General features: G+C 71.3%; 84 protein-coding genes, 6 tRNA genes and 1 pseudogene. 23 read left to right on the forward strand and 68 right to left on the reverse strand.

Annotated elements, in window-relative coordinates; translation table 11 throughout:
• Positions 1–1,427 (reverse strand): gamma-aminobutyraldehyde dehydrogenase (locus tag FGW31_RS09075; protein ID WP_142192873.1); only part of this gene is annotated, 1,427 nt, incomplete at its 3' end.
• 204 nt (positions 1,428–1,631) lie between these two features.
• Here FGW31_RS09075 and FGW31_RS09080 point away from each other — a divergent pair.
• The 7 genes from FGW31_RS09080 to FGW31_RS09110 all read left to right on the forward strand — a co-directional run bounded on the left by FGW31_RS09080 (position 1,632) and on the right by FGW31_RS09110 (position 8,386).
• Positions 1,632–2,150 (forward strand): Lrp/AsnC family transcriptional regulator, encoded by a 519-nt coding sequence (locus FGW31_RS09080; protein WP_142192874.1) that lies wholly within the window; start codon positions 1,632–1,634, stop codon positions 2,148–2,150.
• Positions 2,151–2,152: 2 nt separating this feature from the next.
• Positions 2,153–3,526, forward strand: coding sequence for an aspartate aminotransferase family protein (locus tag FGW31_RS09085; protein WP_142192875.1), 1,374 nt, complete (start codon positions 2,153–2,155; stop codon positions 3,524–3,526).
• Between the two features lie 217 nt (positions 3,527–3,743).
• Positions 3,744–4,493 (forward strand): ABC transporter ATP-binding protein, encoded by a 750-nt coding sequence (locus tag FGW31_RS09090; RefSeq protein ID WP_142192876.1) that lies wholly within the window; start codon positions 3,744–3,746, stop codon positions 4,491–4,493.
• Complete coding sequence (locus tag FGW31_RS09095; protein ID WP_142192877.1) at positions 4,475–5,797, forward strand: hypothetical protein; 1,323 nt, start codon at positions 4,475–4,477, stop codon at positions 5,795–5,797. Before FGW31_RS09090 ends, FGW31_RS09095 begins: the two co-directional genes overlap by 19 nt.
• 130 nt (positions 5,798–5,927) lie before the next feature.
• Positions 5,928–6,335 (forward strand): VOC family protein, encoded by a 408-nt coding sequence (locus FGW31_RS09100; RefSeq protein ID WP_142192878.1) that lies wholly within the window; start codon positions 5,928–5,930, stop codon positions 6,333–6,335.
• 82 nt (positions 6,336–6,417) lie between these two features.
• On the forward strand, positions 6,418–7,539 hold the full coding sequence (locus tag FGW31_RS09105) for an LOG family protein (RefSeq protein ID WP_142192879.1): 1,122 nt from the start codon (positions 6,418–6,420) through the stop codon (positions 7,537–7,539).
• A gap of 148 nt (positions 7,540–7,687) precedes the next feature.
• Complete coding sequence (locus tag FGW31_RS09110; RefSeq protein ID WP_142192880.1) at positions 7,688–8,386, forward strand: LAETG motif-containing sortase-dependent surface protein; 699 nt, start codon at positions 7,688–7,690, stop codon at positions 8,384–8,386.
• Positions 8,387–8,456: 70 nt separating this feature from the next.
• On the opposite strand, the pseudogene FGW31_RS09115 reads toward FGW31_RS09110, so the two are convergent.
• The 6 genes and pseudogenes from FGW31_RS09115 to FGW31_RS09140 form a co-directional block, all read right to left on the reverse strand.
• A pseudogene (locus FGW31_RS09115) lies at positions 8,457–9,256 on the reverse strand (maleylpyruvate isomerase N-terminal domain-containing protein).
• Between the two features lie 10 nt (positions 9,257–9,266).
• Positions 9,267–10,301 (reverse strand): ABC transporter ATP-binding protein, encoded by a 1,035-nt coding sequence (locus tag FGW31_RS09120; protein ID WP_142192881.1) that lies wholly within the window; start codon positions 10,299–10,301, stop codon positions 9,267–9,269.
• Positions 10,302–11,975 carry an ABC transporter permease gene (locus FGW31_RS09125; protein WP_182674857.1) on the reverse strand — a complete coding sequence of 558 codons (1,674 nt, stop codon included), beginning with the start codon at positions 11,973–11,975 and terminating at the stop codon, positions 10,302–10,304.
• Positions 11,951–13,036: a thiamine ABC transporter substrate-binding protein gene (locus FGW31_RS09130; protein WP_142192882.1), complete on the reverse strand. Its 1,086-nt coding sequence runs from the start codon at positions 13,034–13,036 to the stop codon at positions 11,951–11,953. The genes FGW31_RS09125 and FGW31_RS09130 overlap by 25 nt, the downstream gene beginning before the upstream one ends.
• Before the next feature lie 210 nt (positions 13,037–13,246).
• Positions 13,247–14,353: a dual-specificity RNA methyltransferase RlmN gene (rlmN, locus tag FGW31_RS09135; RefSeq protein WP_142192883.1), complete on the reverse strand. Its 1,107-nt coding sequence runs from the start codon at positions 14,351–14,353 to the stop codon at positions 13,247–13,249.
• Positions 14,354–14,607: 254 nt separating this feature from the next.
• On the reverse strand, positions 14,608–17,772 hold the full coding sequence (locus FGW31_RS09140; RefSeq protein WP_233452453.1) for an FG-GAP repeat domain-containing protein: 3,165 nt from the start codon (positions 17,770–17,772) through the stop codon (positions 14,608–14,610).
• A 429-nt stretch (positions 17,773–18,201) separates the two neighbouring features.
• On the opposite strand from FGW31_RS09140, the gene FGW31_RS09145 reads away from it, so the two are divergent.
• The 4 genes from FGW31_RS09145 to FGW31_RS09155 all read left to right on the forward strand — a co-directional run bounded on the left by FGW31_RS09145 (position 18,202) and on the right by FGW31_RS09155 (position 26,032).
• A complete protein-coding gene (locus FGW31_RS09145) occupies positions 18,202–24,939 on the forward strand; it encodes a polymorphic toxin-type HINT domain-containing protein (RefSeq protein WP_233452454.1) in 6,738 nt (2,245 codons plus the stop codon).
• On the forward strand, positions 24,939–25,217 hold the full coding sequence (locus FGW31_RS09150; RefSeq protein WP_142192885.1) for a hypothetical protein: 279 nt from the start codon (positions 24,939–24,941) through the stop codon (positions 25,215–25,217). The genes FGW31_RS09145 and FGW31_RS09150 overlap by 1 nt, the downstream gene beginning before the upstream one ends.
• A 113-nt stretch (positions 25,218–25,330) precedes the next feature.
• Positions 25,331–25,507: a hypothetical protein gene (locus tag FGW31_RS34965; protein WP_182674855.1), complete on the forward strand. Its 177-nt coding sequence runs from the start codon at positions 25,331–25,333 to the stop codon at positions 25,505–25,507.
• A gap of 126 nt (positions 25,508–25,633) precedes the next feature.
• Complete coding sequence (locus FGW31_RS09155) at positions 25,634–26,032, forward strand: hypothetical protein (protein ID WP_142192886.1); 399 nt, start codon at positions 25,634–25,636, stop codon at positions 26,030–26,032.
• A gap of 461 nt (positions 26,033–26,493) precedes the next feature.
• On the opposite strand, the gene FGW31_RS09160 is transcribed toward FGW31_RS09155, so the two are convergent.
• From FGW31_RS09160 to rpsB, 5 genes are all read right to left on the reverse strand, one after another.
• Entirely contained in the window at positions 26,494–27,618 is a 1,125-nt protein-coding gene (locus FGW31_RS09160; RefSeq protein WP_142192887.1) for a phosphatidate cytidylyltransferase, read from the reverse strand.
• Entirely contained in the window at positions 27,618–28,175 is a 558-nt protein-coding gene (gene frr, locus FGW31_RS09165) for a ribosome recycling factor (protein ID WP_142192888.1), read from the reverse strand. The genes FGW31_RS09160 and frr overlap by 1 nt, the downstream gene beginning before the upstream one ends.
• Positions 28,176–28,293: 118 nt before the next feature.
• Positions 28,294–29,052, reverse strand: a complete 759-nt coding sequence (gene pyrH / locus FGW31_RS09170; RefSeq protein ID WP_142192889.1) for a UMP kinase — start codon at positions 29,050–29,052, stop codon at positions 28,294–28,296.
• 191 nt (positions 29,053–29,243) lie between these two features.
• The gene (tsf, locus tag FGW31_RS09175; protein WP_142192890.1) at positions 29,244–30,080 is read right to left on the reverse strand and encodes a translation elongation factor Ts; all 837 of its coding nucleotides are present in this window, start codon (positions 30,078–30,080) and stop codon (positions 29,244–29,246) included.
• Positions 30,081–30,231: 151 nt separating this feature from the next.
• Positions 30,232–31,104 carry a 30S ribosomal protein S2 gene (gene rpsB, locus FGW31_RS09180; RefSeq protein WP_142192891.1) on the reverse strand — a complete coding sequence of 291 codons (873 nt, stop codon included), beginning with the start codon at positions 31,102–31,104 and terminating at the stop codon, positions 30,232–30,234.
• Positions 31,105–31,386: 282 nt separating this feature from the next.
• Between rpsB and FGW31_RS09185 the strand changes: the two genes are divergently transcribed.
• Complete coding sequence (locus FGW31_RS09185) at positions 31,387–32,049, forward strand: M23 family metallopeptidase (RefSeq protein WP_142192892.1); 663 nt, start codon at positions 31,387–31,389, stop codon at positions 32,047–32,049.
• 225 nt (positions 32,050–32,274) lie between these two features.
• Here FGW31_RS09185 and FGW31_RS09190 read toward each other — a convergent pair whose 3' ends face one another.
• From FGW31_RS09190 to FGW31_RS09270, 17 genes are all read right to left on the reverse strand, one after another.
• Positions 32,275–32,832 carry a TetR/AcrR family transcriptional regulator gene (locus FGW31_RS09190; protein ID WP_142192947.1) on the reverse strand — a complete coding sequence of 186 codons (558 nt, stop codon included), beginning with the start codon at positions 32,830–32,832 and terminating at the stop codon, positions 32,275–32,277.
• Between the two features lie 90 nt (positions 32,833–32,922).
• Positions 32,923–33,765, reverse strand: a complete 843-nt coding sequence (whiG, locus tag FGW31_RS09195; protein WP_142192893.1) for an RNA polymerase sigma factor WhiG — start codon at positions 33,763–33,765, stop codon at positions 32,923–32,925.
• Positions 33,766–34,037: 272 nt separating this feature from the next.
• Complete coding sequence (gene dprA, locus FGW31_RS09200) at positions 34,038–35,234, reverse strand: DNA-processing protein DprA (protein WP_142192948.1); 1,197 nt, start codon at positions 35,232–35,234, stop codon at positions 34,038–34,040.
• 179 nt (positions 35,235–35,413) lie between these two features.
• Positions 35,414–37,039 carry a YifB family Mg chelatase-like AAA ATPase gene (locus tag FGW31_RS09205; RefSeq protein WP_142192894.1) on the reverse strand — a complete coding sequence of 542 codons (1,626 nt, stop codon included), beginning with the start codon at positions 37,037–37,039 and terminating at the stop codon, positions 35,414–35,416.
• 1 nt (position 37,040) lies between these two features.
• Positions 37,041–37,442, reverse strand: coding sequence for a YraN family protein (locus FGW31_RS09210; protein ID WP_142192895.1), 402 nt, complete (start codon positions 37,440–37,442; stop codon positions 37,041–37,043).
• A gap of 109 nt (positions 37,443–37,551) precedes the next feature.
• Positions 37,552–37,860, reverse strand: coding sequence for a DUF2469 domain-containing protein (locus FGW31_RS09215; RefSeq protein WP_003965949.1), 309 nt, complete (start codon positions 37,858–37,860; stop codon positions 37,552–37,554).
• Positions 37,861–37,916: 56 nt separating this feature from the next.
• Positions 37,917–38,441, reverse strand: coding sequence for an NUDIX hydrolase (locus FGW31_RS09220; protein WP_142192896.1), 525 nt, complete (start codon positions 38,439–38,441; stop codon positions 37,917–37,919).
• Positions 38,431–39,216, reverse strand: coding sequence for a signal peptidase I (lepB, locus tag FGW31_RS09225; protein WP_142192897.1), 786 nt, complete (start codon positions 39,214–39,216; stop codon positions 38,431–38,433). The genes FGW31_RS09220 and lepB (FGW31_RS09225) overlap by 11 nt, the downstream gene beginning before the upstream one ends.
• A gap of 202 nt (positions 39,217–39,418) precedes the next feature.
• The gene (gene lepB / locus FGW31_RS09230) at positions 39,419–40,420 is read right to left on the reverse strand and encodes a signal peptidase I (protein WP_142192898.1); all 1,002 of its coding nucleotides are present in this window, start codon (positions 40,418–40,420) and stop codon (positions 39,419–39,421) included.
• Positions 40,308–41,399, reverse strand: a complete 1,092-nt coding sequence (gene lepB / locus FGW31_RS09235; RefSeq protein WP_142192899.1) for a signal peptidase I — start codon at positions 41,397–41,399, stop codon at positions 40,308–40,310. Before lepB (FGW31_RS09235) ends, lepB (FGW31_RS09230) begins: the two co-directional genes overlap by 113 nt.
• Positions 41,392–42,132, reverse strand: coding sequence for a signal peptidase I (gene lepB / locus FGW31_RS09240; RefSeq protein ID WP_142192900.1), 741 nt, complete (start codon positions 42,130–42,132; stop codon positions 41,392–41,394). Before lepB (FGW31_RS09240) ends, lepB (FGW31_RS09235) begins: the two co-directional genes overlap by 8 nt.
• Before the next feature lie 45 nt (positions 42,133–42,177).
• Positions 42,178–42,528, reverse strand: a complete 351-nt coding sequence (rplS, locus tag FGW31_RS09245) for a 50S ribosomal protein L19 (RefSeq protein WP_142192901.1) — start codon at positions 42,526–42,528, stop codon at positions 42,178–42,180.
• Between the two features lie 132 nt (positions 42,529–42,660).
• A complete protein-coding gene (trmD, locus tag FGW31_RS09250; protein ID WP_142192902.1) occupies positions 42,661–43,494 on the reverse strand; it encodes a tRNA (guanosine(37)-N1)-methyltransferase TrmD in 834 nt (277 codons plus the stop codon).
• Entirely contained in the window at positions 43,494–44,045 is a 552-nt protein-coding gene (gene rimM / locus FGW31_RS09255; protein ID WP_142192903.1) for a ribosome maturation factor RimM, read from the reverse strand. Before rimM ends, trmD begins: the two co-directional genes overlap by 1 nt.
• Before the next feature lie 121 nt (positions 44,046–44,166).
• The gene (locus tag FGW31_RS09260) at positions 44,167–44,406 is read right to left on the reverse strand and encodes an RNA-binding protein (protein WP_003973401.1); all 240 of its coding nucleotides are present in this window, start codon (positions 44,404–44,406) and stop codon (positions 44,167–44,169) included.
• A 2-nt stretch (positions 44,407–44,408) separates the two neighbouring features.
• Positions 44,409–44,828: a 30S ribosomal protein S16 gene (gene rpsP / locus FGW31_RS09265; RefSeq protein ID WP_142192904.1), complete on the reverse strand. Its 420-nt coding sequence runs from the start codon at positions 44,826–44,828 to the stop codon at positions 44,409–44,411.
• A 305-nt stretch (positions 44,829–45,133) separates the two neighbouring features.
• Positions 45,134–45,733 (reverse strand): hypothetical protein, encoded by a 600-nt coding sequence (locus FGW31_RS09270; RefSeq protein WP_142192905.1) that lies wholly within the window; start codon positions 45,731–45,733, stop codon positions 45,134–45,136.
• 583 nt (positions 45,734–46,316) lie between these two features.
• Here FGW31_RS09270 and FGW31_RS09275 point away from each other — a divergent pair.
• Positions 46,317–47,171 carry a methyltransferase domain-containing protein gene (locus FGW31_RS09275; RefSeq protein WP_142192906.1) on the forward strand — a complete coding sequence of 285 codons (855 nt, stop codon included), beginning with the start codon at positions 46,317–46,319 and terminating at the stop codon, positions 47,169–47,171.
• Between the two features lie 265 nt (positions 47,172–47,436).
• Here FGW31_RS09275 and ffh read toward each other — a convergent pair whose 3' ends face one another.
• The 5 genes from ffh to nsdA all read right to left on the reverse strand — a co-directional run bounded on the left by ffh (position 47,437) and on the right by nsdA (position 55,068).
• Positions 47,437–48,987: a signal recognition particle protein gene (gene ffh / locus FGW31_RS09280; protein ID WP_142192907.1), complete on the reverse strand. Its 1,551-nt coding sequence runs from the start codon at positions 48,985–48,987 to the stop codon at positions 47,437–47,439.
• A gap of 83 nt (positions 48,988–49,070) precedes the next feature.
• Positions 49,071–51,524: a [protein-PII] uridylyltransferase gene (locus FGW31_RS09285; RefSeq protein ID WP_142192908.1), complete on the reverse strand. Its 2,454-nt coding sequence runs from the start codon at positions 51,522–51,524 to the stop codon at positions 49,071–49,073.
• 23 nt (positions 51,525–51,547) lie between these two features.
• Positions 51,548–51,886: a P-II family nitrogen regulator gene (locus tag FGW31_RS09290; protein WP_142192909.1), complete on the reverse strand. Its 339-nt coding sequence runs from the start codon at positions 51,884–51,886 to the stop codon at positions 51,548–51,550.
• Complete coding sequence (locus FGW31_RS09295) at positions 51,883–53,223, reverse strand: ammonium transporter (protein WP_142192910.1); 1,341 nt, start codon at positions 53,221–53,223, stop codon at positions 51,883–51,885. The genes FGW31_RS09290 and FGW31_RS09295 overlap by 4 nt, the downstream gene beginning before the upstream one ends.
• Positions 53,224–53,571: 348 nt before the next feature.
• Positions 53,572–55,068, reverse strand: coding sequence for a transcriptional repressor NsdA (nsdA, locus tag FGW31_RS09300; protein WP_142192911.1), 1,497 nt, complete (start codon positions 55,066–55,068; stop codon positions 53,572–53,574).
• A gap of 445 nt (positions 55,069–55,513) precedes the next feature.
• Here nsdA and FGW31_RS09305 point away from each other — a divergent pair, with 445 nt between their 5' ends.
• The gene (locus FGW31_RS09305) at positions 55,514–56,179 is read left to right on the forward strand and encodes a bifunctional DNA primase/polymerase (RefSeq protein ID WP_142192912.1); all 666 of its coding nucleotides are present in this window, start codon (positions 55,514–55,516) and stop codon (positions 56,177–56,179) included.
• Positions 56,180–56,268: 89 nt separating this feature from the next.
• On the opposite strand, the gene ftsY is transcribed toward FGW31_RS09305, so the two are convergent.
• The 5 genes from ftsY to FGW31_RS09330 form a co-directional block, all read right to left on the reverse strand.
• Positions 56,269–57,471 (reverse strand): signal recognition particle-docking protein FtsY, encoded by a 1,203-nt coding sequence (ftsY, locus tag FGW31_RS09310; protein WP_142192913.1) that lies wholly within the window; start codon positions 57,469–57,471, stop codon positions 56,269–56,271.
• 420 nt (positions 57,472–57,891) lie between these two features.
• The gene (locus FGW31_RS09315) at positions 57,892–59,310 is read right to left on the reverse strand and encodes a sugar porter family MFS transporter (protein ID WP_142192914.1); all 1,419 of its coding nucleotides are present in this window, start codon (positions 59,308–59,310) and stop codon (positions 57,892–57,894) included.
• Positions 59,311–59,503: 193 nt separating this feature from the next.
• Positions 59,504–63,079 carry a chromosome segregation protein SMC gene (smc, locus tag FGW31_RS09320; RefSeq protein ID WP_142192915.1) on the reverse strand — a complete coding sequence of 1,192 codons (3,576 nt, stop codon included), beginning with the start codon at positions 63,077–63,079 and terminating at the stop codon, positions 59,504–59,506.
• Positions 63,080–63,342: 263 nt separating this feature from the next.
• Complete coding sequence (locus FGW31_RS09325) at positions 63,343–63,546, reverse strand: hypothetical protein (protein ID WP_142192916.1); 204 nt, start codon at positions 63,544–63,546, stop codon at positions 63,343–63,345.
• Positions 63,547–63,924: 378 nt separating this feature from the next.
• Positions 63,925–64,206 carry an acylphosphatase gene (locus tag FGW31_RS09330; RefSeq protein WP_142192917.1) on the reverse strand — a complete coding sequence of 94 codons (282 nt, stop codon included), beginning with the start codon at positions 64,204–64,206 and terminating at the stop codon, positions 63,925–63,927.
• Positions 64,207–64,381: 175 nt separating this feature from the next.
• Between FGW31_RS09330 and FGW31_RS09335 the strand changes: the two genes are divergently transcribed.
• The gene (locus FGW31_RS09335) at positions 64,382–65,563 is read left to right on the forward strand and encodes a CAP domain-containing protein (protein ID WP_142192918.1); all 1,182 of its coding nucleotides are present in this window, start codon (positions 64,382–64,384) and stop codon (positions 65,561–65,563) included.
• A gap of 263 nt (positions 65,564–65,826) precedes the next feature.
• Here the strand turns inward: FGW31_RS09335 and FGW31_RS09345 are convergent, their stop codons facing one another.
• Complete coding sequence (locus FGW31_RS09345) at positions 65,827–66,417, reverse strand: flavodoxin family protein (RefSeq protein WP_142192919.1); 591 nt, start codon at positions 66,415–66,417, stop codon at positions 65,827–65,829.
• 137 nt (positions 66,418–66,554) lie between these two features.
• Here FGW31_RS09345 and FGW31_RS09350 point away from each other — a divergent pair, with 137 nt between their 5' ends.
• A complete protein-coding gene (locus FGW31_RS09350; RefSeq protein WP_142192920.1) occupies positions 66,555–66,956 on the forward strand; it encodes a winged helix-turn-helix transcriptional regulator in 402 nt (133 codons plus the stop codon).
• On the opposite strand, the gene mutM is transcribed toward FGW31_RS09350, so the two are convergent.
• The 9 genes from mutM to FGW31_RS09395 all read right to left on the reverse strand — a co-directional run bounded on the left by mutM (position 66,929) and on the right by FGW31_RS09395 (position 76,038).
• Positions 66,929–67,789, reverse strand: a complete 861-nt coding sequence (gene mutM, locus FGW31_RS09355; protein WP_142192921.1) for a bifunctional DNA-formamidopyrimidine glycosylase/DNA-(apurinic or apyrimidinic site) lyase — start codon at positions 67,787–67,789, stop codon at positions 66,929–66,931. The two genes, FGW31_RS09350 and mutM, sit on opposite strands and share 28 nt — an antisense overlap.
• Positions 67,790–67,866: 77 nt before the next feature.
• Positions 67,867–68,685, reverse strand: a complete 819-nt coding sequence (gene rnc, locus FGW31_RS09360; RefSeq protein WP_142192949.1) for a ribonuclease III — start codon at positions 68,683–68,685, stop codon at positions 67,867–67,869.
• Positions 68,686–68,704: 19 nt separating this feature from the next.
• Entirely contained in the window at positions 68,705–68,878 is a 174-nt protein-coding gene (gene rpmF / locus FGW31_RS09365; RefSeq protein WP_003951102.1) for a 50S ribosomal protein L32, read from the reverse strand.
• A 2-nt stretch (positions 68,879–68,880) separates the two neighbouring features.
• Positions 68,881–69,525 carry a YceD family protein gene (locus FGW31_RS09370; protein ID WP_142192922.1) on the reverse strand — a complete coding sequence of 215 codons (645 nt, stop codon included), beginning with the start codon at positions 69,523–69,525 and terminating at the stop codon, positions 68,881–68,883.
• 130 nt (positions 69,526–69,655) lie between these two features.
• On the reverse strand, positions 69,656–70,756 hold the full coding sequence (locus tag FGW31_RS09375; protein WP_142192924.1) for an ATP synthase F0 subunit B: 1,101 nt from the start codon (positions 70,754–70,756) through the stop codon (positions 69,656–69,658).
• Positions 70,757–70,888: 132 nt separating this feature from the next.
• On the reverse strand, positions 70,889–71,368 hold the full coding sequence (gene coaD / locus FGW31_RS09380; protein WP_142192925.1) for a pantetheine-phosphate adenylyltransferase: 480 nt from the start codon (positions 71,366–71,368) through the stop codon (positions 70,889–70,891).
• Positions 71,369–71,394: 26 nt separating this feature from the next.
• On the reverse strand, positions 71,395–71,982 hold the full coding sequence (gene rsmD, locus FGW31_RS09385) for a 16S rRNA (guanine(966)-N(2))-methyltransferase RsmD (RefSeq protein ID WP_142192926.1): 588 nt from the start codon (positions 71,980–71,982) through the stop codon (positions 71,395–71,397).
• Positions 71,983–72,029: 47 nt separating this feature from the next.
• Positions 72,030–74,243, reverse strand: a complete 2,214-nt coding sequence (gene recG / locus FGW31_RS09390) for an ATP-dependent DNA helicase RecG (RefSeq protein WP_142192927.1) — start codon at positions 74,241–74,243, stop codon at positions 72,030–72,032.
• Between the two features lie 67 nt (positions 74,244–74,310).
• Positions 74,311–76,038, reverse strand: coding sequence for a DAK2 domain-containing protein (locus tag FGW31_RS09395; protein ID WP_142192928.1), 1,728 nt, complete (start codon positions 76,036–76,038; stop codon positions 74,311–74,313).
• Positions 76,039–76,307: 269 nt separating this feature from the next.
• On the opposite strand from FGW31_RS09395, the gene rpmB reads away from it, so the two are divergent.
• The gene (rpmB, locus tag FGW31_RS09400; protein ID WP_003993230.1) at positions 76,308–76,493 is read left to right on the forward strand and encodes a 50S ribosomal protein L28; all 186 of its coding nucleotides are present in this window, start codon (positions 76,308–76,310) and stop codon (positions 76,491–76,493) included.
• A 177-nt stretch (positions 76,494–76,670) separates the two neighbouring features.
• Here rpmB and thiD read toward each other — a convergent pair whose 3' ends face one another.
• Together thiD and FGW31_RS09410 are read right to left on the reverse strand one after the other, a co-directional pair.
• Positions 76,671–77,489, reverse strand: coding sequence for a bifunctional hydroxymethylpyrimidine kinase/phosphomethylpyrimidine kinase (gene thiD / locus FGW31_RS09405; RefSeq protein WP_142192929.1), 819 nt, complete (start codon positions 77,487–77,489; stop codon positions 76,671–76,673).
• A complete protein-coding gene (locus tag FGW31_RS09410) occupies positions 77,486–78,451 on the reverse strand; it encodes a thiamine-phosphate kinase (RefSeq protein WP_142192930.1) in 966 nt (321 codons plus the stop codon). Before FGW31_RS09410 ends, thiD begins: the two co-directional genes overlap by 4 nt.
• 206 nt (positions 78,452–78,657) lie before the next feature.
• Here FGW31_RS09410 and FGW31_RS09415 point away from each other — a divergent pair, with 206 nt between their 5' ends.
• Positions 78,658–78,891: an Lrp/AsnC family transcriptional regulator gene (locus FGW31_RS09415; protein ID WP_037933238.1), complete on the forward strand. Its 234-nt coding sequence runs from the start codon at positions 78,658–78,660 to the stop codon at positions 78,889–78,891.
• A 20-nt stretch (positions 78,892–78,911) separates the two neighbouring features.
• Positions 78,912–79,412, forward strand: coding sequence for a DUF3515 domain-containing protein (locus tag FGW31_RS09420; RefSeq protein ID WP_142192931.1), 501 nt, complete (start codon positions 78,912–78,914; stop codon positions 79,410–79,412).
• A 16-nt stretch (positions 79,413–79,428) separates the two neighbouring features.
• Here the strand turns inward: FGW31_RS09420 and FGW31_RS09425 are convergent, their stop codons facing one another.
• The 3 genes from FGW31_RS09425 to FGW31_RS09435 all read right to left on the reverse strand — a co-directional run bounded on the left by FGW31_RS09425 (position 79,429) and on the right by FGW31_RS09435 (position 82,488).
• Positions 79,429–80,586, reverse strand: coding sequence for a D-alanine--D-alanine ligase family protein (locus FGW31_RS09425; RefSeq protein ID WP_142192932.1), 1,158 nt, complete (start codon positions 80,584–80,586; stop codon positions 79,429–79,431).
• A gap of 82 nt (positions 80,587–80,668) precedes the next feature.
• On the reverse strand, positions 80,669–81,679 hold the full coding sequence (locus tag FGW31_RS09430) for an NAD(P)H-dependent glycerol-3-phosphate dehydrogenase (RefSeq protein WP_142192933.1): 1,011 nt from the start codon (positions 81,677–81,679) through the stop codon (positions 80,669–80,671).
• The gene (locus tag FGW31_RS09435) at positions 81,676–82,488 is read right to left on the reverse strand and encodes a lysophospholipid acyltransferase family protein (RefSeq protein WP_142192934.1); all 813 of its coding nucleotides are present in this window, start codon (positions 82,486–82,488) and stop codon (positions 81,676–81,678) included. Before FGW31_RS09435 ends, FGW31_RS09430 begins: the two co-directional genes overlap by 4 nt.
• Positions 82,489–82,662: 174 nt before the next feature.
• On the opposite strand from FGW31_RS09435, the gene cofC reads away from it, so the two are divergent.
• On the forward strand, positions 82,663–83,304 hold the full coding sequence (gene cofC, locus FGW31_RS09440) for a 2-phospho-L-lactate guanylyltransferase (RefSeq protein WP_142192935.1): 642 nt from the start codon (positions 82,663–82,665) through the stop codon (positions 83,302–83,304).
• A gap of 9 nt (positions 83,305–83,313) precedes the next feature.
• Positions 83,314–83,517, forward strand: a complete 204-nt coding sequence (locus FGW31_RS09445; protein ID WP_073936452.1) for a hypothetical protein — start codon at positions 83,314–83,316, stop codon at positions 83,515–83,517.
• Positions 83,518–83,608: 91 nt separating this feature from the next.
• Here the strand turns inward: FGW31_RS09445 and FGW31_RS09450 are convergent, their stop codons facing one another.
• The 4 genes from FGW31_RS09450 to leuC form a co-directional block, all read right to left on the reverse strand.
• Positions 83,609–84,250 (reverse strand): HU family DNA-binding protein, encoded by a 642-nt coding sequence (locus tag FGW31_RS09450; protein ID WP_142192936.1) that lies wholly within the window; start codon positions 84,248–84,250, stop codon positions 83,609–83,611.
• Positions 84,251–84,385: 135 nt separating this feature from the next.
• On the reverse strand, positions 84,386–84,616 hold the full coding sequence (locus tag FGW31_RS09455) for an SCO5555 family protein (RefSeq protein ID WP_142192937.1): 231 nt from the start codon (positions 84,614–84,616) through the stop codon (positions 84,386–84,388).
• A gap of 275 nt (positions 84,617–84,891) precedes the next feature.
• A complete protein-coding gene (gene leuD / locus FGW31_RS09460; protein WP_142192938.1) occupies positions 84,892–85,485 on the reverse strand; it encodes a 3-isopropylmalate dehydratase small subunit in 594 nt (197 codons plus the stop codon).
• 6 nt (positions 85,486–85,491) lie between these two features.
• On the reverse strand, positions 85,492–86,922 hold the full coding sequence (gene leuC, locus FGW31_RS09465) for a 3-isopropylmalate dehydratase large subunit (protein ID WP_142192939.1): 1,431 nt from the start codon (positions 86,920–86,922) through the stop codon (positions 85,492–85,494).
• 198 nt (positions 86,923–87,120) lie between these two features.
• Between leuC and ndgR the strand changes: the two genes are divergently transcribed.
• Positions 87,121–87,834, forward strand: coding sequence for an IclR family transcriptional regulator NdgR (gene ndgR / locus FGW31_RS09470; protein ID WP_006130487.1), 714 nt, complete (start codon positions 87,121–87,123; stop codon positions 87,832–87,834).
• 152 nt (positions 87,835–87,986) lie between these two features.
• Here the strand turns inward: ndgR and FGW31_RS09475 are convergent.
• The 10 genes from FGW31_RS09475 to FGW31_RS09520 all read right to left on the reverse strand — a co-directional run bounded on the left by FGW31_RS09475 (position 87,987) and on the right by FGW31_RS09520 (position 92,194).
• Positions 87,987–88,059, reverse strand: a tRNA-Glu gene (locus FGW31_RS09475).
• Between the two features lie 27 nt (positions 88,060–88,086).
• Positions 88,087–88,158 (reverse strand) — tRNA-Gln (locus FGW31_RS09480).
• A gap of 21 nt (positions 88,159–88,179) precedes the next feature.
• Positions 88,180–88,252 (reverse strand) — tRNA-Gly (locus tag FGW31_RS09485).
• Between the two features lie 61 nt (positions 88,253–88,313).
• Positions 88,314–88,386: transfer RNA gene (locus FGW31_RS09490), tRNA-Glu, on the reverse strand.
• A gap of 61 nt (positions 88,387–88,447) precedes the next feature.
• Positions 88,448–88,520, reverse strand: a tRNA-Glu gene (locus FGW31_RS09495).
• Between the two features lie 40 nt (positions 88,521–88,560).
• Positions 88,561–88,632: transfer RNA gene (locus FGW31_RS09500), tRNA-Gln, on the reverse strand.
• A 91-nt stretch (positions 88,633–88,723) separates the two neighbouring features.
• Positions 88,724–89,455: an HAD family hydrolase gene (locus FGW31_RS09505; RefSeq protein WP_142192940.1), complete on the reverse strand. Its 732-nt coding sequence runs from the start codon at positions 89,453–89,455 to the stop codon at positions 88,724–88,726.
• A gap of 80 nt (positions 89,456–89,535) precedes the next feature.
• Positions 89,536–91,020, reverse strand: coding sequence for a glutamate--tRNA ligase (gene gltX, locus FGW31_RS09510; RefSeq protein WP_142192941.1), 1,485 nt, complete (start codon positions 91,018–91,020; stop codon positions 89,536–89,538).
• The gene (locus FGW31_RS09515; protein WP_142192942.1) at positions 91,013–91,798 is read right to left on the reverse strand and encodes a fumarylacetoacetate hydrolase family protein; all 786 of its coding nucleotides are present in this window, start codon (positions 91,796–91,798) and stop codon (positions 91,013–91,015) included. Before FGW31_RS09515 ends, gltX begins: the two co-directional genes overlap by 8 nt.
• A 207-nt stretch (positions 91,799–92,005) precedes the next feature.
• On the reverse strand, positions 92,006–92,194 hold the full coding sequence (locus FGW31_RS09520; protein ID WP_142192943.1) for a hypothetical protein: 189 nt from the start codon (positions 92,192–92,194) through the stop codon (positions 92,006–92,008).
• Positions 92,195–92,799: 605 nt separating this feature from the next.
• On the opposite strand from FGW31_RS09520, the gene FGW31_RS09525 reads away from it, so the two are divergent.
• The coding region (locus tag FGW31_RS09525; RefSeq protein ID WP_142192944.1) for a sensor histidine kinase at positions 92,800–94,996 on the forward strand (2,197 nt) is incomplete at its 3' end.

Here is a 94,996-nt window from a genome sequence, read left to right on the forward strand (position 1 = left end):
GACGTCATCACGTGCTTGATGCGGGTGTAGTCGTCGAAGCCGTAGGCGGAGAGGTCCTTGCCGTAGCCGGACTTCTTGAAGCCGCCGTGCGGCATCTCCGCGACCAGCGGGATGTGGGTGTTGATCCACACGCAGCCGAAGTCGAGCTTCTTGGACATGCGCATCGCGCGGGAGTGGTCCTTGGTCCACACCGAGGAGGCCAGCGCGTACTCGACGCCGTTGGCGTACTCGACGGCCTGGTCCTCGTCGGTGAAGGACTGCACGGTGATGACCGGGCCGAAGACCTCCTTCTGGATGATCTCGTCGTCCTGCGTGAGGCCCGAGACGACGGTCGGCGCGTAGAAGAAGCCCTTGTCGCCGACCCGCTGCCCGCCGGCCTCCACGCGCGCGTGCGCGGGCAGCCGCTCGATGAAGCCCTCGACCTGCTGGAGCTGGTTGGGGTTGTTGAGCGGGCCGAACAGGACGTCCTCGTCGTCCGGCATGCCGGTCTTGGTCTCGGCGGCGGCCTTGGCGAGCGCGGAGACGAACTCGTCATGGATCGACTCGTGGACCAGGACGCGCGTGGCGGCCGTGCAGTCCTGGCCGGCGTTGAAGAAGCCCGCCACCGAGATGTCCTCGACGGCCTTGGGGATGTCGGTGTCCTCGAAGACCACGACCGGGGCCTTGCCGCCCAGCTCCAGGTGGACCCGCTTGAGGTCCTTGGAGGCGGACTCGGCGACCGACATACCGGCGCGCACCGACCCCGTGATGGAGGCCATCGCCGGGGTGGGGTGCTCGACCATCGTGCGGCCGGTGTCGCGGTCGCCGCAGATGACGTTGAAGACGCCCTTGGGCAGGATCGAGCCGAGGATCTCGGCGAGCAGGACGGTGGAGGCCGGGGTGGTGTCCGAGGGCTTCAGGACGACCGTGTTGCCCGCGGCGATCGCCGGGGCGAACTTCCACACGGCCATCATCATCGGGTAGTTCCACGGCGCGACCTGGGCGCAGACGCCGACCGGCTCGCGGCGCACGATGGAGGTCAGGCCCTCCATGTACTCGCCGGCCGAGCGGCCCTCCAGCATCCGCGCCGCGCCCGCGAAGAAGCGGATCTGGTCCACCATCGGCGGGATCTCCTCGGTGCGGGTGAGCCCGACGGGCTTGCCCGTGTTCTCCACCTCGGCCGCGATGAGTTCCTCGGCGCGCTCCTCGACGGCGTCCGCGATCTTCAGCAGGGCCTTCTGCCGCTCGGCGGGGGTGGTGTCGCGCCAGCCGGGGAACGCCTCGGCGGCGGCGGCCATCGCGGCGTCGACGTCCGCCTGCCCGGACAGCGGAGCGGTCGCGTACGCCTCGCCCGTCGCGGGGTTGACCACCTCGGTGGTCCGTCCGTCGGCGGCGTCCCGGAACTCCCCGCCGATGTAGTTGCGCAGACGACGCAGCTCGGTGCTCACTGCATGCCCTCCTGGTGTTCCTTGTGGGTGTCCGAGGTGTCGGGTCGGAACGCGGTGGGGTGTCCAACCTCTGAGACACCCACCCTAGACCGACAGCTGACGTTTTCAACACCCCCACCCGCCCCGCTTCTGCGAAATCCGCAAGCCGAGACGCCACAGACAACGAATTTCATCGATCGAGCCTTGCGAAACTGTCGATACGTCGTGCACAGTGGCCCCGTGGCCAGTCGAAGCGCAGACCCGAGGGACTCCCGCGAGTCCAAGAACGGCGGCGGTCCCCAGTTGGACGCCGTCTCCCTCGCCATCATCGAGCAGCTCCAGGAGGACGGCCGCCGGCCGTACGCCGCCATCGGCAAGGCCGTCGGCCTGTCCGAGGCGGCGGTGCGCCAGCGCGTCCAGAAGCTGCTCGACCAGGGCGTGATGCAGATCGTCGCCGTCACGGACCCGCTCACCGTGGGCTTCCGCCGCCAGGCGATGGTCGGCGTGAACGTCGAGGGCGACGTGGAGTCCGTGGCCGACGCGCTGACCGCCATGGCCGAATGCGAGTACGTGGTGATGACCGCGGGCTCCTTCGACCTGATGGTCGAGATCGTCTGCGAGGACGACGACCACCTTCTGGAGGTCATCAACAAACGCATCCGGGCCGTTCCCGGCGTGCGCTCCACCGAGAGCTTCGTCTACCTCAAGCTCAAGAAGCAGACCTACATGTGGGGAACCCGATAACCGTGAGCACCGACCGCACCGAGGACCTCAGCAAGTCCGCGTACGACCACCTGTGGATGCACTTCACCCGCATGTCCTCGTACGAGAACTCTCCCGTCCCCACGATCGTCCGGGGCGAGGGCACCCACATCTACGACGACAAGGGCAAGCGCTACCTCGACGGCCTCGCGGGCCTGTTCGTGGTCCAAGCGGGCCACGGCCGCACGGAACTCGCGGAGACCGCCTCCAAGCAGGCGCAGGAGCTGGCCTTCTTCCCGGTGTGGTCCTACGCCCACCCCAAGGCCGTGGAACTGGCCGAGCGGCTCGCCCACGAGGCCCCGGGCGACCTGAACAAGGTGTTCTTCACCACCGGCGGCGGCGAGGCGGTCGAGACCGCCTGGAAGCTCGCCAAGCAGTACTTCAAGCTCACCGGCAAGCCCACCAAGTACAAGGTCATCTCCCGCGCGGTGGCCTACCACGGCACCCCGCAGGGCGCCCTGTCCATCACCGGACTGCCGGCCCTGAAGGCCCCGTTCGAGCCGCTGGTGCCGGGCGCGCACAAGGTGCCGAACACCAACATCTACCGGGCGCCGATCCACGGCGACGACCCGGAGGCGTTCGGCCGCTGGGCCGCCGACCAGATCGAGCAGCAGATCCTCTTCGAGGGCCCGGACACCGTCGCGGCCGTCTTCCTGGAGCCGGTGCAGAACGCCGGCGGCTGCTTCCCGCCGCCGCCCGGCTACTTCCAGCGGGTGCGCGAGATCTGCGACCGGTACGACGTGCTGCTCGTCTCCGACGAGGTCATCTGCGCCTTCGGCCGGCTCGGCACCACCTTCGCCTGCGACAAGTTCGGCTACGTCCCGGACATGATCACCTGCGCCAAGGGCATGACCTCGGGCTACTCCCCCATCGGCGCCTGCATCGTCTCCGACCGCCTCGCCGAGCCGTTCTACAAGGGCGAGAACACCTTCCTGCACGGCTACACCTTCGGCGGCCACCCGGTCTCCGCCGCGGTCGGCATCGCCAACCTCGACCTGTTCGAGCGCGAGGGCCTCAACCAGCACGTGCTGGACAACGAGGGCGCCTTCCGCGCCACCCTGGAGAAGCTGCACGACCTGCCGATCGTCGGCGACGTCCGCGGCAACGGCTTCTTCTACGGCATCGAACTGGTCAAGGACAAGAACACCAAGGAGTCCTTCGACGCGGACGAGACCGAGCGCGTCCTGTACGGCTTCCTGTCGAAGAAGCTCTTCGAGAACGGCCTGTACTGCCGGGCCGACGACCGCGGCGACCCGGTGATCCAGCTCGCCCCGCCGCTGATCTCCCACCAGGAGACCTTCGACGAGATCGAGCAGATCCTGCGCGCGACCCTCTCGGAGGCCTGGACCAAGCTGTAGGCCGTCCGAGTGCCCGATCGTCGTTCTTGATGATCAACACCGGCCCCGGTGCCGCCCGTTCGAGTGAGAAACGGCGGCCCGGGGCCGCGTGCTGTCCGGCACGGCGCCGCCGCCTGCCTAGCGTGCCAGTGACCGATCGGCCCCGCCTTCGTTCCCCCGGATGGGGGAATTCACGAACCGCGCAACGGCATTTCCGATCCGAACCGAGGTGTACGCCATGGTGGCTCCACCGGACAACGACGTGCTCTGGGCCCGCGCCCTGCACTTCCGGTACGACGACGGCTCACCCGGGCTGAGCGGGGTCTCGCTCGGCGTCCGGGAGGCCGAGATCCTCGCCGTCTCAGGCCCGCGCGGCAGTGGCAAAACGACACTGCTGCGCTGTCTGGCCGGCCTGCTGCCCCCGCACAGCGGCGAGGTCTGGTTCAACAGCGTGCCCGTGCACACCATGAGCCCCGTGACCCGTGAGCGGCTGCGCCGGGACCGGTTCGGCTGGATCGCCCCCGCCCCGGTCCTCGTCCCCGAACTGAACGTCTGGGAGAACGCCGCACTGCCGCTGATGCTGCGCGGCACCGGCCGGAGCCGCGCCAGGACGGCGGCCGTGGAGTGGCTGGAGCGGCTCGACATCGGCGACCGGGCGCGCAGGCACCCCGGCGAGCTGACGCACGCGGAGCGGCAGCGGGTGTGCATCGCCCGTGCCCTCGCCCCGGCACCGACGGTGCTGTTCGCGGACGAGCCGACCGCGCCGCTGCACCGCGTGGACCGCGCCCACGTCCTGCGCACCCTCACCACCGCGGCCCGCTCGCACGGCATCACCGTGGTCCTGGCGACGCACGACGCGCAGACCGCGGCCCTCGCCGACCGCACCGTGTCGCTCCTCGACGGGCGACGCGTGCGCACCGTTCACCTGCCCCCGGCACCGGGGAGCGGCGAGTCGGAAGGCCGGGCGGCGTGCTCGCTCTCCGTCTGACCCGGTCCGCCCACCCCGCCGTCCAGCTGCGCCGTCTGCTGGTCGCGGCCGCGTCGGCGGGCACGGGCTTCCTGCTGCTGTCCGCGCTCGGTCACGCGCTGGGCAACCCGGACGCCGCGTCCACCTCCACGCTCCGGCTGGCCTGGTGCGCGGCCCCGCTGGCGGCCACGGTGTACTTCGCGGTCGCGGTGGCCCGCACCGACCCGGGCACCCGGCCGCGGCCCGGCCTGTCGGCGGTCGGACTCGGCCCCGCCCGCCTGATGGCCGTCTCGGCGACCACCACGGCCCTGTCCTGCACGCTGGGCTCGATGCTGGCCCTGCTGGTCTTCCTGCATCTGCGCGGCGACCTGACCGGCATGCCCTTCGACGGTGCCGCGACGGACTTCCTCGCCGCGGGCCGCCCGCTGCCGCTCCCGGCCGCCCTGACCCTGCTGTCCCTGGTGCCGCTGACCGCGTCGGCGGCGGTGGCGGTGACGCTGCGGCCGCGCGAGCCGGAGGCCGGCACGGCCCCGGCGGCACGGTCCTACGGCCGGTTCGGCGCCTACCGGCGCACGGCGGTACGGGAGTCGTTCGGCGCGTACGGACGGTTCGGCAAGCAGTTCGGCGCGGCGGCGCGCGGCCGGCGCACGGCCGTGCCGGCGCCCGGGCCGGACGGTGCCGCGGAGGGCGCCACCGGGTCCCCGGCAGCCGAGTCCGCGGCCGGCGCCGCGCCTGAGGCCGCGGCCACGGTGCCGGCCGGGCTCCCCTGGGGCGTGGCGGTGCTGGCGGTGGGGCTGGCCGTGGAGGCGCTGGCGAGCCGTACCGGGGGCGCCGCGGGCGACCGGCCGGCCGCGCTGCTCGGGCTGGCCCTGACCTCCGTCGGGCTCGCGCTGGCCGGCCCCGGCCTCACCCACGTGTGCGGACGGCTGCTCCAGGCGGTCCGCCCCGGCGCGCTGCGGCTGCTGGCCGGGCGGGTCCTGATGGCGGAGGCCGCCCGGATCGGCCGGCCGCTGGGCGTGGTCTGCGCGGTGCTGGCGGCGGCGTACGCGATGGCCTCGTTGCAGCACCGCCAGGACGCGACCTCCCAACCGCTGGTCACGCTCGGCGTGCTGCTGGTGGCGGGCTGCACGCTGGCGACGCTGCTGACGGCGGCCGTCGAGGCCCGGCAGGCGCGGGCCGGCACCACCGAGGAGCTGAGGCGCCTCGGCGCGCCCGCGGCGACGCTGCGCAAGGCGGCCGTGCTGCGCGCGCTGGCGCTCCTGGCACTGTTCGGGCCGCTGACCCTGGTCGTGGCCGAACTGTCGGCGTGGCCGCTGTCCCGCTGAGCCCGGCACGCACGCCGGCCGGGCCCGCGGACAACCGGCCGGAAGGAAGTTCCGCGCACGCCGATGAGTTCCGCGCGGGGCTCCGGTCTACCTCACGACCACCACGGAAACCGACGGGAGAGGCCCCGCCATGTACCAGCAGATGATCTTCGTGAACCTGGCCGTCGACGACCTCGAGGCCGCGAAGAAGTTCTACACCGGGCTCGGCTACTCGATCAACGAGCAGTTCAGCGACGAGACCGCCGCCTCGGTCGTGATCAGCGACACGATCTTCGCCATGCTGCTCACCCGGCAGAAGTACGCGCAGTTCACGAAGAAGGAGATCGTGGACTCCACGAAGAGCAGCGAGGTGCTGCTGGCGCTGAGCGCCGCGAGCCGCGAGGAGGTCGACGCGATGGTGGACAGGGCGGTGGCGGCGGGCGGCTCGGTCACCGGTGAGACCCAGGACCACGGCTTCATGTACGGCCGTTCCTTCGACGACATCGACGGCCACACCTGGGAGGTCGTGTGGATGGACCCGGCCGCGGTGGAGGGCTGAGGACCGTCACGGCCCCGGGGCCCCAGGACCCCGCGCCCCGGGAGCCCGGGGTGATCCGAACGGCAGGCCCTAGCATGGGCGGGTGCAGACGAGTCCCGCCCATGCCGTCCATCACGGGGACCGCGAGATAGAGACGCTCGAGGAGTTCGACGCGATCGTCTCGGCCCGCGGCACGCTCTCCGGATTCCGCGTCCAGGCCGTCGATCTGACGGACCGGACCCGGGAGTTGCTCACCACCGACACCAGCGGAGCCGTCTTCCTCGGCTGCCGGATGCGCCCGGACGCGGCGGACAAGCTCCGCGCCGACGGCGCCCTGGTCCTCCCGCCCGTCCCGGGCCTGCCCTTCGACCCGTACCGGGGGCATCTCTACGCGCCGGACGACCTGTTCGCCTCGCTCGACAAGGGCTACGAGGCGACGCCGGACGCGCTGGCCTACGACTGGTTCCGGCGCACCAGGACGGACGGCGACATCTTCGCCTCCATGCTGCGCGCGGTGCACGACGACTCGATGTCCGACGCCCTCGACGAACTGCTGCGCGGCGCACGGGTGGTGGGCGTCATGGGCGGTCACGCGATGGCGCGCGGCACGGAGGAGTTCCGTGGTGCGGCCCGGCTCGGGCGGGCGCTGACCCTCGCCGGTTTCACGGTCGCCACGGGCGGCGGCCCGGGCGCGATGGAGGCGGCGAACCTCGGCGCCTACGCCGCCCCGTACGACGCCCGCATGCTGGAGGAGGCCTGCGAACTCCTGGCCGTCGCGCCCTCGTTCACGCCGTCGGTCACCGACTGGGCGCGCGCCGCCTTCGAGGTGCGCGACCGCTGGCCGAAGGGCAACCACTCGATCGGCATCCCGACCTGGTTCTACGGCCACGAGCCGCCGAACGCCTTCGCCTCCCACATCGCGAAGTACTTCGCCAACGCCACCCGCGAGGACGGGCTGCTGGCCCGCTGCAACGCGGGCGTGGTCTTCCTGCCGGGTGCCGCCGGCACCGTGCAGGAGGTCTTCGACAACGCGACGCCGAACTACTACCGCTCGCGCGGTGAGCCCACGCCCATGGTGCTGGTGGACCGGGAGCACTGGACGGAGCGGCTGCCGGCCTGGCCGCTGCTGCGCTCGCTCGCCCGGGGGCGGTCGATGGAGGCTCGAATCGCACTGGTTGACCGAATCGAGGAGGCTCCCGAGGCGTTGAAACGTCTCGCCGGTTAATAAGAAGGCAAAGCCCCGGCGCGCGGTAGGCATATGCGTTGACACTACTTATGTGGCGCTTATAGATCTGAGAGCCACACGGGAGTGCTGATGTTTCATCAACTCTCCCTCAACCCCCCGCATTTGCGTCTTCACGTAAAGGACAAACGTGGCAGTTCTGTCCGTATCCCGCCGCACCGTCGCGCGTTCCGTGCGCGCCCTCGGTGTCGTCTCCGCGTCGGCCGCCCTCGCCCTCGGCGTGGCCGGCAACGCCGCGGCCTGCAACATCAACGAGTTCTCGGCCGCGGCCAAGTGCGACGGTGAGAAGGGTGTCATCACCGTCACCGACGTGGACCCGGCCGGTGTCCCCGCGACCATCACCGTGTTCCTCCAGAACAACGGCGCCGATGAGAAGAAGATCGGCGAGCAGGTCGTCAAGGGCTCCCGTGAGGGCACCACCATCACCTTCGAGGAGGACTGGCAGCCGAACGCCCAGTACCGCATCCACGTCGAGGCGAAGCCCTACGTCGACGAGGACATCAAGCCGAACCTGACCACGCCGGCGACGGCGTGCAAGAAGGCGGAGGAGGAGACCCCGACTCCGACGCCGAGCACCCCGACGGAGTCGGCCCCGGCCGAGGAGCCCGGTGCGCCGGCCCCCGCCCCGTCGGAGTCGGAGAGCGAGAGCACCGCTCCGGCGGACACCTCGAGCAACGCGCCGTCCCCGGCCGGTGACTCGAACCTCGCCGAGACCGGCGCCAACTCCAACACCGGTCTGATCGCCGGTGTCGCGGCCGCCCTGGTCGTGGCCGGTGGCGGCGCGGTGTTCTTCGGCATGCGCCGTCGGGGCGCGAAGTCCGAGGGCTGACACCTCACAGCAGCACGGTGGCCCGTCCCCTCTCCCGGGGGCGGGCCACTTCGCTGTCCGTGCCGGCCGTTCAGCCGCACGACGCCCGCTCCAGCCAGAAATCCAGCAGTTCCGGTCGCCGAGCACCTCCAGTCCGGGCGCGTCCGGCGGGATGCGGCGGTAGAAGGCGAGGAGCACCGAGGTGAGCGGACCGCGCAGGGCGACGGTGGCCCTGTCGTGGCCTCGGCGCCAGGAGATGCCGTCCTCGGTGAGCTGGATCAGCCACTCGGCCTCCAGGCCGGGGTCGGCGTCGGTGGCGTGCAGGTGGAGCGACCGGCCGGGCAGGCGCAGTTCGCCCGTCGGCCGGTCGGGCAGGGTCCGCTGCACGAACTGCACGATCTGCAGCCACTCGTCCACCGCGTCCGCGGCGACGTCGGCCGCGACGGTCCCGAGGGGGTGACCCGCGGCGAGCGCGGCGTCCGCGTGGTGGACGACGAGTTCGTGTGTCATCCGGCGGGCCCAGAAACCGGCGGTGAAGTCCCCGGACCACGACCAGACGGGCGCCGCGGGCCCGGCCTCCCGCAGCGCGGCGACGACCGCCGTACCGGACTGCGCCAGCCACGCCTGCAGAGCGGCGGCGTCCGCCCGGGCCTCCGGCCCCGACGCGCCCGGCACCTGTGCGACGGGGACGTCCTCGCCGGCCCGGGTGCGCACCAGCAGTTCCACCCAGCGCAGGGCCTCGCCGACGTGGCGCACCAGCTGCTCCAGCGTCCAGTCCGGGCAGGTCGGCACGGTGGCGGACAGATCGGCCCCGGAGGCCAGCACCGCCCCGAACTGCTGCACCTGACGGTCGATCTCGTCGCAGTAGCGGTCGTGCGGAAGATGCGTCATGCCGCTCACCCTAGGGAGCGAGCCCTCCTCCCAGCACGGCGATTTCCGCCGCCTCGAAGGCAACGCCGACCCGGTCCCCGGCGTCCGGGGCGGCCCGGAGCGCGCAGGCCGCCTCCAGGCGGGGGCCGTCGTCGGGCTGGAGGTGGACGGCGACATGGGTGCCGCGGAAGGTGCGGGCGGCGACCGTGCAGGGCAGGCCCTCGTCGGCCGGGACGAGGCGGACACCGGCCGGGCGGACGAGCAGCGTCCGCGTGCCCCGCGGAGCGTCGTCGGGCACGGGCACCTTGCCCCACGGCGTCACGGCGACGCCGTCGCCGACCGTGGCCTCGACGACGTTCTCGAAGCCGAGGAAGCGGGCCACGAACGCGTCGGCCGGCCGCTGCCACACCTCCAGCGGGCTGCCGGACTGGGCGATCCGCCCGTCCCGCATCACCACCACCCGGTCGGCCAGCGCGAACGCCTCGCCCTGGTCGTGGGTGACGGCGAGGACGGTGGTGCCGAGCCGGCCGAACAGGTCGCGCAGTTCGACGACGAGGCGTTCCCGCAGGGAGCGGTCGAGCTGGCCGAGGGGCTCGTCCAGCATGAGCAGACGGGGGCTCGGCGCCAGGGCGCGGGCGAGCGCCACCCGCTGCTGTTCACCGCCGGACAGCGCGGCGACGGCCCGCCCGGCCGCTCCCGGCAGTCCCACGAGGTCCAGCAACTCCCTTACGCGGTCGGACTGTTCGCGGCGGGACGCGCCGTGCATGCGCAGCCCGAAGGAGACGTTCCCGCCCACGTCCCGCTGCGGGAACAGCTGGTGGTCCTGGAACATCAGCCCCACCCCGCGCCGGTGCGCGGGCACGCCCGACTGGTCGCGTCCGTCGAGGCGGACCCGTCCGGAGTCGAGCGGCTGGAGCCCGGCGACCGCCCGCAGCAGCGTGGACTTGCCGCTGCCGCTGGGTCCGAGCACGCACACGATCTCGTGTTCGGCGACCGCCAGGTCGACGGCGTCCAGCACCGTCCGCCCGCCGAAGCGGACGGTCGCGCCTTCCAGGCTCAGCAGCATCTAGAACTCCCCGGTCCGGTCGGTCCGCAGCCGCTCCAGCACCAGCAGCGCCACCGCGCACACGATCATCAGAATCGTCGACAGGGCCATCGCCTGGCCGTAGTTGAGGTCCCCGGGCCGTCCCAGCAGCCGCGCCACGGCCACCGGCAGCGTCGGGTTGTCGGGCCGTGCGATGAACACGGTCGCGCCGAACTCGCCCAGCGACACCGCGAAGGCGAACCCGGCGGCGATCAGCAGCGCCCGCCGCACCAGCGGCAGGTCCACCTCCCGCCACGCCCGCCACGGCGACGCCCCGAGCACCGCCGCCGCCTCCCGCAGCCGCACGTCCACGGCCCGCAGCACCGGCAGCATCGTCCGTACGACGAAGGGGACGCCGACCAGCGCCTGGGCGAGCGGCACCAGGATCCACGAGGCCCTCAGATCCAGCGGCGGCTCGTCGAGGGCGATCAGGAAGCCGAAGCCGACGGTGACCGCGGACACGCCGAGCGGCAGCATCAGCAGCGCGTCGAAGCCGCGCACCAGCCGGCCCGCGTCCCGCCGGGTCAGCGCGACGGAGGCGAGGCCGCCGATGAGGACGGCGATGGCGGTGGCGGCGAGGGCGTACCGCAGCGAGTTGCCGACCGCCTCGATCGGCGGCACCAGGAACACTCCCCCGTCCTCCTGGGTCAGCGCCCGGTAGTGGCCGAGGCCGGCGCCGGCGAAGGACCGTTGCACCAGCACCGCGAGCGGCAGCAGGAGCAGGCCGGCGACGGTGGCGACGACCCCGGCGAGCAGCGCCCACTGCCCGGCGCCGCGCGGCCGGCGCGCGGTGACCGCGGCGTCGACCAGCCGCAGCGCGGTTTCGCGCCGTCGGACGGTCCAGGCGTGCAGGGCGAGGATCGCGCCCACGGCGACGAACTGGATCATCGTGAGGACGGCGGCGGTGGACAGGTCGAAGATCTCGGAGGTCTGCCGGTAGATCTCCACTTCGAGGGTGGAGAAGGTGGGCCCGCCGAGGATCTGCACCACGCCGAAGGAGGTGAAGGTGAACAGGAAGACCATCAGCGCGGCGGCGGCCACGGCGGGCGCGAGCGCCGGCAGGGTGACCGTCCGCCAGGCGGTGAACCGGGAGGCGCCGAGCATCCGCGCCGCCTCCTCCTGCCGCGGGTCCAGCTGCGACCAGAGCCCGCCGACGGTGCGGACGACCACGGCGTAGTTGAAGAAGACGTGGGCGAGCAGGATCGCCCACACGGTGGTGTCCAGGCGCACGCCCCACAGCTCGTCGAGGAGTCCGCCGCGCCCGACGAGCGCCATGAACGCGGTGCCGACGACGACGGTCGGCAGCACGAACGGCACGGTGACCACGGCCCGCAGCACCTGCTTGCCGGGGAAGTCGAAGCGGGCGAGGACATAGGCGCCGGGCAGGGCGACCAGCAGGGTCAGGGCGGTGGAGACCAGCGCCTGCCAGGTGGTGAACCACAGGACCTGCCGGACGTCGGGCTGCGCCAGGACGTCCGCGAACCGCCCGAGCTGCCAGGTCCCGTCGGTCTTCAGTCCGCGCGCGACGATCGCGGTGACGGGATAGGCGAAGAAGACGGCGAAGAACGCGACGGGCAGGGCCATCAGGCCGAGCCGCGCCGCGCTCCCGCGCCGTGCCGTCGCGGCCCGCGTCACTTCAGTACGAGTGAGGTCCACGCCTTGACCCACCGGTCACGGTTGTCGGCGATCTTCGCCGGGTCCATGGTCTGCGGGGCCTTCGCCTGCGGCCCGAACTTCGTGAACTCCTCGGGCAGCCGGGCGTCGTCGCGCACCGGGTGGACGAACATGTTGAGCGGCATGTCCTCCTGGAACGTCTTGCCGATCAGGAAGTCCAGCAGCGCCTTGCCGCCCTCGGGGTTCTTCGCGTTGCTCAGCAGCCCCGCGTACTCGACCTGCCGGAAGCAGGTGCCCTCGGCGACGCCGGTCGGCGCGGTGTCCGGCCTGGGGTCGGCGTAGATCACCTCGGCGGGCGGGGAGGAGGCGTAGGACACCACCAGCGGGCGGTCGCCCTTGGCCTGCCTGCCGCCGGCCGAGCCGGAGAACTCCTCGTTGTAGGCCTGCTCCCAGCCGTCGACCACCTTCACGCCGTTGGCCTTGAGCTTCTTCCAGTACTCCTGCCAGGCGTCGTCGCCGTACTTCGCGGCGGTGCCGAGGAGGAAGCCGAGGCCGGGCGAGGAGGTGGAGGCGTTCTCGGTGACGAGGAGGTTCTTGTACGCGGGCTTGATCAGGTCGTCGTAGGTCTTCGGCGGGGTCAGGTCGTGCTCGCTGAACCACTGCTTGTCGTAGTTGACGCAGATGTCGCCGGTGTCGACGGGGGTGACCCGGTGCTTGTCCTCGTCCACCCGGTACTCGGGGCGGATCCGGTCGGAGCCCTTGGCCCGGTACGGCTGGAACAGGCCGTTGTCGAGGGCGCGGGAGAGCAGGGTGTTGTCGACGCCGAAGAAGACGTCGCCCTGCGGGTTGTCCTTGGTGAGGATGGCCTTGTTGACGGCCTGCCCGGCGTCGCCGTCCTCGAGGACCTGGACCTTGTAGCCGGACTGCTTCTCGAAGGCGGCGACGACGTCCTTCGACGCGGCCCACGAGTTGTGGCTGACGAGGGTCACGGTCTTCGGCCCGCCGGACCCGGTGCCCGCGTCGTCGCCGGACGAGCCACACGCGGACAGCGTGACCAGCCCCAGCCCGGCGGCGAGGACGGTGACCTTCTTGGTGATGCCCACTGGATTTCCTCCTGGAGTGACCAGGAAGAGACGCGGCCCTGCCCGGGACCCCTCGCGGGTTCCCGGGCAGGGCGCAACAGCTCGAGTGATGACCGATCTCCCTACCCAGAATGACCTGGGCGAGGTTCGGAGGGTCTGCGGCCGGTGCCGCACTCTCAGCGCTGTGGCGCTCCCCTGTCGGAATATGAAGATGTGCTTACTCGGGTCACCTTACCGTTCGGTCGCGGCGAGCTGACCGCACGCCCCGTCGATCTCCTGTCCCCGGGTGTCCCGGATGGTCACCGGCACACCGTGCGCGGCGATCGCGTCCACGAACGCCTTCTCGTCCTCGGGCCGGGAGGCGGTCCACTTGGAGCCGGGGGTCGGGTTGAGCGGGATGAGGTTGACGTGTACGGGCCGACCCTTGAGCAGTCGCCCGAGCCGGTCACCCCGCCACGCCTGGTCGTTGATGTCCCGGATGAGGGCGTACTCGATGGACAGCCGCCGCCCGGACCTGGCCGCGTACTCGAACCCGGCGTCGAGCACCTCGCGCACCTTCCACCGCGTGTTCACGGGGACCAGGGTGTCGCGCAGCTCGTCGTCCGGGGCGTGCAGCGAGATCGCGAGGCGGCATTTGAAGCCCTCGTCGGAGAAGCGGTGGATCGCCGGCACGAGACCCACCGTCGACACGGTGATCCCGCGCTGGGACAGTCCGAGCCCGTCCGGCTCGGGGTCGGTGAGGCGGCGGATGGCGCCCACGACCCGGTTGTAGTTGGCGAGCGGCTCGCCCATGCCCATGAACACGATGTTGCTGAGCCGCGCCGGACCGCCCGGGACCTCGCCGTCCCTGAGCGCCCGCATACCGTCGACGATCTGGTGGACGATCTCCGCGGTGGACAGGTTCCGGTCCAGGCCGGCCTGCCCGGTCGCGCAGAACGGGCAGTTCATGCCGCAGCCCGCCTGGGAGCTGATGCACATGGTCACCCGGTCCGGGTAGCGCATGAGCACCGACTCGACGAGCGTGCCGTCGAACAGCTTCCACAGCGTCTTGCGGGTGGTGCCCTGGTCGGTCGACAGGTGCCGGACGACCGTCATCAGCTCCGGCAGCAGTGCTTCCTGGAGCCTGCCGCGGGACGCGGCCGGGATGTCGGTCCACTGCTCCGGGTCGTGCGCGTACCGGGCGAAGTAGTGCTGCGAGAGCTGCTTCGCGCGAAACGGCTTCTCACCGGCCGCTGCGACCGCCTCCTTGCGCTCGGCGGGCGTGAGATCGGCAAGGTGCCGCGGCGGCTTCTTGGCTCCGCGCGGCGCGACGAAAGTGAGTTCTCCGGGCTTGGGCATGGTTCTCCCAGTGTCGCAGATCCACTCGGGTGACCTGGGGCCCCGGCCGCCGCCGGCCCTCGGCGGCGATGGTCCTCGGCCGTCGCCCGGTCGGCGGCGATGGTCCTCGGCCGCCGCCCGGTCGCCGCTGACGGCCCCGGCCACCTCCGGAGACCGTCCCGGACCCTCGTGCCCCTTCCCCGCAGGTGCCGGTGCGGACGGAAAAGCGGCCGGCCGCGCGGGGCGGCCGGCCGCTTCGGGACCGGAGGGCGGAATCAGGAGATGAGCTTCATCGCCTGCCAGCCGCCGGTGCCGACCACCGTCGGCGGGCCGACCAGGCCGGTGCGCCGGCCCGGGACGAACTCCAGGCCCGCCGTGGTGTTCGCGGTCGTGGTCCACAGGTCCGGCACTCCGTCGCCGTCGGAGTCGCCCGACGCCGTGAACAGCGGCCGTGCGGTGGTAGTCCAGCCGGTGGCGTACGCCGTGCGGTGGGCGCCCACGCCCAGGGAGGCGGGGTCGGTGCCGCCGTCGGGGACACCGTCGCCGTCCGCGTCACCCGGGCTCTTGCCGTGGTACACCCACAGCTCGCCGTTGGAGGTGTTGCGGGCGATCAGGTCCGTGAAGCCGTCGCCGTCCACGTCGCCCGGCGAGGCGAGCTGCATGACGCTCCAGCCCGAGTTGCCGATCAGGTAGCCGGAGTCGACCGTGCCGTAGGCGTAGCCCGGCAGGAACCACAGCTGGTCGCCGATGACCGCGACGAAGTCGGGGTTGGACGACTCGCTGTCCGGGGTGATGTCGCCGACCGAGACGATCTGCTTGATCGTCGCCGGGTCGATCGCCACCTCGGTCTCGGGGTCCGGGAAGAAGTAGACGTCCTGCTTGGTGTCCTCGGTGAACTCTCCCTGGCCGTTGTTCGGGTACAGCCACAGCTTGCCGTCGGAGCGGCGGGCCACCAGGTCCTCGTAGAAGTCGCTGGTCCAGTCGCCGCGGTGGGTCAGCAGCGCGCCGTTCCAGCCGCCGGAGGAGGAGAGCGGGACCATCGTGGCGACCCTGCCGCTCCCCGTGCCGCCGTACAGGAGCAGGTTGCCGGTGCTGTTGAGGGCGAAGAAGTCCGGCTGTCCGTCGCCGTTGACGTCACCGGGCTTGTCCGTGACGCCGGGGCTCTTGACGTAGAAGCGGTAGGGGTAGATCGGGCCGGGGTTGCCTCCGGCGTCGACCATGCGCACGTACAGGGTGTGCGGTCCCGGGGTGAGCGGGGTGACCGGCGCGGTCGCCGGGCCGCCCTTCGCCGTGGGCAGGGCCTCCTTGCTCGGCGGGGTGCGGTCCAGGTCGTACAGGTACTTGGTGGTGTCCGCCACGCCGTTGGCGTCGAACCGGAACTCGCCCTCGGTGCGGGCCAGGGCGCCCTCGACGGGCTCCGCGCCGGACGCCGTCTCCGGGTACAGGCTGTCCGCCGAGGTCACGGTCGGCATCACGGCCGGGGCCTCGGGGTCGAAGCCGAAGCGGCATCCGGGAGCGCCCTTGGTCGGGGTCCAGTCGGAGGCGAAGGAGTCGTCGGCGACGTCCTCGGCCTGTGCCTTCCAGGAGAACTGGCCGTTGCTGGCGTCCTTGTACTGGGCGAGCAGCGCCTTGGGCACGGTGATGCGGGCCTGTGCGCCCTTGGGGTCGCTGTCCTTGACGGTGACCTGTTTGCGCTGGTTGAAGATGATGCCGGGCGCGACGTCGTGCTTGCCGGTGGGCCACAGGTGGAACTGGACGTTGACGTTGCCGCCGTCCGGGTCCCACACCTGCGCGGTCAGGGTCACGTCGGTGTTGCCGACCGTGACGTAGGTGCCGTCGTTGCCGCAGCTGGTCGTGCTCGACTTGGTGCTCGGGATGGTGTCGAGCGCCCAGGGGGCCTTCGGCGGCCGGTTGTACTCGACGATCAGCTTGGCGTCCGGCTTGAACTTCTTCCAGCTGTAGGCGTCCTTGGCGTCCTCGGCGCTCTGCGGGGCGCGCAGGCCGAAGGTGACGTTCGACCACTTGTTGGCCGCCGCCTTGACGGCGGCGTCCTTGGCGGTGAAGTCGACGGCCTTGTCGGCGCAGCCGTGGTCCTCGTTGCCGTGGGCGTAGTTGCGGCTGTCCTGGCGGGTGGCCCAGGACGGCTGCTTGCTCCACGTGGTGGACGAGCTGATCCCGCCGGTCAGCCACAGCTCGACCGGCTTGGCCGTGCAGGACCAGGAGTGCGTCTCGGTGATCTGGAACTGGGCGTCGATCACCTTCACGCCGGCCAGGAACTTCGAGCCCACGCGGAAGAAGGAGCGGGCGGTGCCGCCGCTCGTCGACTCGTAGCCGACGCGAGCCTCACTGGTGGTGCCGCCGTTCCAGCCGGTGCCGTTCCAGTAGCTGTCGTTCGGGTGCGGCTTGTAGGCGATCGTCCACGCCTCGCGGGTTCCGGTCATCCGCGGGTCGATGTAGACCGGGAACTCGGTGTCCGGCGCGTCGAGGAGCTGCTGGTCGGGGGTGAGCAGGAGCTTGTCGTCGGTGATCCGGACGCCGACCTTGCTGCTCCTGGTGCCCGGGGTCAGCGGGGAGGGCGCGGAGTCGGAGGCCGGCGCCTGCACGGCGGCGGTCGCGGTACGGGCCGGTCCGGAGGCGGTGGCCGCGGTCCTCGCCTTCCCGGAGGCGGCGCGTGGAGCCTCCGGCTCGCCGGAGGAGTCCCACATCCGGGCGGTGGAGGAGGCGAACACCGTCTGGCCGGCCGCGTTGACGGCGCGCAGGGTGCCGTTCTCGGTGTCCTTGCGCACGTCGAGGCCCTTGGCGCGCAGGCCGAAGCCGACCTCCTTCAGTTCCGTCCTGTCCGCGGCCTCGGGCGTCTTGACGATCAGTGCCTGGCTGAAGCCGTCCACACTGGCCTCCACGGCCAGGTCCACGCCCGGGAACACCTCCGGGTAGGTCGCGGTGGCGCCCTGGAGCACCGGCTCGGGCAGCGGCGTCGGCCAGGTCAGGGCGAGTTCGCCGCCCCGGTCGGCGAGGGTGATCAGCCGGGTGTCGCCGCCGGCGGAGAAGGTCACGTCGCCGGGCACGGCCCGGGGCCGGATCCGGCCGGCCGTCTCGGTGAGCGCGGTGTCCACCGGCAGCCAGCGGCCCTCGCGTTTCACCCGGACCGGCAGGGTGTGCTGTGTGGTGCGCAGGTTGCCGTTGGGCAGGGCGTGCGTCTCGCTGGTCTCGGAGCGGGCGGAGACCACCTCCACGGGCTCACCGGTCTCGGCGGCCCGCTCCATCGCGCGGCTCTCCTCGCTGCGGGCCGACGCCGTCGCCGAGCCGGAATCGGCCGCGGCGGCGTCGGTGGCCGGCGAGGTCAGCGGTGTCAGCCCCAGTGTTCCCCCGGCGAGCACCGCGACGAGCGCGGCCCTCCTCCACCGGCCGGCCGGCGGTCGTCTTCGGGATGTTTCTGGCATGGGCGATTCCCCCCGGAGTCGTTGCCGTGCGGACTCTCCCCGGAGCCCGCCGCGGTCCCTTGCAGTGGGCCGCAGCGCCGAAGAGTACACCTGAACTGGGCTTTTCTTTACTGACAGATGACCGGAGTGGGGTTTGTCGCACCGTCAGAAGACTGCTTGCCGGAACGATCTTCACCGTTTACTGTGCGATCGCTCATCGCTCGATCACAAAAAAGTAAATCTGGGGGAGGTTCGGTAGTGGACCAGCTGATAAGACAGCTGCGCTACCTCGGCCACTGGCACAGATCCGTGTCCCTTTTCGTGGGACTCGTTCTCTTCGTCGGGCTGATACCCGCCGATGCCAGCGCCGCGGACGGCAGTTCCCGACGCGGGGACGTACAGCGCGAAAAATCCGTCCCGGGACGGGATTTCGACACAAAGCGCCCGGGGGTGCGTGACGACGCGAAGGGCGTCTTCCGGCCTACGGCCGGCAAGGTTTCGGCCGATTCCTTCACGACTCCGGTCGTCGGCCGCGACAGCAAGCCGTCCCGGCGGGTGCCGTCGGCCGGTGACGTGGCCGGCGGGTCCGCCACGACGCAGAGCCCGCTGCCCGACCGCCTGGTGAGGGTCCGTCAGGCCGCACGGTCGGCCACGGGTTCCGGCAAGGGCGTCCGCACGCGGGGAGTTGCCCCCGAGCGGGCCGGCGCCGCGGTCGGCTCGGCGGTCGAGGTCCGGGTCGAGGACCAGGCCGCGGCCCGCAAGGCGGGTGTGCGGGGCGTGCTGTTCACCGCGGAGCCCGCCGCCGACGGTCTGGCGCGGCCCGCCTCCGGCTCGGTCGAACTGGAGCTGGACTACGCGTCGTTCAAGGACACCTACGGCGGTGACTGGGGCTCCCGGCTCCGGCTCTACCGCCTGCCGGCCTGTGCGCTGACCACGCCGGAGCTGGAGCGGTGCCGCACCCGCACCGAACTGCCGGGCGCCAACGACCCGGCCGCGAAGAAGGTCACCGGCACCACCGACCTGGCAGCGGCGCCGACCGTGTTCGCCGCGACCGCCACGGCCTCCGGCCCGGGCGGCAGCCACGAGGCGACCTCGCTGTCGCCGTCCGGCTCCTGGATGGCCGGCTCGTCCTCGGGCGGCTTCTCCTGGACGTACCCGATCGAGGCGCCCGAGGTCCCCGGCGGCCCGCAGCCCGAGGTCGAGCTGTCCTACTCCTCGCAGGCCGTGGACGGCCGCACCGCCTCCACCAACGCGCAGTCCTCCTGGATCGCCGAGGGCTGGGACTACGAGCCCGGCTTCATCGAGCGGCGCTACCGCTCCTGCTCGGACGACAAGGCGGAGGTCGACGGCAAGAAGCCGAACAACACAGGCGACAGCGGCGACCTGTGCTGGGGCTCCGACCACGTGGTGATGTCGCTGGGCGGCAACACCACCGAACTCGTCAAGAAGGACGGCACCGACGAGTGGCGCCCCGCCGACGACGACGGCTCCCGCCTGCAGCGCAGGACCGGTGCCGCCAACGGCTCGCACAGCGGCGAGTACTGGGTCCTGACCACCACCGACGGCACGCAGTACCACTTCGGCCTGAACAAGCTGCCGGGCGCCCCGGACGGGACGGTCACCAACTCGGCGCTCACCGTGCCGGTGTTCGGCAACCACCCGGACGAGCCGTGCCACGCCACCGCGTTCATGGACTCCGACTGCAAGCAGGTCTACCGCTGGAACCTGGACTACGTCGTCGACCCGCTCGGCGACGCCATGACCCTGTGGTGGACCAAGTGGACGAACTTCTACGGCCAGAACATGAAGGCCGACCAGCAGGCGTCCTACGACCGCAACGCGCAGCTGTCGCGCATCGACTACGGTCTGCGCTCCGACAAGCTGTTCGGTGTCCTGCCGGCCGGCCGGGTGGCGTTCACCCTGGCCGAGCGCTGCGTGCCGAACTCCACGTTCGACTGCGCCGAGTCCAAGCGGACCACGGCCAACGCCAAGTACTGGCCGGACACCCCGCTGGACCAGGAGTGCGCCTCCGGCGCCAAGTGCACCGACAAGTACTCCCCGACGTTCTGGTCGACCAAGCGGCTGACGAAGATCACCACGAGTGTGCTCTCCGGTACCGCGCTGAGCCCGGTCGACTCCTGGACGCTGGAGCAGTCGTACCCCGACACGGGTGACGGCACCTCGCCGGCGCTGTGGCTGGACTCCGTCACGCGCACCGGGCACGGTGCCGGCTCCTCGGCGTCCATGCCGAAGGTCACCTTCTCCGGCCTGCAGATGGACAACCGCGTCGACGGCGTCGAGGGCCTGCCGCCGTTCTCCCGGCTGCGTGTCCACGCCATCGACACCGAGACCGGCGGCCGGATCGGCGTGACGTACTCGCCGCGCGAGTGCCAGGCGCTGGAGCCGAGGAAGATGCCGGCGTCCCCCGAGTCCAACACCATGCGCTGCTTCCCGCAGTACTGGACTCCCAAGGGCGCGCTGAGCCCGGTGAAGGACTGGTTCCACAAGTACCTCGTCACGCAGGTGACCGAGCAGGACCTGGTCACCGACAGCCCGTCGAAGGTGACGAGCTACGAGTTCGTCGGCAACCCGGGCTGGGCCTACGACGACAGCGAGTTCACCGAGAACAAGCACCGCACCTGGTCGCAGTTCCGCGGCTACGAGCGGGTCCTCACCCGGCTCGGCGGCGGCAGCGACGTCAAGCAGCTCACCGAGCACCGCTACTTCCGCGGACTGCACGGCGACAAGCTGCCCTCGGGCACGCGCAGTTCGTCGGTGACCGACAGCTCGGGCAAGACGCATCCGGACCTGCCGCAGTACCAGGGGCAGTTGCTGGAACAGATCACCTACGCGTCCGACGGCGGCCCGATCGACTCCGCGACCGTCACCACTCCGTGGGCGGTGAAGACGGCGAGCCGCACCCGCGCCGGAACCACGCCCCTGGAGGCGTGGATGGCCCGTCCGGAGACGGTCACCACCCGTGAGCGCGTCAAGGGCGACACCTGGCGCACCTCCACCGAGACCACCAAGTACGACGGCTACGGCCTGCCGTACCAGGTCGAGGAGACCAGCCCCGGCGGCAAGGTCCGCTGCTCCACGGTCAGTTACGCCCGCAACACCACGGCCTACCTGATCGAGCTGGAGTCGCGGGAGAAGACCACGCTCGGCGCCTGCGGCTCCACCGGCGGCGAGGTCGTGGAGGACACGCGGACGCTGTACGACAACCTGGCCTTCGGCGCGGCCCCGACCAAGGGCCTGGCCACCGAGGTGCAGGAGCTGAACGGCACGGGCGACGGCTACGTCACCATCGACCGCACCGAGTACGACATCCACGGCCGCGAGACCGCCACCTGGGACGCGGACGACCGCAAGACGCAGGTGCAGTACACCCCGGCGACGGTGGCGCGCCCGACCCGGCAGGTCTCCACCGACCCGCTGGGACACACCGAGACGACCGTCTTCGACGAGATCCGCGGTCTGCCGCTGACCGAGACGGACGCCAACGGCAGGACGGCCACGATGGAGTACGACCCGCTGGGCCGGCTCCTGAAGGTGTGGGAGATCGACCGTGACCCGGACACCCAGTCCCCCACGGCCACCTACGACTACACCGTCCGCCGCGACGGCCCGACGATCATCACCTCGCGGACGCTGAAGGACAACGGCCAGTACGCCGTGTCGTACGAGATCCTCGACGGACTGCTGCGGCAGCGGCAGTCGCAGGACAAGGCGATCGGCGCGGGCCGCATCGTCAACGACACCTTCTACGACAGCGCCGGGCGGCCCTGGAAGGAGAACGACGGCTACTACAACGCCGACGAGCCCGCACCCGCGCTCCTCCAGGTCGGTGACCAGGACGTCCCGTCCCAGAACCGCACCACCTTCGACGGCCTCGGCCAGCCCACCGCCGAGATCACCTACTACCGCGGCACGGAGAAGCTGCGCACCACGACCGAGCGCGACGGCGACGTCTCCACGACGATCCCGCCGAAGGGCGACACGGTCACGGCGGCCTTCGAGGACGCCGAGGGCCGCCTGGAGCGGCTGCGCGAGTACACCGACGAGGCCCGCACCAAGTGGCGGGACACCGTCTACGAGTACGACGACCTCGACAACCTGGTGAAGGTGACCGCGCCCGGCGGTGCCGTCACCAGCTTCGAGTACGACAAGCGGGGCCGCCAGACGGCGGTCGTCGACCCCGACGGCGGCCGTACCGAGATGCGGTACGACAACGCCGACAACGTGGTCGAGACGATCGACCCGCTCAACCGGTCCCTGTTCACCACCTACGACGACGCCGGCCGCCCGACGTCGCTGCGCGAGGGCGGCACCACCGGTCCCAAGCGCCTCGAGTGGACGTACGACACCCTCGCCAAGGGCCTGCCGACCGCGCAGATCCGCTACGAGGACGGCAAGGCGTACCGGGAGGAGGTCACCGAGTACGACGCCGCCTACCGGGTGAAGAGGTCCCAGACGGTCGTTCCGGAGGAGGAGACCGGCCTGGCCGGCACCTACGAGTACGAGTACTCCTACACCCCGACCGGCAACCTCGCCTGGGTCTCCGTGCCGGGCGTGGGCGGACTGGTCACCGAGCGGATCGTCTTCCGGTACAACTCCGACGACCTGCCGATCTTCATCGGCGGCGCGTCCACGTACCTGGCGAACGCGCAGTACTCGGCGTTCGGCGAGATCCTCCGCACGGACGCGGGCCCGGCCGGCAAGCAGGTCTACGGCAGCTACATCTACGACGAGTTCACCCGTCGCGTGCAGTCGGTCACGTTCGACCGCTCGGTCAGCCCGGGCCGCATCAGCGAGACCACCTACGGGTACGACCAGGCCGGCAACGTCACCAAGATCACCGACAGGCCGGGCAGCGCGGCGCCCGACGCCGGCGAGACCGACACGCAGTGCTTCGTCTACGACCAGCTCCGGCAGATGACCTCCGCCTGGACGTCGAAGACGGCGGACGACTGCACGGCGGCCCCGTCGAAGGACACCGTCGGCGGCCCGGAGGCGTTCTGGCAGTCGTTCACGTACGACGCGGCGGGCAACCGCACCAAGCTCGTCGAGCACGACACCACGGGCGACACCACCCAGGACGTCACCCGTGAGTACGTGTACGGCAAGGAGGGCGTCGGCGGCCCGAACGCGCTGGCCGAGGTCAAGTCGACCGGCCCGCAGGGCCAGACCCTGGCCACCTTCGCCTACGACAAGGCGGGCAACACCACCGGACGCCAGCACGGCGGCACCAACCAGACGCTCGAGTACGACATCGAGGGCCAGCTGCGCAAGGTGACCCGGCCCGTCGAGGGCGGCGGCACCGAGACCACGTCGTACCTGTACGGCGCGGACGGCGAACGCCTCATCCGCACCGACGCGGACGGCAGCCGCACGCTCTACCTCGCCGACGCGGAGCTGACGGTCTCCGCCGACAAGGCGACCAAGAAGGCGGAACGCTTCTACCAGCTCCCGGACGGTTCCACGACGGTCCGCGCGACCGGCGGCGTGCGCCAGCTCATGCTCTCCGACCACCACGGCACGTCCCACACGGTCGTGGACATGGTGGACGCGGCCATGGGCGTCACCCGGCGCAAGTCGATGCCGTTCGGCGAGGCACGCGGGCAGCAGCCCACGTCCTGGCCGGGTCAGCGGGGCTTCGTCGGCGGCACGGTCGACGAGGACACGGGCCTGACCCGTCTCGGCGCCCGTGACTACGACCCGGCGACGGGGCGCTTCATCCAGGTCGACCCGATGGTCGACTACGGCCAGCCGGCCACGATGAACCCGTACGCCTACAGCAACAACGCACCGGCCACCTTCTCCGACCCGACGGGCGAGTTCTTCCCCGTCCTGATCGGCATCGCGGCCCGTATCGCCATCCAGGCGGCGATCCGCGCGGCGGCCCGCCGTGCGGCGATCATCGCGGCCCGCAAGGCGGCCCAGGCGGCGGCCCGTCGAGCCGCGGCCCTCGCACGCAAGCGTGCCATCGAGGCCGCCAAGCGCGCCGCGGCCAAGGCCCGCCGGGAGGCGGCCCGCAAGGCTGCTGCGGCCCGTCGTGCCGCGGCCAAGCGGGCGGCGGCCCGCGCGGCGGCGAAGCGGGCGGCGGCCAGGAGGGCGGCGGCCCAGGCGAGGGCCCGCGCGGCCCGCGCGGCGGCGAAGAAGGCGGCGGCGCGCCGTGCCGCGGCCCGCAAGGCGGCGTCCCGGCCGAAGCCGAGGGCCAAGCCCCGCTCCCAGCCGAAGCCGCGCCCGAAGCCGCGGCAGGTCAAGCGGGCGGTGAAGAAGGTCGCCAAGGAGGTCCGCGAGGAGGCCAAGGACACCGCCAAGGAGGAGACGCAGAGCGCAGCGTGCGACTCCGCCGGAGGCACGGGCAACAGCTTCGTCGCCGGCACCAAGGTCCTGATGGCCGACGGCTCCTCCAAGCCGATCGAGAAGGTCAGGCCCGGTGACAAGGTCGTCGCCACCGACCCGGAGACGGGCAGGACCTCCGTGCAGACGGCCGCGGCGACGATCGTGGGCAAGGGCAGCAAGGACCTCGTCCGCATCACGCTGAAGACCCACGACGGTTCCACCGCCAAGGCCGCTACCACCACGGTCACCGCGACGGCCGGCCATCCCTTCTGGGTGCCGACCGTGCGGGAGTGGGTCGAAGCGGGCGACCTGAAGCCGGGTCAGTGGCTCCAGACGTCCGAGGGCGCCTGGTTCCGGATCGACACGGTCACGAGGTGGACGGCGGAGGCGAAGGTCCACAACCTCACCGTCACGGACGTCCACACGTATTATGTGCGGGCGGGCTCGCAGACCCTGCTCAACCACAACTGCGACGGCGACGTTCACTGGGTCAAGGAGAACGCCCACATGAGCCCGCAGGCCCGTGCCTACGACGACGGGGCGACGGGCTCGAGGCCGGGTCTGGCCCCAGCTCTGCAGTACTACATGTCGGGCCGCAACAGCCTGTCTCAGGTGAAGTTCGACGGTTTCGACGCGGCGAACGGGGTCCTGATCGACCGGAAGCTGGCCGTGACGACGCGGAACAAGACCTACCTCCAGGCCATTCGGCAGTCGCTGGCGCTCGAACAGAACGGCTACACCGGCCGTTGGGAAGTACCGACCGCGAGCGAAGCCAGGAGAGCGCGCCGAGTCCTCGGCTCGCTCATGATCACGAATATCAGAGTGAGGGTTGTACCTTGATGAACACTGAGCAGTTCCTGGCGAAAGCCTTCGCCGCTCTGCTGGTTTCCATCGACCTTACGGACGATGACGAACTCGACCCGGACGTCGCCGCGGCACTGGTCGAGCCTGTGGCGGCCATGGCACGGGATCTGACGCCCGAGGACCGGGCGAAGCTCGTTGCGCTGATCGAGACGGCCGCGCAGTCGGAGACCGACCCGGTCAGGCAGCGGTCCATGCTCGCTCTGCCCGAGGACTTGGGCCTCCTGGACGAGGACGAGGACGAGGACGAGGACTGACGGTTGATCAGCAGGCCTCGTCGTTTCGGCCCAACCGGCTGAAACGGCGAGGCCTGTCACGTTCACCAGCCGACTGATGCTCATCCGCACGGGCCAGCTCACCTGTGGTCAGCGTGATGATCGGAGAGGCGACCAGAATCGCAGCGAACAGCCTCGACGAATTGCTGGACATATTCATCGAGTGTTTCGATTCCGGGATCTTCTACAATGACGCCGACGGGTCCTTCCAAGCGGATGACGAACGCTGGATCGAACTGGAAGAAAGCGCCGTGAGTGACGGACGCTCCTGAAGAAGCGAGCCCCCGCCAGAAAGTCAGAGGTAGAGAATGCTTCTTTGGGACCTCGAAATGAGGGCACTGAAGGAGGACCTGCGAGAAATCCGACCACCGCGACGGCTGCCGCTTGCGATGAGGGTCATGGAGTGGACTCTGGAGTCCATCGGCCCCGTTGAAGTGGACGTCGTCAGGGAGTACATCGAGGAAGGCATGCGGGCCGGGCACGAAGCGGTCCGAGCGGGCAGGGAGAAGATCACGCTCCCGGAAGAGGTACTCGACGCGTACACCGAAGTCGACGACGAGGCGTACGAGCCGGGCACCTCCCACCTGCTGTCCGCTCTCCTGGCGTGTGCAGACGCACCCGGAGGGCTGACCCCCGAAGTGCTGTCCGGCGTCCTCTCCTTCTGCTACGAGGGACTCCTCGAACGTGAAGACCTGCCCGGCCCGAGCGTCGACGAGGAGCGGCAGAACGCCAAGTGCCTCGAGGCGATCGCATTCCAGAAGCGATGCATCAGCGACGCCCTGGGACGCACGGTGTGAACGATCGAGTGATCGAGCGGTGAAGGGACACCGGATCCGCTCCCACCGATGAGACGAGGCTCCCGGCCGACAGCCAGTCGACCGGGAGCCTCACCGGTTTCCCGGTGGTGGATCGAAGGTCGTCCGCATCACGCCGAGGAGCCAGTCGGCTCCACCGCCGAGGCCGCGACCACCACGGTCACCGCGACCGCCGGCCACCCCTACCGGTGCCGTCCCTGCCGGAAGTACCGGCCGCCCGCGAAGCCAGAAGACCGCGCCGAGTCCTCGGCCCGCTCATGACCACAAGAGTGAGGGTTGTACCTTGATGCGACCGCCCAGGTCGCCGCTTCTCCCACTCGCGCCCGGCGCCCTCCCGCCCCCACATACGCCCCCGCCCCTCCCGTCCGCGTCGATCACGCCGAGGTGATCGTGCGGCCGGAAGGGGCGGGGCAGGAGGGGGTCAGGGAATCCGAACCGTTCGTTCAGCCGGAGCCCACGAAGAGCACGAGGAGCAGCCACACCACCGGTGCCGTCGGCAGCAGGGAGTCCAGGCGGTCCATGATGCCGCCGTGACCGGGCAGCAGCGTGCCCATGTCCTTGATGCCCAGGTCCCGCTTGATCATGGATTCGCCCAGGTCGCCCAGCGTGGCGCTGGCGGCGACCGCGAGGCCCAGCAGCAGGCCCTGCCACCAGCTGCCGCCGTCGATCAGGAACTGCATGCACAGCGCGCCGGCCGCCATCGCGAACGCCACCGCGCCCAGCAGGCCCTCGCGGGTCTTGCCGGGACTGATCCGCGGGGCGAGCTTGCGCTTGCCGAAGCGCCAGCCGACGGCGTAGGCGCCGGTGTCGCTGACGACCGTCAGCACCAGGAAGGTCAGCACCCGCCAGGCACCGTCGTCGGCCGTCAGCATCATGGCGACGAAGGTGGCGAGGAACGGCACGTAGAACGCCGCGAAGAGCCCCGCCGTGACGTCCTTGAGGTAACCCTCGGGCGGTGCCGCCATGCGCCACACCAGTACCGCCAGCGCGGTGAGCGCCATGGCGACCCACGCGCCCTCGGCGCCGCGCGCGTACCCGGCGACGACCATCGCCGCACCGCCGGCCGCGAGCGGCACGAGGGGCGCCTTGATGCCCTTGCGCTCCTCCAGCCGCTTCGTCAGCTCCCACAGGCCGACCACGACGGCGACGGCGACGACACCGACGAAGACGGCCTTGACGACGAACAGCGACGCGACGATCACCGCGCCGAGCCCGACGCCGACGCCTATCGCGGCGCCGAGGTCGCGCCCCGCGCTCTTCTTCTGCGGTGCGGGTGCCGGCTGCGGCGCGTCGGGCATGGGCTCCGGATTCTGCGGCACCTCCCCCGGCAGGGGGCGGGCCCGCGTCGGCTCGTCTCGGAACAGGGGGCCGCTCAGCGAAACGGCCCCCCGGTCGACATCCTGGTCACCGCCGCGTTCGGGTACGTCGGGCACGATGGGCATGGGGCGAGTCTGCTGCGCGTAGTGCGCATCGTACGCGGGGCCGGCCGGGGCAGCCCCCCGGCCGGGCCCGTGGTCGGACGGCCCCCAGTACCCGGTCTGCGGCGCCCCCCAGGAAGAGTCGTTCATCAGACCTCGAGCAGCTCCGCTTCCTTGTGCTTGAGAAGGTCGTCCACCTGGGCGACGTACTTCGCCGTGGTGTCGTCGAGTTCCTTCTCCGCACGGCGGCCCTCGTCCTCGCCGACCTCGCCGTCCTTGATCAGCTTGTCGATGGCGTCCTTCGCCTTGCGGCGCACGGAACGGATGGACACCTTGGCGTCCTCGCCCTTGCCCTTGGCGACCTTGATGTACTCGCGGCGGCGTTCCTCGGTCAGCTCGGGGAACACCACCCGGATGATGTTGCCGTCGTTGCTGGGGTTGACGCCCAGGTCCGAGTCGCGGATCGCCTGCTCGATGTTGCGCAGCGCGCTCTTGTCGAACGGCGTCACCACGGCCATGCGCGGCTCGGGCACGGAGAACGAGGCCAGCTGGTTGATCGGCGTCGGCGCACCGTAGTAGTCGGCCACGATCTTGTTGAACATCGCCGGGTGCGCACGGCCGGTGCGGATCGCGGCGAAGTCCTCCTTGGCGACCACGACGGCCTTCTCCATCTTCTCCTCGGCCTCGAGGAGGGTCTCTTCGATCACCACTTGCTCCTGCGTGTCTTGAGTAGGCCCGGCTTCGGTTCCCTGTCGGGGGCGGCCGGCTGCGTCGCGTCTTCTTCCTGCACGGTTCCCGACCGGCAGGACATTGTCCATCCCCCGGTCAGTCGCGGCCCGCTTGGTCACCCACCAGCGTGCCGATCTTCTCACCCTTGACGGCGCGGGCGATATTGCCCTCCTTCAGGAGTTCGAAGACGACGATCGGGAGGCTGTTGTCACGGCAGAGCGTGACGGCCGTGGCGTCGGCGACCTTCAGGTCCCGGGTGATGACCTCCCCGTAGCCGAGCGCGTCGAACTTCACGGCGTCCGGGTTGGTCTTCGGGTCCGAGTCGTACACCCCGTCCACGCCGTTCTTGCCCATGAGCAGCGCCTCGGCGTCGATCTCCAGGGCGCGCTGGGCGGCGGTGGTGTCGGTGGAGAAGTACGGCATGCCCATACCGGCGCCGAAGATGACCACGCGGCCCTTCTCCAGGTGACGCACGGCGCGCAGCGGAATGTACGGCTCGGCGACCTGTCCCATGGTGATGGCGGTCTGCACCCGGCAGTCCACGCCCTCCTTCTCCAGGAAGTCCTGGAGGGCGAGGCAGTTCATCACCGTGCCGAGCATGCCCATGTAGTCGGAGCGGGCCCGGTCCATGCCCCGCACCTGGAGTTCGGCGCCGCGGAAGAAGTTGCCGCCGCCGATGACGATCGCGATCTGCGCGCCGTCCCGTACGACGGCTGCGATCTCTCGTGCGATGGCGTGCACCACGTCGGGGTCGACTCCGAGGCCCCCGCCTCCGGAGAACGCCTCTCCGGACAGCTTCAGCAGAAACCGGCCGCGTACTTTGCCGTCGTCGCTCTTCTCAGCCTTGGTGGTCATCGTCGGATCCCGCCTCTTTCACGTGTTGCACATACGAAGAAGGCCACTGCCGGTGGGGCGTGTTTCGCATCCCATGCGGCAATGGCCTCCTCGTCAGATCTGCTGTCGTACGGCACGCGCGCGCATGTGCACGCGTATCCGAACGACTGCTGTCGACCCTATCGGGGTCGCGCGCCCGTCGCGGTACGGACTCAGATGCCGACCTTGATGCGCGTGAAGCGCTTCAGGGTGACACCGGCCTCGTCCAGGATCTTCTGGACGGACTTCTTGTTGTCCAGCGCGTAGGGCTGGCCGAGCAGCGTGGCGTCCTTGAAGAAGCCGTTGAGACGACCCTCGACGATCTTGGCGATCGCGGCCTCGGGCTTGCCCTCGGCGCGGGTGGTCTCCTCGGCGATGCGACGCTCGGACTCGACGACCTCGGCCGGCACGTCCTCCTTGGAGAGGTACTTCGGCGCGAAGGCGGCGATGTGCTGGGCGACGCCCTTGGCGATCTCGGCGTTCGGCTTGTCGAGCTCGACGAGCACACCAATCTGCGGCGGCAGGTCGGGCATCGTGCGGTGCATGTACGCCGTCACGTAGCCGTCGGTGAACTGCGCGAAACGGTCCAGGACGATCTTCTCGCCCAGGTTGGCGTTGGCCTCGTCCACGAACGCCTGGACGGTCTTGCCGGCCTCGATCTCGGAGGCGAGCAGGGCGTCGAGGTCGGCCGGGGAGGTCTTGGCGACGTGCTCGGCGATGGCGGTGGCCACGCCCTGGAACTTCTCGCCCTTGGCGACGAAGTCCGTCTCGCACTTCAGCTCGACGAGGACACCGGAGGAGTTGTCGTCGGCGATGATCGAGACCACGGCGCCGTTCTCGGCGGAGCGGCCCTCGCGCTTGGCGACGCCCTTCTGGCCCTTGATGCGGAGCGCTTCGACAGCCTTGTCGACGTTGCCCTCGGCCTCGTCCAGCGCCTTCTTGCAGTCCATCATGCCGGCGCCGGTGAGCTCCCGGAGCTTCTTGACGTCGGCGGCGGTGTAGTTCGCCATGAGTCTGTGAATCTTTCTCGAAGTCTGGAGGTTCCAAGATCTGCGGATCAGCACCTACCAGAGGGCAGGTGTCCGACTCGCCGCTGACCTACGGGTGAACGGCGGGAACGGATCTCATGTCACCGTTCCCGCCGTCATCGGCTCTGACGGGTCAGGCCTGCTCGGCCTCGGCGGCCGGAGCCTCGGCGGGCTTCTCCGCCTCCGCGGGCTTCTCGGCCTCCGCGGCGGCCGGAGCAGCCTCGTCCGCCTTCTTCTCGCCCTCGAGCAGGTCGCGCTCCCACTCGGCCAGCGGCTCACCCGCGGCCTTGTCGCCCTTGCCGGCCTCGGCGGCACCGGAACGGGCCATCAGACCCTCGGCGACGGCGTCGGCGATCACACGGGTGAGCAGGGTGACGGAACGGATCGCGTCGTCGTTGCCCGGGATCTTGTAGTCGACCTCGTCGGGGTCGCAGTTGGTGTCGAGGATCGCGACGACCGGAATGTTCAGCTTCCGGGCCTCACCAACGGCGATGTGCTCCTTCTTGGTGTCCACGATCCAGACGGCGCTCGGCACCTTCTGCATCTCGCGGATACCGCCGAGGGTCTTCTCCAGCTTGGCCTTCTCGCGGGAGAGGACCAGCAGCTCCTTCTTGGTGAGGCCGGAGGCGGCCACGTCCTCGAAGTCGATCTGCTCGAGCTCCTTGAGGCGCTGCAGACGCTTGTAGACGGTCGAGAAGTTGGTGAGCATGCCGCCCAGCCAGCGCTGGTTCACGTAGGGCATGCCGACGCGGGTGGCCTGCTCGGCGATGGCCTCCTGCGCCTGCTTCTTCGTGCCGACGAACATGACCGTGCCGCCGTGGGCGACGGTCTCCTTGACGAACTCGTAGGCGCGGTCGATGTACGACAGCGACTGGAGCAGGTCGATGATGTAGATGCCGTTGCGCTCCGTGAAGATGAAGCGCTTCATCTTCGGGTTCCAACGACGGGTCTGGTGACCGAAGTGGACGCCGCTCTCCAGCAGCTCCCGCATCGTGACGACGGCCATGGCCGTATCTCCTTGAGTTTCTCGGTTGTGCCGCGGATGCCGGACGGCTCCCGCGCCTGACGCCCACGACGCGCCGTTGCCACGAAGGACCGAGGGGCGCTGACACCAGGAATCCGGCCGTGACCGGTCCCGATGTCGGGGCGTGCGAAGTCGACCCGGTGGCCCGGGTCGCCACCAGAAGTGTACGGGACCCGCAGGGCCCCGGGTGACGCCGTTGTCCACAACCGGCTGGTCGTCCACAGGCCCCGGCGGACATCCGCCCTCCCCGCGACGCTGGTCCCCATGCGAGCGAACCGATGCGCACGGACGTGCACCCGAGTGGTCCTGCTGATGATCCTCACCCCCGCGGCACTGCTGGCGCCACCACCGGCACCCCTGGCAGCCGTGGCAACCATGGCAACCGTGGCACCAGCAGGCCGGAACACCCCCACGGAGGACACCCCGGCGGCGGACACCCCTACGGCCGACATACCGCCCGGGGACGTGCCGGACGTGGGGCGCGCCTGGCCGGTCGGCACACGGCCACCGGTACTGCGCGGCTGGGAACCACCGGCGACGACCTACGGACGCGGACACCGCGGCGTGGACCTGGCAGCAGCACCAGGAACACCGGTACGAGCCGTGGCGGACGGCCGGATCTCCTACGCCGGACGAGTCGCCGGGCGAGGCGTCGTCTCGGTGGAACTCACCGGCACCGGAGACCGACCACTGCGCACGACCTACGAACCCGTGAAGGCAACAGCGAAGGCCGGCGACACCGTCACGGCGGGCGACATCATCGGCACCGTGGAAACCGGCGGCTCCCACTGCACGCTCCCCTGCCTGCACTGGGGCCTACGGAAAGGCGACACCTACCTCGACCCGCTCACCCTCCTACCACCGTGGCTACTCCACCGAGGCCCATCCAGGCTGCTGCCGGTGCTGGGGGTGCCTCTGCCGGGCTGAGAGGGCTGAAGGGCTGGGGGAAGGCGGGAGGGGGAGGGCTGGGGTGCCGCCGGGCGGGTGAGGGGCGCGGCGGGGTGCGGTGGAGTGGGGTGGGGTTGCTGTGGGTGAGGGGTGGAGGGGAGGGGCGGGGGGGGAGGGGGGAGGGGCCCCAGGGGAAGCGGAAAGGCCGAGTGTGCATGGCTGTCAGAGCGCCTGACCCCGGCCCTCACTCCACCGCCACCCCGGTCAGCCCCTGACGCCCCTGAGGGCCATCGACACTGCGGCTTCCGTGACCTCGTCCGGGTGTTCCGCTGCTCCTAGCTCGATGCGACGCACGGCGGCGTCGACCACGCCCTGGAGCAGCATGGCGGCGAGGCGGGGCTGGGTGTGGCCCAGTTCGCCGAGGGCTTCGACGATCATGGCGATGAGTCCGCCGTGTGCGGCGCGGATCTTTTCCCGGGCGCCGGCGTCGAGCTCGCTCGCGGAGATGGCGACCACGGCGCGGTGCCGCCGGTCACCCACGAGCTCCAGTTGCTTGCGCACGTACGCTTGGATCTTGGTTTCGGCGTCGTCGGCGACGGCCATCGCCGCTTCGACCTCGGCGGCCCAGAGGGGGAAGTCGACTTCGCACAGTTCCTCGACGACGGCCGCCCGGGAGCGGAAGTACTCGTACACGGACGAACGCGCGAGCCCGGTGCGTTCGGCGAGGGCCGGGAAGGTCAGCGCTTCCGTACCGCCTTCGGACAGCAGGGAGCGTGCCGCGTCCAGCAGGGCGGCTCGCTGCATCGACCGGTGCTCGGCCACGGAGGCCGCTCGAATCCTTGGCACGCCGTCCACTGTACGGAGGCCCCGCCCGCGGCGGCCAGAGGATCGGCCGTCTGCGCGCCGACCGGCTCAGCGGCCGAAGCCCGCCAGTTTCGCGCGCAGCTGCAGTACGGACTTGGTGTGGATCTGGCTGACGCGGCTTTCGGTCACACCGAGGACGTTGCCGATTTCTGCAAGGGTGAGTCCTTCGTAGTAGTACAGCGTGACCACGGTCTTCTCCCGCTCGGGCAGGGTGTTGATGGCCCGTGCGAGGAATCTGCGCAGTTCTCGGTCCTCGGCCACTTCGACCGGGTTGTCGGCGGCGGTGTCCTCGAGGGTGTCCATGAGGCTCAGGCGGTCGCCGCTCTCGCCTCCGACGTGCAGCAGTTCCTCGAGGGCGACGACGTTCGCGAGGGACAGCTGGCTGAAAACCGCGTGCAGCTCGTCCACGGCGATGCCCATTTCGTCGGCGACCTCGCTCTCCGAGGGCGTGCGCCGCAGGCGTGCCTCGAGCGTGGCGTAGGCGCGCTCCACGTTGCGGGCCTTCTGCCGGACCGAGCGCGGGATCCAGTCGAGGGCCCGCAGTTCGTCGATCATGGCGCCGCGGATGCGGGTGATCGCGTATGTCTCGAACTTGATCTCGCGGTCGAGGTCGAACTTCTCGATCGCGTCGATCAGTCCGAAGACGCCGGAGGAGACGAAGTCCGCCTGGTCGACGTTGGGGGGCAGTCCCACGCTGACGCGGCCGGCGACGTATTTCACCAGCGGCGAGTAGTGCAGGATGAGTTGTTCCCGCAGTCGTTCGTCCCCCGTCGCCTTGTACGACCGCCACAGCTCGTCGAGTGTCGAGGGAGCGGGCGGCCGCACGCTGCCACCGTCGCGGGCGGCTGGGGGGATGGCCGCCCGGTCGGACCCGGAGGTGTGCTGGGGCATTCGTCGCCTTGTGCCGTTCTGCCGTGGACTGGTACTGCCTGGGTGTGCTGTCTGTCCGATGTCGAATTGCCTGTCCGTGTCGGGATCCTCGTGAGCGTAGCGTGACTAAGGCGTCGCGGTGTGCGAACAGCGGAGGTGGGACCCTGCGTGGAGGGATTGCGTGGGCCGTCCCGCCGGTGCACACCCGTCGCTCTGCGTCATCACCCGGTCATCCCAACTGACGTGTTTTCCGGGGCGTGTCGGGGTTCCCCCGGACGGACGAACACGCTCCGTCAGCGCGCTGTGTGGCCGTCGCGGACCGAGATCATCGCCTGGCGCGTCAACTTCCAGCCGTCGCCGTGTCGTTCGACGTAACCAAGTGCTCGTAGTTCGTACAGTCTCGCGATCGCGTCGTCCGGTGTGGTCTGTGCGGCGCGGGCGATCTCCTGTGGTTCCGCGTCCCTGTGTGCGGGCAGGGCGGCGAGGACGTGTCGGGCGGCCGGGTCCAGGAGGTCGCGGGGCAGTACCGGGCCCTTGTGTTCCGGTGCGAGGTCGCCCATGTCGCCGACGAGTTCGACAACCTCGGCGGCGTCGGTGACGAGTACGGCGTCCTGGCGCAGCAGTGCGTGCACTCCGGCGGAGAGGCCGCTGGTGGCCGGTCCCGGGACTCCCATCGTGTGGCGTCCGAGGCGTCGGGCGGCTCTGGCGGTGGCGAGGGAGCCGCTGCGGTGGGCTGCCTCGACGACGACGGTGCCGCGGGTGAGTGCGGCGATCACGCGGTTACGGAGGATGAATCTGTGGGGTGTCGGGTGGTCGCCGGGCGGTAATTCGCCGATGACGAGGCCCTGTTCGGCGATTCTTGCGATGAGCCCGGCGTGTCCGCGTGGGTAGGGCCGGTCGACGCCGCCGGCGAGGACGGCGATGGTGGCGCCGCCGGAGGCGAGGGCGCCGCGGTGGGCGGCGCCGTCCACTCCGTAGGCGCCGCCGGAGACGACGATCCAGCCGCGTTCGGCGAGGCCTGCGGAGAGGGTGGTGGCCATGTGTGCGCCGTATGCGGTGCAGGCGCGGGCGCCGACGACGGCGACGGAGCGCAGGGCCCACATCCGCAGGTCCGGGGTGCCGCGTACCCACAGGCCGAGGGGTCGTGCGTCGCCGAGGTCGTCGAGTTGGCGGGGCCACTCGGTGGTGTCGGGGAGCACGAACCGTACTCCGGCGTCGTGTGCCGTGGCGAGATCGCGGTGTGGTTGGGCGTGGGCGGCCCGGGCGAGCAGTCCGGCCCATCGTTTGGCGCTTGCGCCTGGCAGGGGTTCGCCGCGGTCGCGCAGTCGTCGTACCACCGCGTCCGCGCCGAGTTCCCGTACCCAGCGTCCGCCGGTCTCGTCGCCCGGTTCGAGGACTCGGGTGAGGAAGACCCGGTTGAGCTGTTCGTCGCCGGGTCCTGCTGCGGTGTCGTCCGGTCGGGCCGTGGCGCTCTCCGGTCCGACGGCCATGTTGTCCGGTCCGACCGCCGCGCCCCGAGGCGCGACTACCGTGTTCTCCGGTCCGACGGCCACGTTCTCCGCCCCGGCCGCCCCTGCCGCCGCGTCCCCGGGCCCGTCACCTGTGCTGCCCGCTTCGGCGACCGTGCCCTCCAGCCCGGTCTCCGCATCTCCGGGTCGGGCTGCGGGGATCATGCGGTCGCTCCGAGGGTCATGGGGACGCCGCGTGGGATGCCGGTGCGCAGTTGGAGGGCGAGGGCAACGTCGGTGGCGTCGGGTCGGTCGTGGCCGGTGAGGTCGGCGACGGTCCAGGCGACCCGGAGGACCCGGTCGAGTCCCCGGGCGGTGAGTACGCCTCGTTCGAGGTTGCGTTCGGCTTCGTCCATGGCGCCGGGGGCGGGGTGCCAGCGGTTGCGCAGTTCCCGTCCGGGGATTTCGCTGTTGGTGCGCCAGGGGGTGCCGGTGAGGCGTGCGGCGGCGCGGTCCCGGGCGGTCCGTACGCGGTCGGCGACCGTGGCGGTGGTGTCGCCTCGGGTTCCGCCCGCGGTGAGTTCGGTGCGGGTGACGCGGTCGACCTCGACGCGGAGGTCGACGCGGTCGAGCAGTGGCCCGGACAGTCTGGCCTGGTAGCGGCGGATGGCGGAGGGCGGGCAGTCGCAGAGGTTGTTGGTCTGGGTGTAGCGGCCGCAGGGGCAGGGGTTGGCGGCGAGGACCATCAGGAAGCGTGCCGGGAAGCGCACCACGCCGGCGCTGCGGGCGATGACCACGTGTCCGGCTTCGAGGGGTTGACGGAGGGCGTCCAGGGCTCGGCTGCTGAATTCGGGCGTTTCGTCCAAAAAGAGCACGCCGCGGTGGGACAGGGACACCGCTCCCGGCCGGGCGGTGCCGGGGCCGCCGCCGACGAGTGCCTGCATGGTGGCGGAGTGGTGGGGTGCGCAGTAGGGCGGGGTGTCGATGAGCGGGTTGCCCGGGGGCAGGAGTCCGGCCACCGAGTGGACGGCCGTGACTTCGAGTGAGGCCTGTCGGTCGAGGGGTGGCAGGATCGACGGGAGTCGTTCGGCGAGCATGGTCTTGCCGGCGCCGGGTGGGCCTTCGAGGAAGAGGTGGTGTCCGCCTGCCGCGGCCACCTCGACCGCGGTTCGGGCGGAGTGCTGGCCGACGACGTCGGCGAGGTCGTGTTCCTGGTCGTGCGGTGCCGTGCCGGTGCTGTGCATGCCGGTGGCCGCTCCGGTGCCGGGCAGGCGCAGTCCGGCGAGCAGCGGGTCGGGCCGTGCCTGTTCGTCGGTGTGCTCCTCGGGTACGGGTTCGTCGGTGAGGAGTGCGATGAGTTGCCGCAGGCTGCGGACGCCCAGGACGGACACGCCGGGTACCAGTGAGGCTTCGGCGGCGGCGCATTCCGGTACGACCACTTGTTCGTAGCCGGCGTCGGCTGCGGCGAGTACGGCCGGCAGGATGCCGCGGACCGGCCGTACGCGGCCGTCGAGGCCGAGTTCGCCGATCATGACGATGTCGGCGAGTACGCGTGGGTCGATGCGTTCGGCGGCGCCGAGTACCGAGCAGGCGACGGCGAGGTCGAAGCCGCTGCCGGCTTTGGGTACGGAGGCCGGGCTGAGTCCGACGGTGAGTTTTTTCTGCGGCCATTCCGCGCCGGAGTTGACCACTGCGGCCCTGACGCGGTCCCTGCTCTCGGTCAGGCTCTTGTCGGGCAGGCCCACGAGGGTGAAGGCGGCGACGCCGGGTTCGAGGTCGGCCTGGACTTCCACGACGACGCCTTCGACGCCGACCAGTGCCACGGAGCATGTTCGTGCGAATGCCATGTCAGGCCACCCCTCGGACGTGGGTGACGACGGGCGCGCCGCGGGCGGGCAGCTGTACGCCGACGAGGTCGATGCGGACGCCGCCGGGTGGTGCTGCCCCGTGTTGTTGCAGCCAGCGTTCCGCGAGGGCGCGCAGGCGGTCGGCCTTGGCGGGTGTGACCGCTTCCATGGGGTGCTGGAAGTTGCCCGACCTGCGGGTTTTCACTTCGCAGACGACGAGGGCGTCCCCGTCCCTGGCCACGATGTCGATCTCGCCGGTCCTGCCGCAGCGCCAGTTGCGTGCGAGGACGGTCATTCCGGTCTGGGTCAGTCGTCGGGCGGCGAGTGTCTCGCCGTACCTGCCGAGTGCGCTGCGTGCTCGTTGTGCGTTCATGTCGGCACCACCTCCGGCACCAACCGTCACGCGTCGAGCCCCACGGAGTGGATCGTGGTGGGTAACTCAGTGGCTGTGGACAAGTCCGTCACTCACGCGGGTGACGTTGATCGGGCAGGTATCCACAGCCGGGTCCGGGTCATCCGCCCGGGAGTTCCAGGTCGCTCTTGTTGAGCTCCTCGATGTTCACGTCCTTGAATGTGAGGACGCGGACCTGCTTCACGAAGCGGGCCGGCCGGTACATGTCCCAGACCCAGGCGTCCGCCATGGACACCTCGAAGAACACCTCTCCCTGGACCGAGTGCACCTGCATCTCGTAGTCGTTGGTCAGGTAGAAGCGCCGCTCGGTCTCGATCACGTATTTGAACAGACCGACGACATCGCGGTACTCCCGGTAGAGCTTCAGCTCCATCTCGGTCTCGTACTTCTCGAGGTCCTCGGCGCTCATGGCATGTTCCCCTTCAGCCGTGCGATCCCACCATTGTGCGCCAGTCCCGGGAGTACCTAGACGATTTCGGTGTCCAGGGTCACGGGCCCGGCCGGGGGACCTTCGTCGAGCAGTGTGTGCAGCAGCTCGGCGAGTCTGGTCGGATACACCGTCTCATGTGCCCGGGCGAGTTCCGGGCACGTCCACCAACGCGCTCCCGCGACGCTGCGCCGCTCCAGCTCGGTCAGCGCCGTGGCCGCGGTCACCGTCTGTGCGGTCCGGGCGAGGTAGTACCACTCGTCCTGGTCCCAGCGGCGCCCCGCGAACGGGAAGGAGCATCGGCGCCGCCACAGCACGGGCCCCAGCTCGACCTCGGTGATGCCGGTCTCCTCGGCGAGTTCCCGCAGGGCGGCCTGTTCACGGGTCTCGTCGCCCTCCACACCGCCGCCGGGCGTGAACCACCAGTCGTCGGTGGGATCGTCCGGTTCGTGGCCGTGCAGCAGCAGGATGCGGTCCTGGGGATCGAGCAGGACGACCCGGGCGACACGGCGCAGCCCGCCCTCGTACGTGTCCTGCGCCGCCGGGGCGGGGTCAGCGGCCACCGGTGGCCCCCGCGCTCGTCCGGGCCCGGGAGGCGCCCGCCCGCCTGGCGAGCGGGCCGTACGCGGCCCCGCCGAGCACCAGGACGGCTCCGGCGATCACCAGGGCGACGACGGTCCGCAGCGGGCCCGGCGAGGACAGGGCACCGAGCTGCTCGAAGCCGTCGGGGCCGGTGGGTGCCGCCAGCATGCCGTTCATCGGCCAGATTACGGCGTCGACGCGGGCCTGGACGGCGCCGCGGGAGACCGTGCCGCCGGCGGCGTCGGTCAGATGGGCGGTGGAGTCGACGGAGCCGGAGCGCTCGTCACCGAGCAGGAACAGGCGTCCCTTCGGCACGGTCACCTCGGAGAAGGCGGAGAATTCCGCCGCCGTGCCCTTGGGGAGATACGGTTCGTCGATCTCCTTGCCGTTGACCGTCAGCCGGCCCTCCCGGCAGCAGGAGACCGTGTCGCCGCCGACGGCGACGACCCGCTTGAGGACGGGGACGTTCGCCCAGGTCGTGTCCTGGAAGACGACGACGTCGCCGCGGCGGACGTCGGCGCCGTCGATGCGCTCGGCCAGCACCCGGTCGCCGGCGCCGATGGTGGGCGACATCGACGTGGTGGGCACGGTGTAGGGCCGGTACACCACCGCTCCCCAGGCGAACCCGCCGAGGAACAGCACCATGCCCAGGGCGACCGCCAGTCCGGACAGTCGCTGCCCGGTCCGGCTGCCCGTTCGTGCGGCACCCGGGCCGACGTTGCCGGGAACCGTACGTGTCGTGCTCTGACCGCTCATGGGCCGCACCCTACCCGGCGGTACCGGACGCGGTCAGCCCTCTTCGCGGGCCCCAGCGACCCGGACGCGGTCGGGCCGCCTCGGCTGCACCGGACACGGACCGCCCGCCTCGCCTCGTGCGCCACCGGACACAGTCAGCCCGCCTCGGCTGCACCGGACACGGACCGCCCGCACCGCGGTCCCGGTGCGGCACGGGACGCGGTCAGCCCGCCGTGTGGGCCCGGGCCTCCGCCGCACCGTTGTGCCGGCGCCGCCGCCACAGGACCAGCGGCACCGCGCCCGCGAGCGCGAGCCCCTGGGGCGCCACGGTGAGGGCCGCGGCGGACGACGAGGACGGGTCGAGGCCGGGCTGGTCGAAGGTGTCCGGGACGGGCAGGTTGTTCCAGCGGTTGACCGGCCAGGCGATGACGACGGCACGGCCGACGACCTTGTCCACGGGCACCATGCCGTGGTTCTTGTCGGCCTGGTTGTAGCGGGAGTCCCGGGAGTTCTGCCGGTGGTCGCCCATCACCCAGATGTGCCCCGCGGGCACCTCGACCTTGAACTGGCCGCCCTGGTCGTCCTGGCTGCACGGGGTGTTGCCGGGATACACGTACGGCTCGTTCAGCGCCATGCCGTTGACCGTGAGCGGGCCGGTGCCCTTGCACTCGATGGTGTCGCCACCCACGCCGACGACCCGCTTGATCAGGTCCTTCTCCTCCGCGGACGGCATCAGGCCGATCCAGCTGAGGACCTTCTGCAGGGCGTTGGGGTCGGGCGTCGGCTCGCCGGCCAGCCAGTTGTCGGGGTCGTGGAAGACGACGACCTCGCCGCGCTCGGGCTCGGAGCCGAACCAGGGGGTGAGCTTGTCGACCAGGACGCGGTCACCCTGCTGGAGGGTGTTCTGCATCGAGTCGGAGGGGATCGAGAACGCCTGTACCAGGAACGTTTTGATCAGCAGCGCCAGCACCAGCGCGATGCCGATCAGGATCGGCAGCTCCTTCCAGAAGGAGCGGGGCTGCTTCTTCGGCTGGGCCGGCGGGTCGCCCGGGCCCTGGCCGCCGGGTTTCGTCGGGTCCTCACTCACTGCGCCGTCCTCGACCGCCCGCGTGTCACTCACGAAGGGTTCGGCGCGATCCGCGGCCGGGTCGACCGACTCCGCGGGGCGTCCGCGGTGCTCCTCGCCGCCCTGACCGGACCGTGCGCCAACCGCCACATCCCCCACGCCAACTCCTCACTCTCTGCCGCCGCCCGCGCCAGGCGCGACGCAGGCCCACCACTCCCATAACGAGCGGGAGTTCCGCAGGGGTCGGGAGCTGGACGATTCCGTTCGGATCGCCCGGGGCAACCCTATGCGACAGCGGGGCGGCAGCGTTCGACCCGGGCGCCGCGTCGGACACGGCGGCGTAGGCGGTGGGCTCCTCCAGGGTGCTCCAGTGGCCGAGCGGCCAGGCGATGACCATGGCCCGGCCCACCACCTCGTCTTCGGAGACGGTGCCGCCGTAGTCGGTGTCCTGGTGGGAGCGGGAGTCGGCGGAGTTCTCCCGGTGGTCGCCCATCACCCACAGCCGTCCGGTGGGGACGGTGACGTCGAAGGGGATCGCGGAGGGGGCGTTGCCCGGGTACAGGTAGTCCTCGTTCAGGGAGACGCCGTTGACGGTGAGGCGGCCCTGGGTGTCGCAGCAGCGGACGCGGTCGCCGCCGACGCCGACGACCCGCTTGATGAGGTCCTTCTCGTTGTCGGACGGCAGCAGTCCGATGAAGGTGAGGCCTTCCTTGATCTGCTTGATCCCGACGGGGTCGTCCTTCTTCGGCGCGGTCTGCTCGTCCCGCAGCCAGCCGCCGGGGTCCTTGAACACGACGACGTCCCCGCGCTGCGGCTTGGAGCCGAACCACGGGGTGAGCTTGTCGACGAGGACCCGGTCGCCGATCCGGATCGTCTGCTCCATGGAGCCGGACGGGATGACGAAGGCCTGGACGAGGAACGTCTTCAGCACCAGCGCTATCAGGACGGCGACGCCGATGAGGAGGGGGATCTCCTTGACGGCGCTGCGCCTGCGGCGCCGTTTGACCTTGCGCTGGAGTTTGCGGCGCTCGGCGCGGGTGCGTCCGGGCACCGGTCCGGCCGCGCGGCGGGCGCCGGTGGGCAGCAGGTCCTCCGAGGCGCTGCGCGGGGCGCCGCGGGGCTTGCCGCGGTTACCCATGGGCGTCCACCCCCGCGGGGGCCGTGTCCGCCGCGGCGGCGGGTACGCGCGCGTAGGCGTCGGGACGGTGCAGCCGGCCGGCGTGGCGGAGCGGCCAGACGATGCCGTCGGCGCGGCCGATCACGTCGTCCACGGGGATCATGCCGCCGCCGGGCGAGCCGAGGTGGTCGCGGGAGTCGCTGGAGTCGCTGCGGTGGTCGCCGAGGACGAACAGCCGCCCGTCGGGCACGACGACGTCGAAGGGCACCGTGGAGGGGCTGTCGCCGGGGTACAGGAAGCCCGACTCGTCGACCGACCGCCCGTTCACCCGGATCCTCCCCTCCCCGTCACAGCAGACCACGTGGTCCCCGCCCACCCCGACGACGCGTTTGATGTAGTCGGCCTCACCGAAATACCCGGTGCCGTCGAACACAATCACGTCGCCGCGCCGCGGTCCGGCGCCGAAGCGGTACGCCATCTTGTTGACGAGGACCCGGTCGCCGACGCGCAGTGCCTGTTCCATGGATCCGCTGGGGATCTGGAACGGCCGCGCCACGTAGGTGTTGACCGTCAGCAGGAACAGCAGGCAGAGCAGCAGGGTGAGGGTGATCCGCCCGCCGGGAAGTCCTCGGGTGAGGCGCGACAGCAACGCGGAACGCGACCGTCCCTCCGGCCCCGGTCTGCCCGAGGTGTCCTCGGGGCGGTCCGGGGGGAAGGAGCGGTCGCGCTCCGTCGGCTGTGCTTCGGTGTCCATCGGGGCCAGATGGTATCCGGCCCTCATATGGCTCCGGTAAAGCGCTCAGTTCTCGCGCTTCTCCTTGATCTTCGCCGCCTTGCCGCGCAGCTCGCGCAGGTAGTACAGCTTGGCGCGGCGGACGTCACCCTTGGTGACGAGCTCGATCTTCTCGACGATCGGGGTGTGCACCGGGAAGGTGCGCTCGACGCCGACGGAGAAGGAGACCTTGCGGACCGTGAAGGTCTCGCGCACGCCGGCACCCTGGCGGCGGATCACCACGCCCTTGAACTGCTGCACACGGGAGCGGTTGCCCTCGATGACGCGCACGTGGACGTTGACGGTGTCGCCGGGGCGGAACGCCGGGACGTCGGTGCGCAGCGACGCGGAGTCGACGGAGTCGAGCAGGTGAGACATTTCGTCTGCTTTCTTCGTTGATGCCGCAGGTCATCAACGGCAACTAGGGTTCGGGATCGAGGTGTGCGGTTCGGGGCGGGCGTCGTGTCCCCCTGCGGCAGGGGCGCACGCCTGACGACGCACAACAGCGGCCTATTCTTCCACGCCGTCGGTCCTGCGCCAAAATCGGCCGTACGGCTCCCCCGCCGGGTCCGGTTCCCAGCCCAGGATGGACAGCATCTCGCGGTCCTTCTTGTCGAAGGCGGCGGGATCGCAGCGTTCGATGAGGTCGGGCCGGTGGGCGGTGGTGCGCCTCAGTGCCTCGTCGCGCCGCCAGCGGGCGATCCTGCCGTGGTGGCCGCTGAGCAGCACCTCGGGGATCTCCCGGCCGCGCCAGGCGGGCGGCTTGGTGTAGACGGGGCCCTCCAGGAGGTTGGCCATGGCGCCGGGTGCGAAGGAGTCGTCGCGGTGGGACTCGGCGTTGCCGAGGACGCCGGGGAGCAGCCGGGCCACGGCCTCGGTGATCACCAGGACGGCGGCCTCGCCGCCGGCGAGGACGTAGTCGCCGATAGACACCTCGTACACGGGCATGCGGGTCGCGTACTCGTCGATGACGCGGCGGTCGATGCCTTCGTAGCGGGCCGGGGTGAAGATCAGCCAGGGGTGTTGGGAGAGCCGGACGGCGAGTTCCTGGGTGAAGGGGCGGCCGCTCGGGGTGGGCACGATGAGGGCCGGGGTGCGGGAGCCGGTCTCGTAGCCGTCGGCGAGTACGGAGTCCAGTGCGTCGCCCCACGGTTCGGTCTTCATGACCATGCCGGGGCCGCCGCCGTACGGGGTGTCGTCGACGGTGTTGTGCCGGTCGTGGGTCCAGGCGCGCAGGTCGTGGACGTGCACGTTCAGCTGTCCGCGGGCGCGGGCCTTGCCGACGAGGGAGACGTTCAGCGGTTCCAGGTACTCGGGGAAGATCGTGACGACGTCGAGCCGCATCAGGCCTGGTCCCCCGGGTCCTTGGCGGAGGCGGTCTCCGCGCGGTCGTCGATCAGGCCGGGCGGGGGGTCGATGACGGCGCGCTGTTCCTCGAGGTCGATCTCGGTGACGATCTCCTCGACGAACGGTACGTACACCTCGCTGCCGTCGGGGCGTTCGACGACGAAGAGGTCCTGGGTGGGCAGGTGCGAGATCTCGGTGATGCGGCCGACCTCCTCGCCGTCCTTGGTGACGACATCGAGGTCGATCAGCTGGTGGTCGTAGTACTCGTCCTCGCCCTCGGGCAGTTCCTCCGGGTCGATCTCGGCGATCAGGAGGGTGTTGCGCAGTGCCTCGGCTGCGGTGCGGTCGCGTACGCCTTCGAAGCGCAGCAGGAGGCGGCCGCTGTGGACGCGGCCCGTCTCGATGGTCAGCGGGCCGGCCGAGGCCGGTTCGGTGGCCAGGACGGCGCCGGGGGCGAGCCGCAGTTCGGGCTCGTCGGTGCGGACCTCGACGGTGACCTCGCCCTTGATGCCGTGGGCGCGGCCGATGCGAGCGACTACCAGCTGCACGGTGCTTGGTTCTCCTGATCTTCGACGGGCTTCCACGACGGGTGCGTGCGGCGGCCGGACACGACTGCGGGCCGGGGACGGCCTGAAGGCCCTCCCCGGCCCGAGCCGGTTGCGATAAGCGTCAGCGGACGTGGTCCACGTCGACGAGGTCGACGCGGACACCGCGGCCGCCGATGGCGCCCACGACGGTGCGCAGGGCGCGTGCGGTGCGGCCGTTGCGGCCGATCACCTTGCCGAGGTCGTCCGGGTGGACCCGGACCTCGAGCACACGCCCGCGGCGCAGGTTGCGCGAGGCCACCTGCACATCGTCAGGGTTGTCGACGATGCCCTTCACGAGGTGCTCGAGAGCCTCCTCGAGCATGCTCAGGCCTCGGTCGACGCGGACTCAGCGGCGGCTTCGTCCTTCTTCTCAGCCTTCTTCTTCTGGGTGATCGCCTCACCCTTGCCCTCGTCGTCGCCACCGAGTGCCTCGAACGACGGGCGGGCGGGCTTCTCGGCCTGCTGCAGCAGCGGAGCCGGGGCGGGCTCGCCCTTGAACTTCTGCCAGTCGCCGGTCTTCTTCAGGATGGCGAGCACGGGCTCGGTCGGCTGGGCGCCGACACCGAGCCAGTACGCCACGCGCTCGGCGTCGACCTCGATCACCGACGGGTTGTACGTCGGGTGGTACTTGCCGATCTCCTCGATGGCCCGGCCGTCACGGCGGGTACGGGAGTCGGCGACGACGATGCGGTAGTGAGGCGAACGGATCTTGCCCAGACGCTTCAGCTTGATCTTGACTGCCACGGGAGTGGGTTCTCCTGGAATTGACGTGGTTGGGCACGGCGAGTGAAGCCGCGTGGGGTTGCGGTACCCGAGTGCCCGATGGACGCGTCAGCCGGAGGAGAGAGGGGTCCTGTGCGGCTGTCGAGTACAGCTGACCATTCTGCCACACGCCGCGGGGCGCGCCCGACCGCGGGGTCGGCGCGCGGAGCCGCGGGCAGGGCGCCGCGCGGGGCGGCGCGGGCGGGAGGCGCGGCGGCACTCCCGGCCCGGGCGTCCGCCCCGTGCGCCGTCCGTGTCTCCGGCACCCACGAGATGCCGGAGAGGAGTCAGCTCGCGGCTCCCACGACCTCGGGGATGCGGAACGGCTTGCCGCATCCGCCGCAGACGATGGGTGCCTGGGCCAGGACCGACGGGACCACGCGGACGTTGCGGCCGCAGTCGCAGACGGCCTTGACGCGGACACCGCCGCCGGAGGATCCGTGCCGGGCGGCCGGGCCGCGGAAGCTGCGCGCGGTGTCGCCGGCCGTCGCCGCGGAGTGGGCCTTCAGGGCGCGCTGGAGGCGCTCCGTCGTGGGACGGTAGCGGCGCTTCGCCTCGGGGGTGAGCGTGACCAGTGAGAAGCCGCTGCTGGGATGCGGTTCCTCGGGGTGGTCCAGGCCCAGCTCCTCGGCGATCGCGAGGAATCTGCGGTTGTGGTAGCGGCCGGCACGGGATGTGTCGCGCACGCCGCGCGCGGCGGCGATGCCGTGGACTGCCTCGTGGAGCAGTCGTTCGAAGGAGAGTTCGTGCCCGCACGCGGACGACGACTCCCCGATCAGGGACTCGGGCGCGGCAAGATCGGGCAGCTCGGGGTGGTACCGCTGAATGTCGGCCCACGCCTGCGCCAGTTCTGCGGCGAGAACAGGTGGTGTCTGTGTCGTGCTCACGTAATGACAACGAGGCTGGGTGCCTCTGTGTTCCGATTCCGGGGCATCCCAAATAATTTGCACGTACCCGTCAGTTGCCGCTGATGCGTCCTGACGAGGGCGGGTGCGCTGATCTGCGGAGAAGCCTCGCAGCTCGCCTCAAGTCGGTGCGTAGGCTGACGTACGCCCCCGCGCGTAGCGGTCGTCCCGCGTCGGTGCGCGGGGTGTCGGCGCACACGCAAGAGGCGTTTCGGACGCGTCGGCGGCGGCCGGTGCGTCCGGCCCGTGAGACGCGTAGGACCGCGACGTTACCGGTTCCGCCGCCGCGGTGCCGCACCGCCCCGCCGGGAGCCCGGTCCGGTCCGGTGGACCTTGGCCGGAAACGGCGTCCGGGTGCCTTCGCCGTGGCGGACCGAACGGCCCGGGATTACCGGAATGTGAATTCTTGCCACTGGCACGGTCAGGCACCAAGCCGCCGCCGTCTCCCACTGGACGGCACGTCGAGGTCGGAGTTTCCTGGCATACGGGGGGTGTGCGGGCGCACTGCACGGGGGCCAGGGAATCGGACACCGCGGCAACTCTCGGCTGATTGGGGCGCTTACCTATGACACCTACGCTCGTGCGGCAGCAGCGGTCTCGTACGGGGACCGTCCCGCGCGCGGACCTGCGGGCACGCGCGCGTGACTGGTCGGAGATCCAGGAGCGGATGCTCGTACCGCTCTACGAGGCCGTCTACGGGCGACTGGACGTGGGACCCGCGACACGGCTGCTGGGCCTGGGCTGCGGCTCGGGGCTGGCCCTGCTGATGGCGGCCTCGCGCGGTGCCGCCGTCACCGGTGTGGACACCTGCGCGGACCGGCTGGACCTCGCGCGCGAACGCCTGCTGCCCGAGGAGCGGCAGCAGCAGGCGCCCGCCGGTGCCCGGATCGTGCACGGCAGCCCCGGTGACGCGGCCCGCGCGGACGCGTCCGCGTACACCTTGGTGACCGCCTTCGAGCCGATCGGCTGTCGCGTGGGGGACGCGGAGCGGCTGGCCGGTCTGCTCGCCGGGGCGACGCCGCTGGCCGGGCGCGGGGCGGCCGTGGTGCTGGCCGGCTGGGGGCCGCCGGAGCGGTGCGCCACGGCGTCCGTGCTGCGGGTGGCCGCCGGGCCGGCGGAGCCGCCGCACGGCCGGGACGGCTGGCGTTCCACGGACCGCGACGACCTGGAGCGGGTCGCCGAGCGGGCGGGGCTGCGGCCGGACGGTTCCGGCCGGGTGGCCTGCCCCTTCGGCTACGCCGACGTGGACAGCGCGGTGCGCGGCCTGATGTCGACCGGGCTGTTCGACCCGGCGGTCGCGGCGGCCGACCGGACGCAGGTGGGCAAGGAGCTGACGGAGGCCCTGCATCCGTACGTGCGGCCGGACGGGACGGTGTGGATGCCGAACGTGTTCCGGTACCTGATCGCCCGGACCGTGTGACGCCGGACGCGACGGCCGCGTACGCCACGGCCGAGTACGCGGCAGCCGAGTACGCCACGACCGAGTACGCGGCGGCCGGTTGCACGACGGGGACCGTGACGCCTCACGGACCCGCGACCGGCACGCCCCACGCATACGGGACCGGGACACCCCGCCGGCACCCGACCGGGACGCCGCACGGACCGCGGCGGCAGCGTCCTTCGGATGCGCGACGGGGGCGCCCCTCAGGTGAGGGACGCCCCCGTCGCGCGGGCCCGGACGGGCCTCAGCCCATGAACTTCTTGAACTCGTCGGGCAGTTCGAAGTCGTTCCCGCCCTGCTGCGGCAGCCCGAAGGCGTTGCCGCCCTCGGCGGCGGCGGCGCGGCGCGCGGCGGCCTCCTGCTCCTGCTGCTTGCGCTTCATCGGGTTGCCGGACCGCTGCTTGCCCTTGGCCTGCTTCTGCTTCTTCTTCGTCCGGCCGGGACCGCCGCCCATGCCCGGCATCCCGGGCATTCCCGGCATGCCGCCGCCCTGCGCCATGCGGGACATCATCTTGCGGGCCTCGAAGAACCGCTCGACCAGGTTCTTCACGGCACTGACCTCGACGCCGGAGCCCTTGGCGATACGGGCGCGGCGCGAGCCGTTGATGATCGTCGGGTCCTGGCGCTCGCCCGGGGTCATCGACTTGATGATCGCGGCGGTGCGGTCCACGTCCCGCTCGTCGAGGTTGTTGATCTGGTCCTTGATCTGGCCCATGCCCGGGAGCATGCCGAGCAGCTTGGAGATGCTGCCCATCTTCCGGACCTGCTCCATCTGGGCCAGGAAGTCGTCCAGGGTGAAGTCCTGGCCCTTCTTGGACGCCAGCTTGGAGGCCATCTTCTCGGCCTCTTCCTGGCTGAACGTCTTCTCCGCCTGCTCGATCAGGGTGAGCAGGTCACCCATGTCGAGGATGCGGGAGGCCATCCGGTCCGGGTGGAAGGCGTCGAAGTCGTCGAGCTTCTCACCGTTCGACGCGAACATGATCGGCTTGCCGGTGATCTGCCGGATCGACAGGGCGGCACCGCCGCGCGCGTCGCCGTCGAGCTTGGAGAGCACCACGCCGTCGAAGCCGACGCCGTCGCGGAACGCCTCGGCGGTGTTGACGGCGTCCTGACCGATCATCGCGTCGACGACGAAGAGGATCTCGTCCGGGGAGACGGCGTCGCGGATGTCCGCGGCCTGCTGCATCATCTCCTGGTCGATGCCCAGGCGGCCGGCGGTGTCCACGATCACGATGTCGTGGACCTTGGTCTTCGCGAAGTCGATGGAGTCCTTGGCGACCTTCACCGGGTCGCCCACGCCGTTGCCCGGCTCGGGCGCGTAGACGGCGACGCCCGCGCGTTCGGCGACGACGCTGAGCTGGTTGACGGCGTTGGGGCGCTGGAGGTCGGCGGCGACCAGCACCGGCGAGTGGCCCTGCTCCTTCAGCCAGCGGCCGAGCTTGCCCGCGAGGGTGGTCTTACCGGCACCCTGCAGACCGGCCAGCATGATCACGGTCGGCGGCTGCTTGGCGAAGCGCAGCCGGCGGGTCTCGCCGCCCAGGATCGTGACGAGCTCGTCGTTCACGATCTTGAGGACCTGCTGGGCGGGGTTCAGCGCCTTGGAGACCTCGGCGCCGAGGGCACGCTCCTTGACGTTCTTGATGAAGGTGCGGACGACCGGCAGGGCCACGTCCGCTTCCAGCAGGGCGATGCGGATCTCACGCGCCGTGGCGTCGATGTCCGCTTCGCTCAGCCGGCCTTTTCCGCGGAGGTTCTTGAAGGTCGCGCTGAGGCGGTCGGAGAGAGTATCGAACACGGCGGCGTCGGTCCTCGGAGTCGGAGACAGGCTGGAGAATCGCCCTCCAGGGTATCCCGGCGCGCCGGAACACCGGAGTGTCCTCACCCACGCAGCATTTCCTCCAGTTTCCGGGCCACCGCCGCCGCCTCCTCACCGGGCAGCGGAGTGCCCTGCGGGTCGGTGACGTAGAAGGCGTCCACCGCGTTCGCGCCGAGGGTGCTCGCGTGCGCGCTGCGCACCTGGACGCCCGCGTCCTCCAGGGCGCGCCCGATGCGGAACAGCAGGCCGGGGGCGTCCTGGGCGCGTACCTCGATCACGGTGGCGTGCCGGGAGGCGGCCGGGGCGACCGTCACGCGCGGCGGGGGCGCGACCACGCCGCGGCGGCGCGGGTAGGCGGCGTCCCGTTCGGCGAGGCGCCCGGCGATGTCCAGGCTGCCGTCGAGGGCGCGGACCAGGTCCGCGCGGAGCCGGGCGGCCTGGGGCAGCGAGCCGTACTCGGCGGCGACCCGCCAGTCCAGCAGCAGCACGGAGCCGTCGACGCCGGCCGGGAGGTCCAGGGCGCGCAGTTCCGCGGTGCGCACGGTCAGCCGGTGCACGGCGAGCACCCCGGCGACCGCGGCCAGCACACCCGGCTGGTCGGGCACCGCGATGAGCAGTTCCACGCCGAGCGGCTCCGGCTCGTCGAGGGGTTCGCCGTGGGTTTCGGCGGGCGGTTCGGGCTGGGCCCGCAGGGACAGTACGGGGGCGCCCGTGGCGACGGCCTCGAGGGCGAGGCGTTCCTGGTGCGCGGTGGGGGCGGCCTGCTCGGGGCCGGCCGGGTCCGCTCCGTTCAGCACGGCGGAGACCCGTTTCACCAGGTCGGCGACGAGTGAGGCGCGCCAGGACGACCAGGCCGCCGGTCCGGTGGCGAGGGCGTCGGCCTCGGTGAGGGCGTGCAGCAGTTCGAGGGTGCCCTGGGAGCCGACGGCCTCGGCGACCGCGCGCACGGTGGCGGGGTCGTCCAGGTCGCGCCGGGTGGCGGTCTCGACGAGCAGCAGGTGGTGGCGTACGAGGGCGGCGATCACGGTGACGTCGTGGTGGTCGAAGCCGATGCGGGCGGCGACGTCCCTGGCGATGACCTCGCCGGCCACCGAGTGGTCGCCGGGCCAGCCCTTGCCGATGTCGTGGAGGAGCGCGGCGACCAGCAGCAGGTCGGGCCGGTGCACGCGCCGGGTGAACTCCGAGGCGCGGACGGCCGTCTCGATGAGGTGCCGGTCCACGGTCCACAGGTGCACGGCGTTGCGCTGGGGGCGGCAGCGGACCCGGTCCCAGTCCGGGAGCAGGCCGGTGACCAGGCCTTCCGCCTCCAGTGCCTCCCAGACCTGCACGGTGGGCCGGCCGGAGCCGAGCAGGGTGACCAGTTGCTCGCGGGCCTCGGCGGGCCAGGGCGTGGGCAGGGGGCGTGCGGTGGTCGCCATGCGCCGTACGGCGTGCGGGGAGAGCGGGAGTCCGGCCTGTGCGGCGGCGGCCGCGGCGCGCAGCGGAAGCACGGGGTCGCGTTCGGGGCGCGCGGTTCGGGCGAGCACCACTTCGCCGTCCTGTTCCACGACCCCTTCGGCCAGCGGGGACCGCTCTGCGGCCGGTTTTCCGCCGCCGAGCAGGCCCCGGAGCCGGGGGCGCACGGCGCGGGAGCGCAGGACGCGCCCCACTTCGCGCCAGGTGACGTCGCCGGCGTAGGCGATGACGCGCGCGGCCTCGTAGACCTGGCGCAGCAGGGTGTCCGCGTCGAGCAGACCGAGTTCGGCGGCGACCTGGTCCTGTTCCTGGAGCGCGAGCCGGTCGGTGGCGCGGCCGGTGGTCAGGTGGAGGGCGTCGCGTACGTCGAGGAGCCGTCGGCGGGCCTCGGCGAGGCCCTCGCGCGGGGCGTCGGCGAGCCAGGAGGCGGCGACGGCGCGCAGGGCGGTGGCGTCGCGCAGCCCGCCGCGGGCCTCCTTGAGGTCGGGTTCCAGCAGGTACTGCAACTCGCCCTGGCGTTCGGCGCGTTCGGCGCAGAGTTCCTGGAGGGCGGGGAGGCGTTTGGGGGCCTGGTTGCGCCAGTCGGCGAGCACCGCGGTGCGCAGGGAGGTGGTCAGGCCGAGGTCGCCGGCGAGGTGCCGGGCGTCCAGCAGTCCGAGGTGGACCTTGAGGTCCTCGCCCGCGGTTCTGCGGGCTTCCGCGGGGGTGCGGACGGAGTGGTCGAGGGCGAGCCCGAGGTCCCAGACGGGGTACCAGAGGCGGTCGGCGAGGGCGGCGACGGCCCGCGGGTCACTGCCGTCGTGCAGCAGGAGCAGGTCGAGGTCGCTGCGCGGGGACAGCTCCGCGCGCCCGTAGCCGCCGACGGCGACCAGGGAGACGCCGCGCGCCCCGTCCGCGCCCGCGGTGAACAGCCCGGTGAGCCAGTCGTCCGTGAGGTCCGCGAGGGCGGTACGGCGCGGCGGCCCGGACCGCGTCCCCTCGGTGAGGAGGCGCAGCCGGGCCGCCGCGTAGCCGCTGGGTCCCGAGTCCTCTGCTTCTTTCGTCACGTTCGTACTCGTCACCCGGCGACTCCCGTTCTCGTGTGTCAGAGCGCGTCCGGACCGCGCTCGCCGGTCCGTACCCGTACGGCCGTGTCGACCGGGACCGACCAGACCTTGCCGTCGCCGATCTTGCCGGTGCGGGCGGCCTTGACGACCACGTCGATCAGCTGTTCGGCGTCGTCGTCCTCGACCAGCACCTCGATGCGGATCTTGGGCACCAGGTCGACGGTGTACTCGGCGCCGCGGTACACCTCGGTGTGGCCGCGCTGGCGGCCGTAGCCGCTGGCCTCGGTGACGGTCAGTCCGTGCACTCCGAAGGCCTGCAGGGCCTCCTTGATCTCGTCGAGCCGGTGCGGCTTCACGACGGCGGTGATGAGCTTCATGCGTCCACCTTCTTGCTCTCGGCCGGGGCGACGGGGGCGGTGGTGGCGGTGCGGGCCGCGCCGCCGCCGGCGCCGCTGAAGTCGTATGCGGTCTCGGCGTGCTCGGCCTGGTCGATGCCGGCCACCTCGTCGTCCTCGGAGACTCGCATGCCGATCGTCTTGTCGAGGAGGAGGGCGAGGACGGCGGAGACGACCAGGGAGTAGGCGAGGACGCCGAGGACACCGGCGCACTGCTTCCAGAACTGGTCGAGGCCGCCGCCGTAGAAGAGGCCCGCGACGTCGGACTGGCCCTTGCCGGTGGCGAAGAAGCCGATGAGGAGGGAGCCGAGGATGCCGCCGACGAGGTGCACGCCGACGACGTCGAGGGAGTCGTCGTAGCCGAACTTGTACTTCAGTCCGACGGCCATGGCGCACAGCACACCGGCGATGACGCCGATCGCGATGGCGCCGAGCGGGGAGACCGCGCCGCCGGCCGGGGTGATGGCGACCAGACCGGCGACCGCGCCGGAGGCGGCGCCGAGCGTGGTGAACGCGCCGTGGCGGATCTTCTCGTAGGCGAGCCAGCCGAGGACGGCCGCGCCGGTGGCGACCTGGGTGTTGACGAACATCAGCGCGCCGACGCCGTCGTCGTTGCCGAGCCAGGAGCCGGCGTTGAAACCGAACCAGCCGAACCAGAGCAGACCGGCGCCGAGCATGACCAGCGGCAGGCTGTGCGGGCGCATCGGGTCCTTCTTGAAGCCGATGCGCTTGCCGATGACGAGGATCACGCCGAGCGCGGCGGCACCGGCGTTGATGTGGACGGCCGTACCGCCGGCGAAGTCGATGACGCCCAGTTCGAAGGCCCAGCCGCCGGCGCCCCACACCCAGTGCGCGACGGGGAAGTAGACGATCGTGGCCCACAGGGCGACGAACAGCGCCCACGCGGTGAACTTGACGCGGTCCGCGAGGGCGCCGCTGATCAGGGCGGGCGTGAGGACGGCGAACATCAGCTGGAAGACCAGGAAGACGTAGACGGGGATGGTGTAGCCGTCCCAGAGTTCGGTCAGGCCGATGTTGCCGAGGCCGACCCAGTCGGAGTTCCAGCCGATGACGCTGCCGGTGTCGGTGCCGAACGCCATGGAGAAGCCGTACAGCACCCACAGGACGGTGACGATGCCCAGGCTGATGAAGCTCATCATCAGCATGTTCAGGGTGCTCTTGACGCGGACCATGCCTCCGTAGAAGAAGGCCAGGCCCGGAGTCATGAGCATCACCAGGGCGGAACAGATGAGCATGAACCCTGTGTTGGCGGCGGAGAGCGTGGGCTCTTCCGCGGCCAGGGTGATGGCTGGTGCCATCGGCGTCTCCTCGTCGTTGGTACGGCCCCGTGCGGGCGAAGCCTTGAGCGGATTGAGGGGTGGGCCGGTTATGCGCCACGAGATTGGCGCAGCGCCGTTTCGGTGGAGGCCCCTCGTTGTTTCGCCGCCGTGACGAAGGCACCGGGCGTGTTACGGGTCGGTGAACCGCCGGTTGTGGGGTGCGCCGATCGTTATCGTGACGCAACCTTGAGTGCTCGGTGGTGAGCCGCGGCCGGTCGGACGCAGAACCGGCCGCGGTCGGCCTCCGAATGACCTGGCATGGGGGAGCCGAGTCGGGCAGTTCGGGAGGGCCGGCCGCGGCCGGGGCCTGGCGGTCGCAGGCTGGTGTCAGACCGCTTCGGCGGTCTCGGGCAGCTCGATGGCGAGCCGTTCGGTGAGCGCCACGACCTCGGCGAGTTCACCGAAGTCGCGCACGGCCGTGTCGACCGTCTTTCGGATACGGGTGTTGAGTCGCTCGGAGCGGACCTTTTTGGCCGCCTTGATGGCCTCGGTGGCGAGGACCGTGCCCTGTTCGGGCTCGCGCTGGAGCAGGTGGACGGTGGCCATGCCGATCAGGTTCAGCGCGTAGGACCGCTGGTGTTCGCCGCCTTCCCGGCCGAAGAGTTCCACGGCCCGGTTCATCAGCGGTTCGGCGAGGGAGGCGTAGGTGGGGCTGCGGCCGGCGACGTAGGCGAGGTCGCGGAAGGAGTGGGCGTTCTCCGCGTACAGCTCGGCCTCGGAGAAGAAGCGGATCCAGTCGGGGTCGGGCTCGTCCCACTCGTCGGCCTCGGCGAAGGTGTCCTCGGCCATCCGGACCGCCCGCTTGCACCGCCCGGGCTGGCCCATGTTGGCGTAGGCGCGGGCCTCCATCGCATACAGCATGGACTGGGTGCGCGGGCCGGCGCAGTCCCGGCTGCCGTACTGGGCGAGGTGGATCAGTTCCAGGGCGTCCTCGGGCCGGCCGAGGTGGATCATCTGCCGGCTCATGCTGGACAGGACGTAGGAGCCGAGCGGCCGGTCACCGGCCTCCTTGGCGGCGTGCAGCGCGAGCACGAAGTACTTCTGCGCGGTGGGCTGGAGCCCGACGTCGTACGACATCCAGCCGGCCAGTTCGGCGAGTTCGGCGGCGACCTTGAACAGCCGCCGGGTCGCGGTCTCGGGCTGGGGTTCCTGGAGCAGGTCGGTCACCTCGTGCAGCTGGCCGACGACCGCTTTGCGGCGCAGGCCGCCGCCGCACTGGGCGTCCCACTGCCGGAACATCACGGTGGTGGTCTCCAGCAGGTCCAGTTCCGGCTTGGAGAGCCGGCCCCGGGCGCGGGCGGAGGAGGACACCGCCTCGGGTTCGGGGCGGGAGTGGGGGGCGGCCGGGGTGGGGACGAGCCAGCGCTGCATGGGCTCGATGAGGGACGGGCCCGCGGAGAGGGCCAGCGAGCTCCCGAGGAAGCCGCGCCGCGCCAGCATCAGGTCGCTGCGCGAGAACTCGCTGAGCAGGGCCACGGTCTGCGGGCCCGTCCAGGGCAGGTCGACGCCGGTCGCGGAGGGTGCCGGGCGGGTGGTGCGCAGGCCCAGGTCCTCGACGGAGACGACGACACCGAAGCGTTCGGAGAAGAGCTCGGAGAGGATCCTGGGGATCGGCTCGCGGGGGTTCTCGCCGTCGAGCCAGCGGCGCACGCGCGAGGTGTCCGTGGAGATGTGGTTGGCGCCCAACTGGCGTGCTCTGCGGTTGACTTGGCGGGCCAGCTCGCCCTTGGACCAGCCGCTGCGGACGAACCAGGAGGAGAGCAGCTCGTTCGGACGTTTCTCCGCGCCCGCAGCGTTCGTCCCGCCACCGCTGTTGCCGCTCACTGGAACGCCCCCATCCCTGAAGACCACTTGTCGCCGAGTGCGCCAAGCCCTATCAGAATGCCGGTTGCCGGGGCCGCCCGTCCGGCGGATGCCACCCTTCGAACGGAAACCCGAGTTGCCCCCGGCATACCCACGAGTGCATGTGCCCCAAGAAGCCGTGCACACAACGTAACCCTACGATCACCCGTCTCACCATGGCGGAATCGCAATCGCCACCATTCGCCACCCCTTCGAATGAACTCAGCGTCGCCAAGGCGCGATTCACTTGACACAGGACAGCCAAAAGTGGATGCAGCGATGCGCGCAGGGGCGCACACCGCCGGACGCACCACCTTGGCGCGTCAAAACGCCGGTTGAGCACGGCGACTCGGGGAAGCTGGAAACAGAGAGTCACATTCCGAGTTCGCTTCGTAACCACCGGTAGGTCGGACCCGTTGGAGGGGGCATGGGCTTCACGATCGGTATCAGCCGGGGCATCCGCGACATCCGGTCCGGCTCGCGCCGCCGGAGCCGCGCGTCGGACGGCACGGCCGTGGCGGAGTACACCGGGCTGTGGGGCTGGGACGTGGTGCCGGGCGTCCGGGCCGCTTCGGGTGCCTGCTCCTGCGGGCGGGCCGACTGCCGCGCCCCGGGCGCGCATCCGCTTCACCTCGCGCCGGTGATCCGCGCCGGGGCGCCGCTGGACGAGGTGACCGGCATCTGGTCCGAGTTCCCCGGGGCCTCGGTGATGCTGCCGGTCGGGCGGGCGTTCGACGTGATCGAGGTCGCCGAAGCGGCCGGGCGCCACGCCCTGGCCCGGCTGGAGCGCATGGGCCTGCCGGTCGGCCCGGTCGCCGCCACACCGGACGGCCGCGCCCAGTTCCTCGTCGCCCCCGGTGCCGCCGCCGCCCTGCCCGAGCTGCTCTACCGCATGGGCTGGGACGACCCCGCCGCCCTGGACCTGCGCGGCCTCGGCCCCGGTACGCACATCACGGCACCGCCGTCCGACCGGGGCGGCCTCGGGCCGGTGCGCTGGCTGCGCTCCCCCGCGCTGGAGTCGGCGTCCCGCCCGCCGGAGGCCCGGCTGCTGCTGGGCACGCTGGCGTACGTGGCGCACCGGTCGGGGGCGTAGCCGCCCGGACACGGCGAAGCGCCCGTCCCCCGACCGACTCGGGGGCGGGCGCTTCCTCGCGTCTGCCGTCAGGCTCGGGGCGCCGGACGTCACTCCCCGATGAGGGCGTCCACGAACGCCTCCGGCTCGAACGGCGCCAGATCGTCCGCGCCCTCGCCGAGCCCGATCAGCTTGACCGGCACGCCCAGCTCGCGCTGGACGGCGATCACGATGCCGCCCTTGGCCGTGCCGTCGAGCTTGGTGAGCACGATGCCGGTGATGTCGACGACCTCGGCGAACACCCGGGCCTGGACGAGACCGTTCTGACCGGTGGTGGCGTCGAGCACGAGCAGCACCTCGTCCAACGGGGCCTGCTTCTCCACGACCCGCTTGACCTTGCCGAGCTCGTCCATGAGGCCGGTCTTGGTGTGCAGCCGGCCGGCGGTGTCGATGAGCACCGCGTCGGCGGCCATCTCCTTGCCCTCCTTGACCGCGTCGAACGCGACGGAGGCCGGGTCGCCGCCCTCGGGACCGCGCACGATGTGGGCGCCGACCCGCTCGCCCCAGGTCTGCAGCTGGTCGGCGGCGGCGGCACGGAAGGTGTCGGCGGCGCCCAGGACGACGGTGTTGCCGTCGGCGACCAGGACACGGGCGAGCTTGCCGGTGGTGGTGGTCTTGCCGGTGCCGTTGACGCCGACGACCATGACGACGCCCGGGCCGCCGGCCGGGTTCTCGGTGTGCACGGTGCGGTCCATCGTGGGGCCGACCAGCGTGATCAGCTCCTCGCGGAGCAGTGCGCGCAGCTCCTCGGGCGTGCGGGTGCCGAGCACCTTCACCCTCTCGCGCAGCCGGTCGACCAGCTCCTGGGTGGGCTGCACGCCGACGTCGGCGGTGAGCAGGGTGTCCTCGATCTCCTCCCAGGTGTCCTCGTCGAGGTGCTCGCGGGACAGCAGGGAGAGCAGGCCCTTGCCCAGGGCGTTCTGCGAACGGGAGAGCCGGGCGCGCAGCCGGACCAGACGGCCGGCGGTGGGCTCCGGGATCTCGATCTCGGGAGCCTCGGCGGCGGGCGGCTCCTCGATGACGACGGGACCCGCGCCCGTCGGAAGATCAACCTCCTCTATGGTGCGCCGCGGTTCCTCCCGCGGCGTCTCGGCCTCTTCGCCGACGTGCGGCTCGGCCGGAGGGGCGGTGATGTCGGGCGCGGCGGGGGGCGGCGGGGGCAGCTGCTTCTTGCGCCGGCTGCCGACGACGAGCCCGCCGAGCGCGCCGAGCACGACCACGGCGATGACTACAGCAAGGATGACGATGTCCATAACGCGTCCAGTATCAGCCATGGGCCCCCGCCCGACCCGAAGCCGACCCACACGGACCGGCCCGTGCCGCACCCCGGCGCCGGGGCCCGGTCCGCACCGGGCCGGCCGGACCGCACGGGCCTGCGTGTGCCGCGCCCGGGCGGCAGGCCGATACGCACCGGGCGGCCGGCGTGTGCCGAACCTCGACGCAGGGACCGGCCACGGACCGGGCCGGCCGCCCTGCGCCGTGTCCCGGCGCCGGACCGCGCGGCCGGCCCGTCCCGGGCACGCCGCCCGTGGCCCCGCGTCCGCCGCCCCGCCCCCGCGACGCACGCCGCCGCCCCGGCTCGGGCGATGCCGGGCCGGGGCGGCGGTGGGTGTACGAGGAGAGGGGCAGCGGGGACTTGAGCCCTTCTCCTCGGGTCTCGGGAGGGCGGGCGGTCAGCCCATCTCCTCCAGCGTCTTGCCCTTCGTCTCCTTCACGAACTTCAGCACGAACGGGATGGAGAGCGCGGCGAAGGCCGTGTAGATCACGTAGGTGACCGACAGGTTCCAATCGGCCAGCGAGGGGAAGCTCGCGGTGATGGCCCAGTTGGCGATCCACTGCGCGGCGGCGGCGACGCCCAGCGCGGCGGCACGGATCCGGTTGGGGAACATCTCGCCGAGCATGACCCAGACGACCACACCCCACGACAGGGCGAAGAAGAGGACGAAGATGTGGGCGGCGACCAGGGCGACCCAGCCCTGGGTGGCGGGCAGCTTGCCGTCGACGAGGTCGAAGGAGAACGCCCAGGCCTCCAGCGCGAGGCCGATCACCATGCCGACCGAGCCGATGATCGCGAGCGGCCTGCGGCCGATGCGGTCGACGAAGATCATCGCGATGACGGTGCCGACGATGTTGATGATCGACGTGGTGAAGGAGTAGAAGAACGAGTCCGTCGGGTCGACGCCGACCGACTGCCACAGCGTCGAGGAGTAGTAGAACGCGACGTTGATGCCGACGAACTGCTGGAACACGGACAGGCCGATGCCGATCCAGACGATCGGCTTGAAGAAGAAGCTGCCGCCGAGCAGGTCCTTGAAGCTGGACTTCTCCTCGCGGTGCATCGCCGACTCGATCTCGCCGACACGGGCGTCGAGGTCGATGCTCCGGCCCTCGACCTCTTCGAGGATCTTCCGGGCGCGCTCGTGCTTGCCGACGGAGATCAGGTAGCGCGGGGACTCGGGGATGGCGAAGGAGAGCAGGCCGTAGAGGACGGCGGGGACGACCATGACGCCGAGCATCAACTGCCAGGCCTCCAGGCCCATCAGCTCGCCGCGCTGGTCGCCGTCGGCGGCGTTCAGGATGCCCCAGTTGACCAGCTGCGACACCGCGATACCGACGACGATCGCGGCCTGCTGGAAGGAGCCGAGCCGGCCGCGGTAGGCGGGCGGGGCGACCTCGGCGATGTAGGCCGGGCCGATCACGGAGGCCATGCCGATGGCGAAGCCGCCGACGACCCGCCAGAAGGCGAGGTCCCACAGCGAGAAGGGCAGCGCGGAGCCGACGGCGCTGACGGTGAACAGGACGGCGGCGATCTGCATGCACCGGATGCGGCCGATGCGGTCGGCTATTCGGCCGGCGGTGGCGGCGCCGATGGCGCAGCCGATCAGGGCGACGGCGATGACCTGCGCGAGCGCGGCCGAGCCGATGTCGTAGCGGTCGCGGATGGCCTCGACGGCGCCGTTGATCACGGAGCTGTCGTAGCCGAAGAGGAAGCCTCCCATGGCGGCTGCCGCCGCGATGAAGACGACGTGCCCGAGATGTTCGGGGTGAGCCGTCCCGGCTCCTGACTGTTGTGCCTGCGCGGTGCTGGTCACGTGTACTCCTCGGGCCACCGGCAACGTCGCCGGGTGGGGGTCAGCCCTTCGAGGTCCAGCTGAAGGTACCTGAAGGTGTAAGCAACGTTTCAGAGACTATGCCTTCAACTATTGAAGTCAATAGGCGCAGTCGTGTGAGATACGAGACGCCCAAGTGAAGGGATTACGTTCAGAACTTGAACAACTTGAGGCTTCAGCGGAGGCGCTGGCTGATGACCTTGGACACGCCGTCGCCCTGCATGGAGACGCCGTACAGCGCGTCGGCGACCTCCATGGTGCGCTTCTGGTGCGTGATCACGATCAGCTGGGAGGCCTCCTGCAGCTCCTGCATGATCCGGATCAGCCGCTGGAGGTTGGTGTCGTCGAGGGCGGCCTCGACCTCGTCCATGACGTAGAACGGGCTGGGCCGCGCCTTGAAGATCGACACGAGCATCGCCACGGCGGTCAGCGACCGCTCGCCGCCGGAGAGCAGCGACAGCCGCTTGACCTTCTTGCCCGGCGGACGCGCCTCGACGTCCACGCCCGTGGTGAGCATGTTGTCGGGGTCGGTCAGCACCAGACGCCCCTCCCCGCCCGGGAAGAGCCGGGAGAACACGCCCTCGAACTCGCGGGCGGTGTCCCGGAAGGCCTCGGTGAAGACCTGCTCGACGCGTTCGTCGACCTCCTTGACGACCTGGAGCAGGTCCGCGCGGGTCTTCTTCAGGTCCTCCAGCTGCTCGCTGAGGAACTGGTGGCGTTCCTCCAGCGCCGCGAACTCCTCCAGGGCGAGCGGGTTCACCTTGCCGAGCTGCTGGTAGGCGCGTTCGGCCGCCTTCAGGCGCTTCTCCTGCTCGGCCCGTACGAAGGGGCGGGGCCGGTTGCGCGGGTGCTCCGGGTCCTCCGGCAGCTGCTCGCCCTCGGCGGGGGGCGAGGGCGGCACGGGCTGGTGCGGGCCGTACTCCGACACCAGCCCGGCCGGTTCGACACCCAGCTCCTCCAGCGCCCTGGTCTCCAGCTGCTCCATCCGCAGCCGTTTCTCGGCGCCGAGTACCTCGCCGCGGTGGACCGAATCCGTCAACTTGTCGAGTTCCGCCTTGAGATCGCGGCCCTCGGTGCGGGCGCGGGCGAGTTCCTGCTCGCGGTGGGCCTTGGCCGCCTCGGCGGCGGCGCGCTCCTCGTCGGCGCGGGCGACGGAGACCTCGATGTGCGCGAGCAGCTGGCGGGCGCCGGACGCGACGGCGCCGGCGACGGCCGCCTCGTGGCGCAGCCGGGCCCGGCGCTGCTCGGCCCGCGCGCGTGCCTCGCGCTCGGCGCGGGCCGCCCGGTCCAGGGAGTCGGCCCGCCCGGCGAGCCCTTTGACCCGTTCCTCGTGCGTACGGAGCTGGAGGCGGGCCTCCATCTCGGTCTGGCGGGCGTTGGCACCGTCGGCGGCGAGCCGGTCGCGCACGGAGGTGTCGGGTTCCTCCTCGAACGGCATCTCCTCCGCGACCGCCAGCCGTTCGGCGAGTTCCTCGACGTCGGTGAGCGCCTTGTCCAGGGCCTCCTGCGCCCGGGCCGCCGCGGCACCGGCCCGCTCGGCCTCCCCGGCCGCGCCGCGCGCCTGCCCGGCGAGCCGGCCGAGCTGCTGCGCGACGGAGGACTTCTCCCGGTCGGCGGCCCGGCGCCGCTCCCCCAGTTCCTCGACGAGCGCGGCGGCTTCCTGGCGCCGTTCCGCCGCCGCCCGCTGCTCCTGCTCCAGCTCCTCGCAGCGGGCGGCCAGTTCCTCGAGTTCGGCGGCGGCCTCGGCCACGGACGCCTGGACCTCCAGCAGGCTCGGGGCGCCGGCGGAACCGCCGTGGGCGAAGTGGGTGCCGAGGAGGTCGCCGTCGGCGGTGACGGCGGTGAGGTGGGGACGGGAGTGGACCAGGTCCACGGCGTCGTCCAGGGTGGCGACGACCACGATGCCGTGCAGGAGTCGGCGTACCGCGGGCAGCAGTTCGGCGGGGCCGTGGACGAGGCGCTCCGCGGGGATCGCCCCGGCGGGCAGCGCGGTGTCCGCGAGGTCACCGGGTTCGGTGCCCGGCGTGGACGCCTCGGCCGCCAGGAGCAGCGCGGCCCGGCCTCCGTCCTGTTTGCGCAGCAGCCGGATCGCCTCGGCCGCCTGGGTGGGGTTGGTGACCGCGACGGCGTCCGCCGCCGCGCCGAAGGCGGCCGCGACCGGGACCTCGTGGCCGGGTGTCACCGTCAGCAGTTCGGCGGCCGGGCCGAGGACTCCGGTGAGGCGGTCGCGGGCGCCGAGCAGTATGCCGGTGCCGTCCTTGCGGCGCAGGCCCAGCGCGAGGGCGTCGTGGCGGGCCTGTGTCGCCGCGCGGCCGCGTTCGGCCGCGGTGGCGGCCTCGCGGGCGGCGGTGAGGTCGGCCTCCGCTGCGGCGAGCCGCTGCCTGGCGGTCTCGTGCCGGGCGGCGAGTTCGGCGTCACCCTCGTCGAGGCCGTCGACCTCGGCCTTGAGCGTCTCGTACTCCTCCTGCGCGGCGACCGCCCGTTCCTGGGCCTCGTCGCGGGCGGCGGCCAGGCGTTCGATCTCGGCCTGTGCGGCGGCGGCCCGCGAACGGGCCGCGCCGACCTGCCCCTTGAGCCGGGCCAGGCCTTCGCGCCGGTCGGCGATGGCCCGTGCGGCGTCCTTCAGGCGCCGTTCCTCCTCGGCGAGTTCGCGTTCCAGCTCGGCGCGGTGCGCGACCGTGTCCTCCAGCGCGCGTTCGGCCGCCTCCAGGGCGGCCTCCAGCTCGGCCTCCTGTTCGCGGATGCGGGCGGCCTCGCGCTCCATGTCCTCGGGGTCGCGGCCGCGCCGCTCCTCGGGCGGCGCGGAGGTCGCGCTCTTCACACGCGCGTCGGCCAGTGACACGGTGCCGCGCACCCGCTCGGCGAGCCGGGACAGCTCGTACCAGGTCTGCTGGGCGTTCTGCAGTCGCGGGGTGAGCCGGCGGACCTCGTCCTCCAGCAGGGCCTCCCGCTGGATGGCCTTCCTCAGCTCGGCCTCGGCCGCCTCCTTGCGCTCCTTGAGGGCGGTCTCGTCGGCGATCTCGGCCTGGAGCGCCTCACGCAGCCGTACGAGGTCGTCGGCGAGGAGGCGCAGCCGGGCGTCGCGCAGGTCGGCCTGGATGACGGCGGCCCGGCGCGCGACCGCGGCCTGCCGGCCCAGGGGCTTGAGCTGCCGCCGCAGCTCGTCGGTCAGGTCCTGCACCCGGGCGAGGTTGGCCTGCATCGCGTCCAGCTTGCGCAGCGCCTTCTCCTTGCGCTTGCGGTGCTTGAGGACGCCGGCGGCCTCCTCGATGAAGGCGCGGCGGCCCATCGGGTCGGCGTGGAGGACGGAGTCGAGCTGGCCCTGTCCGACGATGACGTGCATCTCGCGGCCGATGCCGGAGTCGGAGAGCAGTTCCTGGATGTCGAGCAGGCGGCAGGTGTCGCCGTTGATCTGGTACTCGCTGCCGCCGTTGCGGAACATGATCCGCGTGATGGTGACCTCGGCGTACTCGATGGGGAGGGCGCCGTCGGAGTTGTCGATGGTCAGTGACACCTCGGCGCGGCCCAGCGGTGGGCGGCCGGTGGTGCCGGCGAAGATGACGTCCTCCATCTTGCCGCCGCGCAGCGACTTGGCGCCCTGCTCGCCCATGACCCAGCTGAGCGCGTCCACGACGTTGGACTTGCCCGAGCCGTTCGGACCGACGACGCACGTGATGCCCGGTTCGAACCGGAGCGTGGTCGCCGAGGCGAACGACTTGAAGCCGCGGAGGGTCAGGGCCTTGAGGTGCACGCCGCCGGACTCTACCCGCCGGGCTGGTCCCACTCCATGAACGCACGGTTTCGCGGGTGAACGCGCAGGGCACACCAGACGTTGAAGAAGGTGAAAGGATGTGCGGCACAGGCAGTGCCGGGCGGCGGGGCGCGGGGCACGGACCGGGACGCGGAGGAGAAAGAAAGAAGGGACGCCGGAGGCGTCCCTTGCACTTCTGACTGCTTGGCGGTTGTGACGGGCGGCCCGATCACTGCGGTGCTGTTCGTGGAGCGGTGCAGTGATCAGGTGAGCGCAGGCTCCGCCTGGTGTGCGTCAACGCTCTCCATGATCCTGTCGTGAGAAGCGGCAGCCGTCAGCGCGTCGTTCTCCGCCTGGATCCGCACGAGCTCGGATTCCAGGTCCTGTACGCGCTGCTGGAGCCGTCGCATCTCGGCGAGGAGTCGAGGGTCGGAGCCGCCGACGTAACCGAGAAGCGCCTTTGCCATGATGGATGGTCCTCCACAATGAGTGACCGACCGATGCGGTGTGGGTCGTCGAGGGATTCGCACCCGCGATGCTTGGCAGGCCTGGAGTTGTGCTGCCGTTCAGCCATGCCAAACAGCTAAGGTGCGCGGGGCTTTCAGCGTCTCACCAAAAAGTTTGAGGGTCAACACGATCACGCCCCGTATTGGCGGACAACCGGGCGCGCACGGCCGGACGACGGCGGCGCCGCTTCACTCGCGGGTCCTCGGGGCGTGACGATCATCTTGGCGGCCGGCGCCGCCCGGGGCAAGGGGTGGGCGCCGATCACCAGGACGTTTTCCGCGGGAACGGGCCGTCGCACCGCGCGCCCGGGTGCCCGGAAGCCTTCGCCGGGGCGGGGGTCAGCGGACGGCGAAGCCGTCGTAGCCGCCGCGCGGTGTGTCCCAGATCTCCGTCACTCCGTCCACGCGCCCGGGCGTGTCGCCGCCCTGGAGCCAGTCGAGCAGACCTTCGCAGCGTTCGCGGGCCCCCTCGGCCACCACCTGCACCCGGCCGTCGCCCAAATTGAGAGCAAAACCACTCAGGCCGCCGATCTCCAGCGCCTTGGCCCGCGTGAACCAGCGGAAACCCACACCTTGGACGTGTCCTCGCACCCAGGCGACCAGTCGCACTTCCTCGCTCATGGCTGCAACCTAACCGGCCAATGTCACTGAGGGCACTCCGTCCCCCTGGTGCCATGCGGTACCGTCCCGACCCAAGAATCTCAATGAAACTCACTCGTTCGTGTGAGTTTCGTGATCATCGAGTTTCGGTTGGTCGCGAGGACGAGTCGACCGCAAGGACGAGGAAGGCCAGGACATGGGACGCCACCGACGCTCCGCCGCCGGCCGCGCCGCCACGGGCCGCGCCACGGGGGTCACTCACCACGACGGACCCCTCGACGGCGGCCCCGACCCGCTGAACGGCCCGGACGGCACGGACGGCCCGCCGACGATGGGCATCGCACCGTATCTGAACCCGGAGGCCTACGAGGCCTACGCCCAGACGTACGCGCGGAGCGAGGCGTACCTGTTCGCCACGGACTCCGCCGCGGACGAGGCCGTCGGCCACACCGCGGAGTACGACGTCGCCCGCGGCGCGACCGGCCACGCCGTCGCCGGGGACGGTTTCCAGGACGGCGGCGGCGCGCCCGGCGAGCGCGCCTCCGGTCACCGGCGCCGCAAGAGGAAGGCCGCGCCGGTGCGCACCGGCCTGCTCGGGGTCTCCGCCGCGGTGGCCCTCGGCACGGTCGCGGTGGCCACGGGCGCGGTGCCGGGCCTGGAGAACTACAAGCTCGGCGGCGACAGCTCCACCGGTGACACGGTGCAGGCCGAGGAGGGGGCGAACAACCTCCCCAGCGGGCTGGGCGGCGCGTCCGACAGCCCGGAGGCCCGGGACCGCGGCACCGCCACCGGCGAGGACGGCCGGGACGGGAAGCGCTCGGCGTCGCCGAAGCCGTCCGCGTCGGCCTCCGAGTCGGCGAAGCCGACGAAGACCCCGGAGAAGACACCGGAGAAGAAGACGTCCACGGCGCCTGCGCGGGAGAAGGCGCAGGAGGCGCCGACCCGCAAGGCCGCCCCGACGCCCGAGAAGCAGACGAGCGCCCCGGTGACGGTGTCCGCGGAGGCCGCCGCCGGGGCCGAGGTGCTCAGGCTGGTCAACGCGGAGCGGGCGAAGGTCGGCTGCAGCCCGGTCGCCGCGAACAGCGCGCTGACGGACCTGGCCACGGCGTTCAGCGACGACATGGCCGCGCGGGGCTTCTTCGACCACACCGACCCCGACGGCGACACCCCGTGGGACCGGGCGGAGGCGGCGGGCATAAGCAACCTCGGCGGCGAGAACATAGCCCGCGGCCAGGCCGACGCCGAGGCCGTGATGGAGGCCTGGATGAACAGCCCCGGCCACAAGGCGAACATACTGAACTGCGACTTCACGACGCTGGGCGTGGGCGTCCACATGGGTCCGGGCGGCCCCTGGTGGACCCAGAACTTCGGCTACTAGGGTCTGTCGTTCGGATCAGGTCGGCTGGGAGACGCAGCGCCTCTCAGCCCACCCGAGCGGGGCGAGGTGCGTGCAGCTGCAAGGCGGAGGAGGGCGGCGACGCGGCGCGTCGACAACCGACGACAACGCAGCAGATGTGCGTGCCACGCCCCGCGAAACCGACATGATCCAAACGACAGGCCCTGGCGGCACCGGCGGTACACGGTCGCAGCAGCGAGGACGGCGGGCGGGGAACGTGGTTCCCGGCCCGCCGTCGTCGTGTCTCACGCGGCGAGCGCGGTCCTTCCCCGCAGGAAGACCGCGGCGGTCCGGGCAACCCGGCGGCCCAGGTGCTCCGCCGTGGCGACGTCGGCCTTGTGGACGGCGTCCGGGCCCCCGTCGACGTCGGTCTGGGCGGCGGCGCCGGTGAAGACGCCGAGGCGGTTGAGGTCGTTCTCGGAGGCGGTGCTGCTGTTCCAGCCCGGCAGCAGGCCGAGGCTGACCCAGTGCATGCCGAGCTGCGCGGCGAGGATCTGGAAGAACTGCAGGGTGTGCAGCTTGTCGCCGCTCTTGGAGCCCGAGTTGGTGAAGCCCGCGGCGAGCTTGTCCCGCCACACCTGGCCGGCCCAGCGCTTGGACGTGGCCTCGGCGAAGGCGTGGAAGGCGGCGGAGGCGGTGCCCATGTAGGTCGGGGAGCCGAAGACGACGGCGTCGGAGCGGTCCAGGACCGCCCACTGCTCCTCGGTGATCGTGCCGACGTCGATCAGGTGTACCTCGGCTCCGGCGTCGGCGGCGCCCGCGCGCACGGCCTCGGCGAGGACGGCGGTGTGCCCGAAGCCGGAGTGGAAGGCGATGGAAACGACAGGGGTGGTCACGGTCGATGCTCCTGAGGACGTGGGAGGGTCAGGGGTGCCCGCACAGCAGCAGCTCACCGGCACTGCAAAAAGGAAAGCACTAACTTCTGGTTAGTGCAACCTGTTGGTTAGCGCTGCTCTGGAGTAGCCTTGACGGCATGACGACCACGCAGCGGCCCCCGGAGGAGCAGCAGCTCCCCTTCAACGTGTTCGCCAAGGCATGCCCCTCCCGCGGCACGCTGGAGCATGTGACGGGACGCTGGGGCGCGCTCACGCTGGGCGCGCTGTACGAGGGCACGCTCCGGTTCAACGAGCTGCGCCGCCGGGTCGACGGCGTGAGCGAGAAGATGCTGTCCCAGACGCTGCACGCGCTGGAGCGCGACGGACTGGTGCACCGCGAGGCCCAGCCGACCAACCCGCCCCGCGTGGACTACGAACTGACCCCGCTGGGCCGTGAGGTGGCCGAGCGCCTGCTGTCCCTCATCCACTGCGTGGAGGGCAGCATGGAGACCGTGCTCCGGTCGCGGGAGCGCTACGACGCGACGCGCGGCGCCCGCTGACACCTCGGGCAGAAGTAGCTGGAGCGGTTCATCCACGCCCGTCGGCGCATCGGTGTGCCGCAGCGGCGGCAGGGCAGGCCCTCGCGGCCGTAGGCGTCCAGCGACCGGTCGAAGTAGCCGGACTCGCCGTTGACGTTGACGTAGAGACTGTCGAAGCTGGTGCCGCCCACCGCCAGGGCGGCGTTCATGACGTCCCGGACGTGGCCCAGCAGGAGCAGGGTGCGCGGGCGGGTGAAGCCCGCGGTCGGACGCTCGTAGTGGATGCGGGCGCGCCACAGCGCCTCGTCCGCGTAGATGTTGCCGACGCCGCTGATCAGCGACTGGTCGAGCAGGGCCCGCTTGATGGTGGTCCGCTTGCGGCGCAGGGCGCGGTGGAAGGCCTCGTCGTCGAAGAGCGGGTCGAGCGGGTCCCGGGCGATGTGCGCGATGACGTCGGGCAGCCCGTCGGGCGTGGTGTCGTGCAGCGACAGGCCGCCGAAGGTGCGCTGGTCGACGAAGCGGAGCTCGGTGGCGAGGTCGTCGGCGAAGCGGGCGCGGATGCGCAGGTGCTTCTCGTCCGGCGCGGTGTGCGGCTGCACCAGCAGCTGGCCGCTCATGCCGAGGTGGGCCAGCACCGCCTGGCCGGTGTCCTCCAGCGGCAGCCAGAGGTACTTGCCGCGACGGCACGGCACGCCGACGCGGTGGCCCTTGAGCCGCAGCGCGAAGTCGTCGGCGCCGGCGAGGTGCCGGCGCACCGCGCGCGGGTGCAGCACCTCGGCCTCGGCGACGGTCCGGTGGGCGACCCACCGCTGAAGTCCGCGCCGTACGACCTCGACCTCGGGCAGCTCGGGCATGTTCCTCTTCCAACGGCCGGTGGTGCAGCGCCGAGCGCCCGCCCCGGCCGGGGCGGGCGCTCGGGTCGCGCTGTTCGTCAGGCGGAGGCCGACGGGGCGTCGGCGTTCCTGCCGGAGGCTTCGGCTTCGGCGGCCCGGACGACCTCCTCGGCCTCGGCCGCCGCCTTGGCGCGCTCGTCCGCCGCGGCCTTGATGGAGCGCCAGGCGGACTCGGCGGCCTGCTGCTCCGCCTCCTTCTTGCTGCGGCCGGTGCCGGTGCCGTACGAGACGCCTCCGACGCGGGCGGCAGCAGTGAAGGTCTTCTCGTGATCCGGGCCGGTCTCCGTGACCAGGTACTCGGGGACGCCGAGTCCTTCGGTCGCGGTGAGCTCCTGGAGGCTGGTCTTCCAGTCCAGGCCGGCGCCCAGATTCGAGGACTTCTCGATCAGCGGATCGAACAGGCGGTGCACCAGCTCCGCCGCCGAGTCCAGCCCCTGGTCGAGGTAGACGGCGCCGATCACCGCTTCGAGGGTGTCGGCGAGGATGGATGCCTTGTCCCGGCCGCCCGTGCCCTCTTCACCGCGCCCCAGCCGGATGAAGGAACCCAGTTCGAGCCCGCGGCCCACCTCCGCCAGCGCACGCGAGTTGACCACCGCGGCCCGCAACTTGGCCAGCTGGCCTTCGGGCAGGTCGGGGTGGGTGCGGTACAGCGTGTCCGTGACGACGAGGCCGAGCACGGAGTCCCCGAGGAACTCCAGCCGCTCGTTCGTCGGCAGACCGCCGTTCTCGTACGCGTAGGAACGGTGGGTCAGCGCGCGCACCAGAAGGGCGGACTCGACCTGGTAGCCGAGCCGCCCTTCCAGAAGCGTGTGGGACGAGGCCTGGTTGTCCGCAGAGTTTTTCTTCGGCGTGGACACAGTGCCTCTCACCAGCCGCTCAGACCTCGAGGACCTGGCGCTTGTTGTAGGTGCCGCAAGACGGGCACGCGATGTGCTGCTGCTTGGGCTCGTGGCAGCGCTCGCACGCAACCAGGGTGGGGACCGCAGCCTTCCACTGCGACCGGCGGTGGCGCGTGTTGCTGCGCGACATCTTCCGCTTCGGAACAGCCACGGCTACTTCTCCTGCTTCTCGTCGACGCCCGGTTCGGCGCCGCTCATCTCGTCCTTCTCGCCGTCCTTCATGGTGCCGGCGAGTCCCTGCAATGCCGCCCAACGGATGTCGACGGCGTCGTGGTGGTGGTCCGGGTCGTCCGCGAGCCGTGCGCCGCACTCGGCACACAGACCCGGGCAGTCTTCCTGGCACACCGGCTGCATCGGCAGTGCGAGCACCACCGCATCACGCAGCACAGGCTCGAGGTCGAACAGGCCGTCCTCGAGAAAGAGCCTGTCCTCGTCGTCCTCGGCGTCGTCGCCCGGTTCCGCGATCACGCGGCCCCGGTCGTCGGCGTCAGGGTACGAGAACATCTCCTGGAAGTCCGCTTCGAGCTCCAGCTCGAGCGGCTCCAGACACCTTACGCACTCCCCCTCGGCCTGCGCACGGGCGGTGCCGGTGACGAGCACACCTTCCATGACCGACTCGAGCCGGAGTTCGAGCTCCACCGGGGCGCCTTCCGGCACTCCGACGACCTCCTTGATGCCGAGGTCCTGCGGAGCGTCGACCGTGCGGGTCAGGCGCTGCAGCGCACCAGGCCGCCGCCCCAGCTCGTGCGTGTCGAACACGAGGGGATTGCGGTGGTCGAGGCGGGCGTTCAGGGCCATTCCTGCTTTCGGTCTTTCGAGCTCTGGAGAAAACACTGCCGTGCGGTGAACCCGGGCAGCATGGATCGCGGACATACGCGCGACCGAAGAGCCAGGATACTGGACCTTTCGCTCTCGGCCCAATCCGCCCCTACAGGCCCCGCTCGCGCTCGTAGGCGCGCAGCTGCTCCGGCGTGATCATGCTGGTGTCGAAGAGGCTGGTCTCGTCCAGGGCATAGCCCTGCTGGGCCTGGTGCGCCTGCTGGTCGTGCACGGGCGCCTGCGCCTGGTTCGGGTCGTACGGCGCCTGCTGTGCGTCGTAGCCCTGGTAGGCGGCGTACGGGTCGGCCTGCTGGTACCCGTAGGCGTCCTGCCCGCCGCCGTACTGCTGCTGGTAGCCGGCGTAGGGGTCCGGCTGCTGCGGGACGGGGGTGCCTGCCGCCGGGGCGTAGCCGGGGGCGGGGGGGTAGACGGGCTCGGGCTGCGCGTACGGCTGCTGCTGCGGTTCGGGCTGCTTGGCCGGGGCGGACTGCTCCGTGACCGTCGCGAGGTCGGCGAGGTAGTCGGCGTCGCTGGAGTGCTGGACGGTCGTGAGGTCGTCGGCGAGCGCGCCGAGGTCGTCGGAGGCGATCCGGCCGTGCAGCTTCTGGCGGCCGCGGCCGACCGCCTCCAGGGTCTTGGCGAGGACCGCCTCGAAGGCGCCGAGCTTGATGTCGACGTACTCGTCGGCGCTGCGGCGCAGGGTCTCGGGGTCGTGGCTGCGCTCGGGGGCGTCGTCGTCCTCGTAGCCCTGCTCGTCGAGGCCGGGTCCGGTGCCGAGCAGCTTCTCGCGGCCGCGGCCGACGGAGCCGAGCGTCTTGGTGAGGACGACCTCGAAGTTGGCGAGCTTGGAGTCGACGTAGTCGTCCGCCTCGGCGCGGATCTCCTCGGCCTCCTTGCGGGCCTCGGCGAGGATGCGGTCGGCCTCGGACTGGGAGCGGCGGGCGATCTCGGTGTCGGCGATCAGGGAGCCGCGCTGGGCATGGGCGCTCTCGATGATCCGCTCGGCCTCCTGGCGGGCCTGCTCGACCATCTGCTCCCGGCCGCCGATCAACTCCTGTGCCTGGGCGAGGGAGTCGGGCAGCGCCGCGCGCACCTCCTCGAGCAGCGCGAGCAGTTCGGCGCGGTTCACCACGCACGAGGCCGACATGGGCATCGATCGGGCACTGGATACCGCGGCGACGATCTCGTCGAGCTTCTTCTGCACGTCCACCGTGTGCTCGCCACTCTCTACAGCTGTGTTGGAGACGGACGGGACGACTGTACGGCCACGGGGCGCCCGGTGGACACCGACCGGCACCCCGCCGGCCGGCGGGGTGCGCGCGGGCGCCGTCCGCGGTCCGGGTCAGTCCTTGCGCAGCCGTTCGGTGAGGGCCGTCAGGACCTCCGCGGGCACCAGGTGCGAGACGTCGCCGCCCCAGGCCGCGACCTCCTTGACGAGCGAGGAGGACAGGAAGCTGTAGGTGGGGTTGGTGGGGACGAAGAGGGTCTCCACGCCGGACAGGCCGTTGTTCATCTGGGCCATCTGCAGCTCGTAGTCGAAGTCGCTGACGGCGCGCAGGCCCTTGACGATGGCGGGGATCTCGCGCTGCTTGCAGAAGTCGACGAGCAGGCCGTGGAAGGCCTCGACGCGGACGTTGCCGTACTCGGCGGTGACCCGGCGGATCAGGTCGATCCGCTCCTCGATCTCGAACAGGCCCTTCTTGGACTGGTTGATCATCACCGCGACGTAGACCTCGTCGTAGAGCCGGGAGGCCCGGGCGATGATGTCGAGGTGTCCGTTGGTGATCGGGTCGAACGACCCGGGGCATACGGCGCGGCGCACTTGTGATCCCTCGCTCTCCGGTCCGGTCATCGTGCGTCTTCGCACGTAGAGGCGGCGCGACCGTACCAAAACGTTCCCTCGCCGTAGCGGCGGGCCCGGATCGGTTCGAATCCGGGCGGCCAGCCGAATTCTCCGCCTCTGGTACTGCGCTCCACGGTGACGAGGGCTTCCCCGGTGAGCCAGCCCTCCGAGCGGAGTGTGAGCAGGATCTCCCGGAGATCGCCGTCCGGGACGGCGTAGGGCGGGTCGAGGAAGACGATGTCGTACGGCTCCGCCGGGGGCGCCGTACGGATGATCTGTTCCGCTTTGCCGGATCTGACCTCGGCGCCGGGCAGGCCGAGGGACTTCACGTTCTCCCGGACCGTGCGGGCGGCGCGGGCGTCGGCCTCGACCAGCAGGACGTGCCCGGCGCCGCGGGACAGGGCCTCCAGGCCGACGGCGCCGGAACCGGCGTACAGGTCGAGGACGCGTTCGCCGTCCAGCGGGCCGCCGAGCAGGGACTGCCAGGTGGACAGGAGGCCCTCGCGCGCACGGTCGGAGGTGGGGCGGGTGCCCTGTCCCGGGGGGACGGCCAGGCGGCGTCCGCCGGCCGCGCCGGCGATCACGCGGGTCATGTCCTCGGTCCTTGTCGGTGTGCTCGGTGCATGGTCCTTCCAGTCTGTCAGCCCTTTTCCAGGTACTGTTCCCGCTCCTCGTCCAGCAGCGCGTCCAGGGCCGTGCGCAGCGCGGGCAGCCGGGTCAGCTCCGGGTCGGCGGCGACGATCCGCGCGGCCTCCTCGCGGGCCTCGGCGATGATCTCCTCGTCCTCGATGACGGCGAGCATGCGCAGGCTGGACCGGGTGCCGGACTGCGCCTGGCCGAGCACGTCGCCCTCGCGGCGCTGCTCCAGGTCGATGCGGGAGAGTTCGAAGCCGTCGAGGGTGGAGGCCACCGCGTTCAGCCGCTGCCGGGCGGCGCTCGCCTCGGGCATCTCGGTGACCAGCAGGCACAGGCCCGGGGCGGAGCCCCGGCCGACGCGGCCGCGCAGCTGGTGGAGCTGGGAGACGCCGAACCGGTCGGCGTCCATGATCACCATCGCGGTGGCGTTGGGCACGTTGACGCCGACCTCGATGACGGTCGTGGCGACCAGGACGTCGGCCTCTCCGGCGGCGAAGCGGCGCATGACGGCGTCCTTGTCGTCGGGCTGCATGCGCCCGTGCAGGACCTCCACCCGCAGCCCGCTCAGCGGCCCCTTCGCGAGCTGGTCGGCGATGTCGAGGACGGCGAGCGGGGGCCGCTTCTCGGCCTCGTCCTCGGGCGACTTCTTCTTCGCCCCCTTCGCGGTGTCCTCCTCGTCGCCGATGCGCGGGCAGACCACGTACGCCTGGTGGCCGTTCGCGACCTCCTCACGGACCCGTTCCCAGGCGCGGGCGAGGAAGTGGGGCTTGTCGGCGGCCGGTACGACATGGCTGGCGATGGGCGAGCGGCCGGCCGGGAGCTGGTCGAGGACGGAGGTCTCCAGGTCGCCGAAGACGGTCATGGCGACCGTGCGCGGGATGGGCGTCGCGGTCATGACCAGCAGGTGCGGTGGCTGCTTGCCCTTGCCGCGCAGGGCGTCGCGCTGCTCCACGCCGAACCGGTGCTGTTCGTCGACCACGACCAGGCCCAGGTCGTGGAACTGGACCTTGTCCTCGATCAGCGCGTGCGTGCCGATGACGATGCCGGCCTCGCCGGTGGCCAGGTCGAGCAGGGCGTGGCGGCGCGCCGCCGCTCCCATGGACCCGGTGAGCAGCACCACCTTGGTGGCGTCGTCCGCTCCGCCGAGCATGCCCCCTTCGGCCAGCTCGCCCATCATCTCGGTGACCGACCGGTGGTGCTGCTGGGCGAGCACCTCGGTGGGCGCGAGCATCGCCGCCTGGCCGCCGGCGTCGACGACGGCGAGCATGGCGCGCAGCGCGACCAGGGTCTTGCCGCTGCCGACCTCGCCCTGGAGGAGCCGGTGCATCGGGTGTTCGGTCGCGAGGTCGTCGAAGATCTCCCGCGAGACCTTGCGCTGGCCCTCGGTGAGGGTGAACGGGAGGCGGTCGTCGAACGCGGTGAGCAGGCCGTCCGGCCTGGGGCGGCGGGCGACGGCGGGGAGCTGGGCGTCGGCGTGGCGGCGGCGTGCGAGGGCGACCTGGAGGACGAACGCCTCGTCCCACTTGAGGCGGGCGCGGGCGTCCTCGATGTCCGCCTTGGTGTGCGGGCGGTGGATCTTCAGCAGTGCCTCGGGGAGGGAGACCAGCCGACGGCCGTCGCGCAGGGACTCCGGGAGCGGGTCGAGGGCCTCCTGTGCGCTGGGCAGGACCGTCTGGAGCGCCTTGCCGATCTTCCAGGACTCCAGCTTGGCCGTGGCGGGGTAGATCGGGATGAGGGCGCCGGCCCAGGTCTCGACCGTCTCGTCCGTGCCGTCGCCGTCTCCGCGCAGCAGCTCGTAGGCGGGGTGGGCCAGTTGGAGGCGGCGGTTGAAGACGGAGACCTTGCCGGCGAACATCGCGCGGGTGCCCGGCAGGAGTTCCTTGTGGGGCTTGTGGACACCGGCGCCGAAGAAGACCAGTTGGAGCCGGCCGCTGCCGTCGGTGATGGTCACCTCCAGGCGCTGTCCCTTGCCGCGCGGCGCCTTGGCGGAGGCGAAGGTGTGCAGCCGGGCGTCGGCGACCTGGGCGACCACGGTGACGTGCTCGTCCATGGGGAGGTCGGCGAGGTGGGTGAGCTGGCCCCGCTCCTCGTATCTGCGCGGATAGTGGTGCAGCAGGTCGCCGACGGTGTGCAGGCCGAGGTGCTCGGCCATCACCTTCGCGGTGGCGGGGCCGAGCACTTTCTTCAGTGGTTCTTCCAGTGCGGGCACGGGATCCATTGCACACCACGGCACTGACAACACGCAGGCACCGGGCCCCGGCTGCCGGCGGACGTACCGCCGCGGGTCACTCCACGCCGATGAGGAGCAGGGCGCCCTGCCGGCCGCCGTGGTGGACCACCGTGTCCACGGCCAGGTAGCCCTCGCGGACCCGGGCCCGGAGGCGGTCCGCGACGGATTCGGGCGCGTCGTCGCCGAGGACCAGGGTGACCAGTTCGCCGCCGGCCGCGAGCATCCGGTCGAGGACGGCCTCGGCGGTGGCCGTGACGTCCTGCCCGATCACCGCCACGTCCCCGTCGACCAGGCCGAGCACGTCCCCGGCCTGGCAGATGCCCGCCATGGTCCAGGACTGGCGCTCGGCGACGGTGACCTCGGCGTAGCGGGTCGCGCCCGCCGCCGACGTCATCGACACCACGTCCTCGTCGAAGCGGCGCTCCGGCTCGTGCACCGCCAGCGCCGCGATGCCCTGGACCGCGGAGCGGGTGGGGATCAGCGCCACCCGGATGCCCTCGGCGCGGGCCTGCTCGGCCGCGGCGGCGGCGGTGTGGCGCAGTTCGGCGTCGTTGGGCAGCAGCACCACCTCGCGCGCGTGCGCCCGCCGTACCGCCTGGACGAGTTCGCCGCTGGCGGGCGGCTCGCCGGGGCGGGCGACCACCGTGGTCGCGCCGGCCTCGGTGTACAGCCCGGCCAGGCCCTCGCCGGGCACCACGGCCACGACGGCCCGCTGGACGCGCTCCCCCGCCGCCCTCCCGGCCCCCGTGGTGTGGGCGTCCCCGGCGCCGAAGTGGGTGATCCGGATGCGGTACGGCCGCCCGGCCTCGACGCCCGCCTCCACGGCGGCGCCCGCGTCGTCGACGTGCACATGGACGTTCCACAGCCCGTCCCCGCCGACCACGACGAGGGAGTCGCCGAGCCCGTCGAGCCGCTCCCGCAGCCGTGTGACGGCCGCGTCGTCGGCCTCCAGCAGGTAGATCACCTCGAAGGCGGGCCCGCCGGGACCGGGTACGGCCCCTGCGTCGGCGCACTCGGCACCCGTCCCGGGTGCGGGCCCGGCAGGCCCGGCGGCCGCCGCGTTCCCGGCGCCGCTCCACGGCGTGCCCGCCGCCGGCAGGTCCCGCGGCGCCTGTCCCGTGAACGTCTCCACCAGCGCCCCGAGCACCGCGACCAGCCCCTTGCCGCCCGCGTCCACCACTCCCGCGCTGCGCAGCACGGCCAGCCGGGCCGGGGTCTCGGCGAGGGCCGCGCGGGCCCCTTCGTAGGCCGCCCGCGCCACCGTGCCGCAGTCGCCCTCGGCGCCGCCTGCCGCGTCGGCGGCGGCCGAGGCGACGGTGAGGACCGTGCCCTCCACGGGGTGGGCCACGGCCAGACGCGCGGAGTCGGCCGCCTGCCGCAGCGCGAGCCGCAGTCCGGTGCCGTCGGCGTGGGCCGGGTCCGGGTCACCGGCATCGCCGGCGTCACCGGCCAGCACCTGCGCCATGCCGCGCAGCAGCTGCGCCAGGATCGTCCCGCTGTTGCCGCGGGCCCCGATCAGGGCTCCGTGGGCCATCGCCCGGACCGCGTCGGCGAGTGTCGGACCGCGGTCCCCGCCGGCCTCGTGTCCCGCGAACACCGCCTCGACCGCGGCGGCGGCCGACTCGACGGTCAGATAGAGGTTGGTCCCGGTGTCGCCGTCGGCCACGGGATAGACGTTGATGGCGTCGATCTCCTCACGGGAGCGACCCAGCGCGTCGAGCGCGAGACCGCACCAGGCACGCACCGCGAGAGCATCGAAGAATGTCTGCGGCACCTGCGCCACCTGCGCCTCCCTGAGCTGCTGGACGTGGCACGCAGCGTAGACCTTGGGGCACCGCACACCGGAAGAGGGCCGGAGGCGGGGCCCCGAGCCGCCATGGTAGTTTCGTTCTACGGGTGCAGCCGTTGTATGCTGCTCCGGTTGCCCGATCCGATCGGGCCTCTCCCCTGGCAACGCCACTCAGATTCCAACAGGGCTCCTCGAGTCCCGGGATCTCGATCCCGGCATGCCGGGATCAACCGTAAGTGCATCTGAAGTCTTTGGAGTGACCCGTGGCTGCCAACTGCGACGTCTGCGGCAAGGGGCCGGGCTTCGGCAACAACATCTCGCACTCGCACCGCCGTACGTCCCGTCGCTGGAACCCGAACATCCAGCGTGTGCGTACCGTGGTCGGCGGGACGCCGAAGCGCGTGAACGCCTGCACCTCGTGCATCAAGGCCGGCAAGGTCTCGCGCTGACGCTTCCGCTGAGCGCGCGGCCACAGCCGGTTCGCCGCATCCAGCCGGTCCACCTCGTGTGGACCGGCTTTTTGCTGCCACGGCGAGACCACGGAACGTACGCGCGCGGTCACGCCGCGGCCCGTCAGCGGCCGGCCGGACCGTCCCGGCCGACCGCCTGACGGGACCCGGCCCGCCTCACTCCGGCTCGCGGCCGATCCGCCACCCGTGGTCCACCGGCCCGATACCGGCGCCCAGCGCGAACCCGGCCGCGATCGCCCCGGTGACGTACTCCTTGGCCGCCGTCACCGCCTCCGGCACCGGCCGCCCCAGCGCCAGGTGCGACGCGATCGCCGAGGCGAGCGTGCAGCCGGTGCCGTGCGTGTGCCGGTTGTCGTGGCGCGGGGCGCGCAGCCAGTGCTCCTGCGTGCCGTCCGTCAGCAGGTCGACCGCCTCGCCCGTCGACGCCGCGAGATGACCGCCCTTGATCACCACCCAGCGCGGCCCGAAATCCAGCACCGCACGGGCCGCCCGGCGCATGTCCTGCTCCGATTCGACCCGTATGTCCGTCAGTTGCGCGACCTCGTCCAGGTTCGGCGTGGCGACGGTCGCCACCGGCAGCAGCCTGGTCCGCACCGTCTCCAGCGCCGAGACCGCGAGGAGCGGGTCCCCGTGCTTGGAGACGCCCACCGGGTCGACGACCGCCGGCGCGTCCGTGCCGGCGATCAAGTCGGCCACCGCCTCCACCAGTTCCGCGGAGGACAGCATGCCGGTCTTCACCGCCTGCACGCCGATGTCGTCGACGACGCTGCGGTACTGGGCCCGCACCGCCTCCACCGGCAGCTCCCAGGCGCCCTGCACGCCCAGGGAGTTCTGCGCGGTGACCGCGGTGAGCACGCTCATGCCGTGCACCCCGAGCGCCAGCATCGTCTTCAGGTCGGCCTGGATGCCCGCGCCGCCGCCCGAGTCGGAGCCGGCCACGGTGAGCACCCGGGGCGGGGCGGTCCGGCCGCTCATGACTCGATGTCCCCGAAGTGGTCCCAGCCGCCCTGGGCCGTCCACGCCGCTCCGTCGACCGTCACCTGGGGCAGCGCCGAGGGGTTGAGCACCTCGCCGATGACCTTCCAGCGGGCGGGCAGCTTCACATCGGGCGGGAAGGTGGCCACGATCGCGTGGTCCTCTCCCCCGGTCAGCACCCACTGCATGGGGTCGACGCCGACGGCCTGGCCGATGTCGTTCATCTGCGAGGGGATGTCGATCGCCCCGGAGCGGATGTCGATGCGCACCTTGCTGGCCTCGGCGATGTGCCCGAGGTCGGCGATCAGCCCGTCGCTCACGTCGCACATCGCGGTCGCGCCGAGCCCGGCGGCGGCCGGACCCGCGTGGTACGGCGGCTCGGGGCGGCGGTGCGCCTCGACGAAGGCGCGCGGCGAGCGGAACCCGCGGGACAGGACCGCGTACCCGGCCGCCGACCAGCCCAGCCAGCCGGTCACGGCGACCAGGTCGCCGGGCTGCGCGCCGGCCCGGGTGACGGGCTCCTGGTTGCGCAGGTCGCCGAGCGCGGTGATGGACACCATGATCGTGTCGCCGCGCACGACGTCACCGCCGACCACGGCGGCGCCCGCCACCTGGCACTCGTCGCGCAGGCCGTCCATCAGCTCGCTGGGCCAGGTCACCGGCAGTTCGGCGGGGACGACGAGACCGAGCAGCAGCCCGGTCGGCACGGCGCCCATGGCGGCGATGTCGGCGAGGTTCTGCGCGGCGGCCTTGCGGCCGACGTCGTAGGCCGTGGACCAGTCGCGGCGGAAGTGCCGGCCTTCCAGCAGGATGTCCGTGCTGGCCACCACCCTGCGGTCGGGCGCGGAGACCACCGCGGCGTCGTCGCCGGGGCCGACCCGCACCGCCGGGGTGGTGGTGAGACGGGAGGTGAGCTCCCTGATGAGCCCGAACTCCCCGAGCTCACCAACAGTGCCCTTCATTACCCTTTCGCCCCTTCTGTACCTGTCCGTGCCCGGTCGCGAGTCGTCCGAGTCCTCGCTACGGTCGAGATGACCGTCAACTTCTCTCGTGCCTGTACCCCGGCGCGGGGGCCCCGGTTCCCGCAGGTCTCCCCGCGACGAGCGGCGACGCGATACCGTGGCGTTCCTTTTCCCCACATGATCCTCGTGGCCGCCCTGGAGGTTCCGTGGTACAGGCGTACATCCTGATCCAGACGGAGGTCGGCAAAGCGTCGACCGTCGCCGAGCTGATCGGCAAGATCCCTGGAGTGATCCAGGCCGAGGACGTGACCGGACCGTACGACGTGATCGTGCGCGCCCAGGCCGACACCGTCGACGACCTGGGCCGGATGGTGGTCGCCAAGGTCCAGCAAGTGGACGGCATCACCCGTACCCTGACCTGCCCGGTCGTCCATCTGTAGCCCCCGTCTACCCTGTGCCGGTGAACTCCTTGCGTCACCGGCACGCCGTTTCGTCCGCACTCGCGGTGCTGATCACCGCCGTGGGCTGCTCCTCAGCAGACGACAGCGCGTCCGCGGCGGTTCCGAGCCCGGACGCGAAGGTCACCAAGCTGTGTCAGAACCTGGACAAGGCCCTGCCGGCGACGGTGGACGGTGAGAGTCGCGACGATCCCGAACCCGCGTCCGAACTGACCGCGGGCTGGGGCGGCGTGGCGATCATACTGCGGTGCGGCGTGGAGCGACCGCCCAAGATGGCCGACCCCAAGGTGGCCAACGGCAACGACGCCGACGCGGTGCCCGGCGGCGTCAACGGCGTCGACTGGCTGATGGAGAAGCAGGGCGGCGACACGTACCGCTTCACCACCGCCAACCGCGAGGCGTACGTGGAGGTCCGGGTGAGCGACGGACGGGACAGCACCGGTGTGCTGATCGACCTCGCCCCGGCCGTGAAGAAGGCGATCCCCGAGGGGATCGCCTTCTGAGACGTGTCTGCGCGGCTCAGCGCAGCCCGGTGGAGCGCCGCAGCGCCGCCTGCACCAGCAGGTCCACCAGCTCCGGGTAGCTCACCCCGGTGGCCTGCCACATCTGCGGGTACATCGAGATGGGCGTGAAGCCGGGCATGGTGTTGATCTCGTTGATCACGAACTCGCCGTCCTCGGTGAGGAAGAAGTCCGCCCGGACCAGCCCCTCGCAGGACGCCGCGTCGAACGCCTCGACCGCGAGCCGGCGCACCTCGGCCGTCTGCTCCTCGGTCAGCGGCGCGGGCACGATGCCGGGCGTGGAGTCGATGTACTTCGCCTCGAAGTCGTAGTACGCGTGCGTGTCCGGGGGCGGGATCTCGGCCGGCAGCGACGCGCGCGGGCCGTCCTCGAACTCCAGCACGCCGCACTCGATCTCGCGGCCCCGCAGCGCCGCCTCCACCAGGATCTTCGGATCGTGGCGGCGGGCCTCGGCGATCGCCTCGTCCAGGCCGGAGAGGTCGTCGACCTTGGTGATGCCGATCGACGAGCCGGCCCGCGCGGGCTTCACGAACAGCGGCCAGCCGTGCTCGCCGGCGAAGTCGACGATCCTCTTGCGGGCCGCGGACTCGTCCCGCTCCCACTCGCGCGGCCGGATCACCACGTACGGGCCGACCTTGAGCCCGAAGGAGGTGAACACCCGCTTCATGTACTCCTTGTCCTGGCCGACGGCCGAGGCGAGCACACCCGAGCCCACGTACGGGACGCCGGACAGCTCCAGGAGCCCCTGGAGGGTGCCGTCCTCGCCGTAGGGGCCGTGCAGCACCGGGAAGACCACGTCGACCTCGCCCAGCGCCTTGGGCACCGAACCCGGCTCGCTGTAGACGACTTCACGGTTGGCGGGGTCGACGGGGAGCACCACGCCGCCCTCGGCCGACTCGGCGAGCTGCTCGACGCTGGGCGTACGGCGGTCGCTGATCGCCATGCGTTCCGGTTCGTCGGCGGTGAGCGCCCAGCGGCCGTCCTGGGTGATGCCGATCGGCAGGACGTCGTACGCGGTCCGGTCGATGGCCTTGAGGACGGCGCCGGCGGTGACCACGGAGATCCCGTGTTCGGAGCTGCGCCCGCCGAACACGACGGCCACACGCGGTTTGCGCGGGGGCTGCTCGGGGCTCTGGGGGAGGTTCTCGGTGCTCATATCGCGATGAGAGTACCCGTTGGTAGGGCCCGGAGACAGCGCCCGCAACGCCACGCGTGGGCCGTATGGAGGGGGCCGTCGCTCAGCGTCGTTCCGGCTTCGCGCTGCGCGACATCAGCTCCTTCACCGCCACCACCGGGGACTTGCCCTCGTGCACGATGGCGACGACCGTCTCGGTGATCGGCATGTCGACGCCGTGCCGCCGGGCCAGATCCAGCACCGACTCACAGGACTTGACGCCCTCGGCGGTCTGCTCGGTGACCGCGATGGTCTCCTCCAGGGTCATGCCCTTGCCGAGGTTGGTGCCGAAGGTGTGGTTGCGCGACAGCGGCGAGGAGCAGGTGGCCACCAGGTCGCCCAGTCCCGCGAGGCCGGAGAAGGTCAGCGGGTCCGCGCCGAGAGCGACGCCGAGCCGGGTGGTCTCGGCGAGGCCGCGGGTGATGAGCGAACCCTTGGCGTTGTCGCCGAGGCCCATGCCGTCCGCGATGCCGACGGCCAGACCGATGACGTTCTTCACGGCGCCGCCCAGTTCGCAGCCGACGACGTCGGTGTTGGTGTACGGGCGGAAGTACGGCGTGTGGCAGGCGGCCTGGAGCCGCTGGGCGACGGACTCGTCGGTGCAGGCCACCACGGCGGCGGCGGGCATGCGCGCGGCGATCTCACGGGCCAGGTTGGGCCCGGTGACCACCGCGATGCGGTCGGGGCCGACCTTGGCGACGTCCTCGACGACCTCGCTCATCCGCATGGCCGAGCCGAGTTCGACGCCCTTCATCAGCGACACCAGGACCGTGCCGGGCGCGAGCAGCGGCGCCCAGTCGGCGAGGTTGCCGCGCAACGTCTGCGAGGGGACGGCGAGGACGGTGAAGTCGGCGTCCCGGGCGGCCTCGGCGGCGTCCGCGGTGGCCCGCAGGTTCTTCGGCAGGACGACACCGGGCAGGTAGCCGGGGTTGGTGCGGGTGGAGTTGACCGCTTCGGCGACTTCGGGGCGCCGTCCCCACAGCACGACGTCACAGCCCGCGTCGGCGAGCACCATGCCGAAGGCCGTGCCCCACGATCCGGTGCCGAAGACCGCCGCCTTGACCGGCTTGCTCACGTACCCAGCCCCTCTTCCCGCGCGGTGGGCCTGCCGCCCCGCGCCCGTTCCTGCCGCGATCGGTCCTGCCGCCGCTGCGCGTGCGTCCTGCGCCGCTGCTCGATCCGCTCCTGACGCGGGTCGTACGGCGTCTCCGGGGCCTTCTCGCCGCGGATCAGCTCCAGCTGGCGGGTGACGGCCGCCATGATCGTCTCGGTCGCCTCCTTGAGCAGCTCCGGGGTCATCTCCCGGTCGTAGAAGCGGTCCAGGTCCACCGGCGGGCCGGCCAGCACGTGGTGGGTCTTGCGCGGCAGCAGGCTGGGCTTCTTGGCGTACGGCGGCAGCAGCTCGTTGGCGCCCCACTGGGCGACCGGGATCACGGGGCACCTGGTCTGCAGGGCGACGCGGGCGGCGCCGGTCTTGCCGGTCATGGGCCAGCCGTCGGGGTCGCGGGTGAGGGTGCCCTCGGGGTAGAAGGCGACGCATTCGCCGCGCTCCACGGCGTCGATCGCGGCGCGGAAGGCGCTGAGTGCGTCCGTGCTCTCGCGGTAGACGGGGATCTGCCCGGTGCCGCGCATCGCGGCGCCGATGAAGCCCTTGTTGAAAAGCCCGCTCTTCGCCAGGAATCGCGGAACGCGTCCGGTGTTGTACTGAAAGTGCGCGTAGGCGAAGGGATCGATGTGCGAATTGTGGTTCACCGCGGTGATAAATCCACCCTCGGCCGGAATGTTCTCCATTCCGCGCCAGTCCCGCTTGAGGAGAACCACCAGCGGCGGTTTGCAGATCACCGCGGCGAAGCGGTACCAGAAGCCGATTCTGCGGCGCGGCACGAGTACACCTTCCTCTTCCGAATGACAGGCCCAGGGCCTGGACCCGGAGGCCAGGCGGGCCGCACAAGTGTCGCCCCGGGCCGCCGGTCTGTCGAGAACACCGTACGCCCCGGCCCCCTCGTCACCCGGTGCGCCGGGTGACAATGGCCGCGACAAGAGAGGGACGTAACACTCGTGCAGTGGACCTTGGTGGTGCCCCTGAAGCCGCTGGCCCAGGCCAAGAGCAGGCTCTCGGACACCGCGGACGACGGCCTGCGCCCGGGTCTCGCGCTCGCGTTCGCCCAGGACACGGTGGCGGCCGCGCTGCGGTGCCCGGCGGTCCGGGATGTGGTGGTGATCACGAACGACGCCCTCGCCGCCCGCGAACTGGCCGCGCTGGGCGCCGGTGTCGTCCCCGACGCGCCGCGTGCCGGCCTGAACGCGGCTCTCGCGCACGGCGCTGCGGCGGCACACGCCTCGTCCCCGGCCCCGGCGGGCGTGGCCGCCCTCAACGCCGATCTGCCGGCGCTTCGCCCGCGCGAACTGGCCCGTGTCCTCGACGCGGCGGCGCAATTCCCGCGTTCCTTCCTCGCGGACGCGGCCGCGCTCGGCACGACATTGCTGGCCGCGCACCGAGGACAGGGCCTGCGCCCCCGCTTCGGCCCCGGCTCCCGGGCCGGGCACCTGGCCTCCGGCGCCGTGGAACTGCACCCGGACCCGGTGGATTCCGTACGCCGGGACGTGGACACCGGCGAGGACCTGCGGGCGGCGCTCGCGCTCGGGGTGGGCCCCCACACGGCCGCGGTCGCCGCGCGGCTCCTCACGATCGAGCAGTAGGCTGCCGACATGCAGGCCACCGCGTACACGTACGACCCCGACAGCCGCAGCGGCCAGGTGCTCCTGGACGACGGCACCCCGGTGCCCTTCGACGCGCCGGCGTTCGACGCGGGTGGTCTGCTGCTGCTGCGTCCCGGCCAGCGGGTGCGCATCGAGACCGAGGGAGAGGGCGAGGCCCGGCGGATCACCCTGGTGACGCTGCAGACGTTCTGACCCGCGACCGGTGGGCGCCGGCCCCGCACACACCGCGGGCCGGACTCCGATCGGAGTCCGGCCCGGCGCGTGAGAACCGCTTGCCCGTGGGCTACTTCTTGCGGGCGGTGGTCTTCTTGGCGGTGGTCTTGCGTGCGGTCGACTTCTTCGCGGGCGCCTTCTTGGCCGTCGCCTTCTTCGCCGGGGCCTTCTTGGCGGTCGTCTTCTTCGCGGCGGTGGTCTTCGTCGCCGTGGTCTTCGCGGGCGCCTTCTTGGCCGTGGTCTTCTTGGCCGCCGTGGTCTTGGTGGTGGCCTTCTTCGCCGGAGTGGCCTTCTTGGCGGTCGTCTTCTTCGCGGTGGCGGCCTTCTTCGCCGTCGTCTTCTTCGCGGCGGCCTTCTTCACCGTCGCCGAAGCGCCGCCGGTCAGGCTGCCCTTGGGCGCCTTCTTGACCGAGACCTCACCGCCGCGCGGCAGCTTCTTCGAGCCGCTGACCAGGTCCTTGAAGCCCTGGCCCGCGCGGAAGCGCGGAACGGAGGTCTTCTTGACCCGAACCCGCTCGCCCGTCTGGGGGTTGCGGGCGTAGCGGGCCGGGCGGTCGACCTTCTCGAACGAACCGAAGCCGGTGACCGAGACCCGCTCACCCGCGACGACCGCGCGGACGATGGCGTCCAGTACGTGGTCGACGGCCTCGGCCGCCTGCTGGCGGCCGCCCACCTTGTCGGCAATCGCTTCTACGAGCTGCGCCTTGTTCACGTCTTCCCCTTCGGAGACATCGCCAGAACGAAAGTGTTCAAGCTTTTTCGCACGTTAGGCAGATATATACCGCAAATCAAACACGAAACGGGCTAATCACCCTTGTGCCGCAACGGACTCGACTGCCCGACTGGTTCAGCGTTCCTCTTCGGGGAATCGACCCTCGTCGAGGTCCGCGGTGAACCGCTCCAGACGCCTTGCCGCGTCGGCGAGATCGTGCTTGGCCGCGGCCGTAATGACCAGCAGCTTCCGGGTCAGCGCCATCCGTACGCCCTCCGGGACTTGCAGTGCGCGCACCTTTGCATGCGCTTGTTTCAGCTGGACCGCGACTGCCGCATAGAGCTCGAGTTGGCCGTCGTGTTCCATGCACAGATTGTGCCATCTGGGGCGAGTTGTCGCCTGCCCAGGGGGCAACTGCCGCCTCGGACGGCCGTCCGTGCACCGCCGAGGAGCACGAGTACGTGACACGTGTACCCCGGCAACCACCTTCATAACGTGGCCAGTTGATGGCACTCAAGAGGGCGCGCGGGGCCGAACGGGTGCAGAAACGGCCGTACCCCCGATCGGGCCGATCGGGGGTACGGGAGGAGTGTGCGGTGGCCGAAAGTCGACCTCGCGGGTGGACTTCGGCCGCGGCCGGGTCAGGCCGTGAGCGTCCTCGGCTTGAACGACGGGCGCTTCGCCTCGTACGCGGCGATGTCCGCCTCGTTCTGCAGCGTGATGGAGATGTCGTCGAGGCCGTTCAGCAGCCGCCAGCGGGAGTTCTCGTCCAGCTCGAAGGAGGCGGTGATGCCCGCGGCCCGCACCTCACGCGCCTCGAGGTCCACAGTGACCTCGGCAGTCGCGTCCTTCTCCGTGAGCTCCCACAGCGCATCCACGATCTTCTGCTCCAGAACCACCGTGAGCAGGCCGTTCTTGAGCGAGTTGCCGCGGAAGATGTCCGCGAAGCGCGAGGAGATGACGGCCTTGAAGCCGTAGTTCTGCAGCGCCCAGACGGCGTGCTCGCGGGAGGAGCCGGTGCCGAAGTCGGGGCCGGCGACCAGCACCGTGGCGCCCTCGCGCTCGGGGCGGTTGAGCACGAACTCCGGGTCCTTGCGCCAGGCCTCGAACAGCCCGTCCTCGAACCCGTCCCGCGTGACCTTCTTGAGCCAGTGGGCGGGGATGATCTGGTCGGTGTCGACGTTGCTGCGGCGCAGCGGGACGGCCCGGCCGGTGTGGGTGGTGAATGCTTCCATGACTGATCAGACTCCAGCGGGCGTACGGGCGTCGGCGTCGGCGAGGTCGGCCGGGGAGGCGAGGTGTCCGAGGACCGCGGTGGCGGCGGCGACCTGCGGGGACACCAGGTGGGTGCGGCCGCCCTTGCCCTGTCGGCCCTCGAAGTTGCGGTTGGAGGTGGAGGCGGAGCGCTCACCGGGGGCGAGCTGGTCGGGGTTCATGCCCAGGCACATCGAGCAGCCGGCGTGCCGCCACTCGGCACCCGCCTCCTTGAAGACCACGTCCAGGCCCTCGGAGACGGCCTGCAAGCCCACCCGCGCCGAGCCCGGGACGACCAGCATCCGTACGCCGTCGGCGACTTTGCGGCCCTTGATGACGTCCGCGGCGGCGCGCAGGTCCTCGATGCGGCCGTTGGTGCAGGAACCTACGAAGACGGTGTCGACGTCGATGGAGCGCAGCGCCTGTCCGGCCTCCAACCCCATGTATTCCAGGGCCTTTTCGGCGGCGAGCCGCTCCGAGGCGTCTTCGTACGAAGCGGGGTCGGGGACGGACGCCGAAAGCGGAGCGCCCTGGCCGGGGTTGGTGCCCCAGGTGACGAACGGCGACAGTTCGGCGGCGTCGATGACGACCTCGGCGTCGAACTGGGCGTCGTCGTCGGTCCTGAGCGTCTTCCAGTAGGCGACGGCCGCGTCCCAGTCCTCGCCCTGCGGGGCGTGCGGCCGGCCCTTGAGGTAGGCGAAGGTGGTCTCGTCGGGGGCGATCATGCCCGCGCGGGCGCCGGCCTCGATCGACATGTTGCAGATGGTCATCCGGGCCTCCATCGAGAGCTTCTCGATGGCGGAGCCGCGGTACTCCAGGACGTAGCCCTGGCCGCCGCCGGTGCCGATCCTCGCGATGATCGCCAGGATCAGGTCCTTGGCCGTGACACCCTCGGGCAGTTCGCCGTCGACGGTGATCGCCATGGTCTTCGGGCGGGCCATGGGCAGCGTCTGCGTGGCCAGCACGTGCTCGACCTGGGAGGTGCCGATGCCGAAGGCCAGGCCGCCGAAGGCGCCGTGCGTGGAGGTGTGGGAGTCGCCGCAGACCACCGTCATGCCGGGCTGGGTGAGGCCCAGCTGCGGGCCGACGACGTGCACGACGCCCTGCTCGACGTCGCCCAGCGGGTGCAGCCGGACGCCGAACTCGGCGCAGTTCTTGCGCAGCGTCTCCAGCTGGACCCGGGAGACCGGGTCGGCGATGGGCTTGTCGATGTCGAGGGGGGGGGTGTTGTGGTCCTCGGTCGCGATGGTGAGGTCGAGGCGGCGCACGGTGCGGCCGCTCTTGCGGAGGCCGTCGAAGGCCTGCGGGCTGGTCACCTCGTGCAGCAGGTGCAGATCGATGAAGAGGAGGTCGGGCTCGCCCTCGGCGCGCCGGACGACGTGGTCGTCCCAGACCTTCTCCGCGAGTGTCCTACCCATCGCTTTCCCTTCGGCCGGTACGAAACGGCTCCGGCCCAACTAGAGATCTGTGAGGACGGCGCCCGCACCCCTTGATCCCGGGCGTTCCGCCGCCGGGCCCGGTGGTCCACGGGCCTCATTGCTTCCGTGCTTCCAGAGTGGCGGGTTCCACGGAAAATTGAACTTGCGTTTCACAGAGTGAGACGCAAGTATCGTTGCATGGACAACAGTAGCGGCGTCGGCGTTCTGGACAAGGCGGCCCTCGTCCTGAGCGCTCTGGAGTCCGGTCCGGCCACCCTCGCGGGCTTGGTCGGGGCGACCGGACTGGCACGACCCACGGCCCACCGCCTGGCCGTGGCGCTGGAGCACCACCGCATGGTGGCGCGTGACATGCAGGGCCGTTTCATTCTCGGCCCGCGGCTGGCGGAGCTGGCCGCGGCGGCGGGCGAGGACCGTCTGCTCGCCACGGCGGGCCCGGTGCTCACCCACCTCCGGGACGTCACCGGGGAGAGCGCGCAGCTCTACCGCCGGCAGGGCGACATGCGGATCTGTGTCGCCGCGGCGGAGCGTCTGTCGGGCCTGAGGGACACGGTGCCGGTGGGCTCCACGCTGACGATGAAGGCGGGCTCCTCGGCGCAGATCCTGATGGCCTGGGAGGAGCCGGAGCGGCTGCACCGGGGCCTGCAGGGCGCCCGTTTCACGGCGACGGCCCTGTCGGGCGTACGGCGTCGCGGCTGGGCCCAGTCGATCGGCGAGCGCGAGCCGGGCGTGGCGTCCGTCTCGGCGCCGGTGCGCGGTCCCTCGAACCGGGTGGTGGCCGCCGTGTCGGTCTCCGGCCCGATCGAGCGTCTGACCCGCCACCCGGGCCGCATGCACGCCCAGGCCGTCATCGACGCCGCGGCACGTCTCTCCGAGGCGCTGCGCCGCTCCTGATCACCTCTGCCGTACGTCCCGTGGGATCGGGCCCGCCTCAACGCCGCGGCAGGCCCGCCCTCGGCGCCCCGGACGCACCCCGGACGCGTCGTGTCACGGACCGGCCACGGAACGCCGAAAGCCCTCCACCGAAGTGGAGGGCTTTCACCGTGTACCCCCGACCGGATTCGAACCGGCGCTACCGCCTTGAGAGGGCGGCGTGCTAGGCCGCTACACAACGGGGGCGTGGATCATGCGTTTCCGCAGATCCTGCTGGTCTACCTGGACTCGAACCAAGACTAACTGAACCAGAATCAGTCGTGCTGCCAATTACACCATAGACCAATGATGGTTTAGACCAGTCAGTACCCCCGACCGGATTCGAACCGGCGCTACCGCCTTGGGAGGGCGGCGTGCTAGGCCGCCACACAACGGGGGCCCCAGCGATCCTGCATCGAGAACCGTGGGAGCTACCCTGCTGCCCTCGCGGGAAGGATCTGTACCCCCGACCGGATTCGACCCGGCGCTACCGCCTTGAGAGGGCGGCGTGCTAGGCCGCTACACAACGGGGGCCCTAGCGATCCTGCATCGAGAACAGTGGGAGCTACCCTGCTGCCCTCGCGGGAAGGATCTGTACCCCCGACCGGATTCGAACCGGCGCTACTGCCTTGAGAGGGCAGCGTGCTAGGCCGCTACACAACGGGGGCTTTGCGGATGAGATCCGCGGTTGCAGATGAGCTCTGCGAGCTGGCCTACCTGGACTCGAACCAAGACTAACTGAACCAGAATCAGTCGTGCTGCCAATTACACCATAGGCCACTGGAACGCAAGCCCCTGAGGGGTTCTTGTTCTAGTTCTGCGCTTCGGGGTTCCGGCCTTCCGGCCCGCTCCCCGCGGCGCAGGAAGAACATTACCCGAAGGTGGACGGGGCTCCAAAACGAGTATCGGCGCGCAGCAGCGAGGGGAGTTCGGCGAGGGAGGCGATGCGGCGCGGCCCCACGGGCGGCTCGACGGCCGCGTACGCACCGCCGCGGTCGATCCACACCGACAGCAGCCCGGCCTCCGCGGCGCCCCGGCCGTCGATCTCCGGGTGGTCGCCGACGTACGCCACCTGGTCCGGCGGCAGCGCCAGGGCTTCGCAGGCGGCGAGGAAGGCGCGCGGCTCGGGCTTGGAGACGCCCAGTTCGGCGGCGCACAGGATGGCCTCGAAGCGGTCGTGCACGCCGAGGACGCGCAGCTTGCGGTCCTGGACGTGGAGGCTGGAGTTGGAGAGCACCGCGTGGCGGTGGCTGGTGGCGAGGGCGTCGAGGACGGGCAGCACGTCCGGGAAGAGGCTCCAGGCGGACTCGTAGTGCGTGACGTACCGCCGGAACCAGTCGTCGGCCTCGGCGTCGGTCAGTTCGCGGTCCAGGAAGACCCGGGTGCGGTCGCGCCGCTGGGTCTCGAAGTCCACCTCGCCCGCGGCGAACCGCGCCCACTGCAGATCGGTGATCTCCCGCCAGCGCGCCAGCGCCTCCTCCACGGAGGAGTGCCGGGCGAGCAGGCCCTCGGCCAGCAGATGGGCCCGCATGCCCTCGCGGTCGGCGGTGGTGTAGTCGAACAGCGTGTCGTCCACGTCCCATACGACGGCTCGGATCGCCATGCCCCGACCGTACCCGGAAACGGTGAAGGGGCGGTGCCGGAACGATGTTTCCGGGCACCGCCCCTCGAAAGGCCGGCGGTTCAGCCGGCGAGCTTCGCCAGGGCCGCGTCGATCCTGGCCAGCGTCTTCTCCTTGCCCAGGACCTCCAGGGACTCGAAGAGCGGCAGGCCGACGGTGCGGCCGGTGACGGCGACGCGCACCGGGGCCTGCGCCTTGCCGAGCTTGAGGCCGTGGGCCTCGCCGGCGGCCAGGACGGCCTCCTTCAGCGCCTCGGCGGACGTCCAGTCCGCGGCGTCCAGGTTCTCGCGGGCGGTGCGCAGCAGGGCGTCGGAGCCCTCCTTCATCGCCTTGTTCCAGGACGCCTCGTCGAAGACCGGCTCCGGCAGGAACAGGAAGTCGACGTTGTCGGTGATCTCGGAGAGGACCTTCAGGCGGGTCTGCGCGTGCGGGGCGACGGCCTGCCACTTGGCCTCGTCGAAGTCCTCCGGCGCCCAGGGCGCGAAGGGGGCCCTCAGCCAGGGCGCGCAGCGCTCGGCGAAGTCCTTCGCGTCGAGCATCCGGATGTGGTCGGCGTTGATCGCCTCGCACTTCTTCAGGTCGAAGCGGGCCGGGTTGGGCTGCACGTCGGTGACGTCGAAGGCCGCGACCATCTCCTCGACCGAGAAGACGTCCTGGTCGGCGGAGAGGGACCAGCCGAGCAGGGAGAGGTAGTTGAGCAGGCCCTCGGGCAGGAAGCCGCGCTCGCGGTAGAGGTTGAGCGAGGACTGCGGGTCGCGCTTGGAGAGCTTCTTGTTGCCCTCGCCCATCACGTACGGCAGGTGGCCGAAGGCCGGGATCTCCTTGGCCAGGCCCAGCTCGATCAGCGCCTTGTACAGGGCGATCTGGCGCGGGGTGGAGGAGAGCAGGTCCTCGCCGCGCAGGACGTGGGTGATCTCCATCAGGGCGTCGTCGACCGGGTTGACCAGCGTGTACAGCGGGGCGCCGTTGGCGCGGACGATGCCGTAGTCCGGGACGTTCTCCGGGGTGAAGGTCAGCTCGCCGCGGACCAGGTCGGTGAAGGTGATCGTCTCGTCCGGCATGCGGAAGCGGACGATCGGCTCACGGCCCTGGGCCTTGTACTCCTCGACCTGCGCCTCGCTCAGGTCGCGGCAGTGGCCGTCGTAGCCGGAGGGCCGGCCGGCGGCGCGGGCGGCCTCGCGGCGGACGTCCAGCTCCTCCTGGGAGCAGTAGCAGTGGTAGGCGTGGCCGGCGTCGAGGAGCTTGCGCGCGACGTCCCGGTAGAGGTCCATGCGCTGCGACTGGCGGTACGGCGCGTGCGGGCCGCCGACCTCGGGGCCCTCGTCCCAGTCGAAGCCGAGCCAGCGCATCGCGTCGAGCAGCTGCTCGTACGACTCCTCCGAGTCGCGGGCCGCGTCGGTGTCCTCGATGCGGAAGACCAGGGTGCCCTGGTGGTGCTTGGCGAACGCCCAGTTGAACAGGGCGGTGCGGACCAGGCCCACGTGGGGGTTACCGGTCGGGGACGGGCAGAAACGGACGCGTACTGGGGAGCCGGGTGCGCTAGCCACGCTTGACAACCTTGTTGGTGAGAGTGCCGATGCCTTCGATGGTGACGGCGACTTCGTCGCCGACGTTGAGGGGGCCGACCCCAGCCGGGGTGCCCGTGAGGATGACGTCGCCGGGCAGCAGCGTCATGGCCTCGGAGATGTTGACGACCAGGTCCTCGATGGAGTGGATCATCTCGCTGGTGCGGCCGAGCTGGCGCTGGGCGCCGTTGACCGTGAGCTGGACGGTGAGGTCGCTCGCGGCGGTGAGGTCCAGGTCCGTCTCCACCCAGGGGCCGAGCGGGCAGGAGGTGTCGAAGCCCTTGGCCCGCGCCCACTGCTTCTCGCGCTTCTGGACGTCGCGCGCGGTGATGTCGTTCGCGCAGGTGTAGCCGAAGATCACGTCCTTGACGCGCTCGCGCGGGACCTCGCGGCACATGCGGCCGATCACCACGGCGAGCTCGGCCTCGTGGTGCACCTCCTGGGAGAAGGAGGGGTACTGGATCTCGTCGCCGGGGCCGATGACGGAGGTGGACGGCTTGAAGAAGGCGAACGGGGCGTCGGGCACCTCGTTGCCGAGTTCCCTGGCGTGTTCGGCGTAGTTGCGGCCGAAGGCCACGACCTTGTTGGGGAGCACCGGGGGCAGCAGCCTGACCTTGCTCACCGGGACCTTGGTGCCGGAGAGCTCGAAGTCCGCGAACGGGATGCCCTTGATGATGTCGAGGACGAGCTCGTCCTGCCGGTCGCCCTCGACCGCGCCGAAGGCGACGTTCCCGTCGATGGAGAATCTGGCGATGCGCACGGGATGCTGGTCCCCTTGACTTGAGCGGCTGGAGTCTGACGCTCCAGGCTAACGCGGAAGCCGGTCCCCGCCCCGCGCATCACCAGGGGGTCGGCACGGACGTACGAGGGGCGCCCCGCGAAGACCGTGGGGCGCCCCTCGTGCGTGCGCGTCGGGCGGGTGCGGCGGCGTTGAGCGTTTCGCGGCCGGCGCGCGTATGGACCGGTGCTACTGCGCGGCACCCGCCGCGGCCGGGAGTTCCATGAGGACGGTGCGCTTGGGGTTGGCGGTCTGAGTCGGCAGTTCGACGGGGTGCTCCTGCTGGACCGGCGTCTGGAGTTCCCCGGCGTCGTCGAGGTGTGCCAGCGTGGTGCGCCGCGGGTTGGCGATCTTGTGGAACATCGTCGTCGTCTTCACTGTTTACTTGACCCTGTCCTTGTCGCGGGCGCCCTGGAGGGGGTCAAGGACCCCGGGGCGGGCGCGGGTTGTCGGTTTTGCCATCCCTGTAAAGCGTCAGGCTAAACATGCAATTCCCGGCCGACGGCACGCGAAGGCCGTGATCACCGTGTGAGTTTGCTCACGACTTGAGGGACAAATCGACCAATCCGAACCGACCCACCGGTCGGTGGAATCGGACATTCACGACCTGAAGCCCTCATTCCGCTCCTGATCATCGCGACTGGGACACCTGCCCACCCCGGCCGGATCGCAGGCATACGTCCGCTTTGCCCCGTATCACTTTGCACCACCGGTGATTCGTCACTCACGTCCTGTCACGTATCTCACGCGTACGCCCATGGGCCTTGTTGGAGATCCGGCACTGTGCTGGAATTCCACGGACCGCCGCAGGATCGAGCCGGCGCACGGGCGGCGCACCGACGCGCCGAGTGGCGGGCGAGAAGGGGGAACCAGCGCCGGTCACTCACGACCACCCGGGGACGTATTCAGGGCGCCCCCAAGACGCCGACACCGTGCCTCACCGTTCACGCGGAGAGGCGCCTGGTCCAGAGGTTGCGACGCTAGTGCAGGGACGTTTCAAGAGGGATGGCAGCGCTTCGGCGGAGCCGGAGCACGGCGGGAATGGCCCCAGGGCCGTCAGCTCCTCGCCCCAGCACGCCCAGAACCAGGGTCCGAGCGCTCCCGGCAACGGCGGCGAACGCCCGGGTGCGGGCGCGTCCGCCCCGAGTCCGGCACCGGCCGCCCCGAAGGGCCCGACCGGCCCGGGACCGCGAATAGCGCTGCGCAACTGGCGTATCTCCACCCGTCTGGTGTCCCTGCTCGCCCTCCCCGTGGTCGCGGCCACCTCGCTGGGTGCCCTGCGTATCAACCAGTCGATGGACGACATCCAGCAGCTCGACAACATGAAGCTGCTGACGGACATCACCAAGGAGGCCACCGAACTGGCGGCCGCGCTCCAGGAGGAGCGCGACCAGTCGGCGGGCCCGCTGGCGCACGGCGGCAAGGCCACCGACTTCTCGGTCAAGGGCTACCGCGACAAGACCGACCGCGCGATGGCGAACTTCCTCGACAGCTCCGAGGAGATCGACGCCGCGAGCAAGGACGGCAACCTCAAGGGCGTCCGCGACAACCTGGTGCAGCTCGCCGGCGACCTGGGCGACCTCGCCAAGATCCGCAACACGGCCTTCGCGTCGGAGCGGAACTCCACGCAGACCGTCGAGGGCTACCACCGCCTGATCGAGAACCTGATCGACCTCTCGCAGGACATGGCCGAGGCGACCAGCAACCCGGACATGATCCAGCGCACCCGTGCCCTGGCGTCCTTCTCCTCCGCCAAGGAGTACGCGTCGATCCAGCGCGCGGTCCTCGCCGCGGCGCTGCCTGCCAGCAACACCACCACCGGCCAGCTCTCCGAGAACGACCGGCTCTACGCCGAGTCCGCGCTGGCCAGCCAGAAGTCCGAGATCCGCAGCTTCAAGAGCATCTACGGCGACGTCGACGCCACCGAGCTGCTGCTGCCGATCGAGGACGGCAACACCACCATCAAGGCCACCGACGAGTACGCCGGGCGTGCGCTGGCCTCGGAGTTCGGTCTCAGGTCGGTCGGCAAGCGGTCCTACCGCGACTGGCTGGACGACAGCTCCACCAAGATCCAGCAGATGAAGAACATCGAGCTGACGCTGCTCGAGGAGATGGAACAGAAGGCCCGTGAGCTGCGCAGCGCCACCGAGCGCGACGCGATCATCTCCGGTGCGCTGATCCTGCTGGTGCTCGGCGTCTCGCTGGTCGGCGCCTTCGTCGTGGCCCGCTCCATGATCCGCTCGCTGCGCCGGCTGGAGGAGACCGCGACCAGGGTCGCCCAGGACCGCCTGCCCGACCTGGTCAAGCAGCTGTCCGAGTCCGACCCGCAGGACGTCGACACGTCCGTGGAGTCGGTCGGTGTGCACTCCCGGGACGAGATCGGCCGCGTGGCCGCGGCCTTCGACGACGTGCACCGCGAGGCGGTCCGCCTCGCCGCCGAGCAGGCCCTGCTGCGGGGCAACGTCAATGCGATGTTCACCAACCTCTCGCGCCGCTCCCAGGGTCTGATCCAGCGCCAGCTGTCGCTGATCTCGGAGCTGGAGTCCCGCGAGGCCGACCCGGACCAGCTGTCCTCGCTGTTCAAGCTGGACCACCTGGCCACGCGCATGCGCCGTAACGGTGAGAACCTGCTGGTCCTCGCGGGCGAGGAGCCGGGCCGCCGGTGGACCCGCCCGGTCCCGCTGGTCGACGTGCTGCGTGCCGCCGCCTCCGAGGTGGAGCAGTACGAGCGCATCGAGCTGGCGTCGGTGCCGAGCACCGAGGTCGCCGGCCGGGTCGTCAACGACCTCGTGCACCTGCTCGCCGAGCTGCTGGAGAACGCGACCTCGTTCTCCTCCCCGCAGACCAAGGTCAAGGTCACCGGTCACGCACTGCCCGACGGGCGCGTGCTGATCGAGATCCACGACACCGGTATCGGTCTGTCGCCGGAGGACCTGGCGGCGATCAACGAGCGGCTCGCCTCGCCGCCCACCGTGGACGTCTCCGTCTCCCGCCGCATGGGCCTGTTCGTGGTCGGCCGCCTCTCGCAGCGCCACGGCATCCGCATCCAGCTCCGCCCGTCCGACTCCGGCGGCACGACCGCGCTGGTCATGCTGCCCGTGGACGTCGCCCAGGGCGGCAAGAAGCCGCAGGGCAAGCCGGGCCAGCCGGGCCAGGGCGGCGGCGGACCGGCCGCCGCGC

The sequence above is a fragment of the Streptomyces calvus genome, from assembly GCF_006782915.1.
In the GTDB taxonomy this organism is placed as follows: Bacteria; Actinomycetota; Actinomycetes; order Streptomycetales; family Streptomycetaceae; genus Streptomyces; species Streptomyces calvus.

Excerpts from the sequence above, each read along its gene's own strand:
- FGW31_RS09090 (WP_142192876.1), top strand. The coding sequence starts at position 3,744 with ATGGTGGCTCCACCGGACAACGACGTGCTCTGGGCCCGCGCCCTGCAC.
- FGW31_RS09100 (WP_142192878.1), top strand. The coding sequence starts at position 5,928 with ATGTACCAGCAGATGATCTTCGTGAACCTGGCCGTCGACGACCTCGAG.
- FGW31_RS09120 (WP_142192881.1), bottom strand. The coding sequence starts at position 10,301 with ATGCTGCTGAGCCTGGAAGGCGCGACCGTCCGCTTCGGCGGGCGGACG.
- rlmN (WP_142192883.1), bottom strand. The coding sequence starts at position 14,353 with ATGCCCAAGCCCGGAGAACTCACTTTCGTCGCGCCGCGCGGAGCCAAG.
- FGW31_RS09140 (WP_233452453.1), bottom strand. The coding sequence starts at position 17,772 with ATGCCAGAAACATCCCGAAGACGACCGCCGGCCGGCCGGTGGAGGAGG.
- FGW31_RS09150 (WP_142192885.1), top strand. The coding sequence starts at position 24,939 with ATGAACACTGAGCAGTTCCTGGCGAAAGCCTTCGCCGCTCTGCTGGTT.
- FGW31_RS09155 (WP_142192886.1), top strand. The coding sequence starts at position 25,634 with ATGGAGTGGACTCTGGAGTCCATCGGCCCCGTTGAAGTGGACGTCGTC.
- FGW31_RS09160 (WP_142192887.1), bottom strand. The coding sequence starts at position 27,618 with ATGAACGACTCTTCCTGGGGGGCGCCGCAGACCGGGTACTGGGGGCCG.
- pyrH (WP_142192889.1), bottom strand. The coding sequence starts at position 29,052 with ATGACCACCAAGGCTGAGAAGAGCGACGACGGCAAAGTACGCGGCCGG.
- tsf (WP_142192890.1), bottom strand. The coding sequence starts at position 30,080 with ATGGCGAACTACACCGCCGCCGACGTCAAGAAGCTCCGGGAGCTCACC.
- rpsB (WP_142192891.1), bottom strand. The coding sequence starts at position 31,104 with ATGGCCGTCGTCACGATGCGGGAGCTGCTGGAGAGCGGCGTCCACTTC.
- FGW31_RS09185 (WP_142192892.1), top strand. The coding sequence starts at position 31,387 with ATGCGAGCGAACCGATGCGCACGGACGTGCACCCGAGTGGTCCTGCTG.
- whiG (WP_142192893.1), bottom strand. The coding sequence starts at position 33,765 with ATGCCCCAGCACACCTCCGGGTCCGACCGGGCGGCCATCCCCCCAGCC.
- dprA (WP_142192948.1), bottom strand. The coding sequence starts at position 35,234 with ATGGCCGTCGGACCGGAGAGCGCCACGGCCCGACCGGACGACACCGCA.
- FGW31_RS09205 (WP_142192894.1), bottom strand. The coding sequence starts at position 37,039 with ATGGCATTCGCACGAACATGCTCCGTGGCACTGGTCGGCGTCGAAGGC.
- FGW31_RS09215 (WP_003965949.1), bottom strand. The coding sequence starts at position 37,860 with ATGAGCGCCGAGGACCTCGAGAAGTACGAGACCGAGATGGAGCTGAAG.
- lepB (WP_142192897.1), bottom strand. The coding sequence starts at position 39,216 with ATGAGCGGTCAGAGCACGACACGTACGGTTCCCGGCAACGTCGGCCCG.
- lepB (WP_142192899.1), bottom strand. The coding sequence starts at position 41,399 with ATGGGTAACCGCGGCAAGCCCCGCGGCGCCCCGCGCAGCGCCTCGGAG.
- lepB (WP_142192900.1), bottom strand. The coding sequence starts at position 42,132 with ATGGACACCGAAGCACAGCCGACGGAGCGCGACCGCTCCTTCCCCCCG.
- rplS (WP_142192901.1), bottom strand. The coding sequence starts at position 42,528 with ATGTCTCACCTGCTCGACTCCGTCGACTCCGCGTCGCTGCGCACCGAC.
- trmD (WP_142192902.1), bottom strand. The coding sequence starts at position 43,494 with ATGCGGCTCGACGTCGTCACGATCTTCCCCGAGTACCTGGAACCGCTG.
- FGW31_RS09260 (WP_003973401.1), bottom strand. The coding sequence starts at position 44,406 with ATGCTCGAGGAGGCTCTCGAGCACCTCGTGAAGGGCATCGTCGACAAC.
- FGW31_RS09275 (WP_142192906.1), top strand. The coding sequence starts at position 46,317 with ATGACACCTACGCTCGTGCGGCAGCAGCGGTCTCGTACGGGGACCGTC.
- FGW31_RS09290 (WP_142192909.1), bottom strand. The coding sequence starts at position 51,886 with ATGAAGCTCATCACCGCCGTCGTGAAGCCGCACCGGCTCGACGAGATC.
- FGW31_RS09295 (WP_142192910.1), bottom strand. The coding sequence starts at position 53,223 with ATGGCACCAGCCATCACCCTGGCCGCGGAAGAGCCCACGCTCTCCGCC.
- FGW31_RS09305 (WP_142192912.1), top strand. The coding sequence starts at position 55,514 with ATGGGCTTCACGATCGGTATCAGCCGGGGCATCCGCGACATCCGGTCC.
- ftsY (WP_142192913.1), bottom strand. The coding sequence starts at position 57,471 with ATGGACATCGTCATCCTTGCTGTAGTCATCGCCGTGGTCGTGCTCGGC.
- FGW31_RS09325 (WP_142192916.1), bottom strand. The coding sequence starts at position 63,546 with ATGGCAAAGGCGCTTCTCGGTTACGTCGGCGGCTCCGACCCTCGACTC.
- FGW31_RS09330 (WP_142192917.1), bottom strand. The coding sequence starts at position 64,206 with ATGAGCGAGGAAGTGCGACTGGTCGCCTGGGTGCGAGGACACGTCCAA.
- FGW31_RS09335 (WP_142192918.1), top strand. The coding sequence starts at position 64,382 with ATGGGACGCCACCGACGCTCCGCCGCCGGCCGCGCCGCCACGGGCCGC.
- FGW31_RS09350 (WP_142192920.1), top strand. The coding sequence starts at position 66,555 with ATGACGACCACGCAGCGGCCCCCGGAGGAGCAGCAGCTCCCCTTCAAC.
- mutM (WP_142192921.1), bottom strand. The coding sequence starts at position 67,789 with ATGCCCGAGCTGCCCGAGGTCGAGGTCGTACGGCGCGGACTTCAGCGG.
- FGW31_RS09370 (WP_142192922.1), bottom strand. The coding sequence starts at position 69,525 with ATGGCCCTGAACGCCCGCCTCGACCACCGCAATCCCCTCGTGTTCGAC.
- rsmD (WP_142192926.1), bottom strand. The coding sequence starts at position 71,982 with ATGACCCGCGTGATCGCCGGCGCGGCCGGCGGACGCCGCCTGGCCGTC.
- recG (WP_142192927.1), bottom strand. The coding sequence starts at position 74,243 with ATGGATCCCGTGCCCGCACTGGAAGAACCACTGAAGAAAGTGCTCGGC.
- thiD (WP_142192929.1), bottom strand. The coding sequence starts at position 77,489 with ATGAGCGGCCGGACCGCCCCGCCCCGGGTGCTCACCGTGGCCGGCTCC.
- FGW31_RS09410 (WP_142192930.1), bottom strand. The coding sequence starts at position 78,451 with ATGAAGGGCACTGTTGGTGAGCTCGGGGAGTTCGGGCTCATCAGGGAG.
- FGW31_RS09425 (WP_142192932.1), bottom strand. The coding sequence starts at position 80,586 with ATGAGCACCGAGAACCTCCCCCAGAGCCCCGAGCAGCCCCCGCGCAAA.
- FGW31_RS09445 (WP_073936452.1), top strand. The coding sequence starts at position 83,314 with ATGCAGGCCACCGCGTACACGTACGACCCCGACAGCCGCAGCGGCCAG.
- FGW31_RS09455 (WP_142192937.1), bottom strand. The coding sequence starts at position 84,616 with ATGGAACACGACGGCCAACTCGAGCTCTATGCGGCAGTCGCGGTCCAG.
- leuD (WP_142192938.1), bottom strand. The coding sequence starts at position 85,485 with ATGGAAGCATTCACCACCCACACCGGCCGGGCCGTCCCGCTGCGCCGC.
- leuC (WP_142192939.1), bottom strand. The coding sequence starts at position 86,922 with ATGGGTAGGACACTCGCGGAGAAGGTCTGGGACGACCACGTCGTCCGG.
- ndgR (WP_006130487.1), top strand. The coding sequence starts at position 87,121 with ATGGACAACAGTAGCGGCGTCGGCGTTCTGGACAAGGCGGCCCTCGTC.
- FGW31_RS09505 (WP_142192940.1), bottom strand. The coding sequence starts at position 89,455 with ATGGCGATCCGAGCCGTCGTATGGGACGTGGACGACACGCTGTTCGAC.